General features: G+C 38.9%; 97 protein-coding genes and 1 tRNA gene (2 of these 98 cut by a window edge). 33 read left to right on the top strand and 65 right to left on the bottom strand.

Translation table 11 applies throughout. The features are described from left to right. Together egtD and egtB are read right to left on the bottom strand one after the other, a co-directional pair. Nucleotides 1-584, bottom strand: the 5' portion of a protein-coding gene (gene egtD / locus H5157_RS05465; protein WP_182724318.1) for an L-histidine N(alpha)-methyltransferase. It extends 391 nt beyond the left edge of the window; 584 of the gene's 975 nt are visible here — the first part of the coding sequence; it begins with the start codon at nt 582-584; its stop codon lies beyond the left edge, outside the window. Continuing rightward, the gene (gene egtB, locus H5157_RS05460) at nt 581-1,852 is read right to left on the bottom strand and encodes an ergothioneine biosynthesis protein EgtB (RefSeq protein WP_182724317.1); all 1,272 of its coding nucleotides are present in this window, start codon (nt 1,850-1,852) and stop codon (nt 581-583) included. The genes egtD and egtB overlap by 4 nt, the downstream gene beginning before the upstream one ends. Before the next feature lie 894 nt (nt 1,853-2,746). Here egtB and H5157_RS05455 point away from each other — a divergent pair. Continuing rightward, complete coding sequence (locus H5157_RS05455) at nt 2,747-4,327, top strand: BCCT family transporter (protein ID WP_002961195.1); 1,581 nt, start codon at nt 2,747-2,749, stop codon at nt 4,325-4,327. Between the two features lie 80 nt (nt 4,328-4,407). On the opposite strand, the gene H5157_RS05450 is transcribed toward H5157_RS05455, so the two are convergent. The 3 genes from H5157_RS05450 to H5157_RS05440 all read right to left on the bottom strand — a co-directional run bounded on the left by H5157_RS05450 (nt 4,408) and on the right by H5157_RS05440 (nt 8,173). Continuing rightward, nucleotides 4,408-5,118 carry a 3'-5' exonuclease gene (locus H5157_RS05450; RefSeq protein ID WP_182724316.1) on the bottom strand — a complete coding sequence of 237 codons (711 nt, stop codon included), beginning with the start codon at nt 5,116-5,118 and terminating at the stop codon, nt 4,408-4,410. Between the two features lie 3 nt (nt 5,119-5,121). Further along, nucleotides 5,122-7,017 (bottom strand): DUF294 nucleotidyltransferase-like domain-containing protein, encoded by a 1,896-nt coding sequence (locus H5157_RS05445; RefSeq protein WP_039489770.1) that lies wholly within the window; start codon nt 7,015-7,017, stop codon nt 5,122-5,124. A gap of 148 nt (nt 7,018-7,165) precedes the next feature. Next, nucleotides 7,166-8,173, bottom strand: coding sequence for a rhodanese-related sulfurtransferase (locus tag H5157_RS05440; RefSeq protein WP_002961191.1), 1,008 nt, complete (start codon nt 8,171-8,173; stop codon nt 7,166-7,168). A gap of 208 nt (nt 8,174-8,381) precedes the next feature. Here H5157_RS05440 and H5157_RS05435 point away from each other — a divergent pair, with 208 nt between their 5' ends. After that, nucleotides 8,382-9,710: a DEAD/DEAH box helicase gene (locus H5157_RS05435; protein ID WP_182715358.1), complete on the top strand. Its 1,329-nt coding sequence runs from the start codon at nt 8,382-8,384 to the stop codon at nt 9,708-9,710. 2 nt (nt 9,711-9,712) lie between these two features. Then, nucleotides 9,713-10,546 (top strand): S1 RNA-binding domain-containing protein, encoded by an 834-nt coding sequence (locus H5157_RS05430; RefSeq protein ID WP_002961188.1) that lies wholly within the window; start codon nt 9,713-9,715, stop codon nt 10,544-10,546. A gap of 39 nt (nt 10,547-10,585) precedes the next feature. Here the strand turns inward: H5157_RS05430 and H5157_RS05425 are convergent, their stop codons facing one another. The 10 genes from H5157_RS05425 to gyrA all read right to left on the bottom strand — a co-directional run bounded on the left by H5157_RS05425 (nt 10,586) and on the right by gyrA (nt 21,397). Further along, a complete protein-coding gene (locus H5157_RS05425; RefSeq protein WP_024595713.1) occupies nt 10,586-10,960 on the bottom strand; it encodes a hypothetical protein in 375 nt (124 codons plus the stop codon). A gap of 93 nt (nt 10,961-11,053) precedes the next feature. Then, nucleotides 11,054-11,758 (bottom strand): orotidine-5'-phosphate decarboxylase, encoded by a 705-nt coding sequence (gene pyrF / locus H5157_RS05420; protein WP_002961184.1) that lies wholly within the window; start codon nt 11,756-11,758, stop codon nt 11,054-11,056. 44 nt (nt 11,759-11,802) lie between these two features. Further along, nucleotides 11,803-12,939, bottom strand: coding sequence for a lipopolysaccharide assembly protein LapB (gene lapB / locus H5157_RS05415; RefSeq protein WP_002961182.1), 1,137 nt, complete (start codon nt 12,937-12,939; stop codon nt 11,803-11,805). Between the two features lie 2 nt (nt 12,940-12,941). Next, nucleotides 12,942-13,223 (bottom strand): lipopolysaccharide assembly protein LapA domain-containing protein, encoded by a 282-nt coding sequence (locus H5157_RS05410; RefSeq protein WP_039489780.1) that lies wholly within the window; start codon nt 13,221-13,223, stop codon nt 12,942-12,944. Between the two features lie 21 nt (nt 13,224-13,244). Continuing rightward, the gene (gene ihfB / locus H5157_RS05405) at nt 13,245-13,532 is read right to left on the bottom strand and encodes an integration host factor subunit beta (RefSeq protein ID WP_002961178.1); all 288 of its coding nucleotides are present in this window, start codon (nt 13,530-13,532) and stop codon (nt 13,245-13,247) included. A gap of 67 nt (nt 13,533-13,599) precedes the next feature. After that, a complete protein-coding gene (rpsA, locus tag H5157_RS05400) occupies nt 13,600-15,267 on the bottom strand; it encodes a 30S ribosomal protein S1 (RefSeq protein ID WP_002961176.1) in 1,668 nt (555 codons plus the stop codon). 95 nt (nt 15,268-15,362) lie between these two features. Next, nucleotides 15,363-16,073 carry a (d)CMP kinase gene (gene cmk, locus H5157_RS05395; RefSeq protein WP_002961166.1) on the bottom strand — a complete coding sequence of 237 codons (711 nt, stop codon included), beginning with the start codon at nt 16,071-16,073 and terminating at the stop codon, nt 15,363-15,365. A 106-nt stretch (nt 16,074-16,179) separates the two neighbouring features. Next, nucleotides 16,180-17,457, bottom strand: coding sequence for a 3-phosphoshikimate 1-carboxyvinyltransferase (gene aroA, locus H5157_RS05390; protein WP_182724315.1), 1,278 nt, complete (start codon nt 17,455-17,457; stop codon nt 16,180-16,182). Next, on the bottom strand, nt 17,457-18,539 hold the full coding sequence (gene serC / locus H5157_RS05385; protein ID WP_024595544.1) for a 3-phosphoserine/phosphohydroxythreonine transaminase: 1,083 nt from the start codon (nt 18,537-18,539) through the stop codon (nt 17,457-17,459). Before serC ends, aroA begins: the two co-directional genes overlap by 1 nt. A gap of 158 nt (nt 18,540-18,697) precedes the next feature. Beyond that, a complete protein-coding gene (gyrA, locus tag H5157_RS05380) occupies nt 18,698-21,397 on the bottom strand; it encodes a DNA topoisomerase (ATP-hydrolyzing) subunit A (RefSeq protein WP_002961163.1) in 2,700 nt (899 codons plus the stop codon). 176 nt (nt 21,398-21,573) lie between these two features. Between gyrA and ubiG the strand changes: the two genes are divergently transcribed. The 5 genes from ubiG (at nt 21,574) to yfaE (ending at nt 27,123) form a co-directional block, all read left to right on the top strand. Then, nucleotides 21,574-22,284, top strand: coding sequence for a bifunctional 2-polyprenyl-6-hydroxyphenol methylase/3-demethylubiquinol 3-O-methyltransferase UbiG (gene ubiG, locus H5157_RS05375; protein WP_182724314.1), 711 nt, complete (start codon nt 21,574-21,576; stop codon nt 22,282-22,284). After that, nucleotides 22,284-22,964: an HAD family hydrolase gene (locus H5157_RS05370; RefSeq protein ID WP_182724313.1), complete on the top strand. Its 681-nt coding sequence runs from the start codon at nt 22,284-22,286 to the stop codon at nt 22,962-22,964. The genes ubiG and H5157_RS05370 overlap by 1 nt, the downstream gene beginning before the upstream one ends. Before the next feature lie 408 nt (nt 22,965-23,372). Then, complete coding sequence (gene nrdA / locus H5157_RS05365; protein WP_002961160.1) at nt 23,373-25,655, top strand: class 1a ribonucleoside-diphosphate reductase subunit alpha; 2,283 nt, start codon at nt 23,373-23,375, stop codon at nt 25,653-25,655. 65 nt (nt 25,656-25,720) lie between these two features. Next, nucleotides 25,721-26,851 carry a class Ia ribonucleoside-diphosphate reductase subunit beta gene (gene nrdB / locus H5157_RS05360; protein ID WP_002961159.1) on the top strand — a complete coding sequence of 377 codons (1,131 nt, stop codon included), beginning with the start codon at nt 25,721-25,723 and terminating at the stop codon, nt 26,849-26,851. Beyond that, nucleotides 26,851-27,123: a class I ribonucleotide reductase maintenance protein YfaE gene (gene yfaE, locus H5157_RS05355; RefSeq protein ID WP_039489790.1), complete on the top strand. Its 273-nt coding sequence runs from the start codon at nt 26,851-26,853 to the stop codon at nt 27,121-27,123. The genes nrdB and yfaE overlap by 1 nt, the downstream gene beginning before the upstream one ends. Nucleotides 27,124-27,158: 35 nt before the next feature. Here the strand turns inward: yfaE and H5157_RS05350 are convergent, their stop codons facing one another. Together H5157_RS05350 and H5157_RS20890 are read right to left on the bottom strand one after the other, a co-directional pair. Then, nucleotides 27,159-27,746 carry a DUF1287 domain-containing protein gene (locus tag H5157_RS05350; protein ID WP_182724312.1) on the bottom strand — a complete coding sequence of 196 codons (588 nt, stop codon included), beginning with the start codon at nt 27,744-27,746 and terminating at the stop codon, nt 27,159-27,161. 27 nt (nt 27,747-27,773) lie between these two features. Further along, nucleotides 27,774-28,247, bottom strand: a complete 474-nt coding sequence (locus H5157_RS20890; protein WP_182724311.1) for a hypothetical protein — start codon at nt 28,245-28,247, stop codon at nt 27,774-27,776. 285 nt (nt 28,248-28,532) lie between these two features. On the opposite strand from H5157_RS20890, the gene H5157_RS20885 reads away from it, so the two are divergent. From H5157_RS20885 to H5157_RS20875, 3 genes are all read left to right on the top strand, one after another. Next, complete coding sequence (locus H5157_RS20885; RefSeq protein ID WP_259399348.1) at nt 28,533-28,892, top strand: alpha/beta fold hydrolase; 360 nt, start codon at nt 28,533-28,535, stop codon at nt 28,890-28,892. Between the two features lie 96 nt (nt 28,893-28,988). After that, the gene (locus tag H5157_RS20880) at nt 28,989-29,387 is read left to right on the top strand and encodes a hypothetical protein (protein WP_259395932.1); all 399 of its coding nucleotides are present in this window, start codon (nt 28,989-28,991) and stop codon (nt 29,385-29,387) included. Then, nucleotides 29,360-29,521 carry an alpha/beta fold hydrolase gene (locus H5157_RS20875; RefSeq protein WP_259395030.1) on the top strand — a complete coding sequence of 54 codons (162 nt, stop codon included), beginning with the start codon at nt 29,360-29,362 and terminating at the stop codon, nt 29,519-29,521. Before H5157_RS20880 ends, H5157_RS20875 begins: the two co-directional genes overlap by 28 nt. A gap of 137 nt (nt 29,522-29,658) precedes the next feature. Here the strand turns inward: H5157_RS20875 and H5157_RS05335 are convergent, their stop codons facing one another. Together H5157_RS05335 and H5157_RS05330 are read right to left on the bottom strand one after the other, a co-directional pair. After that, nucleotides 29,659-30,087, bottom strand: coding sequence for a hypothetical protein (locus H5157_RS05335; RefSeq protein WP_002961147.1), 429 nt, complete (start codon nt 30,085-30,087; stop codon nt 29,659-29,661). Between the two features lie 199 nt (nt 30,088-30,286). Next, a complete protein-coding gene (locus tag H5157_RS05330; protein WP_002961145.1) occupies nt 30,287-30,466 on the bottom strand; it encodes a hypothetical protein in 180 nt (59 codons plus the stop codon). A 280-nt stretch (nt 30,467-30,746) separates the two neighbouring features. Here H5157_RS05330 and H5157_RS05325 point away from each other — a divergent pair, with 280 nt between their 5' ends. Together H5157_RS05325 and H5157_RS05320 are read left to right on the top strand one after the other, a co-directional pair. Further along, on the top strand, nt 30,747-31,136 hold the full coding sequence (locus H5157_RS05325) for a YkgJ family cysteine cluster protein (RefSeq protein WP_024597255.1): 390 nt from the start codon (nt 30,747-30,749) through the stop codon (nt 31,134-31,136). 215 nt (nt 31,137-31,351) lie between these two features. Beyond that, nucleotides 31,352-33,721, top strand: a complete 2,370-nt coding sequence (locus tag H5157_RS05320; protein ID WP_182715352.1) for a TonB-dependent receptor — start codon at nt 31,352-31,354, stop codon at nt 33,719-33,721. Nucleotides 33,722-34,081: 360 nt separating this feature from the next. On the opposite strand, the gene H5157_RS05315 is transcribed toward H5157_RS05320, so the two are convergent. The 7 genes from H5157_RS05315 to H5157_RS05285 form a co-directional block, all read right to left on the bottom strand. Beyond that, nucleotides 34,082-34,702 carry an FKBP-type peptidyl-prolyl cis-trans isomerase gene (locus tag H5157_RS05315; RefSeq protein WP_002962890.1) on the bottom strand — a complete coding sequence of 207 codons (621 nt, stop codon included), beginning with the start codon at nt 34,700-34,702 and terminating at the stop codon, nt 34,082-34,084. Nucleotides 34,703-34,771: 69 nt separating this feature from the next. Continuing rightward, nucleotides 34,772-35,158, bottom strand: a complete 387-nt coding sequence (locus H5157_RS05310; protein WP_024597253.1) for a hypothetical protein — start codon at nt 35,156-35,158, stop codon at nt 34,772-34,774. A gap of 53 nt (nt 35,159-35,211) precedes the next feature. Then, nucleotides 35,212-35,302: transfer RNA gene (locus H5157_RS05305), tRNA-Ser, on the bottom strand. Nucleotides 35,303-35,447: 145 nt separating this feature from the next. Next, the gene (locus tag H5157_RS05300) at nt 35,448-35,825 is read right to left on the bottom strand and encodes a hypothetical protein (protein WP_024596649.1); all 378 of its coding nucleotides are present in this window, start codon (nt 35,823-35,825) and stop codon (nt 35,448-35,450) included. A 203-nt stretch (nt 35,826-36,028) separates the two neighbouring features. Beyond that, complete coding sequence (locus H5157_RS05295; protein WP_138489000.1) at nt 36,029-36,577, bottom strand: NAD(P)H nitroreductase; 549 nt, start codon at nt 36,575-36,577, stop codon at nt 36,029-36,031. Nucleotides 36,578-36,706: 129 nt separating this feature from the next. Next, the gene (locus H5157_RS05290; RefSeq protein ID WP_182724310.1) at nt 36,707-37,390 is read right to left on the bottom strand and encodes a DoxX family protein; all 684 of its coding nucleotides are present in this window, start codon (nt 37,388-37,390) and stop codon (nt 36,707-36,709) included. 93 nt (nt 37,391-37,483) lie between these two features. Further along, nucleotides 37,484-39,445, bottom strand: a complete 1,962-nt coding sequence (locus H5157_RS05285; protein ID WP_182724309.1) for an FAD-dependent oxidoreductase — start codon at nt 39,443-39,445, stop codon at nt 37,484-37,486. A 219-nt stretch (nt 39,446-39,664) separates the two neighbouring features. On the opposite strand from H5157_RS05285, the gene sppA reads away from it, so the two are divergent. Continuing rightward, nucleotides 39,665-41,530: a signal peptide peptidase SppA gene (gene sppA, locus H5157_RS05280; RefSeq protein WP_182721386.1), complete on the top strand. Its 1,866-nt coding sequence runs from the start codon at nt 39,665-39,667 to the stop codon at nt 41,528-41,530. A gap of 82 nt (nt 41,531-41,612) precedes the next feature. After that, the gene (gene ansA / locus H5157_RS05275) at nt 41,613-42,623 is read left to right on the top strand and encodes an asparaginase (protein ID WP_002962901.1); all 1,011 of its coding nucleotides are present in this window, start codon (nt 41,613-41,615) and stop codon (nt 42,621-42,623) included. A 68-nt stretch (nt 42,624-42,691) separates the two neighbouring features. Here ansA and gndA read toward each other — a convergent pair whose 3' ends face one another. Continuing rightward, nucleotides 42,692-44,065 carry an NADP-dependent phosphogluconate dehydrogenase gene (gene gndA, locus H5157_RS05270; protein ID WP_024596644.1) on the bottom strand — a complete coding sequence of 458 codons (1,374 nt, stop codon included), beginning with the start codon at nt 44,063-44,065 and terminating at the stop codon, nt 42,692-42,694. Nucleotides 44,066-44,442: 377 nt separating this feature from the next. Between gndA and pyk the strand changes: the two genes are divergently transcribed. Further along, a complete protein-coding gene (gene pyk, locus H5157_RS05265; RefSeq protein WP_024596643.1) occupies nt 44,443-45,879 on the top strand; it encodes a pyruvate kinase in 1,437 nt (478 codons plus the stop codon). A 68-nt stretch (nt 45,880-45,947) separates the two neighbouring features. On the opposite strand, the gene H5157_RS05260 is transcribed toward pyk, so the two are convergent. The 10 genes from H5157_RS05260 to thrS all read right to left on the bottom strand — a co-directional run bounded on the left by H5157_RS05260 (nt 45,948) and on the right by thrS (nt 56,561). Continuing rightward, nucleotides 45,948-46,772 carry a LytTR family DNA-binding domain-containing protein gene (locus H5157_RS05260; RefSeq protein ID WP_024596642.1) on the bottom strand — a complete coding sequence of 275 codons (825 nt, stop codon included), beginning with the start codon at nt 46,770-46,772 and terminating at the stop codon, nt 45,948-45,950. Further along, on the bottom strand, nt 46,765-47,841 hold the full coding sequence (locus H5157_RS05255; RefSeq protein WP_024596641.1) for a sensor histidine kinase: 1,077 nt from the start codon (nt 47,839-47,841) through the stop codon (nt 46,765-46,767). Before H5157_RS05255 ends, H5157_RS05260 begins: the two co-directional genes overlap by 8 nt. A gap of 249 nt (nt 47,842-48,090) precedes the next feature. Then, a complete protein-coding gene (locus H5157_RS05250; protein ID WP_024596640.1) occupies nt 48,091-49,647 on the bottom strand; it encodes a SulP family inorganic anion transporter in 1,557 nt (518 codons plus the stop codon). Between the two features lie 129 nt (nt 49,648-49,776). After that, nucleotides 49,777-50,235 carry an Lrp/AsnC family transcriptional regulator gene (locus H5157_RS05245; protein ID WP_002960703.1) on the bottom strand — a complete coding sequence of 153 codons (459 nt, stop codon included), beginning with the start codon at nt 50,233-50,235 and terminating at the stop codon, nt 49,777-49,779. 106 nt (nt 50,236-50,341) lie between these two features. Continuing rightward, nucleotides 50,342-50,983 (bottom strand): MBL fold metallo-hydrolase, encoded by a 642-nt coding sequence (locus H5157_RS05240; protein ID WP_182724308.1) that lies wholly within the window; start codon nt 50,981-50,983, stop codon nt 50,342-50,344. 1 nt (nt 50,984) lies between these two features. Then, entirely contained in the window at nt 50,985-52,802 is a 1,818-nt protein-coding gene (locus H5157_RS05235) for a M14 family metallopeptidase (protein ID WP_182674173.1), read from the bottom strand. A 441-nt stretch (nt 52,803-53,243) separates the two neighbouring features. Next, on the bottom strand, nt 53,244-53,603 hold the full coding sequence (gene rplT, locus H5157_RS05230) for a 50S ribosomal protein L20 (RefSeq protein ID WP_002960711.1): 360 nt from the start codon (nt 53,601-53,603) through the stop codon (nt 53,244-53,246). 15 nt (nt 53,604-53,618) lie between these two features. Next, complete coding sequence (rpmI, locus tag H5157_RS05225) at nt 53,619-53,819, bottom strand: 50S ribosomal protein L35 (RefSeq protein ID WP_002960713.1); 201 nt, start codon at nt 53,817-53,819, stop codon at nt 53,619-53,621. Between the two features lie 211 nt (nt 53,820-54,030). Continuing rightward, complete coding sequence (infC, locus tag H5157_RS05220) at nt 54,031-54,591, bottom strand: translation initiation factor IF-3 (RefSeq protein WP_002960714.1); 561 nt, start codon at nt 54,589-54,591, stop codon at nt 54,031-54,033. Between the two features lie 59 nt (nt 54,592-54,650). Beyond that, nucleotides 54,651-56,561, bottom strand: coding sequence for a threonine--tRNA ligase (gene thrS / locus H5157_RS05215; protein ID WP_182724307.1), 1,911 nt, complete (start codon nt 56,559-56,561; stop codon nt 54,651-54,653). Between the two features lie 354 nt (nt 56,562-56,915). Here thrS and H5157_RS05210 point away from each other — a divergent pair, with 354 nt between their 5' ends. Together H5157_RS05210 and H5157_RS05205 are read left to right on the top strand one after the other, a co-directional pair. Then, nucleotides 56,916-57,362, top strand: a complete 447-nt coding sequence (locus H5157_RS05210; protein ID WP_024595637.1) for a DUF3010 family protein — start codon at nt 56,916-56,918, stop codon at nt 57,360-57,362. A gap of 185 nt (nt 57,363-57,547) precedes the next feature. Further along, nucleotides 57,548-59,281, top strand: coding sequence for an AMP-binding protein (locus tag H5157_RS05205; protein WP_182724306.1), 1,734 nt, complete (start codon nt 57,548-57,550; stop codon nt 59,279-59,281). A gap of 142 nt (nt 59,282-59,423) precedes the next feature. Here H5157_RS05205 and hflX read toward each other — a convergent pair whose 3' ends face one another. From hflX to H5157_RS05175, 6 genes are all read right to left on the bottom strand, one after another. After that, on the bottom strand, nt 59,424-60,773 hold the full coding sequence (hflX, locus tag H5157_RS05200) for a GTPase HflX (RefSeq protein WP_024595635.1): 1,350 nt from the start codon (nt 60,771-60,773) through the stop codon (nt 59,424-59,426). A gap of 327 nt (nt 60,774-61,100) precedes the next feature. After that, nucleotides 61,101-61,571: a DUF1456 family protein gene (locus tag H5157_RS05195; RefSeq protein WP_182694991.1), complete on the bottom strand. Its 471-nt coding sequence runs from the start codon at nt 61,569-61,571 to the stop codon at nt 61,101-61,103. A gap of 117 nt (nt 61,572-61,688) precedes the next feature. Beyond that, nucleotides 61,689-62,933 carry a lipoprotein-releasing ABC transporter permease subunit gene (locus H5157_RS05190; RefSeq protein ID WP_024595633.1) on the bottom strand — a complete coding sequence of 415 codons (1,245 nt, stop codon included), beginning with the start codon at nt 62,931-62,933 and terminating at the stop codon, nt 61,689-61,691. Beyond that, nucleotides 62,923-63,621: a lipoprotein-releasing ABC transporter ATP-binding protein LolD gene (gene lolD / locus H5157_RS05185; RefSeq protein WP_007375330.1), complete on the bottom strand. Its 699-nt coding sequence runs from the start codon at nt 63,619-63,621 to the stop codon at nt 62,923-62,925. The genes H5157_RS05190 and lolD overlap by 11 nt, the downstream gene beginning before the upstream one ends. After that, nucleotides 63,614-64,831: a lipoprotein-releasing ABC transporter permease subunit gene (locus tag H5157_RS05180; RefSeq protein ID WP_024595632.1), complete on the bottom strand. Its 1,218-nt coding sequence runs from the start codon at nt 64,829-64,831 to the stop codon at nt 63,614-63,616. The genes lolD and H5157_RS05180 overlap by 8 nt, the downstream gene beginning before the upstream one ends. A 147-nt stretch (nt 64,832-64,978) precedes the next feature. Next, nucleotides 64,979-65,851, bottom strand: a complete 873-nt coding sequence (locus tag H5157_RS05175; RefSeq protein ID WP_182694990.1) for a LysR family transcriptional regulator — start codon at nt 65,849-65,851, stop codon at nt 64,979-64,981. Nucleotides 65,852-65,985: 134 nt separating this feature from the next. Between H5157_RS05175 and H5157_RS05170 the strand changes: the two genes are divergently transcribed. After that, the gene (locus H5157_RS05170; protein ID WP_002960732.1) at nt 65,986-67,107 is read left to right on the top strand and encodes an S-(hydroxymethyl)glutathione dehydrogenase/class III alcohol dehydrogenase; all 1,122 of its coding nucleotides are present in this window, start codon (nt 65,986-65,988) and stop codon (nt 67,105-67,107) included. A 72-nt stretch (nt 67,108-67,179) separates the two neighbouring features. Beyond that, nucleotides 67,180-68,022: an S-formylglutathione hydrolase gene (fghA, locus tag H5157_RS05165; protein WP_024595630.1), complete on the top strand. Its 843-nt coding sequence runs from the start codon at nt 67,180-67,182 to the stop codon at nt 68,020-68,022. Here fghA and H5157_RS05160 read toward each other — a convergent pair. Then, the gene (locus H5157_RS05160; RefSeq protein WP_008134020.1) at nt 67,976-68,350 is read right to left on the bottom strand and encodes a hypothetical protein; all 375 of its coding nucleotides are present in this window, start codon (nt 68,348-68,350) and stop codon (nt 67,976-67,978) included. The two genes, fghA and H5157_RS05160, sit on opposite strands and share 47 nt — an antisense overlap. 513 nt (nt 68,351-68,863) lie before the next feature. Between H5157_RS05160 and H5157_RS05155 the strand changes: the two genes are divergently transcribed. Together H5157_RS05155 and H5157_RS05150 are read left to right on the top strand one after the other, a co-directional pair. Next, a complete protein-coding gene (locus H5157_RS05155) occupies nt 68,864-69,280 on the top strand; it encodes an MgtC/SapB family protein (protein WP_002960738.1) in 417 nt (138 codons plus the stop codon). Between the two features lie 149 nt (nt 69,281-69,429). Then, nucleotides 69,430-70,614 carry a DUF1624 domain-containing protein gene (locus H5157_RS05150; RefSeq protein WP_182724305.1) on the top strand — a complete coding sequence of 395 codons (1,185 nt, stop codon included), beginning with the start codon at nt 69,430-69,432 and terminating at the stop codon, nt 70,612-70,614. A 62-nt stretch (nt 70,615-70,676) separates the two neighbouring features. Here the strand turns inward: H5157_RS05150 and H5157_RS05145 are convergent, their stop codons facing one another. Continuing rightward, nucleotides 70,677-71,702: an energy transducer TonB gene (locus tag H5157_RS05145; RefSeq protein WP_182724304.1), complete on the bottom strand. Its 1,026-nt coding sequence runs from the start codon at nt 71,700-71,702 to the stop codon at nt 70,677-70,679. A 181-nt stretch (nt 71,703-71,883) separates the two neighbouring features. Further along, entirely contained in the window at nt 71,884-73,791 is a 1,908-nt protein-coding gene (locus H5157_RS05140; RefSeq protein WP_182724303.1) for a beta-ketoacyl synthase, read from the bottom strand. A gap of 126 nt (nt 73,792-73,917) precedes the next feature. On the opposite strand from H5157_RS05140, the gene H5157_RS05135 reads away from it, so the two are divergent. Next, a complete protein-coding gene (locus tag H5157_RS05135) occupies nt 73,918-74,928 on the top strand; it encodes a GlxA family transcriptional regulator (protein WP_182724302.1) in 1,011 nt (336 codons plus the stop codon). Between the two features lie 88 nt (nt 74,929-75,016). Next, nucleotides 75,017-76,243, top strand: coding sequence for an EAL domain-containing protein (locus tag H5157_RS05130; protein WP_182715340.1), 1,227 nt, complete (start codon nt 75,017-75,019; stop codon nt 76,241-76,243). A gap of 16 nt (nt 76,244-76,259) precedes the next feature. On the opposite strand, the gene H5157_RS05125 is transcribed toward H5157_RS05130, so the two are convergent. The 3 genes from H5157_RS05125 to H5157_RS05115 are packed head-to-tail and all read right to left on the bottom strand — an operon-like array spanning nt 76,260 to nt 79,292. Next, on the bottom strand, nt 76,260-76,772 hold the full coding sequence (locus tag H5157_RS05125) for an MgtC/SapB family protein (RefSeq protein ID WP_002960746.1): 513 nt from the start codon (nt 76,770-76,772) through the stop codon (nt 76,260-76,262). An 8-nt stretch (nt 76,773-76,780) separates the two neighbouring features. Further along, nucleotides 76,781-77,893: a GNAT family N-acetyltransferase/peptidase C39 family protein gene (locus H5157_RS05120; protein WP_182715339.1), complete on the bottom strand. Its 1,113-nt coding sequence runs from the start codon at nt 77,891-77,893 to the stop codon at nt 76,781-76,783. Between the two features lie 4 nt (nt 77,894-77,897). After that, a complete protein-coding gene (locus tag H5157_RS05115; protein WP_182694985.1) occupies nt 77,898-79,292 on the bottom strand; it encodes a RimK family protein in 1,395 nt (464 codons plus the stop codon). 293 nt (nt 79,293-79,585) lie between these two features. Here H5157_RS05115 and H5157_RS05110 point away from each other — a divergent pair, with 293 nt between their 5' ends. Further along, nucleotides 79,586-79,936: a zinc ribbon domain-containing protein YjdM gene (locus H5157_RS05110; protein WP_182724301.1), complete on the top strand. Its 351-nt coding sequence runs from the start codon at nt 79,586-79,588 to the stop codon at nt 79,934-79,936. Between the two features lie 139 nt (nt 79,937-80,075). Here the strand turns inward: H5157_RS05110 and H5157_RS05105 are convergent, their stop codons facing one another. From H5157_RS05105 to H5157_RS05080, 6 genes are all read right to left on the bottom strand, one after another. Continuing rightward, on the bottom strand, nt 80,076-80,579 hold the full coding sequence (locus H5157_RS05105; RefSeq protein ID WP_182715337.1) for an REP-associated tyrosine transposase: 504 nt from the start codon (nt 80,577-80,579) through the stop codon (nt 80,076-80,078). A 170-nt stretch (nt 80,580-80,749) separates the two neighbouring features. After that, nucleotides 80,750-81,511, bottom strand: coding sequence for a BRO family protein (locus H5157_RS05100; RefSeq protein ID WP_182715336.1), 762 nt, complete (start codon nt 81,509-81,511; stop codon nt 80,750-80,752). A gap of 402 nt (nt 81,512-81,913) precedes the next feature. Further along, nucleotides 81,914-82,390, bottom strand: a complete 477-nt coding sequence (locus H5157_RS05095; RefSeq protein WP_007582643.1) for a GreA/GreB family elongation factor — start codon at nt 82,388-82,390, stop codon at nt 81,914-81,916. A 182-nt stretch (nt 82,391-82,572) separates the two neighbouring features. Beyond that, the gene (secF, locus tag H5157_RS05090) at nt 82,573-83,508 is read right to left on the bottom strand and encodes a protein translocase subunit SecF (RefSeq protein ID WP_182724300.1); all 936 of its coding nucleotides are present in this window, start codon (nt 83,506-83,508) and stop codon (nt 82,573-82,575) included. Next, nucleotides 83,501-85,339, bottom strand: coding sequence for a protein translocase subunit SecD (gene secD, locus H5157_RS05085; protein ID WP_182694982.1), 1,839 nt, complete (start codon nt 85,337-85,339; stop codon nt 83,501-83,503). Before secD ends, secF begins: the two co-directional genes overlap by 8 nt. Nucleotides 85,340-85,447: 108 nt before the next feature. Continuing rightward, complete coding sequence (locus tag H5157_RS05080) at nt 85,448-85,909, bottom strand: hypothetical protein (protein ID WP_182694981.1); 462 nt, start codon at nt 85,907-85,909, stop codon at nt 85,448-85,450. Between the two features lie 459 nt (nt 85,910-86,368). Here H5157_RS05080 and H5157_RS05075 point away from each other — a divergent pair, with 459 nt between their 5' ends. The 5 genes from H5157_RS05075 (at nt 86,369) to H5157_RS05055 (ending at nt 94,995) form a co-directional block, all read left to right on the top strand. Then, a complete protein-coding gene (locus tag H5157_RS05075; protein ID WP_182724299.1) occupies nt 86,369-88,432 on the top strand; it encodes a hypothetical protein in 2,064 nt (687 codons plus the stop codon). A gap of 129 nt (nt 88,433-88,561) precedes the next feature. Continuing rightward, nucleotides 88,562-90,340, top strand: a complete 1,779-nt coding sequence (locus tag H5157_RS05070; protein ID WP_182724298.1) for an ABC transporter ATP-binding protein/permease — start codon at nt 88,562-88,564, stop codon at nt 90,338-90,340. A gap of 240 nt (nt 90,341-90,580) precedes the next feature. Then, entirely contained in the window at nt 90,581-92,659 is a 2,079-nt protein-coding gene (locus H5157_RS05065; protein ID WP_182724297.1) for a M13 family metallopeptidase, read from the top strand. Between the two features lie 258 nt (nt 92,660-92,917). Continuing rightward, nucleotides 92,918-93,631, top strand: a complete 714-nt coding sequence (locus H5157_RS05060) for a YebC/PmpR family DNA-binding transcriptional regulator (RefSeq protein ID WP_002959761.1) — start codon at nt 92,918-92,920, stop codon at nt 93,629-93,631. A gap of 41 nt (nt 93,632-93,672) precedes the next feature. Continuing rightward, complete coding sequence (locus H5157_RS05055; RefSeq protein ID WP_404936460.1) at nt 93,673-94,995, top strand: leucine-rich repeat-containing protein kinase family protein; 1,323 nt, start codon at nt 93,673-93,675, stop codon at nt 94,993-94,995. A 79-nt stretch (nt 94,996-95,074) separates the two neighbouring features. Here H5157_RS05055 and H5157_RS05050 read toward each other — a convergent pair whose 3' ends face one another. From H5157_RS05050 to glk, 6 genes are all read right to left on the bottom strand, one after another. Beyond that, a complete protein-coding gene (locus tag H5157_RS05050; protein ID WP_182724295.1) occupies nt 95,075-96,199 on the bottom strand; it encodes a sterol desaturase family protein in 1,125 nt (374 codons plus the stop codon). 205 nt (nt 96,200-96,404) lie between these two features. Further along, nucleotides 96,405-97,409 (bottom strand): type I glyceraldehyde-3-phosphate dehydrogenase, encoded by a 1,005-nt coding sequence (gene gap / locus H5157_RS05045; RefSeq protein WP_002959757.1) that lies wholly within the window; start codon nt 97,407-97,409, stop codon nt 96,405-96,407. Between the two features lie 9 nt (nt 97,410-97,418). Continuing rightward, entirely contained in the window at nt 97,419-98,039 is a 621-nt protein-coding gene (gene eda, locus H5157_RS05040; protein WP_002959756.1) for a bifunctional 4-hydroxy-2-oxoglutarate aldolase/2-dehydro-3-deoxy-phosphogluconate aldolase, read from the bottom strand. A gap of 33 nt (nt 98,040-98,072) precedes the next feature. Continuing rightward, on the bottom strand, nt 98,073-99,923 hold the full coding sequence (edd, locus tag H5157_RS05035) for a phosphogluconate dehydratase (RefSeq protein WP_182692865.1): 1,851 nt from the start codon (nt 99,921-99,923) through the stop codon (nt 98,073-98,075). A gap of 335 nt (nt 99,924-100,258) precedes the next feature. After that, entirely contained in the window at nt 100,259-101,272 is a 1,014-nt protein-coding gene (locus H5157_RS05030) for a LacI family DNA-binding transcriptional regulator (RefSeq protein ID WP_182197028.1), read from the bottom strand. Nucleotides 101,273-101,310: 38 nt separating this feature from the next. Beyond that, nucleotides 101,311-102,303: a glucokinase gene (gene glk, locus H5157_RS05025; RefSeq protein ID WP_002959751.1), complete on the bottom strand. Its 993-nt coding sequence runs from the start codon at nt 102,301-102,303 to the stop codon at nt 101,311-101,313. Nucleotides 102,304-102,593: 290 nt separating this feature from the next. Between glk and H5157_RS05020 the strand changes: the two genes are divergently transcribed. The 3 genes from H5157_RS05020 to H5157_RS05010 all read left to right on the top strand — a co-directional run bounded on the left by H5157_RS05020 (nt 102,594) and on the right by H5157_RS05010 (nt 109,050). Next, nucleotides 102,594-103,610, top strand: coding sequence for a LacI family DNA-binding transcriptional regulator (locus tag H5157_RS05020; protein ID WP_024596123.1), 1,017 nt, complete (start codon nt 102,594-102,596; stop codon nt 103,608-103,610). A gap of 274 nt (nt 103,611-103,884) precedes the next feature. Continuing rightward, nucleotides 103,885-107,070 carry a TonB-dependent receptor gene (locus tag H5157_RS05015; RefSeq protein ID WP_024596124.1) on the top strand — a complete coding sequence of 1,062 codons (3,186 nt, stop codon included), beginning with the start codon at nt 103,885-103,887 and terminating at the stop codon, nt 107,068-107,070. Between the two features lie 72 nt (nt 107,071-107,142). Next, entirely contained in the window at nt 107,143-109,050 is a 1,908-nt protein-coding gene (locus H5157_RS05010) for a S9 family peptidase (protein WP_182721319.1), read from the top strand. A 250-nt stretch (nt 109,051-109,300) separates the two neighbouring features. Here the strand turns inward: H5157_RS05010 and H5157_RS05005 are convergent, their stop codons facing one another. The 4 genes from H5157_RS05005 to H5157_RS04990 form a co-directional block, all read right to left on the bottom strand. After that, on the bottom strand, nt 109,301-111,715 hold the full coding sequence (locus H5157_RS05005) for a glycoside hydrolase family 15 protein (RefSeq protein ID WP_182724294.1): 2,415 nt from the start codon (nt 111,713-111,715) through the stop codon (nt 109,301-109,303). Between the two features lie 9 nt (nt 111,716-111,724). Further along, nucleotides 111,725-113,230: an MFS transporter gene (locus H5157_RS05000; protein WP_154903232.1), complete on the bottom strand. Its 1,506-nt coding sequence runs from the start codon at nt 113,228-113,230 to the stop codon at nt 111,725-111,727. Next, nucleotides 113,223-115,082 (bottom strand): alpha-amylase family protein, encoded by a 1,860-nt coding sequence (locus H5157_RS04995; RefSeq protein WP_182724293.1) that lies wholly within the window; start codon nt 115,080-115,082, stop codon nt 113,223-113,225. The genes H5157_RS05000 and H5157_RS04995 overlap by 8 nt, the downstream gene beginning before the upstream one ends. A gap of 88 nt (nt 115,083-115,170) precedes the next feature. Next, nucleotides 115,171-115,343 carry the final stretch of a glycoside hydrolase family 13 protein gene (locus tag H5157_RS04990; protein ID WP_182724292.1) on the bottom strand. Its footprint extends 1,684 nt past the window's final position, so the window shows 173 of its 1,857 coding nt (coding positions 1,685-1,857); its start codon lies beyond the right edge, outside the window; the stop codon is at nt 115,171-115,173.

Below are 115,343 nucleotides of genomic sequence, written 5' to 3'. Positions count from 1 at the left end.
ATTAGCACATAGCCATTTACACCACATAAGCGATGGAAATTATTCATAATTTCAATTGCTTTTACAGGTGCAAAATTACCAAGAGTAGAGCCTGGAAAATACACCAGATTTGTTTGACTATCTAAAGCGGTGTCTTTGGTTAGCTGTTTAACCATTTGACTATGTGTAAAGTCTCCTAATAATGGCGAAATTGCCAAATCTGGAAATAACGGTGACAAATGAGCAAGTGAATAACTGAGCATCTCTTCAGAGATTTCAAACGGTACAAAGGTTTTTACGTTTGCCATATGCGCTAATAAATAGGCAACCTTTTTACCCGAGCCACAGCCAGGCTCTATAATAGAGAGGTTTTCAGGTAGCATTTGAGCAATCGACTGCGAATGTTGCTCTAATATAGAAAGCTCAGTTCGTGTTACGTAATACTCTTGTAATGTTGTTATTTGCTCAAATAATGCAGCACCTTTATCATCATAAAAATATTTACACGGAAGCGTTTTTTGTTGTTGAGTTAATCCGCTTATCACGTCGTTTAGAAATTCAGTGTCGGTTATGTTACTTTGCTTAATCGCTGTTACTTGGCTCATACTATATCCTTAGCTAGTCTTATCCCGCTGCACATCCACGCTTGATGCGGGTAATAAAAATTACGATATGTTTGTCGTAAATGGTTTTGAGGGGTAAACACACACCCGCCACGTAGCACCATTTGGTTATTCATAAACTTACCATTGTACTCCCCTGCTACTCCATCAATAGGCTTAAAACCAGGGTATGGTAAATATGCACTGTTCGTCCATTGCCAACACGCATCAGTTAACTGGTTTATTTCAGTATCAGTCTTTGCTTGCTGAGGTGTTAGGTCGTTATTATTAATCTCTGTTGAAGCTGTATTTTTAGCTGCATATTCCCACTCAAACTCTGTAGGCAAGCGAGCCTTTACAAAATTAGCATAGGCGCTGGCCTCAAAATAACTAACATGGCAGATTGGTGCACTTAAATTAAGAGGCTGCAATCCATAGTGTGTAAACTCAAACCACTCGTTATTTATGCAATGCCAATATAATGGATGCGTTAAACGAGTGTTTTGAATATGCGCCCAACCGTCGCTTAACCAATATTGTGGATTGCTATATCCACCGGCATTTATAAAGTCTAAATATTCACCATTAGTGACCAATCTATTAGCAAAACTGAATGGATGAATTAGTACTTGGTGTTTGGGGCACTCGTTATCATATGCAAATTCATCGTCGGCATTTGTGCCAATATTAATAATGGCTTGTTCAAAATTGATAAAATTAAGGGGTTTAATATCAGCTGATTTTTTTTGGCTATTTAAAAGCGATGTTTTATATTGAGGAAATAATGGATTTACTGAAAAGTTATATTTGATGTCCATAAGCATTAGTTCTTGATGCTGTTGCTCGTGGTGTAACCCAAGTTCAATAATATCTTTAATGTGCGGGTTAACGTCAGTCTTAAGTAATTCAATCACGCGGCTATCTACATGTTCTCTGTAAGCTAGCACTTCGTCTAAACCTGGCCTAGATAAGCTTCCTCTGTTTGCCCGTTTAAATTGCTCTCCAATCCCATTGTAGTAAGAATTAAAAAGCATTTTATAGTGAGGGTTAAACACTGCGTACTGTTTACAATGAACACTAAGTAAAAATGTTTCAAAAAACCACGTGGTATGCGCTAAATGCCATTTAGTAGGACTGGCATCAACCATAGCTTGTAATTGGCAATCTTCTACAGTGAGTGGCTCAATAATAGCTAGGCTTTCGTCTCTAACGCTGCAAAAGCGTTTAACAAGTACATTTTGATTGGTATCGTTTGTAACGCTTTCACGCATAATAGTATTAATCCTTTGCCTATCTATTTATAAAATATAGCTTAGGGCATGCTGAGCTTTTTGGATTGAAATTTGTTCAATCTAGAGGCGATTAAATCGCGGCACGAGGTTTGTAACCTAGTGGGCTAAGTAAAAACCGAGTAACAAAGAGTTAATCGTCCCTAGAAAGAACCCAAAGGGCAGTGTATGTTTGGTATTTATGCTGCGTTATCGCCTATTTATGGGGAATGACCACACTACATAGGCTCTGCCTTGCCTAAAAACCAAACATACTACTGTAAATTCAATCGCCAAAATTCAACATGCCCTAATGTTGTGTTAAATCATATTCATATTACAACTTGATTAAAGGTGCTTATCGGCTTATAAATTTATAATAGCCTTGAAGAGAAATTTGCTCTTTGCTAGCCGGTTTTTGATTATTCTTACGTGCATGCAAGCATGAAAAATAACGCATAAGCTGTTACCGAACCGCTAAGCTATAAATCTAGGAGCGATTAAATCGCGACTAGACTTAACAAATTTCAATCCTTAAAGACTAACAAGTCCTAATATTTAAGCATTAATTAAGCTACTTAAAAATGATCTTTTTTTACTTAATCAAGTAAATTAATACTTTTAATAGCAAACTAAATTTTAACGTTCACTGAATTTTTAAATTTAGGGCTTTTAAATGAAAGAATCATGAATTTGGCCATATAAACAGCGTTTTAAATACAAATTCATTTACATTTAATATTTAACTCATACACTACTAGCTGTATGATCACGCTTCAAATTAGTTAGTCTTCAAATAATTACGGTATTACTTTTTACTTAATATTTAAAGACTAATGTAATTCGATATGACGCCGAATTTATTTTGGCTTGTTAGGACAACTAAAGAGGTATTGCATGAAGGAAAATCATGACAAATATAGTATTGACAACACGGATTACACCGTAGGTCAGGACAACGTACAAAAGTGGGGGTTTGATATTCACAACCCTGTTTTTGGAACTAGTGCGGGCCTGATTGTCATCTTTTTAATCGCCATACTTGTTACCGACCCACAAACTGCAAAAACAGCGCTTGATAGTATCAAGACCGATATTATTAATAATTTTGATGCCCTATTTATGTGGGCTGCTAACTTCTTTGTACTCTTTTGTTTAGCACTTATTGTTTCTCCTTACGGTAATATTCGCCTTGGTGGTGATGACGCTAAACCTTCTCACTCTCGCGTTTCATGGCTTGCTATGTTATTTGCTGCGGGTATGGGTATAGGCCTTATGTTTTGGGGCGTTGCTGAACCAGTTGCTTACTTTACTGGTTGGTACGAAACACCGCTTAATGTAGCCGCTAATACACCAGAAGCTGCAAAATTAGCAATGGGCGCAACTATGTTTCATTGGGGTCTTCACCCTTGGGCTATTTACGCTGTTGTTGGTTTATCTCTTGCATTTTTTACCTATAATAAAGGTTTACCGCTTTCAATTCGTTCTATTTTTTACCCTATATTAGGTGATAGAGCTTGGGGTTGGCCTGGTCATATCATTGATATCTTAGCTGTACTTGCTACGTTATTTGGCCTTGCAACATCTTTAGGTTTAGGTGCGCAACAAGCTTCTGCAGGTATTAACCATGTATTTGGTACAGAAGGTGGCATTGGCTCTCAAATTCTAGTTATTGCGGGTGTAACACTTTTAGCCATTGTCTCTGTGGTTCGTGGTATTGACGGTGGTGTGAAACTACTAAGTAATGTAAATATGCTAATTGCGTTTTCATTATTATTGTTTGTATGTTTAGTAGGCTTTGCTGTAGCAATGGGTAATGTACCCACTACCGTGATGGGCTATGTAGAAAATATTATTCCATTGAGTAATCCTCACGGTCGTGAAGACGAAACATGGATGCATGGTTGGACTGTGTTTTACTGGGCTTGGTGGATTTCCTGGTCACCGTTTGTAGGTATGTTTATCGCGCGTGTATCACGTGGTCGTACAATTCGTGAATTCTTAATTGCGGTTTTACTTATTCCTACTCTAGTTACTGTTTTATGGATGTCTATTTACGGTGGTATTGCGATTGATCAAGTAGTTAATGGTGTTGGTGCGTTAGGCACTAATGGTTTAACTGATGTACCTTTAGCTATGTTCCAAATGCTTGATGAATTACCTTTATCTAATATTTTATCGTTTATTGCAATTTTATTAGTCTTGGTATTTTTCATTACGTCATCTGACTCTGGTTCATTAGTAATTGATTCAATTACAGCTGGCGGTAAAATTGATGCACCGGTACCACAACGTATATTTTGGGCATCGGTTGAGGGCGCAATTGCAGCTGCTTTACTTTGGATTGGTGGCACACAAGCAATTGAAGCACTACAAGCAGGCGCTGTCTCTACAGGCTTGCCATTTACTATTGTATTATTATTTATGTGTTTAAGTTTAGTTCTAGGTTTACGAACTGAGCCTCGCCCAGTTAAATAATACTTTTAGTAAGTAACACTTTTAATTAGTAACGAAAACGCCGCAATTTTTGCGGCGTTTTTTTGTTTGGTCATTAAAAGCTAGAACCACAGCTCTGAGATTGGAGTATCTACACGATAATGATAACTCAGTTGCGCTTGTAAAAGTTCTGCTGTAGCAAGTGCATCCGTTAACGCATTGTGATTTTGATATGCTGGTAGGGAATAACGCGCACGGCAATCTGTTAGCCTAAGAGAACCTAATTTTGTGTTAAACAATCGCCCTAATAAACCCTGCCTTGCTTTTAGTGCTCTTTTTTCTATTTCCATTGTATCAACAAGTGCAAACTCAATACCTTCTTTAAGCCTTAACAATAACGCATTATTTAAAAAGTGACGTTCTATTGCGGCATAATGCACCACGACAACTTTACCACTGAGCGCTTCAAGTAAAGGCTCTATAATTTGATTAAAGTCGGGGGCGTCGTCCACCTCAGAATGCGTTATTCCATGTATTAAAATAGACTCTTCATGAAGGTTTCGCCTAGGCTGCACAACCCAATGCCGACTGTGCTTACAATAAATGCGCTCTAAATTGAACGACACCAAACCAACACTCACTATATCGTCGTTTTGACTATTTAAGCCTGTTGTTTCAAAATCCATTGCTACAAAAGGCACGTCTTTTATTGCAGCTTTGTTTTGATTATAAGCACCCGCATAAAAGTGTTTTAGGAGTTTATTTTTGGTGCTATTGGCAAGCTCGTTATACCTAGCTTGCCAATCAATTGCTTTATGATTACGCGGATTCATAGGCTACTTTACACCAGAGTTTGCTGTGTAGCTAAATTTTAAATAGCTTTGTGCTTTTTCTAAAATGGCGAATGCCTCTTTTAAGTTTCGTTGCTCGAACGGAGAAAGTAAATGTGGATCTAAGTCGTTATCGGGCTCTTCGCCCTTCTCTATTTGCCACGCTTGATGGCGAATTCGCATCATGGCAATATACTCAAGTGCGTCACGTAAATCTTGCGCTTTACCCTGTGGTAAAAGTTTCGCTTCAATAATGTCTTCTAGTCGCTCAAACGAATTTTGTTTACGCGAACCAATAGCCAATGCGTGCACGCGAATAACATCAGAAAGAGGTGCAGTCCCTCTTCGCTTTAAGTTCATTGAACGCTTATGTTGGCCATTATGCTCCATAACAAAGCCTTTAAAGAAACCTAGTGGAGGTGTTCTATTTCTAGCATTTGCTGCCATATTAGCTAAAAATACGCGATTTACTTTACTTTGTTTTGCTATAAATATTTTAAGCTCGTCGGCCCACTTGGTTTTACCCCACACACCGTCTAAGTCAAAAAATATAGAACTATTAAGCAATGCTTGTGGTTTTGGCTGCGCTATCCAATCTGCAAATTGATCGAACCACTGTGAGCGAGTTTTACGCCATTTTTTAAACGACGCCATAATTTCTCCATCACAGTAGGTGTAACCACACTGTGCTAAACCATCACACACAAAATCGGCAATATTTTGAAAATACGCGTTATGTTTTTCATCGTCATAACTGTCATCTAAAATAAGCGCGTTGTCTTGATCGGTTACAATAAGTTGCTCGTCTCGAGCCATTGAGCCCAGAGCAATAAAACAGTAAGGCACAGGAGGTGGCCCAAACTTTTCTTCTGCTAATACAAGTAGTCTTTGTTTAAATGTACGCCCTATAACAGCCATGGCTGTACCAACCATGTGTGAGTTTGCATCTTCATTCACCATACGAACAAACACATTGGGCAATTGGCGTGCATAATGCGCCAAATCCTCTATTGTTTGTTGAGCCAGTATGCCACGTACAAGTAATAAGCTGCTTTGGGATTCATAACGCAAAATATCAGAGAGGGAGATAACGCCTATTGGGCGTCTTTTCTGTACTACTGGCAAATGATGTAAGTTATCTCTAAGCATGGCAAGTACTGCTTCGAAAATATAGTCATTAGCATCTAATAGTACTAAGTTAGTGGACATAATGTCTTTTGCTTGCGTGTTAAAGGCAAGCCCTTTAGCCACTACTTTAGTGCGTAAATCCCTATCGGTTATTATACCAACTACTTGTCCATCATCTTCTTCTGGGTCATCATTTATGGGTTTATTTACATCGGTTACCAACACTGACGATACCGCCTCTTCGGTCATTAATTTAGCGATATCTTGTATCGTAGAGGTTGCATCTACGGTGACTACATCTCTGTGAATTAATGATTTTACCTTCGCGGTTGTCAGGTCATTGCCATCGGCTTGTTCGACAATAGCTTGATGCAAACGCACGTTACCGTCTGTTTCGAAGTAATCAGCAAACGCATCAAACTCATCACAGTAACGATTAAATAGCTCGACATTTATGCAATATACTAACGTATCTTCAAGAGCAGTTGCAGGAAAACGTACCTTACGGTTCATCAATAAACCCATTTGACCAAATATACCTGCGGTAGCCAAACGATTATACAGCTCGCCATTTCGGCGGTACATTTCTACAGAGCCACTTCTAATTACATACAAATCAGAAATGTCTTGTCCAAAACTCAAGATATCTGTTTTTGCTCTAAAATAAGCCACTTCTACTTGTTGAGCTAGCTCATTAAGCGCTTTTTGAGGTAAGTCATCAAAAGGAGGATGTTGTGCTAAAAATTGTGCGATTTCAACTTGTTCGGCTTGCATAAATCCCTTCCTGTATGCACATTAAAATGACTAAATCTGTTTTGCAGATTAACACTATCATCGGGGTGTGAAAACAATTACTGTACAAATTTAGGCACAAAAAAAGAGCCTAAATAGACTCTTTAAATGTAATACTTATTGTATAAATTTATTTACCGCGCTGAGCGTCTTTTTGGGCTTTTTTAGCTTCTTTACGTTGCTGTAAAACAGCTTGTGCTTCATTACCAATATGGCCCTCACCACGCGCTTGCGCTAATTCTATTTGCTTTTGGCGCTCTGCAAAACGTGCGCGTTGTTCGTCCGTTACTTCTTCAATACAATGATGACAAGAGACGCCCTCCATGTATTCAGGCTTTAACTTTTCGTCTTCTGTAATTGGCATACGACACGCGTGGCATTGATCATAAGAGCCTTTTTGTAGGTCATGATCAACCGCAACGCGATTATCAAATACAAAACACTCGCCTTCCCACATGGTTTCTTCTTTTGGCACTTCTTCTAGGTATTTTAAGATACCGCCTTCAAGGTGATAAACTTCATCAAAACCTTGCTCTTTCATGTAGGCTGTCGATTTTTCGCAGCGGATACCGCCGGTACAAAACATCGCCACTTTTTTGTGTTTCTCAGGGTCTAAGTTTTCTTTTGCCCACTGTGGAAATTCGCGAAAGGTTTTAGTATTTGGATCGACCGCATTTTGAAATGTACCAATTTCAATTTCGTAATCATTACGTGTATCAATTAAAATTACTTCAGGGTCAGATATAAGTGCGTTCCACTCATTTGGCTTTACATAGCTACCCACAACTTTAAGCGGATCTACGCCTTCAACGCCCATCGTTACAATTTCTTTTTTTAGTTTTACTTTAGTGCGGTAAAACGGGCATTCATCGTCGTAAGATTCTTTTGTAACGATGTTTTTTAAATTTGGTTGCTCATCTAGCCATGCTAATAAGTTGTCTATCCCTTCACGTTTTGCAGAAACAGTGCCGTTTATACCTTCGGCAGCGAGCAATAAAGTACCGCGTACTTCATTTGCTTCCATCACTTCTAGTAATGGCTTACGGATAGCTTCAAATTCAGGTAAACCTACAAACTTATACAGCGCACACACTACAAAGTGATCGCCCGTTACATTATCTTTATGAACAACAGTCATTATATTTCCTATTTTGCCTTGTTAGCCAATATTGGCGTCTACCGAATCGTAAATCCGGCGCATATGGGGCGCGTATTTTACGCTTTTTTAGTTTAATTGCAAAAAATAGCGCTATAGATTGGTTTTTACTGTTAGCGACCTAGCTGTGTAAGCTATAATGCGCTGATAAATTTATAGAGTTAATTTGCTCATTTTGGAGAAACACACATTGCAGTTTACTGATCTTGGGATTGATACACGCCTTGAAACACAACTAGCACATCAAGGGATCACCCAGCCCACCGATATTCAAGCGCATGCAGTGCCTACCGCACTTGCAGGGCATGACATTTTCGCTCAGTCTAAAACTGGGTCGGGCAAAACCTTGGCGTTTTTATTACCTGCTGTACAAAGGGTTATGAAACAAAAAGCACTCAGTAAACGCGATCCTCGTGTACTTATTGTTGCTCCTACGCGTGAGCTTGCTACGCAAGTATTTACTCAGCTGCGTTTATTAATTGCTGGTACAGCTATTAAGGCAGTTAAAATACTTGGCGGCGAAAACTTTAATGACCAAATAAAAGCACTTAGAAACGACCCACAATTCGTAGTTGCTACACCTGGGCGTTTAGCTGATCACATTACAAAACGCTCATTGCAATTGAGTGGACTAGAACTGCTTATTTTTGATGAAGCCGACCGTATTTTAGATTTAGGCTTTACCGAGCAGTTAAAAATGATTAACGAGCAAGCTAATCACCGTCTACGTCAAACGTTATTGTTTTCTGCAACACTTGACCATGCACAAGTAGATGCACTATCACGTAACCTATTAAAAAAACCAAAGCAAATTACGCTAAGTGCAGCAAATGAGCAACATAGTGATATTAAACAAACGTTATACCTTGCCGATCACCTTGATCATAAAGAAGCGTTATTAGAGCATTTTTTAAACCAAGATGATGTTGGTCAATGTATTATCTTCACAGCAACGCGTTCTGACACGAGCCGTTTGAGTGAAGCGCTTAATGCTAAAGGCTTCAAATCTGTAGCGCTTGCTGGTGATTTAACGCAAAACAAACGTTTAGATATCATGGATTCGTTTAGTCGCGAAAACTTTAAAATATTGATCACCACCGACGTTGCATCTCGTGGTTTAGATTTGTTGAGCGTAACGCACGTTATTAACTTTGATTTACCAAAACACGCTGAAGAATATGTACACCGCATAGGTCGTACAGGACGTGCTGGCTTTAAAGGAAATGCAATTTCATTAGTTGGCCCAAAAGATTGGGCAAGTTATTTAGCTATTAAAGCATTTTTAAATGACGAATTAAAATTTGCGAGCATAGAGAGCTTAAAAGCTAAGTTTAAAGGTTTAAAAGAGAAAAAACCTGAGGCAGCGTGGGACAAATCTAAAGAAAAAGCCGCCGCTGTTAAAAAGCCTGCATTTAAACGCAAAGCTAAACCTAAAAAGCCTACAGCACCAATTAAAGCACCGATGAACATTGATGGCGATACACCAATGCGCCGTAAAAAAAAGCCTGAGCAGGAATAATTATGAGTTACCTAGGAACCACACAAACATTATTTGTAAAAGAAGTGAGTAACGAAGGTGCTTACTTAGACGGCCATGATTTAGGTGAAGTATTTTTACCAAAACAAGAAATAAAACATGAGCTTGAAGCGGGCGATAGTATTAGTGTATTTATCTTTTTAGACAATGCTAATTTAGCCACAGCAACAATAAAGAAACCACATGCTCAAGTAGGCGAGTATGCCCTACTACGCGTTAAAGAAATAAATAGTATTGGGGCATTTTTAGATTGGGGGCTTGAGAAAGATGTGCTTGCACCTTTTAATGAACAAAAGCCACGCATGCAAGAAGGCCATTCTTATTTAGTACGCCTGTATCTTGATAATGCAAGCCAACGTATTTGTGCCTCAAACAACTTTAATCGTTTCCTATCAAAAGATGAGCCGCAATATACTCACTTACAAGAAGTGGATTTAATTGTTGCTGGCAAAACAGATATTGGCTACAAAGTATTAATTGAAGAGTCGCACTTCGGTGTTGTTTTTTACAATATGGTATTTAAAAGCTTATTTGTGGGTCAAAAGCTTAAAGGCTATATTCAAAAAGTACGTGACGACGGAAAAATTGACGTTGTACTAGAAAAGCCAGGTATGGGAAAAGTAAGTGACCTTGGTGAAACTATTATGCAAAAGCTTAAAAACGAAGGCGGTGTTATTCCACTTGGTGATAAGTCTGATCCTGAAGCAATAAAGAAGATGTTTTCTACAAGTAAGGCTAATTATAAAAAAGCAATTGGTGGCTTATTTAAACAAGAGTTAATAGATATTGAAGCGAAATCCATTCGCTTAAGATCTTAATTATAATTGGCTGTAATTACTAATAATACCTGTTTGTAATTAACCTAAAATATATTTATAAGGCAATGTACATTGCGTATATTGCCTTGAATAATCAAGCACTTCAACTTCCGACTCAAGATTGAGCGGCGCCAAACGAAAAACCTTTTTTTCACATTCTGTTTTTTTATCATCAAGCTTTGATATACATTCACTAACGCTTACATGCTGAGATATGAGTGTATCTTCATTTTTGTAACACAGATGGTGAGCATAATCTTGCATTGTTTTTTTAAAATCAAACATATCGACTGGGTACGTTGGAATTATATCTGTAACGGTTGTTACACCATCGTATGCTTTATTAGAAAAAACGTACTTATTTACTGAAAAACCCGCAATAACAATTACTATAGAACCAAAAAATAACTTCAAAACAAACCCCTACTACATTTTGATTTTATTAATGTAACATAAAACTCACATAAGGTAAGGGGTTTTAGCACTATATGACTGCTTATTGTTAAATTAAGCTATAGAGTTATTAACATCACTAAGCACTTTTACTGGATTATCTGCTTGAGTAATCGGTCTGCCTATAACTAAATAGTCACTTCCTGAATCTATAGCTTGCTTAGGAGTCATTATACGCTTTTGATCACCCGCATCACTCCCTTCAGGGCGTATACCAGGCGTAACAAGCTTAAAGCTATCACCTAACTCTGTTTTTAAAGCTTTTGCTTCTTGTGCAGAGCACACGACACCATCAAGCCCAGCTTCCTTTGCAAGCTTAGCTAAATAGATAACTTGCTCTTGAGCTGATTTATCAACACCTAAACGCTTAAGTTCTGTTTCATCCATACTTGTTAATACAGTCACAGCGATAAGTAATGGGGCTTTGTCACCAAATTGCTCTAGAGCCGATTTAGCTTTGCTCATCATTTCAAAGCCACCAGAAGCATGAACGTTTACCATCCACACCCCCATTTTAGCAGCTGCAGTAACCGCTTTAGCTACTGTATTAGGAATATCATGAAACTTTAAATCTAAGAAAACATCAAAACCTAAATCAATTAACTCTTTAACAAATGCAGGTCCAAAATAGGTAAACATTTCTTTGCCGACCTTGAGACGGCAAGTATCAGGAGAAAGTTGTTTAACAAAGTTTAAAGCAACTTCTTGATCATCGTAATCTAATGCAATAAGAATTTTTTTTGAGTGTTCGAAAGACATAACTATCCTAGTGAATGGCAGTAAAGTTATTAATTATGGGGTTATTAAAATCCGTCTAAGCCTCGACTTGGAACAATGGTTTCCCAATGCTTACAAGAAGGGCAGTTCCAATATATGGTGTAGCTTGTAAAACCACAATGCTGGCATTGGAAATCTGGTTTTGTAGCAATATAAGAGGTTACAAGCTTATCAATTTCGTTAAGTACTTCTTTAGTATTTTTATTTTGGTCACCCATTAATTGCAGTAAAAAACTAAAACCACGAATAGTAGGTTGACGTTTTAAGCTATCAGTTAAAAATTCAAAGGCTTGCTTGGTGTGACCTTGCTCAAGTAATGCTTGGCAATGCTTTATTTTAATTAATACTCCGCCCTTCTCTAACAAGTCACTGACTAACTCGTGAAATTGATGCGTCAAATTCAATTGTTTATAACTGTGTGCCAGCTCATCAATAAACAACGGAGCAAACAAGGTAAATTGTGAGACAAGTTCACGCCAGTAATAAATAGCTTTAACGTAATCTTCTTTTGCGTAAGCAACTAACCCTAACTCGTAAAGCGGACGCACGGCTTTATAATTTAAGCTAATCGCTTTTCTCATTAGTTGGGGTGTATTGTCACTTAAAGCTGACTCACAATAAAAATTAGCAATTGCTTTAAATTGCTGTTCTTTTGAAAATAGTTCGCTATGGGCTTCAAACATGTTGATGCCTTTTTCCCACTCACGGGTTTGCGAATATAAAGTGATAATAGGGTCCAGCGCTTCTACATGCCCTGCTTTAACTAGCCAAACTAAGTGCTCTTCCGCACTATCTAGTAGTCCGGCCATTATATAATCTTCGGCTAATTCTAAACGGCTAGTTGCAGCTTGTTGTTCATTTAAGCTTGGGTGTTTTAATAGAAGTTCGTGAATTTTTATTGCGCGGTCTAATTCACCTCTACGGCGAAACATGGTGGCAAGTGTAGAATAGTGTTCAACCGAGTCGGCTGAAACTTCAAGTAAGTTGATTAAATGCTCTAAGCCTTGATCTTCTTCTCTATCGAGTAGAAATTTTAAGCCTTTGCTATATTCAGAAGTGATCTGACGATTAAGTTGATGAGCTTGGTTTTTAGCACTGTTTTTACCCATAATCCAACCGTAACCAGCGGCAACAGGTAATAGTAAAAACAAAAGCTCAATCATAGTTAGGTGTCTTTATTCGCGGCAAGCTTTTTTTTATCTTTTTCAGGCGCTAATTGCTTTTTTAAGCGGTAGTTTTGCCACTTTAATTGCGAAAACAATTTAAAGCTAATAAAACAACCAATCAAAACACCTAATAAAAAGCAGATACTTATTATTACAGCTAAAGGTAGCGTATTACTGGCTATAATGTAATTTACTTGTACTAACTGTGGGTTTTGTGACCCTAATACAAACGCACTGATAAGGCATAGTGCAACCAGAATAATTTTTAATACCTTGAACAAGTAACTACTCCACTAAGTTAACTAGGCAATGCTTTCATTCACGCGGTCGCGTAATTCTTTGCCTGGTTTAAAATGAGGTACATGCTTTCCTTCAAGCTCAACTGTATCGCCAGTCTTAGGATTACGACCTGTGCGAGGAGCGCGGAAATGCAAAGAGAAACTACCAAAACCTCTGATCTCAATACGATCTGAAGTAGATAATGAGCCGGCCATTTGTTCAAGAATTTCTTTTACAGCATTCTCAACATCTTTCACTGGAACGTGTGCGTGTTGTTCCGCAAGTATTTCTATCAATTCTGACTTAGTCATAGCGTTTCCTTAAAAAGAGATATAGGAAGGGCAAAAAATGCCCTTCCAACTAAAAACTAATTATATATTAGTCTTTTTGTGCATTTGCGAAAGCAGCTGCCATTGCGTTTTCAAACACTGGCTCTTCTTTCTTAAGCTTCTCTAGTACTTCTTTCTCTTCTGCTTCGAAAAGAGCTTTTACAGATAAGCTTAAAGTGCGGTTCTTACGATCAACACCAACGTATTTAACTTCAATCTCGTCGCCTACAGAAACAACAGTAGTTGCATCTTCAACGCGCTCTTGAGCGATATCAGCTACACGGATGTAACCTTCAACGCCTTCGATAAGTTCAACAGTTGCGCCTTTCGCATCAACTTCAGTCACTTTACCTTTAACAATAGCACCTTTTTTGTTTGCATCAAGGTAGTTATTGAATGGGTCAGCTTCGATTTGCTTAACACCTAGAGAGATACGTTCACGCTCTGGGTCAACTTGCAATACGATAGCAGTGATTTCGTCGCCTTTCTTGAATTCACGTACAGCTTCTTCGCCAGGTGTATTCCAAGAAATGTCTGAAAGGTGTACAAGACCGTCAATACCACCGTCAAGACCGATAAAGATACCGAAGTCAGTGATTGATTTGATCTTACCAGTAACTTGATCGCCTTTGTTTTGTAGACGAGCAAATTCCTGCCAAGGATTAGCAATACATTGCTTAAGACCAAGAGAAATACGACGACGTTCTTCGTCAATTTCTAAAACCATAACTTCAACAGTGTCGCCAAGGCTTACAACTTTTGAAGGATGGATGTTCTTGTTAGTCCAATCCATTTCAGAAACGTGTACTAAACCTTCAACGCCTTCTTCGATTTCCACGAAACAGCCGTAATCTGTAAGGTTAGTAACACGACCAGAAAGTTTAGAACCTTCTGGGTAACGACCAGCGATAGCTGCCCATGGATCTTCACCAAGCTGTTTAAGGCCTAGAGAAACACGAGTTTTATCTTTGTCGAATTTTAGAACTTTAACTGCGATTTCGTCGCCAACATTAACGATTTCTGAAGGGTGCTTAACACGCTTCCAAGCCATATCAGTAATGTGTAGTAGACCATCAACACCACCAAGGTCAACGAATGCACCGTAGTCAGTAAGGTTCTTAACGATACCTTTAACTTCTTGGCCTTCAACAAGGTTAGCAAGAAGCTCTTCACGTTCTTGTGAGTTTTCAGATTCGATAACTGCACGACGTGAAACAACAACGTTGTTACGTTTTTGGTCAAGCTTGATTACTTTAAATTCAAGCTCTTTGCCTTCAAGGTGAGTTGTGTCACGTACTGGACGAACATCAACAAGTGAACCAGGTAGGAAAGCACGGATTGAATCAACTTCAACTGTGAAACCGCCTTTAACTTTACCGTTGATAACACCAGTAACAGTCTCTTGCTCTTCACATGCTTTCTCAAGACGGATCCATGCTTCGTGACGCTTAGCTTTCTCACGAGAAAGGATAGTTTCACCGAAACCGTCTTCAATTGCATCTAGTGCAACATCTACTTCGTCGCCTACAGCAACTTCTAGTTCACCAGCAGCATTTTTGAACTGCTCTGCAGGGATAGCACTTTCTGATTTAAGACCAGCATCTACAAGTACAATGTTATTCTCGATAGAGATTACTGTACCTTTAACGATAGAGCCTTGCTCTGCTTCAAAACCCTTTAAGCTTTCTTCAAATAACTGCGCAAAATTTTCTGACATACGAATATACGTCTCATATATTAATACCAATAAGCAACCATGCTGCATGGGGTTGTTAAAATAGCACTGGCATCCTGCTGGCGCATAAAATGTGTTTAGCTTCGTTTAGGAAGCTTACCTTCAGAGATAGCAATATCCAATAAAGTTATTACCTTATCAAACACTTGCTGTGCATTAAGATCGCTAGTATCGATCTCAATAGCATCCTCTGCAGGTACAAGCGGAGCAACGGTGCGATTCATATCGCGCTCGTCACGAGCTTGAATGTCCTGTAATAGACCACTTAGTGTAACATCAAGGCCGCGCGTATTCAACTCAACAAAGCGTCTACGAGCACGCTCTTGTGCACTGGCTGTTAAATATATTTTTAACGGCGCATCTTGAAAAACCACAGTGCCCATATCACGGCCATCGGCAATTAAGCCATTTTCAGTGCGAAATGCACGCTGGCGACGTAATAACGCTTCACGAACGCGAGGTAATGCTGCAACTTTTGAAGCCGCGGCGCCTACTTCTTCATTACGAATAGTAGTGGTTACATCTTCGCCTTCTAAAATAACTTTTCCTGCATTAGTTTGGCTATCTACCAAAAACTGCACATCTAAATTTGCAGCAAGCGGGACAAGCCCTTCTTCATTGTCTAATGCAATTTGGTGATGAAGTGCAGCTAAAGATAAAACACGATAAATCGCACCGCTATCTAATACATCCCACCCTAACTTGTCGGCTAACAAGCGACAAACAGTTCCTTTACCTGAACCACTTGGGCCATCAACGGTGATCACGGGCATTAATAACGCCTGCATTTAAAACCTCCTGCAATGCACACCTAAATAAACCGCGACATTATACGTCAGTTATTTAAATATATCTGCTATTAGTGTGTAACTTTTGTAATTACTTCTAATTAGCTTATTCACTGACTGACGCTAAAACATTGAAAAATGTAGGAAATGTTTTATAGGTACACTTTGGATCATTAATTGTTATTGGCTTTCCACCAACGGCAACCATTGCAAAACACATGGCTATACGGTGATCGTCGTAAGTATCAACAGCAACATCATTAAATGTTTCAGGTGGGGTAATTTCTATAAAATCTTCACCTTCTACAACCTGTGCGCCTACTTTACGAAGCTCAGTTGCCATTGCATATAAACGGTCTGTCTCTTTTACTCGCCAGTTATAAATGTTACGAATGGCTGTTGGGCCTTTGGCAAAAAGAGCAACAGTTGCAAGAGTCATAGCAGCATCAGGAATTGCATTTGCATCTATATCTACGCCATTAAGCTCGCCTTTGCGAACAACTAAGTGCTCATCATACCAATCAATTTTTGCGCCTACTTGCTCCATTACTTTGGCAAAGCCTATATCACCTTGCACCGACTTGGCACCCACGCCCTTAATTTCAATCTCACCGCCTGCAATTGCAGCCGCAGCAACAAAGTAAGAGGCAGAAGATGCATCGCCTTCAACCATTATGCGATCTAATGATTGATACTGTTGACCACCTTTAACTTTAAAGGTTGCATAATCACTGTGCTCAACATTAACCCCAAAACGTGCCATTACATCAAGTGTAATATCAATATAAGGTTTAGAGACTAAAGTACCTTTAATAGTTATTGTTGTATCACCGTTAAATAATGGCGCTGCCATTAATAGAGCGGTTAAAAATTGACTTGAAATACTGCCGTCAATTTCAACCTCACCGCCTTTTATTTGGCCACCCACAATTTTAAGTGGTGGGTAGTCTTTGTGCTTTGTATAAGTAACATCACCACCCAATGCTTGCAGCGCGTCAACCAAGTGCCCTATCGGGCGCTCTTCCATACGTGGCTCGCCAATTAGCTCGTACTTACCAGCAACGGCAGCAAGTACTGCCGTTAAAGGTCTATAAGCAGTACCCGCATTACCTAAAAACAATGGCTCAGTCGGTGTATTAAACACACCACTAACACCCTCTACGGTGGCTACAGTGCGGTCATCATTTAAAGTTACATTTACACCTAATAACTTTAAGGCGCCCAGCATATGGCGTATATCGTCACTATCAAGTAAGTTTTCTACAACGGTAGTACCGCTTGCAAGTGCTGCTAATAATAAAATTCTGTTCGATAGACTCTTTGAACCTGGTAGGGTTACTGTGCCATTTACTCTAGAAATAGGTTCTAAACGAAGCTGCTCCATTAGCTGTGCTCCTTTGCAAAAGCAGCCATAAAGTCTACAAGTGCTTGAACACCTTCAATAGGCATTGCGTTATAAATACTTGCGCGCATACCGCCCACAATTCTGTGGCCTTCAAGAGCGAGTAACCCTGCATCTTTAGACTGAGCAACAAACTTATCATTTAAGCTTTCATCATTAAGCCAAAACGGAACATTCATACGTGAACGGCAATGTTTAGCTACTTTATTGGTATAAAAGCTCGATTCATCAATAAAGTCATAAAGTAGCTGCGCTTTAGCAATATTTTGAACTTCCATCGCTTTTACGCCACCATTACTTTCAAGCCATTGAAATACTTCAGCAGCTAAATACCAAGCAAATGTGGGAGGCGTGTTAAACATGCTGCCTTGTTTTGCTTCTAATGCGTAATCTAAAATGCCTGGCTTAGGTAAGCCTTCACGCTCAAGTAATGTTTTACGAACAATAACGATTGATATGCCCGACGGGCCGATATTTTTTTGCGCACCAGCGTAAATTAAATCAAATTTATTAACGTCTATTTCGCGTGATAAAATAGTTGACGACATATCAGCAACGATCGGTGCAGTTGGGTGGCTTGGTACATCAAAAATTTCTAAGCCGTCAACCGTTTCGTTAGGGCAATAGTGAATGTAAGATGCATCTTCTGGTAACACCCAATCAGCAACCTGTTTAATAGAAAACTCGCCATTGGCATCATTACGCACATCAATAGAGGTTGCTTGAGTAAACTTGTTGGCCTCGTCTGTTGCACTTTTTGACCACACGCCGTTTTCGCAATAAACCGCAGCTTTGCCTTCTTGGTGTAAATTTAATGGCACAGCACTAAACTGACCACGACCACCACCATGCATAAACAGCACTTCAAATTCATCACTGATATTCATTAGGCGACGAAGGCTGGCTTCACATTTAGCTGTAAGGGCTAAAAACTCTTTGCTACGATGGCTTATTTCCATCACAGACACACCTAAATCTTGCCAATCTAGAAACTCTTTTTGTGCTTTTTTCATAACCGCTTGCGGAAGCATAGCTGGCCCCGCACAAAAATTATATTTACTCATTACCTTTGCCTCATTCCAGTAATTTAACTACTTAGCATGAATGCTCAATACCCACCCACTAAACCTTTGAGTTTTAGTGAATGAATATAACTTCACACCCTATTAATTTTTTTCAACAACATTAAAAAAAGCGGCCAAGGCCGCTTTTTCAATATCAATTATTCTGAAGGAGGATTATCATCCGCTACTTCATCAATAACCGTATCTACAGTTTCAACGTCTTCAATATCAATCAAGTCACTTTCTGTAACTTCAATCTCTTCTATACGTTGTAAACCAACTACTTGCTCTTCGTCAATAGTTCTGATCAAAATAACACCTTGGGTGTTACGTCCAACCGTAGAAACTTCATTAACGCGAGTACGTACTAAGGTACCACGATTTGAAATAATCATGATTTCGTCGTTATCATCAACTTGTACAGCGCCAACAACAGCACCGTTACGCTCACTCACCTTGATAGATACAACACCCTGTGTTGCACGGCTCTTAGATGGGTAATCTTCTAGTTGTGTACGCTTACCGTAACCATTTTCAGTTACCGTTAAAATAGCACCGTCAGTTTTTGGTACAATTAACGATACTACGCGTTGATCATCGGCCATTTTAATACCACGAACACCTGTAGCAGTACGACCCATTGGGCGAACACCTTTGAAACGAATCTCAGGGTTACCTTCTTCGTCTAATACTGGGTTACCGTTTTCATCAACAACTGTTGTTTCTTCAGCTTCTTTAAAGCGTACAACTTTACCTGCATCAGTAAACAACATAATTTCGTTGCTACCATCGGTAATATCAACACCAATCAGGCTATCGCCATCATTTAAGTTAACAGCAATAATACCGCTTGCACGTTGACGACTATACGCCGTTAATGGTGTTTTCTTAACTGTACCAAATGCTGTTGCCATAAAGATGTATTTATCTTCTGCGTACTCGCGTACTGGCAATATAGCAGTAATACGTTCATCAGCTTCAAGTGGTAACAAGTTAACAATTGGCTTACCGCGCGCTGCACGACTCGCTAGTGGTAACTGATATACTTTAAGCCAATATAAACGACCGGCCGTAGAGAAACACAATATAGTATCGTGTGTATTTGCAACTAATAGACGTTCGATGAAATCTTCATCTTTCATCTTCGTTGCTGACTTACCTTTACCACCACGACGCTGTGCTTCGTAATCAGACAATGCTTGATACTTCACATAACCTTCGTGAGAAAGCGTTACTACTACGTTTTCTTCGGTAATTAAGTCTTCAAGGCTGATATCGTGAGCAGCTGCATTGATTTCAGTGCGACGCTCATCACCATATTGCTCTTTAATTTCAACTAGCTCGTCACGTATAACTTCCATTAAACGCTCAGGAGTTGCCAAAATATAAAGTAGTTCAGCAATTAGTTCTAATAACGCTTGGTATTCGGTCAAGATTTTTTCGTGTTCAAGACCTGTTAGCTTATGTAAACGCAAATCAAGAATTGCTTGAGCTTGTTGCTCAGAGATATAATATTGACCATCGCGAATACCAAGTTCGCTTGCTAACCAATCTGGACGAGCAACATTGTCTTCACCTGCTTTTTCAAGCATACCTTGTACATTACCTAATTCCCACGGACGCGCTGTTAAAGCAATTTTAGCTTCAGCAGGTGTAGGGGATTTACGAATAAGTTCGATAATTGGGTCAATGTTCGCAAGCGCAATCGCTAAGCCTTCAAGCGTGTGTGCACGGTCACGGGCTTTGCGTAAATCAAATACTGTACGACGAGTTACTACTTCACGACGGTGAATAATAAACTCTTCTAACATTTCTTTTAAATTGAAACATTTAGGTTGGTTATTAATTAGCGCAACCATATTCATACCAAACACAGTTTGTAACTGAGTTTGTGAATACAAGTTGTTTAAAATAACTTCGCCTACGTCACCACGTTTGATTTCAATAACGATACGCATACCGTCTTTATCTGATTCATCACGTAGCGCACTAATACCTTCAATTTTCTTATCTTTAACCAGCTCAGCGATTTTTTCAATTAAACGAGCTTTATTAACTTGATAAGGAATTTCGTGAACGATGATTGTTTCACGGCCTGTTTTTTCATCGGTTTCGATGTCGGCGCGTGCACGCATGTACACTTTACCACGGCCAGTTAAGTAGGCTTGTTCAATACCCTTCTTACCGTTGATAATTGCAGCCGTTGGGAAATCAGGACCAGGAATATAATCCATTAACTCTAAAATAGTTAAATCTGGATTTTGAATAAGTGCCAAACAACCATTTACAACTTCAGTTAAGTTATGTGGTGGTATATTTGTAGCCATACCTACTGCAATACCTGACGAACCATTCACTAATAAATTAGGAACTTTCGTTGGTAAAACATCAGGGATGAACTCAGTGCCATCGTAGTTAGGAACGAAATCAACCGTTTCTTTTTCAAGATCGGCTAATAACTCATGCGACATTTTAGCCATACGTACTTCTGTATAACGCATTGCCGCTGCTGAATCACCATCAACCGAACCGAAGTTACCTTGGCCATCTACTAGCATATAACGCAGTGAGAATGGCTGAGCCATACGAACTATCGTGTCATAAACTGCACTGTCGCCGTGTGGGTGGTATTTACCGATTACGTCACCGACCACACGGGCCGATTTTTTGTAAGGCTTGTTCCAGTCATTACTAAGCTCGTTCATTGCAAACAAAACGCGGCGATGAACAGGTTTTAAGCCGTCACGTACGTCTGGTAATGCACGTCCTACAATTACGCTCATTGCGTAATCTAAGTAGGAGTTTTTTAACTCGTCTTCAATATTGACTGGCAGAATTTCATTGGCGAGATCAGTCATTTGATATCACATTCCTTCAGTATCAGCTCTCAACAACCCGGTATTGGGTATTAAGAGTATTGTTATTATTTCTAACAGCCATGCTATCACAATTAATTTTAATTTACAGGCGCAAAACTTTGCGATTTATCAATTTAGCCCTATATAATGGCCTCAGATTGACGAGGAAGTATTTTATGACCGAACATCAAAATGTAGATCACGCAGAAATAGCAAAATTTGAAGCCATCGCCGAGCGTTGGTGGGACCTAGACGGAGAATTCAAACCTCTTCACGAAATTAACCCGTTACGTTTAGACTTTATAGCAAACAAAACGCAAGGCTTATTCGATAAAGAAACACTCGATGTTGGCTGTGGTGGCGGTATTTTAAGCCAAAGCATGGCGCGCATGGGCGCAAAAGTAACTGGTATCGACATGGGGCAAGAGCCTTTAACTGTTGCTAAGTTGCACAGTTTAGAAACTGGCATAAATGTAGATTACATAAAAGTGCCAGCAGAAGAGTTTGCATCGCAACACCCAGAGCGCTTTGATGTAATAACCTGTATGGAAATGCTTGAGCACGTTCCCGACCCAGCATCTATCATTCATGCCGTAGCTGCACTTGCCAAACCAGGCGCAGACGTGTTTTTTTCAACCCTGAACAAAACACCTAAAGCATATTTATACGCTATTGTTGGTGCTGAAAAGCTTTTAAAAATGGTGCCTGAAGGTACACACGACCATAAAAAGTTTATAAAACCTGCACAGCTTATTACATGGGCAGAGCAAGCGGGTTTAAAAGTTCGTGCAAGTACAGGCCTTTCTTATAACCCACTATCAAAGCAATATACGCTCAATAGTGACGTTAGCGTAAATTACATACTGTACTTCGAGAAGTTAGCTTAATGGCTAACTCTCAAGCCCCCCTCCCCCTTATTGAGTACGATGCATTTTTATTTGATTTAGACGGCACTCTACTCGACACCGCTGATGATTTAGGTGCGGCTTTAAATGCAGTTCTCATTAATAATAAAATAGAGCCTGTTAGTAGTGATGTATACCGTCCTGCGGCATCTAACGGCGCAGGCGCATTATTAGAGGCTGGTTTTAAAGAGTTATGGGACACACAACCTCAAAGCGAGCTTATTAAGCAATTAGTTGACGAATACGCTGCAAACATAGCAAATCACACACATTGCTTCAGCGGTGTTGAATCGTTGCTTATTGCCTTTGATCAGAAAAAGATCAAATGGGGGATCATGACTAACAAACCAGGGTTTTTAACTGATCCTTTAGTGGCAGCAATTCCCGCATTGAAAAATGCTAGTGTAGTAATAAGTGGCGACACCTTAGCTGAAGCTAAGCCATCCCCTTTACCGCTGCTACACTGTGCAAAGCTTATGGGAGTGCAACCAAAACGCTGTTTGTACATTGGTGATGCACAGCGAGACATACAAGCAGGCAAAGCCGCAGGTATGCGCACAGCAACGGCACTTTGGGGTTACATACCAAGTATTGATGAAGCCAACAGCTGGAATGCTGATTTTAACTGGCAAAGCCCAATTGATGGTTTTAACCATATATAGTGCCATGTTAATTAATAAACACTATATATTGTGATTGTGTTAGTTTTTACGCAAAGCTTGCTGATAAAAAAAGCAGTCAAAATTTATTTTTAAAATGCGTAAATTTAGCAGATCATTAGTTGATTTTTGCATATTTCAACTTAAATGATTGTTCGAAGGTGAGTGTCTACTAACACAAATACGTTATCCCGAAGTTATCCACAAATAGGGGCAATTATGTCCCTTGCAAAACAACTCAGACCACACTATCTTGTGATCTCTAAATTGAACAACACCAGATATTGTGGCCAAATGTTATTCAATTAAATTCGCAAATATGACGAAACTTATAATAAATGAGTATATACCTTGCCCCGGCGAGGTATAAAGCATTGGTCAAAATACATAATTCCCAAGGAATACAGGCAAATGAACCAACAGTTATCTGTAAGCAAACGTGACGGGCGTAAAGAGCCTCTTGATCTGGATAAGATCCATCGCGTTATTGAGTGGGCCGCCGAAGGTTTAAACAACGTTTCGGTTTCGCAAGTTGAATTAAAGTCGCACATTCAGTTTTACGACGGTATTCGTACTAAAGACATTCACGAAACCATCATTAAAGCAGCAGCGGATCAGATTTCAAAAGAATCGCCTGATTACCAATACTTAGCTGCACGTTTAGCTGTATTCCATTTACGTAAAAAAGCGTACGGTCAATTTGAGCCACCACGTTTATTTGACCACGTAACAAAAATGGTTGGCGATAAACGCTATGATGCTCATTTACTAGTAGATTACACAGAGCAAGAGTTAGATGAGCTTGATGCATACCTTGATCATTCTCGCGATCTTAACTTTAGCTACGCTGCTGTAAAGCAACTTGAAGGTAAGTACCTCGTTCAAAACCGTGTATCGGGTGAAATATACGAAAGTGCACAGTTTTTATATATTTTAGTTGCAGCAAGCTTATTTTCAGATTACCCACGTGAAACACGTACTGATTACATTAAACGTTTTTACGATGCAGTATCTTTATTTAAAATATCTCTACCAACGCCAATTATGTCGGGTGTACGTACGCCTACTCGCCAGTTTAGCTCATGTGTATTGATTGAATGTGGCGACAGCCTTGATTCAATCAATGCAACGTCGTCAGCTATTGTTAAATACGTTTCACAACGTGCGGGAATTGGTATTAACGCAGGTAGAATACGTGCGCTAGGTAGCCATATTCGTAACGGCGAAGCGTATCACACAGGTTGTATCCCTTTTTATAAGCACTTTCAAACAGCGGTTAAAAGTTGTTCACAAGGTGGTGTACGTGGCGGCGCAGCAACATTATTCTACCCGCTTTGGCATTTAGAAGTAGAGAACCTACTTGTACTTAAAAATAACCGTGGTGTAGACGACAACCGCGTTCGCCACCTAGATTACGGCGTACAGTTTAATAAATTAATGTACTCTCGTTTAATTAAAGACGACTACATTACGTTATTTAGCCCATCAGATGTGCCTGGCCTTTATGATGCATTTTTTGAAGACCAAGCTGAGTTTGACGCACTTTACGTTAAATACGAACAAGACGAGTCTATTCGTAAAAAACGCATTAAAGCCATTGAGCTTTTCTCAATGTTTGCGCAAGAGCGTGCAAGTACTGGTCGTATTTATTTACAAAATGTGGATCACTGTAATACACACAGCCCATTTATTTCTAAAGTTGCGCCAATTCGCCAATCTAACTTATGTTTAGAAATTGCATTGCCAACTAAGCCACTTAATAACGTGAATGACGAAGAAGGCGAAATTGCCCTTTGTACACTTTCTGCGTTTAACCTAGGTGCAATAGAGTCACTTGATGAGCTTGAAGAGCTAGCTGAACTTGCAGTACGCGCACTTGATAACTTACTTGATTTCCAAGACTACCCTGTACCGGCTGCCAAAAATGCAACTATGGGTCGTCGTACACTAGGAATAGGCGTAATTAACTACGCATACTACCTAGCTAAAAACGGTAAACGTTATTCAGATGGTAGCGCAAATGCATTAACACATAAAACCTTTGAAGCTATTCAATATTACTTAATGAAAGCATCAAACGAGCTTGCTAAAGAGCGTGGCGCATGTCCTAAGTTTAACGAAACAACGTATTCACAAGGTATTATGCCAACAGATACGTACAAACGTGATTTAGATAAAATTTGTGATGAGCCACTTCATCTTGATTGGGATACACTACGTGCAAGTATTAAAGAGCACGGTATGCGTAACTCAACACTAAGTGCATTAATGCCATCAGAAACATCGTCGCAAATCTCTAACGCAACTAACGGTATTGAGCCACCACGTGGACATATTAGCGTTAAAGCAAGTAAAGACGGTATTTTAAAACAAGTTGTTCCTGAGTATGAGCGTTTAAAAGATCAGTACGAGCTACTATGGGACATCCCATCAAACGATGGTTATTTACAGCTTGTTGGCATAATGCAAAAATTTGTTGACCAAACAATTTCTGCAAATACAAATTATGATCCAAACAAGTTCGAAGGCGGTAAAGTACCTATGCAAGTCTTATTAAAAGACTTACTAAGCGCGTACAAACTAGGTGTTAAAACCTTGTATTACCACAATACTCGCGATGGCGCCTCAGATTCACAAGAAGATGCTCCAGAAGTGGAAGATGACGATTGTGAAGGCGGCGCGTGTAAAATATAACTGCTGATTTTTATTTTAAGCGGGCATTTAGCCCGCTTTTTCTGATAGTTTTTTGAGTGATAAACATGTCTTATACTACTTTTAGCCGAAACCATAATAACCAAATGCAAGAGCCAATGTTTTTTGGCCAAACTGTAAACGTATCTCGTTACGACCAACAAAAATACCCAATTTTTGAAAAGTTAATTGAAAAGCAACTGTCTTTCTTTTGGCGTCCTGAGGAAGTAGATGTAAGTAAAGACCGTTTAGACTTTCAAGCATTACCAGATCACGAAAAGCATATATTTTTAAGCAACTTAAAATACCAAACACTGCTTGATAGTGTACAAGGTCGTTCGCCAAACGTGGCTCTACTTCCAATTGTATCGCTACCAGAGCTTGAAACATGGATAGAAACATGGGCGTTCAGTGAAACAATTCACAGCCGTTCATACACGCATATTATCCGTAACGTAACACAAGCACCTGAGCTTATTTTTGATGACATTGTTAGCAACGATAAAATTAGCGAACGTGCTGATGCCGTAACTAAATACTACGATGACTTAATTAACTCTGTATCGCTTTACAACTTATACGGTGAAGGCAAACACGAGATTAACGGTAAAACAGTTATCATTAATTTATTTGAGCTTAAAAAGAAACTTTACCTGGCTATGATGTCGGTAAATATTCTTGAAGCGATTCGCTTTTACGTAAGTTTTGCATGTTCGTTTGCATTTGCTGAGCGCGAGCTAATGGAAGGTAACGCTAAAATCATCAAGCTAATTGCACGCGATGAAGCACTTCACCTTTCTGGTACTCAGCATATTTTAAACATTATGCAAGACGGTAAGGACGATCCAGAAATGGCGATTGTTGCTGCCCAGTGCCGCGACGAAGCGATTAAAATGTTTGTTGATGCTGCAGAGCAAGAAAAAGAGTGGGCTGAGTATTTATTTAAAGATGGTTCAATGATTGGCTTAAATAAGCATATTTTATGTCAGTACGTTGAATACATTACCAATGCACGTATGACTGCGATTGGCTTGCCAGCACAGTTTGAAAATAACAGTAATCCTATCCCGTGGATAAACTCGTGGTTAGTGTCTGATAACGTGCAAGTAGCACCACAAGAAGCAGAAATAAGCTCATACCTTGTTGGTCAAATAGACTCTCAAGTTGATGCATCAGAATTTGGTGATTTTGATTTATAATGAGTGACAAGTCTACTGCAAGCATAACGCTTGCAGAAAACAGCCAGTGTATAGAATTTATCGCTGGCTGCCCTTCTCTTCTACACTGCTTAGAATCCATGAAAATAGACGTCGCATTCCAATGCCGTGAAGGCTATTGCGGCGCTTGTAGAGCAACTTTAGTATCAGGCAGTGTTGAGTATAACGAAGAGCCACTTGCGTTTGTACGTGAAGGCGAAATACTGTTGTGCTGCTGTAAACCCAATGGCAATGTAAGTATTGATCTGAAATAAAAATCAATACTTACATCCATCGTTTATTAAACTTATCAATAGTGTGGAACGAACCGGTAATGTCCGGTAATTTTATAATCAAAAAGCATATCGCTTTTTTGCGGACCACGACCTATATTATGCACAATAAGTGGGTTACCCGTATCTTGAGATAACTCATTAATCACCATACCTATATGAGGTAAATTACCTGGTAACATCCACGTTACTATATCGCCGGTTTTATAATCACTCACTTTGTTGGATTTACTCAATACGTTTGCATGGCGCTCAAAGTAAGCTTGTAAATTTGGAACACGTCGGTGATCTATATTTTTATCAGACTTAGTTAAGCCCCAAATACGTTTAGATGGATACAGCGCAAAGTTTTTTTGCATGTCTTCATGCACGAGTTTCTGTAAATCGATCCCCAACTTTCTGTAACTTCTAATTATTACATCGGTGCACACACCTATATTTTTAGGTACATCCCCACCAGGGTAGCCAATAGAGCGATAAGCGCCGTCGTAAGTCACATCATGAGTTGTACGCTCAAGCAGAGCTGAAACAATATCTTCTTCAAACGATGCTGCATTACTATTAATACACGCTAAAGTAAGTAAACACCCAATAATTCTGTACATATAAACTCCTTTCAACCTAAAATTGAGTTACAGCGTTTGGGCTACGTGCCTAAGCACGTCTATTTTATTGCCTTTACTTGCAAATTGCGTATCCAGCGCATATGCCATTTTTTCAAGCGGAGCGTCGTTATATCCTAAATGTTGGATTTCGCTAATGTAACGCATCATAAACGCGTCTGGACCAAGTTTAAGCCACTGCGCTACATGCACAAGCTCATGAAAATGAACCCTCAAATCTTTTGCAACCTCAGGAAGTAGATAATAGGTATTTTTATACGTGATACCTGCTGCATCCATATCTACAAAATCGCCTAAACCCATTTCTCGCAGGATTGGAAAGTCAGGTTTTGGTATTTTATCAACAACAACGTAAAAGGCATTTTTTAAAAATTCGACAGGATAAAACCCTGCAAACTCACTAGCAAATTTCTCACAGCTAATTCTTTGGGTTTTATATTTAATATTTGTTGCATCAATCCATTGTTCTATTTGTTCGAGCACGTCCTTTCTCCAAAATACTAGCTTAACGCTGTACACATTCTGTAAGCTAACAAATTAATAATAACAAAAGTAAATTAACGAATCTCTTTTTTAAATTACAAAAAGCTGCTAAAAAACCACTTACCCTCTAATCAACTATATATTTGGTAATGTGCTTTAAAAACACAGGTATTGTTACTGTGTCCTTATTAGTAATAACTTGCAATTATTAACTGAATGCAATTGTGTAAATAACGGGTCTGGTAAATTAATAAAACGTCATTACCAAAAATAACGAGTTTACTTATGCACCTAGATATACAAAAAAGCCTTAAAGTAAAACCTGCTCACATCGTCTCATTTATTGTGTTTTTATTAGTTTCAATATCTACGCTTACCGCTCAGGTATATGCCGCTGATGCAGTATGGCCTTCAAAAACCACTTACAAATATGCAAATGTAAACGGTAAAAAGATATTTTACCGAGAAGCTGGCGCGCAGCATAAGCAAACCATTGTACTTTTACATGGGTATCCGTCGTCTTCACACAGCTACCGAGAATTGATCCCACTCTTATCAGGTCGTTATCATGTGATTGCACCTGATTATTTAGGCTCTGGTTATAGCGCACGCCCAAACCCAAAAACTCAAAAATATACTTTTTAATTTCTAGCTCAATACGTTGAAGGATTATTAACAACACTTAAAGTAAAGCGCTACAGCCTTTATATACACGACTTTGGAGCTCCTGTGGGCTTTAGAATGTTGTTAAATAACCCAAATAAACTTGATGCACTTATTGTACAAAATGGTAATGCGTATTTAGAGGGGCTAACCCTACCGAGGCAAGCTTTTTTTAAAGCCGCGAATGAGGACAAATCACAAGCGCAGAGTGATAAAATTTATTCGTTCACGTCTAATAAAGCCATTATTAATAAGCAATATTTACGAGACGTACAAAGTAACCCAGAAGTAATGAGCCCTAATAGCTGGACGCACGATCTTCACTTTTTACAAACTAAATCCGATAGAGTAATTCAAGTACAATTGCTACAAGATTACTACAATAACCTTCTCGACTACCCTAAATGGCAAGCTTATTTACGCAAGTACCAACCAGCAACATTAATTGTATGGGTAAAAACGACCCTGCGTTTATAGCCGCAGGCGCTAAAGCATATTTAAAAGATGTACCGAACGCTGAAATACATTTACTCGATTCAGGACACTTTAGTGTTGAAGAAAAACCAGTTGAGATTGCAAAGTACATTGTGAACTTTATGGATAAGCTATAAATAGCGGAAATAAAAAACGCTGAGGGTATAAACCATCAGCGTTTCATTAAATTGTACTAACTTAAGCTAAATCCAAAGAAATAGTATTTAATATGGGTAACTGTCAGATCAAGTCTGAGCTAGTAAATTTTAAGTATTTAACCTTCTTCTTCAATAAGTGACTCTAGTAGATCGTGTATTTCAGCTTTAAGCTCTTTATCTTCAATTTTATTAGCACTAACCTTAGCATTTTGAAGATTTTTAATAGCCTCGTCTTTTTGACCAAGTTCTAGCTGCAGTGTAGCCATTGAAAAAGAAACTGATGACATGTGATCTTTGTTATTAATCGCAACAGACTTTTCTAATGCTTTTTCATAAGTCGTGATTGCCTCTTCTAGCTCTTCGGTAAAATCAGCCAAAGTTTCCCATTGTACTGGGTGATCTTTTGAGGTATTTTCGTTTTCAATACAAATCGCTTTTAATTGAGCAAATAAAGATTCAAATTTTTCTCGGTTATTTTTGTTAGCCGCCGCCATTAAATCTTCTGCTAGGTCATGTACCGCTTTATATATTTTTGTATTCATCATCACTGGTTATCCTTTAGTGCAACTAAACTAATTTACTGACTCAATTTAGCTAAAATGTATCATTACAGTCATTATAAAATGTATTTAAACAACTGATTTATTTAATTTGGTGTATAGCGTAATAATACATTAATAATGAACATCGCGTAGGCGTTAAACACACTGTAATTAAACTTTATCGCAATTACTCTTAGTAACCTCACACACTGAATAAACTTGCAACCCAATCCAACGTAAAGATGGTCGTAAACACTTTAAGTGCAATGACAACTATAAATAATAAGATGATTGCCGCTTTGGCTTTACTACTTTTGAGGTTGTTCCAATATAATAACTTTGCATTAAATTCTGTTTTTAACTTAGTAACAGCTTCTTTCATAATTACATCCTACTTAGGGATCCCGCTCAGCAACATTTAATAACTACAAAGCTGCCCAAGCAGGTTTCATAATATTTTTCGCCACCTTATAGTAAAGCATTAAATAAAGCCTGTACTATATAAAATGTAACAAGGGGTTTTAACTTAAGTTATTGTATCTAACTTTTTTACACACCCAAAAAGCAAACACTGGGGCAATTCAGTAGAGCGTTAATAATAAATTTGGTGCTACACTAATACCTAACTTAAATGTGTTAACAGCCAACTAAATTAGCAAATTATGAAAGAGTGCAACCAGTGTGGTAAATGCTGTATTAAATATGGTGGCGGCGACTTAAGCGCAACGAAAGAAGAAATAGGTTTATGGGAGCTCTTTAACCCCGAAATTTATGAGTACGTTAAAAACAACGAAATTTGGTTTGACCCAAAAACAGGCTTAAGACTTCAAGTGTGCCCATTTTTAGAAATTGCGCCTAAAAAGGAGCCTCTCGCTAAAAATATGTATACCTGCAGTATTTACCTTGACCGTCCAGAAGACTGCCGTCACTACCCTAGCCTTATTTCAGAGATGATCCGCGACGAATGCGAAATGATTGAATCTATAGATATAACAAACCAGACAAGAGCGCAGCATAAACTAGATTTGATAATGATAGATAGCCGCTCTTAAATACCCAGATAAACCTGCAGCGCTATGAGTCTCGCACTTAAATAAATAAGTATTTCTATTAACATACCTATTATTATAATTTTTATAAAATTGGTTTAATCGTCATTTTTAGATCATTCATCGCAAAACACAAAGTTATACTATAACATTGTTGATTCACTGATTTTGCGGTGTTATATTATATCACAACATAATAACCGCGAACCAATATATCCATGACAAAGTTAACATTAATCTCCTCTGCTATTTTTTCTGTTTTATGTTCTCAATCAGCTTTGGCTGCCACTGTTACTGGTAAAGTAATGGATGATAAAAATCAACCAATCAAAAATGCCTCAATTCATGTGCATGGCAAAAACCAAAGCGTTAAAAGTAATGATTTAGGCGAATTTGCTATAGAAATCGATGCAAATAGCCAATTACATATTAGTAAAGACAACTACGTAGACTCTCGTATTGCTGTAAGCGAATCTTCAAATAATCTGTCTGTGTCACTTAAACCAACATCAGTTGAGACAGTGGTTGTTTATGCCTCTGCACTTCATAAAAATAGCCTCGAGATGATATCGCCAGTAAGCGTGCTCTCAGGTGATGAATTAAGAAATAAATCTAAACCAACTCTTGGTGAAACGCTAAAAGGTTTACCAGGCGTAAATGCAAGTTACTTTGGCCCTGTATCATCAAGCCCAATTATTCGTGGTTTAGATGGCCCTCGCGTTAAAATCACACAAAACGGATTAGATGCCAGCGATGCATCACGTATTGGCCCAGACCATGCGACATCAAGCGATAGCCTAGCAGCAGAACAAATTGAAGTATTACGTGGCCCAAGTACCCTACTTTATGGCTCTGGTGCAATTGGCGGTGTTGTAAACGTGGTTGATAACCGCATTCCTACAGACAATATCGACGAGCTTACGGGTGCTGCTGAATACAGCCACGATACAGTGTCAAACTCAAACACAGTAGCTGCAAAACTAGAAACAGGTAATGAAGGCTTTAACTTTCATTTTGATGGCACTAAGCGCAGTGGCGATGATTACCAAACACCTACCTTCACTATTGCCGACGATGATGGCGATGTAGAAACAGAGAATTCTGTAGAAAATACTTTTATTGATAGCGAAACACTTAACTTTGGTACTAGCTATGTTGGCGATCATTTAACGATTGGTTTTTCGTACGGTAGCATTGATACCGATTACGGTATTCCTGGGCATGAGCATCATCACGATCACGAAGGTGAAACTGAAGAAGAGCATGCAGAACATGAAGACGAAGCAGCTGAAGAGCCGGTTTATGCACATTTAGAGCAAGATCGCTGGCAAGGGCTTGTAAGTTACGCCCTTCATAATAACTGGATTGAAACCATCAACCTACGTGTTGGCTACACAGATTACTCGCACAGCGAAATTGAAGATGGCGAAATTGGTACTACTTTTAAAAATAAAACGACTGAAGCACGTTTAAATGTAGAGCATAAGTTTGCTGATTGGCACGGAATGATGGGCTATCACTACAGCGATTCTGACTACGATGCAATTGGTGAAGAAGCCTTTACACCCGCAAGTGTAACTACAACTAACGCATTATATTTACTAGAAGAGCGTGAATTTGGCGACATTACAATTGAACTTGGCGCACGTGTTGAAGATTACAAAATTGAAAGCCAAATCACGGCACACGAGCATAGCCACGATGAAGTAGAAATAGATCACAGCGACGAAGAAACCATTGGGTATAATGAAAGTTTTACCAATTTAAGTGCCTCTGCTGGTGCAATTTGGCAATACAAGCCAGGTCATAGTATCGCTACAAGTATTTCTCATTCAGAACGAGCACCGCTTTCGGCAGAACTTTTATCTAACGGTTTACACATTGCAACTGGCACGTACGAGCTAGGCCTTGGTTACAATATTGAAGATAATGAAGCGCATTTTGAGCCAGAAAATATCAAGCAGGAAACTTCAACAAACTTAGATTTAAGCTTTAGACGCTTTAGCGGTGATTTTGGTTACACCGTTAACTTTTTCTATAACGATATCAAAAACTTTTATTTTCAAGAAAATACGGGTTTAGTTTACGATGAAGAAGATGGTTTAGAATCAGCTATTGGTGCACATGACGATGCTGTTGCGGTTTATCAGTTTACAAGTAAAGACGCAGAGCTTTATGGCATTGAGTTTGACGCGCATTACCAAGTAACACCAAGCGCTATGGTTAAAGTATTTGGTGACTCAACTCGTGCAAAACTAAAAGACGACGAAGGTAATTTACCACGTATCCCTGCCAATAAATTAGGCTCTGAGTTACAGTACGATTTAGGTGACTTACAACTAACATTAACGGGTACTCATTACTTTGATCAAAACGATGTAACTGCCTTTGAAACTCAAACTGATGGCTATACGTTATTTGATGCACAAGCTAATTACCAATTAGGTTTAGGCAGTGTCGATGCACAGCTGTATATAAACGTTGATAACATTACTGATGAGTTAGGTTTTGTACATAGCTCATTTATTAAAGATAAAGCCCCACTACCAGGCAGAAACTTCCGCTTTGGTGTTCGTGGCTATTTTTAATAATTAAAAGTAGTTTTAGTTTATAAACCGCATTTTATTAATGCGGTTTTTTATTTTTAGAATATATAATATCGATCGGCAATAATACTTGATCAATTCAAGGGATTAAACTTTGCGCTAACTGCGTAAAAAATTATGATATACGACTGCATGGATGCAAAAGGTAGAGCAATGCAGGAGCAATTAGTGATAACAATTAGTTAAAAAAGTTTTTGCCTTGTTATCAACCCTATTTTCTTAGCGCAAAATAGATCACTTAATTAATCGAATTGGTATAAAACACTTAGATTACAGACACAAAAAAGCCGTATTCAGATTGAATACGGCTTTTTAAACTCTTAATTTTAAAATTTATTTAAATTAAGAAATGATTTCGTGTAGTTCAACGTCAAATACAAGCGTTGAGAAAGGTGCGATTGCAGCACCTGCGCCACGTTCACCATAAGCAAGCTCATGAGGAACGTAGATACGCCATTTAGTACCTACAGGCATCATTTGTAATGCTTCAGTCCAGCCTTTGATCACGCCACCAACTGGAAATTCAGCTGGTTGACCGCGCTCGTATGAGCTATCAAACACAGTACCGTTAATTAGTGTACCGTGGTAATCAACACGTACTGTAGACTCAGCTGTTGGCTTTTCGCCTTCGCCAGTCGCTAGTACTTCGTATTGAAGACCAGACTCAGTTACTGTGATTTCAGGACGTTTTGCGTTTTCTTCTAAGAATGCAATACCTTCGGCAGAAAGTACTTTAGATTCTTCTTCACGACGAGCTTGGATCTCTTCGTTAATCTTTTCGAATGCAGCTTGAATCTCAGGGATCTCAACTTGAAATGCGCTACCAGCGTACGCATCTTTCATGCCTTCAAATACTGAATTTAGGTTTAAGCCTTCAAAAGGATTAGACTTAAGTTGCTCACCCATTTGTAAGCCAATACCGTAACTTGCTTTTTCAGCATCTGTAGTAAAATTATCTGACATAATGTGTTTTTCACGTTTTGTTAGTTAAAAGACACTTATATGCTATCACAAAATAAACCCCGTTTGGGGCTAGTTTTTGCTGAGTTTTAGCTTAATTAGGCCAACAATATAACTACAAAGCGGTAAAGTGAATAAAATTCCAACAAGTAAAGGAATAGCTAATAATCCAGATTCACCAGACAATAAAAATGGCACTGCAACTAAGCCTACTAAACCAATAAAAGCAGAGCCAATTACTGGCCAATGTTTATCATATTTAGTAATAAGATGGGCAGCCAAAATATTAAAACCAAGACCATAAGCAAAAGCGGTAATTAATGGATATTCTGGCTGTGCGTCGACCGCCATTTTTGCCAACAAGCTAATAGCACTTTGATAGCAGTAACCAAATACCACCCATAATAAAAGATGTTTTATTAATAGCTGTGAGGTTGATAGGTTCGTTGCTTTAGTCATTAATTAAACTCCACAAAGCAAAAAACCGCCTATAAGGCGGTTTTTTTAAATAATGGTGGAGAGATAGGGATTTGAACCCTAGATGGGCTATAAACCCATGCCGGTTTTCAAGACCGGTGCATTCGACCACTCTGCCATCTCTCCGTACGGCGCGAATAATATGGTTAAACGTGTTACTTGTAAAGAGCTAAATATAAATTATATCGTAAATAATAATTAAACGATTAAAAACAAGTCACATTGCTCTTTTGTTAAGCTAATTACTTCAACACGCTTATTAATTCAATACTCAGTAATATTGTTTAGGCCTGCGAGCAATCCAAGAACAAATTAAACAAGCCAATAAACTCAATGCCGCGAATGTTACACTTTGAAAAATTAAGTCAAATCGATTTAAATCATCACTTGGCACTATTACAAACATAAAAGCGGGGAGTACACTTAGCGCTAAAACATAACAACACACTTTAAATGCCCGTCCAAAGTCAAAACGTTTAGACTGTTGCATCCACAAAGTTAACAGTATTAGCATACCTATTGCAGAGCCTGCTATAAAATGCGCTGCATTTGTACTCATTGCAACATACAAGGTTACAAAAGCACCAACAATTCCCCAAATTGACCACGCAAGCCAGTTTTCTTTTTCCTGTAAAAATAAATTTCCCATTGTTTTCGTCTTCTTTATCGTTATTTTTATTAAGACTTTCCATAATGTATCAAAAAACAACCGATTAAAAAACAAACTGAAGAAGAATTATTAACTTTTGTGCTTCCAAGCGCTTCTCACAGCCAAACCACTAACTCTTTTATATTACTCTTAGTAACCTTAATGAATTATGACTATGCAAATTGCATAAAGTTCATACTATTTCACAAATTACTAAAATAATGTTCTGGTTTATGGCGAGGTGACTTTTTACACTCGACTTGAGGAGTACCTATGTATAAGTACCCTACAATTTCATCTTGCTCATGTAAGTTAAGCGCTTTTTTGACTGCTCTACTTTGTGCAAAGTAACCTGTGCGCCAAACACCACCTAAACCTTGAGCAAATGCAGCTTGTTGCATTGCTAATACACTGCAGCCTGCACTTTGTACCTGCTCGATACGAGGAACTTTTGGGTGTTCTTGATATTTAGCAATTGCTATTACAATCATAGGCGCACGAAGGGGAAGCTCTTTAGCACGGTTAATTACTTTTTCTGTCTGTTGCTCTGCCACTGCACTTTGATGGTAAATTTCACCCAGTTTATTGCGTGCATCACCTTGAGCAATGATGAACTGCCACGGTGCTATACAGCCATGATCAGGAACACGTAATGCTGCTTGCTTAATTATGTCGAGCTGCTCAGGCGTAGGGCCCGGCTCTGTTAGTTTAGAGTCTGATTGGCGAGTAAGTAAAAGCTCGATAGCGTTCATAACGATTCCTCAAAATTCAAAACGATAGAGTAACATTTAAAACCTTAAATAATAAATACCGAGAAATTAAAATGCAAAACGGCCGCAAAGGGTCAACTATGCAGCCGTTAATAAAATACATTTAATGCGCTATTTTTTTATAACGTTTCGCTTTAACCAGTAATCAAAACTAACAAAACGCCCACCGCCCATAAAAAATAAACTTAAGAGCATAGCAAAATAAATTGCCGAAAATTCTATGCCATTATTTAAAATAGATGGTTTACCTTTTTCGTATAGGTAATCAGGTAAGCCGTGCTCTTCAACTAAGTCTCGAATTTTTCCTATCCTGTCTTGTACTTCTAATGAGTTTTCGAGGCTTTCTTTTGCACCTGGGATAGATAACCAATCAAGTACTTGCGCAGCACTTGTTTCTGGATTAGTCGGCGCTATTGCAAACCACCCGTTATGCCAATGTACTGAAGTAGCCGCTACAACCATTGTGAACATAAGCGGGATACTGACTAAGCGAGTTAAAAGGCCAAATAATAACAACCAACCACCTAAAAATTCACTCCATCCAGCTAAGAAGGCTAGTAAATCAGGAAACGGTAAGCCTAAACCCCATTCACTATTACCAAACCATTGAACGACATCAGGCGATGCTAAAAAGTTATTTAGAAAGCCTTCTGTTTCAGTACTTATAGCAAGTTTGTTATAACCTGCGATGATCATAACGGGAGCTAAAATTAAGCGAAATAGTAAAGCAGGTAAACCATCTAAAAACGATAGTTTACCCAATATTGTGTTATAAAAACTGATTAGTTTATTCATGCGTATCCTGTGTGTTCAATGTTTATTAAGTTATAGACTATAAACAAAAAAGACCGTATAGATTGATAAACTATTTCAATTTATTTACAAAGGTTAAATACTTCTCGCCACTTGTAGAGCTTCAAAAATAGCGCGTTTAGCATCAATTGCAGCAGCCAATTTAGCTCCGCCTATCACATGCACTTTTGTGGTATCTGTGTAACCTTCTAGCACTTCGCTATTAGAAACCTGACCAATACACGCAATAACAGTATCTACCGGCAGTACTTGAACTTCTCCAGCAACATTAATTGTTAACCCATTCTTATCAAAACTTTGATATTGGCAGTCAGCAATTTGTTTAACACCATGCTGTTTAGCAACTTGGCGATGTATCCAACCAGTGGTTTTACCAAGCTCACTACCAAAACGACCCGAACTGCGTTTTAACATATACAATTGGCGCTCGTCTTTATGAGGTTGTGCATCACACTCAATCCCCCATTGCGTTTTAAACTCGCTAATAGATTGTGATTTATGTTCACTTAAAAAAGCAACCATATCAAAACCAATACCGCCAGCACCTAAAATAGCGATTGATTTGCCCAGTTCTACTTCGCCGCGTATGACTTCGTCATAAGCAAACACACGCTTATCATCACTACATTTAATAGAGGCTTCACGCGGCCTAACGCCTGTTGCAAAAACAATATCATCATAATCTTTAAGCATTGAATCGTCGTAAGCTTTACTAAGCTCCACAGTTACTTTTAATCGCTCGAGCTCATTAGTGAAGTAAGTAAGTGTATGGTTAAAGTCTTCTTTACCCGGTATTTGCATGGCTAAATTAAATTGACCGCCCATTTGCGATTTTTGATCAATTAACGTGACGTTATGCCCTTTTTGAGCCAAGTAACAACTTGCTGATAAACCAGCAGGACCTGCACCGACAACTAATACATTTTTAGCTTTAGCTGCTTGCTCTAGCGGGTAATCTAGCTCAAATGCAGCTTGTGGATTAACTAAACACGTAGCACGTTTATTTTTAAATACGTGATCTAGACAACCCTGGTTACAGCCAATACAAATATTGATTTGTTTAGATTGATTGTTTACGTACTTATTAAAAAACTCAGGATCAGCTAATAATGGACGTGCCATCGAAATTAAATCAGCCTCGCCTGCATTTAAAATATCGTTAGCAATTTCTGGAGTATTAATTCGGTTAACAGCAATCACAGGGACATTAACTACGTCTTTTAAACGCTTTGATGCTTCTTTAAATGCACCCGGTGGCACCATACTCGCAATAGTCGGTACACGCGCTTCGTGCCAACCAATACCAGTGTTAAATATATCAACACCCGCTTTTTCAAGTTCGGTAGCCTGAATAACAACTTCCTCTGGTGTTGAACCGTTTGGAATCAAATCAATGACCGACAATCTAAAAATAATTAAGAATTTTTCAGATACTTTTGCTCTTACAGCTTTAACTATTTCAAGTGCAAGTCGCATTCTATTTTCTAAGCTGCCACCAAACTCATCATCGCGTTTATTGGTATGAGGCGCCATAAACTCATTAATCAAATACCCTTCAGAACCCATGACTTCTACGCCATCGTAGCCGGCTTTTTCAGCCATATAGGCAGAATGCGCAAAGTCTTTAATTGTTTTTTTAATCGAGCCAAGCGACATCGCTTTAGGTTTATAAGGATTAATAGGTGCTTTTATTGCACTTGGTGCTTGATTGAAAGGATGGTATGCATAACGTCCAGCATGTAATAATTGCAAACAAATTTTTCCACCGTGTTTATGCACAGCATCTGTGTAAGCGCGATGCTTAAACACATCGTAATAACTATTAAATGAGGAAGAAATAGGTGTTAGCTTGCCACGTAAATTAGGGCTGTATCCGCCTGTAATTAACATCGCGGTGCCACCTTTTGCACGTGCTTCATAAAATGCACGTAAGCGTTTGCGGTTATGCCAGCCCTCTTCAAGGCCTGTATGCATTGAGCCCATAACCAAGCGGTTACGTAATTGTGTGTGTTTTAGTTGTAATTGTTGTTCTAACATCTTGTGCCCCGTTAACTGGTCTAACCTGTATACATTAGCTAATTCTGCTTTAATGGCAAGTAATAAGCAATATGTGCATGCATTTAATTAAAAATAGCTGTAAAAACTTACGTTTATATAGGTTCATAAACACTTCGTTACGATTTAGCAGTTAAATTTATTTTTATTCTAGGCTAAGATGGAACTAATGTATTAACTGTACCAAATTAAGGAGCTATTTTGATAGCAAAGGTATTTAAAGGTATTTGGGCTGGAATTAATTTTTCTCGTCGCTTAATACTAAACATTTTGTTTTTATTACTGGTAATTGTTTTCTTTGTGTCACTCTCAAGTGACGATGATCAAATAATAGTTGAAAATGGCTCTGTACTCAGGCTTAACTTAAATGGCCCTATTGTTGAAGAGAAAACATATATAGACCCAGTTGAAGCCGCAATTAGTGATGCAACTTCTGGTTCTGAAGCACCAAGCGAAATATTACTCGACGATATTGTTGAAGTAATAAACGAAGCGACTAAAGACGATCGTATCTCGGTGATATTGCTTGATTTACAAGAGATGCCTAAAGCACATTTAAATAAACTTAAGCAAATTACAAAGGCTATTGATGCCTTCAAGCAAGCTGGCAAAAAAGTAATTGCATCGGGTTATTACTATACTCAAGCACAATACTATATTGCATCGCATGCTGACGAAATAGCTATGCACCCATACGGCAGCGTAGGTATTGAAGGTTATGGCATGTACCCGCTTTACTTTAAAGATGCACTTGAAAAGCTTGAAGTAACGCAGCATATTTTCCGTGTTGGTACATTTAAGTCAGCAGTAGAACCTTTTATTCGTAACGACATGTCTGAAGCAGCTAAAGAAGCTAACCGCGTTTGGTTAGGCGCTCTTTGGAGCGAATACAAACAAGATGTTGCCGCTGTTCGCCCGTTTGATGAGTCAAATTTTGACGAAACAATGGACGTATATCTAGAAAAAATGAAAGCTGCCGATGGCGATGCAGGTAAATATGCACTTGATCACCAGTGGGTTGACTCTTTAAAAACAAATCAGCAAGTTCGTAAACAATTAATTGATTTAGTAGGCACACAAGAAGATGGTAAGACATTTAAGCAAGTTTCATTTCGTGAATACTTAAGCTTAATTAAACCGCCTATTGAAATTGATAACCCTATTACCGAAAAAGTAGCGGTAGTTGTTGCTAAAGGTACGATTGTTGATGGTGAGCGTAAAGCAGGCGAAATTGGGGGTGACTCTACAGCTGCCCTACTTCGTAAAGCACGCCTAGATGATAAAGTTAAAGCGGTTGTACTACGTATAGACTCTGGTGGCGGTAGTATGTTTGCCTCTGAAGTTATTCGTGCTGAAGTATTAGCCCTTAAGGCTGCTGGTAAACCTGTTATTGCTTCAATGAGTTCTGTGGCTGCATCAGGTGGTTATTGGATTGCCTCTGCTGCAAACGAAATTTGGGCAGCACCAAGTACAATTACAGGCTCAATTGGTGTATTTGGTACGTTTATGACATTTGAGAAAACCTTATCGAAAATTGGTGTTTATTCAGATGGCGTTGCAACAACCGAAATGGCTGGCTTTTCTATCACTCGTCCACTAAATGAAAAGATGGGTCAAGTAATTCAAATGAACGTTGAGGAAGCATACGGTCGCTTTTTAAATGTTGTTGCTGATGCGCGTAATATGACGCCTGAGCAGGTTGACAAAATTGCCCAAGGCCGCGTATGGATTGCATCTCAAGCACTTGAACTAGGTTTGGTTGATAAGCTAGGCGACAAACAAGGTGCGATTGAAGCCGCTGCTGCACTTGCCAAGCTTAATCATTATGAAGTTAAAACTATTAAACAAGATTTAAGCTCGCAAGAAAAAATGATTCAAAACATTTTTGGTAATGCGTCTATTAAATCTATGCTTGGTTTGCAAACACAAAAAACATCTGTGTTAGCAACACAAGCTAATTTACGAAGTGTTATTAACCAATTAAGTACTGAAGTTGAAAACCTTAAAGATTACAACGATCCACAAGGTGTATACGCACGCTGTTTAGTGTGTAACGTTGCACAATAAAAGTGCATAGCTTCACCTAATCAGCTGTATTTAAAGCTGCTTAACGTTATACTAGGCCCAGTTTTTTTACTGGGCTTTTTTTATGAAACGTAAACGCATTTATATCGCTTATACTGGCGGTACTATAGGTATGAAAAAATCGAGTCGAGGCTATATTCCAGCTGAAGGTTTTTTAACAGAAACCGTAGTGAATAACGCAGAATTTAATCGTGATGAAATGCCTTTGTTTGATATTCACGAATACTGCCCTCTTATAGATTCTTCAGACATGTCTCCAGAGCATTGGCAACTCATTGCTAATGATATCAAAGATAAATACCAAGATTATGATGGTTTTGTGGTGCTCCATGGCACTGATACTATGGCGTATACAGCCTCAGCGCTGTCATTTATGTTCGAAAATTTGACTAAACCTGTGATTGTAACCGGCTCACAAATTCCGCTCTCACAATTACGTTCTGATGGCCAAGTAAACTTACTTAATGCCATGTATTTAGCTGCAAATTATCCTATTGCTGAAGTAAGTCTCTTTTTTAATAACCAACTGTTTAGAGGTAATAGAGCAACTAAAGCACACGCGGATGGGTTTAATGCTTTTGCCTCGCCGAATCTAGACCCTCTCGCGTTATCGGGTATTAATATTCAACTTATTAAGGGTCAGCTTAGCCCATATGTTGAAAATGAGCTGCAAGTTACACCTATTACACCTCAACCTATCGGGGTGCTTTATTTGTACCCAGGCATTAGCCAAGAGGTAGTTAAAAGCTTGGTCAATGGCAATATTAAATCACTGGTGCTACTGAGTTTTGGTGTAGGTAATGCACCACAAGATCCGAGCTTTTTGTCAATACTCGAAGAAGCAAGTAAACGTGGCGTCGTAATTGTTAACTTAACTCAGTGTTTAAAAGGTCATGTAAACATGGGTGGCTATGCAACAGGTAATGCGCTATTAAATATTGGTGTAATAAGTGGGTACGATATGACCCTTGAAGCATGTTTAACTAAGTTACATTATTTATTTAGCCAAAAGCTTGAAGTCGAAACGATTCGTCATTTAATGCAAGATAACTTGCGTGGTGAGTTAAGCCGTTAATTTTTACGGGCTAAAAATACAAAAGGCACGCTAAATAGCGTGCCTTTATCGTTTTAAACAACTGTTTTTTATCTAACTTTAGCGTCTATATCTACTAAATCAGTTAAATGACACATTTCACCACTGTGGGTTTTTATGCCATGCTCACCAAAGTAATCACGCTGGGCTTGAACTAAATGCCCATTACTCGGTGTAGTTAATGTTGCTAAATACGTTTGTGTAGCTCCCAATACAGGGAATGCTAAACCAGTCATTATTGCTTGACCGGTAATTTTGCGCAAAGAGTTAGACTCTTTTTCAAGAGTGTCAATAAATTCAACACCTTGTGCAACGCTATCAAGGTAGTCAGCACGGATTATACAACCAGCGCGCCATGTTTGAAGCGTTTTAGATAAATCTACTTTCCACTGATGAGTACGTGATGCACCTTTAATTAGCGCTAAACCTTGACGATACGCAAGTAAGCTTGCAAGTAAGAACGCGTCTTTTAGCTCTTCTAAATCAATTTCAACATTGTTCGTTGATTTAGATGCATATGTCATCTCTTGTGCAGCCGTTGTGTTGCATGCATTAGTTAAATGACGAGCTTGAACAGCAGCAACAAGTGAAGGGACAGCAATACCAAGTTCGAGTGCATTTTGCGCAGTCCAAAGACCAGTGCCTTTAGCGCCAACTTTATTATCAATTAAGTCCGCAAGCGGTACATTATTATGATTTTCAAGTGACAATATATGGCTAGAAATAGACAGTAAGTAACTATTTAATTGACCTTCTGACCAGTCATTAAATATCTCAGCTACTTCTTTTGGAGAACGATTAGTACCTAAACGAAGTAATTGGTACACTTCTGCAATAAGTTGCATCAGTGCGTATTCAATACCGTTGTGAACCATTTTTACAAAATGACCACTTGCTGATTGGCCAACACGTGCAAAACATGAATCGCCATTATAGCTAGCAGCTACTTTTTCAAACCATGGCTCAATACGTTCCCAACCACCTTCAGAACCACTTGCCATCATTGCAGGACCATGGCGAGCGCCTTCTGCACCGCCAGAAATTCCCATAGTGGCAAATTCAAATTTATTTTGGTATTTGAGTTTACGCGTTATACCGTCTTTATAATTACTATTGCCGCAATCGACTATCATATCGTTACAATTAACGCCGGCCTCTACAAGTTCATTACAAACTGTATCAACTAACTCACCAGCAGGAACAAGTAATAAAATAGAACGAGGTGCCTCTAAACGCCTTACCATGTCACTTAAATCAGAGACAATGTGAAGCCTATCAGCCATGCCTTGTGATTTGGCACAACTTAGTAACTCTTCACCCGCATGTGGGTTTTTATCATAAGCGACTAGCGTTATCCCTTTTTCAATCAAGTTTAGGGCAAGATTTTTTCCCATAACGCCTAACCCTACTAATGCAACTTGCATCTAGTGTCCTCCTCGGTAACAACTATTTGGTTAGAAAATTCAGTGTATAAATTAAATAATACCGCGTGCATTATACTCATACAGTCATAAAATACTAACTATGAGCCCATACAACATGCTTTTTTATTACAGATAAATAAGCTACGTAATTATATCAAACATCAATGCTCTCGGGGTGACTAAAAGCAACGCTAATTGAAATTAAGATCATTGACGCATTCTGACACCGGTGTCATAATGATGACACAATAGTTTTGTATAAAATAGTGGCAAACCTTTGAAGTTTGCACATAGTTAAAATATTTTAATCTAATATAGATATTTTAATTCAACAAAATAACGTCAACATGCTTTCACCAAGCAAACAGGAGAAATTGATGCTAAGACGCACGAAAATAGTCGCTACCCTTGGACCTGCTACCGATAGAGATAACAACTTAGAAAAAATTATTATCGCTGGGGCTAATGTAGTACGTTTAAACTTCTCACATGGTGTTGCCCAAGATCATAAAGACCGTGCGCAAGCTGTACGCGATATTGCAAAAAAATTAGGCAAGCATATTGCTATTCTTGCTGACCTTCAAGGCCCTAAAATCCGCGTTTCTACTTTTAAAGAAGGTAAAGTAACGCTTTCTGTGGGTGCAAAGTTCACTCTTGATGCAAAAATGGAAAAAGGCGAAGGCGATGTTAACTCTGTAGGTATTGATTATAAAGAATTACCTAACGACGTTAGCCCTAACGACTTACTACTCCTAAATGACGGCCTTATTCAACTAACTGTTGATGAAGTAGCTGGGCACTTAGTACATTGTACTGTAACTGTTGGCGGTGTTTTATCTAACAATAAAGGTATTAACCGTTTAGGTGGTGGCTTAACTGCTCCAGCATTTACTGAAAAAGATAAAGAAGATTTAATAACTGCCGCTGAAATTGACGTAGATTACATTGCCGTATCATTCCCACGTAGTGGCGACGATATGCGCTACGTACGCTCACTTGCTGAAGCTGCTGGTTCAAAAGCACAACTACTTGCAAAAATTGAACGTGCTGAAGCCGTTGAAACACAAGAAGCTGTTGATGACATCATTCTAGCGTCTGACGCTGTAATGGTTGCCCGTGGTGATTTAGGTGTTGAAATTGGTGATGCAGCTCTTATGGGCAAGCAAAAACTAATTATTCGTCGTGCTCGTTCATTAAACCGTACTGTAGTAACAGCAACGCAAATGATGGAATCGATGATCGATAACCCTATGCCTACACGTGCAGAAGTTATGGATGTTGCAAATGCTGTTCTTGATGGAACAGATGCTGTAATGCTTTCAGCTGAAACAGCTGCTGGTGATTACCCTGAAGAAACTGTTGCAACTATGGCACGTGTTTGTTTAGGTGCTGAATCTCAAAAAGAAACGCATGTTTCTAAGCATCGTTTAGATAGTCGTTTTTCTAACAATGCAGAATCTATCGCACTTTCTGCTATGTATGCAGCTAATCACTTAGATTCTGTTAAAGCTATCATCACGCTTACTGAATCTGGTAGCACGGCTAAATTAATGTCACGTATCAGCTCTGGCTTACCAATCTACTCGCTTTCACGCCATGCGAGTACATTAGGTCAAACAGCACTTTATCGTGGTGTTTACCCAGTATTTTTTGATTCTACAAAAACTGAAAAAGACGGTATGGTAAAAGCCGCGCTTGATACTTTAGTTTCTCAAGGGTCTTTACAGTCTGGCGATACAGTAATTATTACTCACGGTGACTCAATGGAAACTGTGGGTGCAACTAACACAATGAAAATTGTAACTGTTGCGTAATTAAACGCCGAATATAAAAAATGCGAACTTAGCTCGCATTTTTTGTACCTGTAATAAAAGCGTTGGCTTTAACTTGCTAATGCCGCTTTAACCTTATCTCGATAGCTACGGCTCACTTTTAATTCTTGTCCGTTTTCAAGTACTAATAAATACTCGCCACTTACTTGTGTAACCAGCTTACTAATTTGTTTTGTGTTTACTATCGCACTGCGGTGTACACGCACAAATAACTGAGGGTCTAGCTCTTGCTCAAGCTCTTTCATTGTTTTACGAAGTATATGCGTTTGTCCATCTTCACAATGTAAACACATATAGTCACCTGCAGCATCAACCCATTGGATAGTCGCTACAGGTACCCGTATAATTTCACCCTGCTCTTTTACTGCAAGCGATTCTGGGTAACGTCTATCTGTTAAGGTATCGCCAGTGGCTAATTTTTTTAATATTTCTTCGCAATTATTACCAGTAATACCGGCTACAAAACTCGCTAGTTTTTTCTTATGGGCGTTGTCTTGCTGCGTTTTTAAATAAGTATGCACTTTTTCTACCGCCTGTTTTAATCTGTTATCATCAACGGGTTTTAAAATGTAATCGAGAGCATGAATTTCAAATGCTTTTACAGCAAACTGATCAAAAGCAGTTACAAATACAATAGCAGGTAGTACTTTTGTACTTTCGCTAAGCGCTCTTGCCACCTCAAAGCCATTCATACCTGGCATCTGAATATCTAAAAAAACCAAATCGATTTTCTCGCTTTGGCACATTTCAATTGCATCAGCGCCTGAACTACACAATTTAATTACTTCAATATCAGAATATTCTTCAAGTCTTACCGCTAAACCTTTTCGCGCTAACGGTTCATCATCAACAATGAGTGTTTTTATTTTAGTCATTTTTCACAGCCTTCTCAAAAGGTACTCGCAGATTAACTTTTAATCCACTTGGCGTATTATGTGATAATACAAACGAATAATTATTTTCATACAACGTTTTTAATCTATCTTTGGTGTTAGCAACACCTACACCTTGAGCGTTAACTAATTGGCCATCAAGTATTTCAGTGCCTGGGCCGTTGTCACCCACTTCTAGTAATAATTCATTCGCAAATACTTGTGCTTTAATATCAATTACACCACCTTCTGTCAGATGGGCAATGGCATATTTAATCGCGTTTTCTATAATTGGTTGCAAAATTAAGCTCGGTACTAAAGCCTCTTTTGCTTGCTCGCTAATATCTACATTTACTTTCAATCGCTCATCAAAACGGACGCGCTCTATTTCTAAATAAAGCATGAGAGCATGTAGCTCTTGCTCAAGCGGTACTTTTTTAATTGGATCGGTATTAAGTGTGTAACGTAAAAAGTCACTTAACCTTGCTACCATTAAGTTAGCATCTTTGTTTTCTTTAACCAAAATTAAAGTAGAAATAGCGTTAAGTGTATTGAATAGAAAATGGGGGTTGAGCTGATACCTGAGCATTTTTAGTTGCGCTTCGTGTGCCATCGTTGTGGCCTTTAACGCTTTTTGTCGCTCACTTTGTAATAACTGATAATATTTAACGCCAAAGTACAAACCACTCCAACATAAAATAATATAAACCGAATCTAAACCTTGCTGCAGGTAATAAAACCACTCCTCTGGTCTATAACCATGGCGGTATATTTCCCATAGATTGAATTTTTGAACGACAGCCCATAGAGTGCCCGTTATATAAGAGGCACCAAATACTACAATCATTAACACCCAGGGCGAGGCATTCCAAATTTTACGGTAAATATACCTAAGCGGCACTGTCATCAAACAACCAGCGTAAGCATTCAATAAAATAACAAATACATATATATCACGCATTTCAAATACTTTAGAGCCGATATAATTTACTAACGCGTAACCAATCCAGCCCGCGATTTGCAAAAGCCAAAAAAAACGTTGCCTGTTATCGACTAAAGATTGCCAGTTCAAAATAGATGTTTACTCCGTATGGTTAAAGCTAATTCCATAAAATAGGCGTTTGTTATTTTTATTATTTTTACCTATGTAGGGCTAATTTTCACAAAATTAGGTAGTCTTATTATATAGATTTATGAGTTTGCATAGCACTACAGCTTGCCTTGCTTTTTAAGAGTCTTACCGCAAACAAATAGTCGAGACACTAAAAAAGCGAAAGGTTATCCGCCTTCCGCTTTTTAAATATCAATAGCCTTGTGTAAATTAAGCTAGTTTATCTGATGCTACTTTGTAGGTTGGATCTTCAATCACATTCACTTCAACTAAATCTCGTGCTTTATGAAGCAACTGCGTACAGTCTTTACTTAAGTGACGTAAATGAAGTTGTTTACCTGCTTTTGTGTATTTGTCAGCAAGTGTATCAATTGCTTCTATTGCACTGTGGTCAGATACGCGGCTGTGTTTAAATTCAACAATCACATTTTTAGGATCATTTTTCACATCGAATAACTCAGAAAAGTTTTTAACAGAGCCAAAGAATAACGGACCATGTAGTTCGTACACCTTAGCGCCTTCCTGATCAATGTAGTTAGTTGTATATATCTGCTTCGCATGCTGCCAAGCAAATACTAGAGCCGATACAATAACACCCACACATACAGCAATCGCTAAATCAGTAATAACCGTCACGCCCGACACAAGAACAATTACAAATGCATCAGATAATGGTACGCGCTTCATCATTTTAAAGCTTGCCCATTCAAATGTACCAAGTACTACCATAAACATAACACCAACAAGTGCAGCTAATGGGATCATTTCAATTAAGCTAGAGGCAAAAATAATAAAACCAAGTAGCATAAGTGCAGCGCTTATACCTGATAAACGAGAGCGACCACCTGAATTTATATTGATCATTGATTGACCAATCATTGCACAACCACCCATTGCACCAAACATACCGCAGGTAATATTTGCAGCACCTTGACCAATACATTCTTTATTACTATGACCACGGGTTTCTGTAATCTCATCAATTAAGCTAAGCGTTAATAATGATTCAATTAAACCAATAGCCGCTAAAATAAGTGCATAAGGAAAAATAATTTGTAGCGTTTCGAAAGTAAACGGCACCATAGGAATATGAAATTCAGGCAAGCCGCCAGCGATTGTTGCAGCTTCGTCTCCAGTCATTCCTTTTAAGAAATCTAATACTGTATGCGCTTCTAAATCAAATCCAATCACTAATCCAGTTACAGTTACAATAGCAACTAGAGATGAAGGCACTGCTGTAGTCAATTTTGGCAAAAAGTGGATTATTGCCATGGTTAATGCAACTAAGCCAAGCATGATAAATAATGGATTACCTGTCATCCATTCTTGTCCGCCCATACCATCTGGCACTTTAAACTGCCCTAGCTGAGCTAAAAATATAACAATTGCTAACCCGTTTACAAAACCAAGCATTACCGGATGAGGAACCATACGGATAAACTTACCGAGCTTAAATACACCCGCGAGAATTTGCAGTATTCCCATCAGCAACACAGTTGCAAATAGATACTCAACACCGTGATCAAGCACTAAACTTACCATAACAACAGCTAGTGCACCGGTTGCACCTGAAATCATACCAGGGCGACCACCAAAAATAGCCGTAATTAAACCAACGATAAACGCGGCATATAGACCAACCAAAGGTTCTACATTTGCAACAAAGGCAAACGCAACTGCTTCTGGGACTAAGGCTAACGCCACAGTTAATCCAGATAGAATATCGTTTTTAGCAGAGCTAGGCGCCCTACTGAGTAAGTTAAACATTGAGGTCCTCAAATGGTGTAATGGGTATCAAAAAAAGCGCTAAATTCTACCAAATTAGCGCTCAGTTAACAATTATCATTATGTGGTTAAGCTAAACTAAAAATGGTTTAGCTTTTAAAAGAAGTGCTTTTACAAAGGAAGGGAAGTACTGCGTTTTACACATGTCATTGTTACATTAGAATGTACTTCTTGGACGTATTCTAAGCTTAGTAAATTATCGCGCACAAAATGCTCATACCCTTCTATGCCTTGTGAAATTATGCGTAGCATAAAGTCCATGGTACCAGCCATAGTGTAACACTCTGTTACCTCGTCGTAGCTCATGATCAGCTTTTCAAACTCAGCAAGATTCTTTTTACCGTGATTTGATAAACGCACATGTGCATATACAAGCATATCAAAGCCAAGTTTTTTCTCATCTAAAAGAGCCACTTTGCTTTTTATATAACCATCTTGCTCTAGCTTAGCGATTCGACGCCAGCATGGAGATTGAGACAAGCCTACTTTATCTGCAATTTCTGCGGTTGATAAACTAGCATCTTGTTGTAAAAGTGCCAATATTTGGCGATCTACGTGATTTAGAGACATTTTATTTCTTATTTATCAAATAAACTGGTTAAATTATACAACCATTTTAAAACTCAGTCTGCTTATTTTTAATGTTTATGCAGTTTGTAAACTTAAAATAAGCAACTTAACCAAACTTACCACTTACAAAAGGATTTGTTTTCTTTTCAAACCCCACCGTAGTGTCGCTACCATGTCCTGCCAATATTTTAGTATTATCAGGTAAGGTTAAAATATGCGTCTTAATCGACTCTATAAGTTGTTCACTGTTCCCCTTAGGAAAGTCAGTGCGCCCTACTGAGCCTTTAAAAATAACGTCACCGACAATAACGCACTCATAGTCTGGTTGGTAAAACACTATATGACCGGGTGTATGCCCCGGGCAATGTTTCACTAAAAAGCTAAGTTTACCTACGCTCACGGTGTCATTATGGTTTAGCCAAATATCCGGATAAAACGGTTCAATGGGTTTAAATCCAAACATCTGTGCTTGCATAGGTAAGTTTTCAAACCAAAAGTACTCATCTTTTTGTGGACCAATAATTTGTACGTTAAATTGATTTCGTAAAATATCAGCCCCACCCACATGATCTAAATGCCCGTGCGTTAACCAAATAGCACTTAATGCTAGTTTATGCTCATTAAGGACCATTATTATTTTATCAGTGTCGCCACCTGGGTCGATAACCACAGCGTGTTTAGTTTCGCTACACCAAATAATACGGCTGTTTTGTGCAAAGGCAGTGACAGGTATAGTTATGATTTCCATATTAAATTTCTTTACTTTTTTGATCTGGAATAACAACTTCTTCTTCGAATGACATAAGTATTGGATACTTTAAGTACGCTTGATCATAAAATGGACTTTGTTCATATAACCAGTTTAATCGAGCTTCTGCGTCACTCGCGAATGATTTATCTTTAAGTTTTTCATCAAACTTAAGCGCAAGCTTTGGGTTATCTTTTAGCATTTGGCGTGCATACGGAATTAGCGCATAGTTTTCCATGTACTCGGTACGCTGAAAAATAGTATTAAACTCACCCCACGCAAAAAATGAATCAGGAGCTTCTGGGTGCAATAAATGCACAGCAAGCTCACCTGCTTTTTGTTGAGTATTGACTTGATACCAACCATCTAAATCTACATTTATAGCAGGGACGTAATCAAAAGTTGCTGATACTCTAAAACGCCCTTCAAATGGTGCTTTATCAAACGTGTAGTCAGCCACCTTTGCAACTTTCAAAGGCTGTGTGTTTGCCCCTTCAAGTTTATTAATAGAGACACCATGTAACTTTAGTTTCTCAATAATGTTGCTATATACAGGCGGAATAAAAAAAGCTTTAGGTACTTCAACTGTATGTTGTACATCTTTTTGCCAATAAATAGGTAAGTCAGTATATGTATGTGCTTTACCCAAATACTTCACTTCATTTTGACCCGAAAGTGAATTCATGCTTGATGAATATTCAATACCTTTAAACTGCGCAATCGTATCAGCTTGCTTGGCATAGCCACGCTTTACTATTAACTGTTTAGGAACAAATTCTTGTTCTTTTTTTACTGCATTAGCTAATTCATGACTGTGCTTTGATAGCGCAGTAATAGCACCATCTAAAAATACATAAGTTCCCAATACACGTTGCTTGTAAGGCTTCAATGAATGATTTTCGACTAAAATAGTCGGCAATGACTTTAAATCCCCCCAACCATTTGAAAAACGTGGCGTAGCAACCCAGCCCGCTAACCCTTTTTTAAAGTCGCGCTTGTCCATAACAAAAACAAGTGGTCCTGGGATGTGTCCTTGCTTCGCTAGCGTATCGTCAATGAGAGGTTTAAAAAACTGGTTTAATGTATCTGATACCGCAGGCGATTCGCTCGAAAATACCGGATTGTAACCATAAGTCACATCGTATTGGTAATCTGCGCCGTCGGTAACGTGTACATCAATGTATAAATTTGGGTTGTAGTCGTTAATAACCTTTAAAACACTTCTAACTTCTGGGGTATCTAATTTAGTAAAATCACGATTTAAATTAAGGTTATTAGCATTTGTTCTAAAGCCCATTTTTGCAGGGCCCCGTTGATTAATGCGATTGAATGCACTGCTACGTTCGTGGCCATCTACATTTAAAATAGGAATAAATAATATGTTTACCTTTTTTAAAATGTCACGGCGCTTACCCGTCGCTATATCTCTGAGTAACATAAACATGGCATCTTTACCGTCTATTTCACCAGAATGTATTCCTGCCTGGATAAAAATAGTTGGCTTAGTGCTATTAGCCATTTGCCTTGCTTCAAAAAAACCTTGCTCACTGGCAATTAGCATTTTTATTGCACGCTTACTATTACTATAGCCAATGGTTTGAGATTGAAACTGAGTAGGGTTTGCAGCAACTAACCTATCTACAAATGCCATTGTATTTGCATAATCGGGCGACGCTTCACCTGCAGATAACTCAAAGTCAGTAGTTAACGGCCCTTGTTTTTGTAAAAGCTCTACGCTTTTCCCCTGCCACTCAATGAGTGGAGGTAAGTGTGCGTCATACGCCACACTTGCAGATAAAATGAGTAAACTTGCAAACATAAAATTCTCTAACAAACGCCTTAATTATATAAATTATATCAACTAAATTTTTTATAATGAGGAAACTGCGGTGATTCAACAAAAAAATGCAGCCAAATACATTTCACTCATTCACACCTGTGTTTTTAGGCTTTATAACCTTATTAAGTATTATACCAATGTGCAATAATACTTAATCATTTTGCGGGGCTAAACATGTCGCTACCTGCGTTAAAAAACTCTCATTTATGACTGCATGGATGCAGAAGGTAGAGCAATGCGGGAGCAATTGCTGAGAACAACTAAATAGCGAATTTTTTGCCTAGCTATCAACACGTTTTTCCGCCCTCAAAATAGATCATTTAATTAAGCGAATTAGTATTACTCATTGGGTTAAGTTACTAAATTACAGGCACAAAAAAAGGAGCCATAGGCTCCTTTTTAATACTTATATAAAAAAGCTTAAGCGGCTAGGCCTTCTTTTGCTTTTTCTACAAGCGCTGCGAATGCAACTTGGTCGTAAACAGCGATATCTGCAAGGATCTTACGATCGATTTCTACAGAAGTCTTTTTAAGACCATTGATAAAACGGCTGTAAGACAGACCATTTTGACGTGAAGCAGCATTGATACGTGCAATCCATAATTGACGGAAAGTACGTTTCTTCGCACGACGGTCACGGTAAGCGTATTGACCCGCTTTAGTAACAGCCTGGAAAGCTACGCGGTAAACACGTGAACGTGCTCCGTAGTAACCTTTTGCTTGTTTTAAAACTTTTTTGTGACGTGCACGTGCGACAACGCCGCGTTTAACTCTTGCCATTTCTAAAAACCCCTATTAAGCGAACGGTAACATACGTGAAACTAGACCATGGTCATTTTTATGAACCATCATCTTAGGACGTAGGTGTAACTTACGCTTAGAAGTTTTCTTAGTCAGAATATGACGAAGATGCGCTTGTTTACGCTTGAAACCGCCAGAAGCAGTCTTTTTGAAACGCTTAGCAGCGCCACTGTGACTTTTTAGCTTATAAGCCATTGCAATAACTCCAATTGTATTGCTTTTAAATTAGTAAGCAGGCGTGAGATATAATTCTATAGCTCCACTTTTAGGCCTAACTTACTGCCATGTTCCGGTGAAGACCCAACATAAATGCCGCAATCTTGCTTTAAGACCGGTTAACTCAGGTGAATATTCGCATATTGCTTGCAGACCTGAGCTAATTTCGGTGCGTATTATCGCTTAAAAATTATTTTTTAGCAACAGGCGCCATCATCATAACCATTTGGCGGCCTTCAACACGATTTGGGAAGGACTCAACTACTGCAAGCTCTTCTAAATCGGCTTTGATACGGTTTAATAATTCTATACCAATTTCTTGGTGAGCCATTTCACGACCACGGAAGCGGATAGTAATCTTAGCTTTATCACCAGCTTCTAAGAACTTACGTAAGTTGCGAAGCTTAACCTGATAATCACCTTCATCCGTACCAGGACGGAATTTGATTTCTTTTATCTGGATTTGCTTTTGCTTCTTCTTCTGCTCTTTTAGTTCTTTGCTTTTTTCAAAGATGAACTTACCGTAGTCCATGATTCTACAAACAGGCGGCTCAGCGTTTGGACTGATCTCAACAAGATCAACACCCGCTGCATCGGCCATAGTTTGCGCGTCTTGTAATGACTGAATTCCAGCTTGTTCGCCTTCAATGTCAATTAAACGAACTTCTTGCGCTGTAATTTCTTCGTTAATACGATTTTTTTGAGCTGTTTGTTGCCCTTTCTTGCCGCCTCTAATAGTACGTTCCTCCAAGAATATCAATAATATAAGCGTGTAAATGGCTGTTTGTTAATGCCTTACACGCTCGATTTTTACTGTCGATTTTTAATTTCTTCACTAATTTTAGCTACAAAATCATCAACATTAAATTTGCCAAGGTCTTCACCTGTGCGAGTACGCACTGCTACTTCTTGCTGTTCAACTTCTTTATCGCCAACAACAAGTAAATATGGAATACGCTTCAGTGTATGCTCACGGATTTTAAAGCCAATCTTCTCATTTCTCAAGTCAGCAGCGGCTCTAATTCCAAGTTTATTTAATTTTTGTACAACTTCTTTAACATAAGGAGCCTGTTTATCGGTAATATTCATAATTACCACTTGCTTTGGTGCAAGCCACGTCGGGAATAAACCAGCGTACTCTTCAGTTAAAATGCCAATAAAGCGTTCAATAGAACCTAAAATAGCACGATGTATCATTACAGGTGTACGACGCTCGTTATTTTCTGCTACATAAGTAGCACCTAAACGACCCGGTAATGCAAAGTCTAATTGCACTGTACCACACTGCCACGCTCTGTCTAAACAATCGTACAAAGTAAATTCAATCTTAGGACCGTAAAAAGCACCTTCACCTGGTAGGTAATCAAATTCTATGTCATTTAGCTTAAGAGCTTCGGCTAAAGCAAGTTCTGCTTTATCCCACATATGGTCTTCACCAATGCGTTGTTCTGGGCGAGTAGATAGCTTAACAACAATTTTCTCAAAACCAAATGTTTCATATGTATCATAAACCATCTTAATACACGCTGAAACTTCGTCCATTATCTGCTCTTCAGTACAGAAAATGTGAGCGTCATCTTGTGTAAAGCCACGTACACGCATTAAACCGTGTAGTGCACCTGATGGTTCATTACGGTGACAACAACCAAATTCAGCCATACGAAGTGGTAAATCACGGTACGATTTTAAACCTTGGTTAAAGATTTGCACGTGACCAGGGCAGTTCATTGGTTTAATTGCGTATTCACGTTTTTCAGACTCAGTGGTAAACATTGCTTCTGAATATTTTTCCCAGTGACCTGATTTTTCCCAAAGTGAACGGTCCATCATCATTGGACCTTTTACTTCTTCGTACTCATATTCGCGTAATTTTTCACGTACAAATTCTTCAAGCTCGCGGTAAATGCTCCAACCATCGTTGTGCCAAAATACCATGCCTGGCGCTTCTTCTTGCCAATGCCATAAATCAAGCGCTTTACCAATACGACGGTGATCGCGTTTTTCAGCTTCTTCAAGGCGCTTTAAATACGCTTTAAGTTGCTTTTTATCGCCCCACGCGGTGCCGTAAATGCGTTGTAGCATTTTGTTTTCTGAATCACCACGCCAATATGCACCCGCCACTTTCATTATTTTAAAGTTTTGGCAAAATTTCATGTTAGGAACGTGAGGTCCACGACACATGTCTACATATTCTTCGTGATGATATAACCCAGGACGGTCATCTTTAGCGATGTTTTCGTCCAAAATTTCTATTTTGTATGTTTCGCCACGCGCTTCAAATGTATCGCGTGCTTCTTGCCAGCTTACTGTTTTTTTCACTACGTCGTAGTTGGTTTTTGCAAGTTGCAGCATACGCTTTTCAATTGCTTCAAGATCATCTTGTGATAGTGAGTGTTCCATATCGATATCGTAGTAAAAACCGTTATCAATGGTAGGACCAATTGCCATTTTTGCGTCTGGGAAAAGTTGCTTAACTGCATGACCGATTAAGTGAGCACAAGAGTGACGAATGATTTCAAGGCCGTCATCGTCTTTAGCGGTAATGATCTCAAGACGAGAGTCATCACTAATTAAATCACATGCATCAACACGGTCGCCATTTACACGGCCCGCAATGGTCGCTTTAGCTAAACCAGGACCAATGTCGTTTGCAACATCAAGCGTGCTTACAGGGTTTTCAAAACTACGTTGACTTCCGTCTGGAAGAGTAATAACTGGCATTATAAATCCTTGCTACAGTGGTGACACCTACAATGTATCACGTGTATTTTTAATAAATTAAATGAGAATGACTCGACAACGCTTTTACGAATAAGCATTGACTAATATATGTAGATGAGGAGTCTATTCAACTACAAAGATATATTGTCGCGTGCCGCGCATTTAATTACAAGTTTAAAGGGGTGAAATCGACCCGTTTTATCCACAAAATGTAGCTTTTAAAGCAAAAAAATCATTTTATTAAAATATAAAAGCATCAATGCATTAATTACGCGCCTACAGCTATACCCACACTCGCATTTTAATGTGCGTTGCGTATAATACTGCGTAATTAAGTTATTTTAGAGAATAGACATGAGAACATGTGGTGTAGAAATTACCGGTAGTGATGTACTACTTTGTATTTTAAGTAAAGATAATGACGTATTTGATATTCGCGATGTGCGCCAAACACGCTTTACCTTAGGTAACGGTAACGACACTGAAGTAATGCGTAAATTTCAATTCGATTTTGCAAAACTAATGCAAGATTACCAAATTGATTCTGTTGCAATTCGTGAGCGTCAGCCTAAAGGTAAATTTGCTGGCAGTGCAAAAGGCTTTAAAATGGAAACTGCAATTCAATTAATCAACAACTTAGATGTACGTTTATTTACTACAACTGAAGTTAAAGAGCAGTTAAAACGCAACCCCATCCCTATTGATTTTGAAGAAACAGGCCTTAAAAAGTACCAAGAAAATGCTTTTGTAAACGCTTACGTTTATATCATGAAAAAAACATACCGCAGCGACGAAATGTAAAATCATTACTCGTTTAAAAACGCGTACTTACATTGTAAGACGCGTTTTTTTGTGTCTAAAAAGTAGTATTAGCTTTTATTAATCTAATAATACATTAGTCTAACCACACTTCTCTTTGTCGACAATATGTGTTTATTTTAACTTTGTAGTTTACATAACTCACACACATTTTCATGGAGAGAGCAATGCACACAAACACTACCCCGGTAAAAGAAGTAGAGCAAATAAATCACTTGCCGTTATCTCAAAGCTACTTTAAAGGTATACAAAGCACACCTTTAACAAATTCAACTATAGGCCATTACTTTGACTTCATTGTCGACAAAAACCCAGAGGCGTTAGCTGTTGTAGTTCATCACCAAGGTATTAGATTAACGTATAAAGAATTTCAAAAAGAAGTTAATCAGCTTGCTAAAGGGTTACTTGCCCTTGGCGTAAAACCAGGTGAGCGCGTTGGTATTTGGTCTCCTAATAATATTGAGTGGTGCTTAACCCAATTTGCAACGGCAAAAATTGGCGCAATAATGGTGTGCATCAACCCGGCATATCGTCCTAACGAATTACAATATGCTTTAAATAGTGTTGAATGCTCAACTCTAATCACAGCATCAAATTTTAAAGGCAGTGATTACTTAGAAATGCTTAATGGTTTAGCGCCAGAACTTGCAACTTGCGATAAGTACACACTTAATTTAAAAGCACTACCCACTCTTAAAAATATAATCCGCATTGGCGATGAAGCATCTCCTGGTATGCACTCTTTTAATGATGTTATTAACTTGCCAACAGCAGCTCATGAGCTTGAATTAAAAGCAATAGGTGAAAACTTAAATGCTGATCAAGACATCAATATACAATTTACATCAGGTACAACAGGCAACCCAAAAGGCGCAACGCTCACTCATAAAAATATTTTAAATAATGCGCTATTCGTCGCCGAATCTATGCACTTTACGAGCGATGACAAGTTATGTATCCCTATCCCGTTATATCATTGCTTTGCAATGGTATTGGGTAGCTTATTGTGTGTTAGTAAAGGTGCAGCAGCCATTTACCCTAGTGATTCGTTCGATGCAAAAACCACGCTTGATGTAGTTCAACAAGAAGGATGTACAGCGCTGCACGGTGTACCTACTATGTTTATTAGTGAGCTTGAGCTGAGTAACTTTAACGATTATGACCTAAGTACTTTACGCACGGGTGTAATGGCAGGCTCTACATGCCCAGAGCAAGTAATGCGCAAAGTACAAACACAAATGAACATGCATCAAATACTGATTGCTTACGGGCAAACGGAGTGCAGCCCCATAAACAACATTACCGAAACAGACTCTTCAATAGAGCGGCAAGTAACAACGGTTGGCCGCGCACTTGCCCATACCGAGGTTAAAATAATTGACGAGCTGGGTAACATTCAAAAAATTGGTCAACCTGGCGAAGTGTGTAGTAAAGGTGCAGGCATAATGCGCTGCTATTGGAATGACGAAGCTAAAACAAAAGCCACAATAGATGACGAAGGTTGGCTGCACTCTGGCGATTTAGGTGTCATGGATACAGAAGGGTTTGTTACGATTGTTGGGCGTATAAAAGATATGATTATTCGCGGCGGCGAAAACATTTACCCTCGAGAAATAGAAGAAGTACTTTACACCTACCCTGGCATTCAAGATGCTGCCATATTTGGTATAACCGATGAAAAGTATGGCGAAGAAGTGTGCGCTTGGATCCAACCAAAAGAAGATGCTGTACTTGATGAGCAAGCAATTCGTGACTTTTTAAAAGACAAACTAGCCTACTTTAAAATGCCACGACATATCCGTTTCGTAGAAAACTACCCAATGACAGTAACAGGTAAACTGCAAAAATTTAAAATGCGCGAGCAAATGCAAGAAGAGCTAAGCGACAACGCTTTTTCCTAGTTTCGTCTTTAAGTAACTGAGGCTCTGGGTAGGGAATTTATCTCAGAGCTATGTTCAGAGCTAGCAGCGCTAAATTTACGTATGTTAGGACTAATACTAAAAAGCACAGCCAATTGGCTGTGCTTTTTATGTACTGAATTTATTATAAATTCAACATTCTCTTTTTTAAACGTTCTAAATCAATCGCACTCGAGCGCACTGTTAATTTAATATGGCTGTATTCATATTCTTCTTTAACAACACTCATACTCGATCGGATTTCGCCCACAATACCTTTAGCTGTGTACGGTATAACAATCTCTTCTTCAATCATGTCCTCTTGAGCAATACCAATAATGTATTTGTGCAGTTTACTAATATCATCTGGATTACGTGTAGAGGTCATCATCGCATCAGGAAACTCATCCATTAGCGACTGCTGTTGATCAGTACTTAATTGGTCTGACTTATTCAGTACTAATAATTTTTTGCTACCTTCTACCCCAACTTCTGCCAGTACTTTATGTACTACTTCAAGTTGTGAGCGAAAAGAAGGATCTGAAGCATCTACAACATATAACAGTAACGACGCATCATGTGCCTCAGCGAGCGTTGAATGAAATGAAGCAACCAAATCATGAGGTAATTTTTTAATAAAACCAACCGTATCTGAAACCAATATACGAGGCTGGGTAATCGGATACAGCGCGCGAACAGTGGTATCTAGCGTTGCAAAAAGTTTGTTTTCGCCTTCTACATCACTACCTGTAATTGCGCGCATCATTGATGACTTGCCCGCATTGGTATAACCAATTAAAGCCACTGAGAATAGCTCAGAGCGCTGCGTACGTCTGTCCATCATTACATCTTGAACACTAACAAGTTCGCGCTTTAATTCTGCTAACTGATCGCGCACCTTACGGCGATTTAGCTCAAGTGTGGTTTCACCCGCACCTTTACCCATTTGGCGTTCTTTATCACCTGTTGATGTTTCACGAAGCCGTGGCGCGACATAATTAAGGCGAGCAATTTCAACTTGTAATTTTGCAGTTTTAGTACGCGCATGACGGCTAAATATTTCAATGATAATACCAGTGCGATCAAATACTTCTACACCTAATTGGTTCTCAACATTACGCAGTTGAGAAGGCGTTAAATCGCAGTCAAATACCACTACATCGGCACATGCAAACTCTAAATCGTTTGATGGAATTTCTGAGGATATTTCGGTTAAAGGGTCTTCATCAAGTAAATCATCTTCTTGCTCGTTTTCAACCATCCCTTTATTGCCGGTAAGGTGTGCTATTTCAGCTAGTTTTCCTGAGCCCAGTACATTAACTTTTTGGGTAGAACTTTGCTTTTGCGATTGTGTACCTACTACTTTAAAGCCTAATGTAGTTACCAAACGAGCAAGCTCTGCAAGCGATTCTGTTGCTTCGTCGCCTTTAAATTGTGGTGTACTAATAGAAATAAGTAACGCATTAGGAAGTGATGGTTTTGCAGTTAGTTGCATAATTTTTTATATGTTAATGCACCTAAAGTGCAAACCTAATTTTCATTCGAAAGTAACTTGATCCTACGCTGTTATGACCGAGCTTTACAGCGTTATAGCTTACGAATGCAATTATTATCTTTATTTTGCCAAAATTAGCGTTAATCTGTGAACTATTTGTGCGGGGGCAATATAATTTTTACACGCAAGTAAACCAATAAGTAACTTGGTGTTGTTATAAATGTATTTAATTATTAAGTGTTGGGGTTTACCATTGATAATAGGCTTTATGTAGCATTGCACCTACACAAGCCCATTAACTAAAAGCTAATTAGCTAAAACCAGTTACTAAGCAGACTCTTCTGGACGATGCTGCTTTTGTACGCCGGTTAAAAACAAACGTAATATTTGATCGTTACAAACACGGTAATGTTTGTTATCTACTTTACGAGAAAATGCGCTTAACTCATGCTTACTTAAATCAAAATCAACAAGTGCAAGTGTTGCTATAACATCTTCTGCTTTCATATTTAAAGCAATACGTAGCTTCATAAAGATAATATTGTTGTTTAGCTTTTTCTCTGGCTCTGGTTGCTCACCTTCGCGTTTGCCACGTTGGGTATTAATAAACCCATTTAAAAAGCTTGCAAACTCAGTATCACTTATTGGGGTAAAAGCCTCTTCACCTTCTTTAGTTAACCATGCAATTACTTGCTCTTTGGTGACCGTATGCTCTGCTGATGCAAAAACATTGACCATAGCAGTATCAGTTAAGTTAAAAGTGTAGCGAATGCGGCGTAAAATATCGTTATTAGTCAAAGTAAATCCCAAAGTGAGGTATAGCAACCAAGCAGTTATTGCTTAATTTTATATAAGCACCTAGTTTAACAGGTTTACTAATACCACCCTATAAATTTTTATCTGAGCTTCTTATACCTAGTTACCAAGCACCTTGGCAGGATCTACGCGCGTTGCTTGCCATGCAGGATAAATAGTGGCAAGTATCGCAAGCACAAACGTAACAATCACTGTAATACCAATGTCTTCAAGTACTAATTTACTTGGTAAAAACTCTATAAAATAAACGCCCTCAAGCGGATTGGCTCCAAATAATTGGCTTATCCACGTAAAAAGCTCACTTATATTAAGCGCTAATACCACGCCAATTAGTGTCCCTAGTGCCACGCCTACAAATGCTTGCATTAAGCCTTGCATTACAAAGGTGGCTAAAATAGTACTGTCTTTCGCGCCCATGGTTTTTAAAATTGCGATATTGCCTTGTTTTTCGCGTACTTCCATCACCAAGGACGATACAATATTAAAACTGGCTACCGCTATAATTAAAAACACCACAATATAAACAATGGTACGCACCATTTGAATATCTTGATAAAGGCTGCCTTGGGTTCTAAACCAACTAGAAATATACACGTAGTCGTCAATAGTTTGGCCCACTCTTAGCGCTATTTGATGCGCCGAAAACACATCATCAACACTTAAACGCAGCCCTGTTACTTGGGTTTCATCGTAACCCAATGTTTGCTGTGCTTTGTTAAGATGTATAAATGCAGCGGTACTATCAATCGGTCCGCCCATTTCTATAACACCTGCAAGGTTAAGTGTTACGCGTTTAGGCGCTAATAATGATTGACCTTTTTGACTAATTTGCGGAATAAGTAATGTAATGTTATCGCCTACTTTGGCGTCTAACTGTTTTACTATTTGTTTACCTAAAATTACATCGTCAAGGCCTAGCTGGCTGACTAATTTACCACTGGTAAACTGATTTACCGCCGATACATTACTCTCGAGCGATGGCTCTACACCTCGAATTTTTATCGCTTTTAGCTGGCTTTTATATTGCGCCATCCCATTCACTGCAATAAATGGCGCAGCCCCTGTTACATGCGGTTGTGTTTGTAAATCCTCAATTTTTTGCGACCAATTCGCGATGGGTCTACTTGGTGCTACATATTCAACCTGTGGCACAACACTTAGTAATCTATGTACTAGTTGCTGCTCAAAACCATTAATTACCGACAGCGCCACAATTAAAACCGCGACACCTAATAAAATACCAATAGTGGACGCTTTAGCGATAAAACTAACAAAGCCGTTTTTTTCATCTTTGTGGCCTGAATAGGCTCTAAAACGTTTACTTAAAAATGCACTAAGCAACATGCTGCGACTCTTTAATAGCTAGTTTTCCATCGTCTAAATAAGCTATTTTGCCCAGCTTATCGGCAAGTTCTAAATCGTGTGTAACTACCACAAAACTGGTGTTTAAGCTTTGGTTAAGCTCATTAATTAAATCGTAAATTTTAATCGCATTTTGTTTATCTAAATTACCGGTTGGTTCATCAGCAAGCACAAGCGCAGGTTTTGTAACCAGTGCACGGGCAATAGCCACGCGTTGGCGCTCTCCACCAGAAAGCGCAGACGGTTTATGCGAGCTGCGATGTGCAAGGCCTACTTTTTCGAGCATATCGAGCGCTTGAGCTTTGGCTTCTTTTGCACTCAAGCCTTTAATTAATAATGGCATAGCCACGTTTTCGACTGCGCTAAACTCCATTAATAAGTGATGAAATTGATAGATAAAGCCCAAGTTTTGGTTTCTAAATGCGGCTTGCTCTGTTCGCGAAAGTTTTGCAACTTCTTGGTTTTTAATTTTAGCGCTACCTGAGCTTGCGGTATCTAATGTGCCAAGTATGTGTAAAAGCGTACTTTTACCAGAGCCAGAACTCCCTACAATAGCGAGCATTTCACCTTGCTGCAGCGCTAAATCAACACCTTTTAATACTTCAACTTGGTTGCTGCCATCTTGATAAACTTTACTTAAATTTTCACAACTAATTACTAAATCATTCATAACGTAATACCTCTGCTGGTTTTACTTTTGCGGCTTTACGCGCAGGATATAAGGTAGCTAAAAAGCTCATAGCAATACTGGCAAACGCTATTATTACTAAACTCAAAATATCAAATTTTACCGGAAGCTCTATACCTGCCAATAAGTTTAAGCCCACTAATGCAAGTAGCTCATTTATATATAAACTAAATATTACACCTAAAAATGCGCCTATTGCTGTACCAATTACGCCGTTATATAAGCCTTGCACCATAAACACTTTTTGCACTTGCGAAGGCGTTAAACCTAACGTTTGTAGTATGGCCACTTCACCTTGTTTTTCGCTTACCATCATGGTTAATGCCGATACAATATTAAATACAGCCACCAATACAATGAGGGCAAGCAACATAGACATAATGCGCTTTTCCATAGCAACGGCTGCAAATAGAGTACCTTGGGTACTGCGCCAATCACTATAATTATGATCTTGTAAAATACGCTGGCTTGCTTCAATAAACTCATCTAGTTCGAAAGGTTCGTGCAATGAAACACTTAAATTTGGGGCAGTGTTTTTATCCAGCTTTAATACCCGTTGTAGTGAAGCGCCACTTGTAAACGCAAGTGCCATATCTATCTCAGATCCGGTTTCGTATATTGCGGCCACTTTAAATAAACGCTGGCTGGGTACTCGCCCAAGAGGTGTATATGTTGAAGCATTAGGCATAATAACGCGAAGCTTATCACCCACGCTAACGCCTAATTTACGACTCAAATAACGGCTTATAGCAATGTTGTAATTTTTGTTTAATACAGTTTTCCAATCGCCTTGCACTATTTTATCGGTAATTTTATACAAAGACCCGCTGTCGTTATAAAGGCCTTGTAGTAAAACGCCGTGCAAGTCTTTATTCGTTTGCAAAATAGCTTCGCCGTGGCGATATAAGCTTACATGATCAACATAAGGAGATTGTTCGAGGTCGGTTTTAAGGGTGCCCATTTGGGTGGCAGTGTGTTTACCTGCGCTAACTTCAACATGCGGAATAAGTCCAAGCATATTGGTTTTTAGGCTATTTTCAAACCCGTTCATTACACTGCTTACCGTAAATAATGCCATTAAACCAATAGCGATACCGGCAATAGAAAAAAACGAAATAAACGATATAAACGCATTTCCTTTAGAGGAGCGACTATATCTAAGCCCTATAAATAAGCTAACCGGTTGAAACATATTATTTTTAACACTTATCGTAAAAGTATTGAGCAATAGTAGCACGAAAAAAGTGCCTTTGGGTATGGCGTAAAATGTAAGAAATAATTTAAAAATCTGATACTTGGCTATATTTACAGCAATACATGCTTAACCATTAATTCGCGATTAAGCTTTCAGCCCTTTAACTAAATAATCGAGCAATACCCGTACATTAGTCGCCACAAACTGCCTTGGTGGATATACGCCCCATACCCCTTCTTGCTGTGGTTGATAGGGTGTTAAAATAGGCACCAATTGCCCTGAGTTAATTTCGTTTTCAATGTAGTAGTCTGGGAGTTGTACAATACCGAGCCCCTTTTTTGCGCCATCCACCAGCGCCCAACCACTATTACACTGTAGCCGCCCTGCTATTTTAATGTGTTTATCGCGCCCATTTTCGTTTACGCGCCAGTAGCTACTATTCCCAATTAAACATTCATGGCTGTTTAGCTCGCCTAAAGTATGCGGCTCACCAAATCGCGTTAAATACTGCGGTGCAGCGCACATAATAAAACGCCGCGCACTTAACCTACGCGCTTTTAAGCTCGAATCTTTTAAATGCCCTAACCTTATGGCTAAATCAAATCCGCCCTCTAATAAGTTTTCTTGCTCGTTACTTAGTGTGGCAACAACTTCTACTTCGGGATGCTCCTTCATAAAATTATGCACTATGGGCATAATAAAGCTCTCTCCGTACATAACTGGTGCTGTGAGCTTTATTTTACCTTTAGGCGTACTTTGTTGCTGAGCAAGGCCTTGAGTTGCCTCGTCCATAGCGTGTTGTAAGTGCTTTATTTGATGTAAGTACACTTCACCTTCTTTAGTTAAAACCACTTTACGAGTAGTACGAGTTAAAAGCTGGGTATTTAAACGTTGCTCAAGCGCCGTAACATGGCGGCTAATATGCGCAACCGAAAGCCCAAGCATTTTTGCAGCCGCAGTAAAGCTGCCCTCTTCACCAACCGCTATAAACTCATCAATTCCATCCCAACGTGCCATTATTACTATACTGTAAAAGTGTTTTAATAAAATTGAGATTATCATTATTTGAGAAACAAATACAATAAGCCCATCACCCAAGCAAATTGGGTCTACAATTATTTTTTAATAGCCAGTTAAAGGAAATAAAACACATGTCTGAATTTATTAAATCAAAAGCTGCCATTGCTTGGGGTCCTAATCAACCACTTAGTGTTGAAGAAGTTGATGTGATGATGCCTAAAAAAGGCGAAGTTATGGTAAAAATTACCGCTACAGGTGTGTGTCATACTGATGCATTTACATTATCAGGACAAGATCCTGAAGGCATATTTCCTGCTATTTTAGGTCACGAAGGCGCTGGTGTTGTCTATGCAGTTGGCGAAGGCGTAACGAGTGTTGAAGTGGGGGATCATGTTATTCCTTTATACACTGCAGAATGTGGCGTATGTAAAATGTGTACTTCAGGTAAAACTAACCTGTGTTCAGCCGTGCGCGAAACACAAGGTAAAGGCCTAATGCCAGACGGCACTACACGTTTTTTTAAAGATGGCCAACCAATTTATCACTACATGGGTACATCAACTTTCTCTGAGTACACTGTATTGCCAGAAATCTCACTTGCTAAAGTAAATAAAGAAGCATCACTAGAAGAGATTTGCTTACTAGGCTGTGGTGTAACAACGGGCATGGGCGCAGTTACCAACACAGCTAAAGTAAAGCCTGGCGACACTGTTGCTATATTTGGCTTAGGCGGTATTGGTTTGTCTGCGATTATTGGCGCAAAAATGGCTGGTGCAGGGCGTATTATCGGTGTTGATATAAACACCACTAAATTCGATTTAGCTACAAAACTAGGTGCTACTGATTTAATTAACCCAAAAGATTTCGACAAGCCAATTCAAGAAGTTATTGTTGAAATGACAGATGGCGGCGTTGACTACTCGTTTGAATGTATCGGTAATGTTGACGTAATGCGCTCAGCGCTTGAGTGTTGCCACAAAGGTTGGGGTGAGTCGGTCATTATTGGTGTGGCAGGTGCAGGCCAAGAAATATCAACCCGTCCGTTTCAGCTGGTAACTGGGCGTGTATGGCGTGGTAGTGCATTTGGTGGCGTTAAAGGCCGTTCACAACTCCCTGAAATTGTTGAGCGTTACATGGCAGGTGAATTTGCTCTTAGCGACTTTATTACTCACACAATGAGCCTTGAAGATATTAACGAAGCGTTTGATTTAATGCACGAAGGCAAAAGTATTCGTACAGTCATTCATTACTAATAAACTGCATTCGTAAAATAGCTTATTAATAAGCCGTAATACTTTTAAGTTTACGGCTTTTAAGGATTAAGTATGTTAGAAAATATCTCAAGTGTAAAAGTGTCTGGCGGTTGGCATAAGCAATATACTCACAGCTCGCAAAGTACACATTGCACTATGCGCTTTGCCGTATTTTTACCACCTGGCGCAAGTGAAGCAAATAAAGTACCGGTACTTTATTGGTTATCGGGATTAACCTGTACCGACGAAAATTTTATGCAAAAAGCCGGTGCATTTAAAAAAGCAGCAGAGCTGGGTATTGCTATTGTAGCGCCTGACACTAGCCCGCGTGGCGAAAACGTACCCAATGAAGACAGCTACGACTTTGCACAAGGCGCAGGCTTTTACGTAAATGCCACGCAAGCTCCTTACAACACCCATTTTAATATGTACGATTATGTTGTTAGTGAATTACCAGCATTGATAGAGCAACATTTTCCGGTAACAAGCACAAAAGCAATTAGCGGTCACTCTATGGGCGGGCACGGTGCATTAATGGTCGCACTTAAAAACCCGACTGCGTTTGTAAGTGCCTCGGCTTTTAGCCCTATTGTAAATCCGATTGAATGCCCTTGGGGTGTAAAAGCATTTACTGGTTATTTAGGAAATGATAAAGCGCTTTGGAAGCAATACGACAGCTGCGAGCTGATGAAAAACGCAGAGCAAGCTAATTACTTACCTATGTTAGTGAGTCAAGGTGATGCCGATGGTTTTTTACAAGAACAACTTAAGCCAGAAAACTTAGTCGCTATTGCAGATAAAAAAGGCTACCCGCTTACACTTGAAATGCAAGCAGGCTACGACCATAGCTACTTTTTTATAAGCAGCTTTATTGACCAACACTTATTATTTCATCATCAGTTTTTAACTGCTTAGACTCATTAGTGTGTAGAGATGACTTTTCTACCTCTACACACTCTTTTAGACTTTTAGTGACCTGCCTACATACTTGCGTAGTAGTGCTTTCCCCTTTAACTAGGCTAACAAGAGCCGAATCTATCTTTAATCCCATATCAGTAAAGTTAAATCCGTTTTTATCTGTAGGTACTGGCTCTAGTGGGTTTTTATAAGGTGTTGACTGCGCCGGGCTAATACTATTTTTATCATTACGCGCCTGAGATTGTGCTTGCCCATCAATAATAGCGCCCGCAACTGTACAGCCAGAAAGGCAATAAAAAAACAAAAGTACAATAATTGTTTTCATCATTCATCCTTAACAAAATATTACCTAAATTGTATACGTTTTTTATTGTAACTCTGTAAAAAAATGTAAGTATTACTACCTAAAATCATTTATAAACTTTCTTGTAACACCCACCAGCTGCAATATAAAAAATGGCGACCCTAAATAACCTAAAATTTTATTAATGGTAGGTTGTAAGTGTTCTGTGAGAAGTTCAGGAAATAAAAAAGCAAAAACAGATAACCCAGCGCAAAATAGTAACGCTGTTTTTTCAAGTTTAGTGGGTGTGATTAATGTTTTATTTAAAGGCAAAAGGTTCACATAGGTGTCTTTTAGGTATGATAAAAGAGTACGGGGCTTTAAAACTCAGATCAAATTAACTATCGCGTAAAATAGTAATAAAAACATGTAAAAGTTTACTCAATAATTTTTATTAAACTCAGCTTCCTACAATAAACCATTGATTATTAGTTATTTATGCAATGGCCCACTGTTTGCTTATTATTAACAAAATTAACCCGCATAGGCTCAATAATGGAAATTGATTTACAGTGGAATGAAATCATCGATAACTTAATACATTTAGGTATTGCATACCTACTTGCGCTACCTATGGCTTACGACAGAGAGCGTAGCCATGATGGTGCAGGCCTTCGTACCTTTCCTCTTGTTGCTGTTGCATCGTGTGGGTATGCATTAATAGCGATGTCGGTTTTAGATGGCGCAGAAGCTCAATCTAAAATGTTGCAAGGCATCATTACTGGCATTGGTTTTATTGGCGGTGGCGCAATTTTGAAAAATAACAAATCAACCTCCGGTACAGCAACCGCAGCCAGTATTTGGAATATGGGCTTAATTGGTATAGCTGTAGCCTATAGCCGTTACGAAATAGCCATTTTGCTCGCCATTATTAATTTTATAACGCTAAGGTATGTAAAAAAGTTTAAGTGATAATTAGCTGTATCATTACAAGTAATGCGAGCAAATATTGGTCGTATTACGTGTGTATAATCACTGGCAAAATATAAATACACGATTTCAATTTGATACAATATAACATATAATAAATACAGTTTTAAATCACTCTATATAGCTCTCTTATGTCGCTACCTTCAACCGATAACCGCTTACATCATATTGATATATTACGGGGCATTATAATTATATTTATGGTTATTGACCATGGTATGTATTATTGCCTTAATTACTCAGTTACCGATCCGATGACCATTCCAGGGACTGATCCCGTTACCTTTTTTACGCGTTTTGTTTCTCACTTTTGCGCACCACTCTTCGTATTCTTAGCAGGTCTATCTGCGGCTATAACAGAGCATAAATATGTATCCACTAAAGCATTTTCACAAAGCTTGATTATTCGTGGTTTAGTGCTAATTTTGTTTGAATTTACTATTGTTTCGTGGTCTTGGAGCTTTAACCCACTATACCCAATGCTATACGCACAAGTTATTTGGGCTATCGGCTGGGGCTTTGTTATTTTAGGACTGCTGCGTTTCCTGGGCATTTATGCCATTTTTGTAGCAGGCTTATTACTCGTGTTTGGGCATAATTTATTTGATGGAACAAGCTTTGAGCCTAATACATTTGCACATACTGCTTGGTCTATTGCACATCAAAAAAATGTACTTGATCTCCCTTTTGATTTTCAAATTAGAACAACCTACCCAGTTGCCCCTATTGTTGGCTTAATGGCATTGGCATATTGCGCTGGTGTTTATTACAAAGCACAACAATACAGTAAAAAAGTGATGAATCACGCATTGTTATTAGGGGTTACTTGCCTTGCGCTTTATGGCATTTTACGTGGGTTTAACTTATACGGTGACATGTCACAGTTTGCTATACATACAAGCTCATTACTCACTGTTATGTCGTTTCTAAACCCAACAAAGTATCCGCTTTCGCTGCAGTTTATGTTACTTACTGTTGGCCTTGGGCTTATTTTTTTAAAGGCATTAAGTGGTTTAAAAACCGATTTTTCGCATAACTTTTTACAAGTACTGGGTAAAACAAGTATGTTTTCATACCTTGTGCATTTGTATTTATTACATGCTATTGCTTGGTTACTTATACCTATTCTTGGCTTTAATTTTAGCGATATGACCTACGCAGATACTCTCGTTGGTTTGCCTGAAGGTTATGGCATGAGTTACACAGCAACACTTTTATTTATAACCGTTGTAATAGGGCTAACAACCCTACTCGCTAAGCGATACATTGTTTGGAAACGAAGCCACAAACATAGCTTAATTGCTAAATATATATAAGTAAAAACACAAACCCCGCATAATATTTGCGGGGTTTTATATCATTAACCAATACGTAAAACTTATAAAAAGCTATCACCACTTTGCTTTAGCGTTACGGTTTGTGCTTGAGCGCTTTTAATTAATAACCCACAACGCACATCGTTTTGTGAAATTACAATTTTATCAATTGTGCTTGTATCGTAATTTACTACTTTGTTCTCGCAGCGTAACTGAACTTTAGTTAGCGGCATTTGCGCTTCAAGCGCTACTTCACTTTTTGACAATAAAGGTAATACCGCCTGCTTAGGCAATAGCTCTATTTGTTGTTTTATATCGCCAGAACTTTTATAAATGTCATTAACTTGAGCTAATAACTGCTCCTTATTTTGCTGTGTAAAAGTGATGGATTCAATATTGCCTAACGCATCTATTGCGTCATAGGCACGTACATAATCTTGTTTTGATATAAACCATTGTAATGCATTTTTTATCACACGCTTTTGAATTTGATCTGGTAGGTTACCTCTAAATAAAAACGCTTCGTTGATGTGCTGATCAAAGCTCTTCCAGTCTTGTACAAAATAACTGTGCTGGCTTTTAAGCCATGCAAGCAAAACAATCTCAACCGTATTTTTCGTATGTTCGTTTTCTAACTCATTAATACGGCTTTTAGCTTCATCGTATTTCTTTTCATCGATTAACTTACTAGCTTGTTCATAATCATTAAAAAAGCCGCGAGACGCTTTATCATTTGAAAATCCAGCATGTAAATTTTGCGAACTTACAGTAATAGTTTTTGCTACAGGTATAGTCTCGCCATTTAATTTTGCACTTTTGTAGTTGAGCTTAGACACGTAATCCATTACTTCTCTTTGATACTTTTTTTGACCAGCTGTAGCTACAATTTCGATATCGCTCACTTGGCCGTTTTCATCAACAAGATAACTACTTAAATTAATTCCTTCTAATCGAGACGCACGCGGTGAGGTATTAGTAAGTTGATCGTAATTTTTATTAATCACCTCAGCAGGGACAAAGTCGTCAGCAAACGCAGGGAGTTGAGTAAAAGCAGAAGTAAAAGAAAGCGCTAATATGAGTTTTTTCATCGATTTTATCCATCCTAGATAGTGTTTATATAATAGAAACAAACGATCGATATAAAAGCAAGTGTAAATACAAAAAATTAGTTCATTTAATGAGCTTAACTTAGAAAAAACTTAATAGATAAATATATTTGAGACATTAAAAAAGGCGCTTAAAAAGCGCCTTGCTAACAAGTATGTGTGCTTAAAACATATCTTGATAGGAGTTTGTTGTGCTAAACGTAATTGCTTTTTCAAAGCCTGGTAACTGAATACTTTGCTCGTCTATTACAATGTCGTTGTCGTCAATAAGTCCGTCGCCAAAGCGATAAATAAGCTCGTACTGGCCTAAATCAGCTTGCGTTTGATACGTTTTCTGCGAAGCGCTAACCACACTATTTTTCTGTGTGTAACTAGTCATAACATCATCGCCATAGCGCTTAGCAAGCATTTGCATTGTTACTTTTGGTGAAAGTACAGTCGCTGTTGCATTATTACCGCCAAAGCCTTTTGAATTTATAAAAGCAATATCCATATCAGCGCACTCGTAATGGCTATTACGAATATCAAGATGGTCGCTGTAAACATCATCAGCCACTTTATCAATAGTGGTAATACCCGGCATAATATTATGACTAAATATGCCTAACGCAATCGCTAACTGGTCACCACTTGCAGGTGCAATAGTATGGCCAACATACGCTTTTGGCGCTGTTACTTTCCAGTTATCAATAGCAAACGTTTGTGCTACTTTGTGATAAATCAAAGACTCTGTTACACGGTTTTGCGGTGTACTAGAACCATGGGCTAAAATAAAGCTACGTTCTTGCAGTGCTTCTTTACCTAATAAGCTGCTAGCAAGTGCGGCTGATTTTGCCATTGTAATATAGTTACCAGGGCCAGGTGATGTAATCGACTTTTTAACGCCATCTGCATTTACAAACACATCCGGTACGCTGCCCATAATATCAGCGCCCAACTCAAGGGCTAAAGCATCATCCATTAAAATAGCAACTTGCGCGCCCTCACCTAATGTAAAGCCACAGTTATCGCCAAATGGGCGGCTGCTATTACGGTAATCTGGTTCTTCATCATTTGATAAGTTATCTAAACGGCGCAAACCTTCAACGTTTGCAAGTGCGCTCATGTTACCAAAGCCTTCTACAACTTCTGGTGTAATAGCACACTCAACACTTGCGACAACCGCAACGCGTGTACGCCCTGCTTGTATGTCATTAACCGCTGCACGTAAATTATATAAAAACGTTGCACATGCGCCCGAGGTCGAAAACGTAGTCCCTACATTGCCCGTAACATAGGCATTAATAAAATCGGTAGACATTGTATTTAAGCCCAGTGCTAACTGCTTAGTGCTAACACGGTCGCCTTGTTGGCGCGCTTTTACTAAACCACCTAGGCCTTTGTCGTCCATTTGGCCAATTACCGATGCTGAATAGGTACCAATTTTATCTGGCTCTACGCTATTCATAATATGCTGCCAATCAAGCCCTGTTGATTTAATCGCATCTGTAGCTGCAAAAATAGTGGCTTGCAAACCACGAGGCTGATAGCGGCTGTTATACATAACTGATGGATCAAACCCAGTCGGAAATTGCCCAGCAGATTTAATTGGGTTATCGCGTGTTGAGTCATGCTTTACGTCTAAGTCGGCTGCAATAGTTACTTTAACTTTTTTGCCTTCAAGCTCTTCAACTTGCCAGCTAGCTGGAATAGGTGCAGGTAAGTCGCGAGCACGCGTTTCAAACACAATTGCGTTATCGCTTGATGCGGTTAGTGTCATTTTTTGCTGCCACGGTGTTGCGTCGGCATCAAAGTGTTCTTTTTCAATTTTACGAATAAGTGTACCAGCAATAATTTGCTCACCAAAGCGTGCTTCTATGTCGCTTTGCTCAACATTATTACCTTGTGTATCTTGTAATTGGCCGTTTACAACGCTTACTAGATTCATCAGTGTGGCGAGGCCTAAAAATGTTTCACTGCGATCTTGAGCATTTAAACTATCTAACACGATACGGCGATAACCTTGATGAAAAGAAGTACGGCCAGCGGCGTTAATGCCACCCATGCCTACTATAACGGGTAATGCTGTCATAATTTACCTTTTAGAAACGTGTTATAAGGAGAAGAGGCAGTTTAAATGGATTACGCACCACACATTGTGCTTTAATAGCCAAATATTCAGCACAAAAGGCCAAAATATACTGGTCGGAGCATTTATATGACTGATAAACACACTAATCCACCTCTAAACATTGCTATAGCGGTATATCCGCATTTATTAGTGACTAGTTTAACGCTGCCTATAGAAATGCTAAGAGCCGGCGAGGCCTTTGCTAAAGGGCATCTTGATAAGCAAAGCTTTAGGCCACTTGCTATAAATTTAGTGGCTAAAAGTGCTGAATCTATACCCACCCGTGCAGGCCTTGCTATAAATCCTGATTGCATAACAACTAACGCGCCCTACAGCGATTTGATTATAGTGCCGGGTATTTGGCGGAACCCACGCCCAGTGGTGCGAACAAATCAGGAAATAGTTGATTGGCTAAGTGAAAGCTTTAGCGCAGGCAGCCATATAATTGGTGTCGGTACTGGCAACTGTTTATTAGCTGAGGCTGGCTTACTTGATGGCCACCCTGCTACCACCCATTGGCATTACGCCAAACAATTTAGCCATGACTACCCGCAGGTGCGCTTAAAGCCCGACTTTTTTATAACCCAATCAGAGCGCATGTATACCGTAGCAAGCCTTAATGCCCTTGCAGATGTTATCGTACATATTATCAGCCAGTACTACACAAAAGCCGCCGCGCAGCATGTAGAGCGTAATTTTTCGCACGAAATACGCAAACCCTACGAAGATCAACGCTATTTAGAAGGTGCAGTAGACCGTCACCCCGATGAGCTAATTGCGCAAATTCAATTTTGGCTAAAAACGAATTTAGCCACCGAGCTAAACTTGCAAGAAGTCGCTGCCCAATTTAACTTAAGCTATCGTACTTTTACCCGCCGCTTTAGAGCCGCAACGAACCAAAGCCCTATTGAGTATTGGCAACAATTACGCGTAGAAGGTGCGAAAGAGTTATTAGCATCATCAAATTTATCAATTCAAGAAGTGGCTTTAGAAGTTGGATATAACGACCAAGGGCATTTAACCCGCGTGTTTAAAAAAGTATTAAGCCAAACACCCAGTGGCTACAGAAAAGTAGTTAGGAGAAAGTTGTTTGGCTAACCAGCGACGACACTCTAAATTGGCATTTTTTTATACATAAATTATACTCTTATCAATAATATAATTTACGCCATACCAAGGTAACTGCATGAGAGATAAACTTAGTAAGCACCTTTTTGATCCACAAAGCGATGCTTCTATTGAATCAAAGTTATTAAAGTTACTTTCACTTGTACGAAAACATTTAAGTATGGAAGTCGCGTTTATTTCAAAATTCACCAATACTGAGCGCGTTTTTAAAGTGGTAGATAACCAAACTACAAATACATGCGTATCAGTAGGTAATTCAGATCCAATTTGCGAAACTTACTGTAAAAAAATATCTGATAACGAGCTAGAACAAATAATCCCTAATACTCTTGAGCACCCAATAACCCGCAACATGCCAGTCACAGAAAAGCTAAATATTGGCTCTTATATTGGTGTACCCATTATTTTATCCACCGGAAAAGTTTATGGAACTTTTTGCTGTTATAAAACCGTATTAGACAATGCCCTGAACGACAAAGATTTGTCATTTCTTAGGCTCATTTCTGAAATAGCTACTGAGTTAATCGAAAAAAAAGTTCAGTCTGACATTTTAAATAATGAGTCAAAGTCGCTTATTGAAAATATTATAAAAACAAACGATATTACGATTTATTTTCAGCCCATATTTAATTTATCAACCAACCAACTTTCGGGTTATGAATCTCTGTCACGCTTTTTTATTGAACCCTATAAAACACCTGATATTTGGTTTAAAGATGCTGAAAAACTGGGTTTAGGAGAAGCATTAGAAATACTTGCTATACAAAATACATTACATTGCTTAGATCAATTTGATGAAAAAGCTTATATCACTATAAATACTTCACCTCAGCATATTTTATCAGGCTCAATAGACAAAGTATTACAAAGCATCGATTGTAATAGAATAATTTTAGAAGTGACTGAACATTCACCTATTTTAGACTACCAAGCGATGCGAACTGCACTTCAACCATTAAGAAGCAAAGGCGTAAGATTAGCTATAGATGATGTTGGAGCTGGCTATTCGTCTTTTCAACATATTTTAGAATTAGAGGCAGATATCATTAAGTTAGATATAAGCCTCACTCAAAATATAAATAAAGACAGTAGAAAGTTTTTATTAGCTAAAGCACTATGCGGATTTGCCAAAGCTATTAATTGCTCAATTGTAGCTGAGGGTATAGAAAATCAAGATGAATTAAACACACTAAGAAAACTAGGCGTTGATAACGTACAAGGCTATTTTATTGGGCGCCCAGCTCCTATTGAAGATGCCATCCAATATCAAACAATTACGCTATAATTAATAAACGCCACTTTTAGTGGCGTTCTGATTCGTTAAATTCTTTTCGATAATAGCGCTTTTGATAGTTTTTTACTTTAGTGTGTACGCCTTTGCTTAAGCTTTTAAATTTAGCCTCAAGTACGTCTACACCGTATAAAATACCGACCACCAGCACCGAGAGTTTTATTGCAGCCCCAAGGTTTTCTGTCGCTATCATCACGCCTATTGATGCAAGCACCCAAATGGTTGCAGCAGAGGTTACGCCAACTACCGCACCATCTTTTGCGAGCATAACGCCTGCCCCTAAAAAGCCAATACCTGTAATTATTTGCCCAACTACACGAGAATGATCTATTACATCCCCTTGTAAATTAAACGCAGTGGATAAAAACAAATACGTACCCAACGTTATTAGGGCTGATGTACGAATACCTACAGGCTTGCCGCGCAATTGGCGCTCTATTCCAATAATAGCACCACAAAAAGCCGCAGTACCAATAGCTGCCCATGAATACGGGGCTACATCAATTAAATCTAAAAAAGTCACTGTTAACCTTATATTTTATTAGCTATAGCCACCGCCGTTCTTAAACGTTGGCTACCAAACGCTGACATTTTGCTAAAATCACTTCGTGCAATAGGTACATATTGGCAATCTATAGCGAGCTGTTTATCGTTACCGGGCTCACAAAACGGATCGTGAACATACACGCAGTGCTCATCAAGGTGCGTAACACACACCCAGTGTGGCGATTTTTTACCATCAAAACTGTATGTACTAATTAATAACAGCACACTAAAGCCTTTACTTAACCACTGCTCAATATGCTCAAGCTCTACATCTTTATACGTAAGCGGTATATTTGCTTGTGCAATACCATCTACAAATTGTTGATGCACGGTGGCAAGTACCACTTTTTTGTTTTCGTTACGTACGCCATCTAAAAACAAAGGCTCTGTGGTATTAACCATTACCTCGCTTTTAAAACCACGCTTATTAGCCCCAAGTGCCAAACCAAACGGATGGCAACCACCATGACCCGATGTCATAAAAATGGTGGTACCTTCACGCCAAAGTGCCAGCTCATGCGATTGGGTAAGCTCAGTTGTTGGCTCAAGTGCGCCCATTGCCATTAATAGTGCAGCAGGTCCGCACGTAAACTCAGTAGTTTGCTGATACCACGGCGTTAAACGCGCCACTTTTAACTCACTCGTTTGTCGAATGTTTTTTTGCATTCGTAGTGCGTCACTGTGGTCATCGTAATAATCGCTATATTGACCAAACACTCTGTAACCTAAGCTTTTATAAAGCCCTATCGCACCTTGGTTATTTACAGCCACTTCTAAACGAAGGTAAATACGCCCTCGCTCATACGTTTCTTTTTCAAGGCTAGTAAGCAATGTCTTTGCAACGCCCTTACCTTGCATTGTGGGTTTTACAGCAAGCGAATATAAACGCGCTAAACGAGTCCCTTTATGGCACCACACTAATCCATATCCACATACTTGCTCGCCATTTTGGGCAACGAGTAAAATACCGTGTTTTGCACTAAGCCAGCGTTTTAAACTACGCGGACTTAATTTATCGTTATTAAAGCAAGCGTTTTCAACGTCAATCAGTGCATTTAAATCACTACTAAGCGCCTTTCGAATAACAAGGTTGCTCATGTTATTACCCACGGCCTCGTGCTTCTAAGCGTTGTTTAAACTCATCCATAATGATCATGTATAGCTCGTCGCCTAAATAGCCGTCTTCTACCTTGTGATCAATACTTGGGTTGTCGTTTACTTCAAGTACATATGCTTTGCCTTGATGCTCTTTAACATCTACGCCATATAAACCCCTACCCACTGTTTTACATGCTTTTAATGCTGCATCTAACACCGCTTTTGGTAACTCAAAGGTTGGTAGAGTTTCAAAGCCGCCAGAGAAAAACCGTTTAGCGTCGTGGTTATAAATTTGCCAATGGTTACGCGCCATTAAATAGCGGCATGCATAAATTGCACGGCCATTTAACACACCCACTCGCCAATCATATTCGGTATACATGTACTCTTGTGCAAGCACTAATGCGCTATATTCAAACAGCTCTGTAAGCTTAGCGGCAAGCTCATCACGGTTTGAAACTTTAAACACACCTTTTGAGAACGACCCTTCAGGCATTTTTAAAACAAGCGGATACGTAAACGCTTCTTCTAATTGCTCAAGCGTTTCATTTGCTTGATCAGCCACTACAACCGTTTTTAAACTTGGCACTTTTTGATAATTAAATGCATCGTGTAAATACACTTTATTACAACAACGTAAAATAGACTCAGCATCGTCAATAACCACTAAACCCAGGCTTTGCGCTTTGCTTGCAAGGCGATACGTTGGGTGGTCAATCGCTGTAGTTTGGCGAATAAATAACGCATCAAACTGGGCAATGTTATCAATTTCGTCAAAGCTTAATGCTTGTGCATAAATACCGTGTTTAGCAGCTGCTTTAATAAAACGTGCAATGGCGTCTTTGTCACTCGGTGGTACTTTTTCGTTATGATCAACAAGTATTGCCATGTCCCATCTAAAACGACGTTGCACAGAACTAATACGCCACTGCGTTTTAGTAAAGTTATCTAGCTTGGCTACAAATTCGCTGTACTGCTGCTCGCTTAAAGACGACATCGAGCCTTGTTGCAATAATCCTTGTTCATCAACAAATAAAATAGGCGCTGGGTATTGTTTAAATACCGACTTTGCCGCTTTTGATTGTAAATCGTTTTGGGCATTACCAAAGTAAAGTGTGCCATCTATTTGGCCCACATTTAACATAGGAGCTTGGCCACTACGAAGAGCATTAATGGTTTTTACACTGGGTAAAACTTGGTGCTTGCGCGCCTCTGCAAGTAATGAGCAATAGTAACCTTTGCTCAAGTATTGGCTTGAGTCGCACAGATTAATAATGCGTGTTTTTGGTTCGTTATGTTTTGGGTAATCACGTAAGTAGGTATTAAACGTAATTACATTTTCGAACGATTGAGCAAGCGTTTGCTCGTTGTTATCAACCACAATTAAGGTTTTAAACACGACTTTTCCTAGTTAAGTCAAAATATAAAAAGCATGCTTAGTAAAATACTAAGCATTATAAATAGAAACACCCATCGTACTAAGTGGGCATTGCGCGAATCACTTAATATGATGGGTGCTTTAACAGGTACCTACTGTACGAGTTAGCGCTTAAATTGCTTAAGCGACATGTGCTTTATATGCCCTTTTTTAAAAACGCACAAACGAGATATTTTTAGCGTGAAGATGAAAAATATTGATTAACTAATAATGCAGATTAAAATAAGCAAAACAACACCTTATGAGAGTTAAAAATGTCGCTGCCTGCTTGCTCAAAATGCCAATGTGAATATGTTTACGAAGACCAACAACTGCTTATTTGCCCCGAGTGCGCCCATGAGTGGAACCCAAATACTACAAATGATGAAGACGCAATTTTAGTAAAAGATGCCAACGGCACTTTACTTAATGATGGCGATAAAGTGACCGTAGCCAAAGATTTAAAAATTAAAGGCAGCTCGCAAGTAATTAAAATTGGCACCAAAGCGGTCGTTAGAAGAGTGCTTGATAAAAAAGATCACGAACTTGATTGTAAAGTAGAAGGCATTGGCGAAATGATGGTAACAGCGAAATTTGTGAAAAAAGCTAATTCGCAGGTCGGATAAATGGCGAAGCCATGCCATCCGACGCGTAATAAAGGCCAAAGTTATTTCATTCAACAACAAACTTTTGTACAAAGCTAAAGTGTATTATGTTGCTATGGCTTTGTCGGATGGCGCTTCGCTTATCCGACCTACAAATAATTTATATCTTTTCGCCACACCAGTTATTCGTATAAATCCCTCGCTTTACGGCTCTGTGAAAACTTGAATAAGGCCAATCAACTATTCGACTAACTAGACCATGCTTTAACGGATTAAAATGAACATAGTTAACATGGTGCCAATAATCATTATCATCCCTGATGGTATGTTCCCAAAAACGGCGTTGCCAAATTCCTCGCTCATTTTTACGTTTTCTTGTTTGAGTTAAAAACTCTGTTTTTGGGAGTGATTTTGAAAATCGCTTTTTAATTTCTCGCCAGCGCCCAGAATAATCCGTATCGTTGTCTGGCAAGGTTAAAACCGCATGAAGGTGATCGGGTAGCACAACCCATGCATCTATATAAAATGGCCTTTGGAATTTAACAACGCGGATAGACTCTCTTAATAAATCAATATGCTCAACTAACAACGATTTATTACGGTCGAGCAAATTAACAGTAAAAAAATATGACCCTCCTTTTACATAATTCCGACGATATTGCATTGTATGTCCACTATATTATTAGATACCTATTAGATAAATAAAGCGTAAATTTAGGATATATACAACATTGGCGTAGGTCGGATAAATGGCAAAGCCATGCCATCCGACAATAGATTTATGAACAAAGGTAATAGTTTATCGTGTTGGTAATTAGGCTGGGTGTCCCCTAATTATTTATCTATTTGTAATTCTTTAGCTGCAGCAACTAATACATACATAGGGAATTGAAGAACTTCCTGCGATTTAACTATGACTCTTCTTGATGGTTCTCCTTTTTCTGCACAGATTTTTATACACCACCCAAGAACAAGCTGCTCCTCTGTTTTGTCAATTCCGTGTAAATTACAAAAATCCATAACACACATAAAATCAATTTGTTGATTGTTCGATTCTATATTTTGTAATTTATTGCCAAGATGATTTAGCATTTTTTCATGTGTATTAAATTGTTCCTGAGTTTTACGTTCCAACTCTTCTCTTTGTTCAATTTCCATTAAAAGAGTAGTAGCTAGCCTTTTAACATCAGAGTCTTGAGAAACTAACGGTGGTGGGTATTCACCATATTTGGTTAATGAAGGTACAACCTCATGAAACAACCATCTTTGGAAAGTTTTACCTGCAATAGTTTTATCACTAGATAAAACTCGATATAACCCAGGTTGTGTAACAAAAATTTCTTCATCATCAGAATACTTGCCACCTATGACTGGTTCCATAATATATTCATCTGAATCAAGCGCATTCAATTGCCCTTTAAGCACGTTCACCATAGATTTAGCGACATGATTTTCATTAATTTCACGATTTTCTTTATTTAACGTAATAAGTACGTCTCTTAAAGAAACATATAAAATATCATCTCTATGAAATGTTCTTATATCGCTAGAACCAGTTTCACCTGTATAGCAAACTTTGACTAAATTATTATTCATGTGCTTTAAATGAACTCCTAAATTGATGTAGTGAACTAGCAACTTACCGAACACCACTTTGGGGTTTTATAACATCCCAAAACGACGTGTATCACTTAGCCCAGTAATTCCACTAAATAACTTCAATGTAAACAAATGATTAGCCATGTTATAAAATAGGCTCTGTTGTTTTGCACCAAAACGACTTTTAATAGTTTTATGAGACAAAATTACCTTTGTCGGATGGCGCTTCGCTTATCCGACCTACATTTAAAGATTACATATTCACCACGTCAGGTATTAAAGCATTGACGTAGGTCGGATAAGTGGCGAAGCCATGCCATCCGACAATTAATTTATAAAAAAGCGTTTATTACTTTGGTATAGCTCTGCCAGCAAACGCTTCTCGTAAAAACCAAAGCTTTATAAGATCTCTACCACAACATATTCGTGGGCTTTACCTGCAATTGTTAACGTAATTTCATCATCAATCTGTTTATTTAATAATTGCTTACCCATTGGTGCGCCGGGTGTTACAACAGCAATTGCATGTTGTTTAACATTTACGGTTAAACCACCTGCTGCAGGGCCTAAATAAAACCATTTTTGGGCTGCGTTATCATCTTCTAAACATACCAGCGAACCGATAGCTATTTTGTCGGTTGGCTTTTCGTTAAAGGCAGGCTCAAACAATTCTATGCTTTTATAGCAATCGTTTACGCGCTGGGCTTGGCCTTGTGCTAAATAAGCGGCTTCGAGCCCTAGGGTATCGTATTTGTTTTCGGCTATGTTTTCTTCATGTGTGGCGGTGTCGTGCGCGGTTTTTGCCGCTACTTTTGCTGTTGTAAGCTGCGCTTCTAGCGCAAAACGAAGATGTTCGATAACGTGGGTTTTATTCATGGGGATTAATACAATACTGGCAGTAAAAATAAGGCAGTTAGTTTAACATTTTTGCTAGGCTTAAAACCATTGTTTTAAACCCCCGTAAGTTTGGTGGGAATACTAGCGGGGCTTAAATTAGCATTAAACAAGCAAAGAGCCGCTGGTTGGTGCAGCTCTTTGCTTGTGCTTTATTAAAAACCTTATGGCATATCTAATAATGTTTGCGTGTGGGCATCTACTTTAACTTCGTAGTTTTTAGCGCTTAAGCCCAATAGCTCTGGCAAGGTTGCCGCTATACAAATAGACGAGAACGTACCCACTACAATGCCGGTAAATAATGCTATAGCAAAGCCTTGCAGTGGTGCGCCTGCAAGTAACCAAACGCTCGCAACCGTCGCAAGTGTGGTACCCGACGTTATTAAGGTGCGCGTTAGTGTGCTTTTAATCGCATTATTAATAATAGTCGCTGGGCTAAGTACATTATTTGATTGAACACGTAAAAGCTCACGCACTCTATCCCCCACTATTATTGAGTCGTTAAGTGAGTAACCAATAATAGCCAGTAAGCTGGCCAGCACGGTCAGGTTAAACTCAATTTGTAATAGTGAAAATAACCCAAGAACGAGTATTAAATCGTGCACTAGCGCAACCACAGAGCCTACCGCTAATCGCCATTCAAAACGCACTGCAAGGTAAATCATTACCGCAATCATTGCAGCAAACATGGCTAAACAACCCTGATCAAATAACTCATCGCCCACTTGTGAGCCAATATAAGCTGACGATAATACCTGTGCGTTTATATCATCGTTTTGTGTAACAGCGCTTTGCCAATTAAGGCTATTAGCTGTGGCTGATGCACTTGGCGCTTCTCTTAATTGAAAATGGCTATTACCTTGCGCGGTTAGCTCAAACTCACCGTTGTGATTTTTAGCAATAAACGATTGAAGCTCTTTTAGCTCAACGCTTTGGCTGGTTGTAAACTCAGTTAAATAACCGCCGGTAAAATCTAGGCCAAAATTTAAACCTTTTTGCGTAAGCGTAAATACGGATAGCAACACTAACATGGCGTTTAAAAGCATGCCCATAAAACGTAAACGAGTGCCCTTTTCACCTTTCAAAAAAGTGTTAAGCATGTGCTTTTTCTCCTACTTTTTTACCCATTTTTAAATACAACGTTTGACTTAATATTTTTGATACGTACACACCTGTAAATACAGACGTTAAAAGCCCCAGTGCGAGTGTAATGGCAAAACCTTTAACGGGCCCATAGCCTATGCCGTATAAGATAAGCGCGGTGATCATGGTGGTTATATTGGCATCAAATATTGTATTTGCGGCTTGTTTATACCCCTCTTGAATAGCTTGATATGGTGCACGGCCTTGGCGACGTTCTTCTTTAATGCGTTCAAATATTATTACGTTAGTGTCTACCGCCATACCTATGGTTAGCACCAGACCTGCAATACCCGGAAGCGTTAACACAACCCCTGGTAATAATGACATTAAGCCCACAAGCGACGTTAAATTTAATATAAGTGCTACGTTTGCAATAAGACCTAAACGGCGATACCAAAGCGCCATAAATGCAAGCGTAATACCCATGCCTAACATAAGCGCGGCTAAGCCATTACTAATATTTTCGCTGCCGAGGCTTGGCCCTATTGTTTGTTCGTGCACAATTGTAACGGGTGCTGTAAGCGAGCCTGCACGTAATAACAATGCTAGATCGGCTGCCGCTTGTTGGCTTTTCATATTGGTAATACTAAAACGCGAACTTAAATGCTGAGCAATATTGGCAACATTAATAACTTCGCTTTTTTTAACTACTTCACCTTTAGCATTTTGAGAATACTCAGAGTAAACCGTCGCCATTGGCTTACCAATATTGGCTTTTGAAAACGCCGACATTGCATCCCCTCCTTGGCCGTCTAGGCTTAGCTGTACCAATGGTTTACCCCAATCGTCGCGGCCTATGTTTGCATTATTAATATGATCGCCTGTAAAAATTGGCACAGGATCGAGCTTTATCTTTCCGCCCGATTGCATATTAAATGTTTGCCCGCCAATTTCTTTTAATTGATAAAAACCAAGCGATGCTGTTGCACCAATAATACGCTTAGCTTCGGTTGGATCTTGCACGCCAGGAAGCTCTATACGAATGCGATGTTTGCCTTGTTGCTGTGTTACCGCTTCAGTAATGCCTAACTCTTCAATACGTGAACGAAGGGTTGTAAGTGTTTGGCCCATTACTTCTTTATCAAAGCTGCTGCGGCCTTGCTCTGAATAACTAAATTTGGCAGTTTTAACGCTGCCATTATTGCTTGTTACAACGGCAAAATTAGCAAACCGGCTTTGTAGCTCTTCAATAACGGGGGTTAACTTGTCTGTTGCATTAGGCAATGCGTTTATTTCAAACCCGTGCTGAGTTTGCTGCGCTTTTACGCCATGTGCTTTTTGCTTAATAATGATTGATTTAGCTTGTTGATACGCACTGACTAACTGCTCATCAACGGCTTTATCTAAATCTACGTCTAATACAAATAGCACACCGCCATTTAAATCAAGGCCCAGCTTTATTGGTGATAAACCAAAATTTTGTAACCATGTAGGGCTGGTTGCATGCTCAACAATTTTAACTTGCGTGTTTGGATATTGCGCTTTTATAGCCGCTTGTGCCTGAGCGCTTTTAGTTGGCTCGTTTAAAAGTACATTAATAGTTGATTGCTTATCTAAACCCTGCTCAACCTCTAACCCTTGGTTATTTAAAAAAGTAACTAGCGTTTTAGTGCTCGGTAAAGATTGCGTTTCACTGTGCGGAGCAGCACTGATGTGCAACCACGATTTATTTGGGTATAAATTTGGTAATGCGCTGATAGCTAATAAAACCAATACTATTAGCATGGCTATATAGCTTAATTTGAACTTAGCCGTAGACGGTTTTTTGTCTTTTTTAAAACTTAACATGTTGAATCCTTATTGCCAGCAAAGCTAGCAACGTACTTTTTAAAAGCACAATTAATCTGCAGGCTAAAACTTTAAAAGTTAAAACCTAATAAAATTAAATAAGGAAAATTAAGCGTGGTAGGTAGTTACAGCTCTGTAGAGTAAATTAACGTCTTTCCAGCCACTCAAGCGCGACTTTTTACTATTAGTTACAAGCGTATACCAAGGCTGTATAGGATTAATCGCTCTTGGTCGTAAGAATATATGCCTAACAAGATTTTGAGCAAAAAATTCAAAAACCACATCGTATTCTGGCTCACTTTGAACAGTGTGCAAAAACAATGATGAATTATTGGCAGTTAACCTTGGTTGGTGCGCGTCAAAATCGGTTTGATGCGTTTTTTTATGCTGCGCAGTATCTACAGACTTACTAATAGGCTGTATTTTAGTTAAATCGGCAATATCAGTAAGCGAAACCTGCGTACTAACAGTAATATTTAAATTTTGTGAGGCGCCCATAGCATTGCTCTGCACACTAAAAAGTGCAGCAAGTAGCAAAAAGGCAGTTAAAAACACTCTAAATTTAAACATTCACGTTTTAAAACTAAAATAAGGGATGCGTAGTATATAAGGGCAAGCGTTTAAAATACAATAGCCTGCTCGTTAATTTAGTTTGATTTTACAACTTAATCTGAGGCGCTGGCGTTGCTTTATTTCGAACCAATTATTTAAAGATTTTTTGATAATTTCATTTATAAATTATGTTGCGCTCAAATCTACAACTTCGACAGCATCTCTTTTCCTTACCAAATACAAAAGGAGTAGTTATTTAGGGTTAATTTTAATTTATTACTTGTAGTTTTATTATTCATTTTGCATTCATTTAGTCGTTTTTTTTGGTAAAATAATAAATAAGCAATAAAACTTCGTACTATAAATGGTCAAGTTGCAGCGGCTATACGAAATTAGTATAATTAAATGTAAATAAATAGCTAAATTTTGATTTTCTAAATTATGTTATGGATAGTAAATAAGGCAGGGAAAGTCATTATGGAAAAAAACATATTTAGTAAAATAGCCTCAAAATTTTACAACAAAAGCTTAAAGCTAATAAATACCCTAAGTAATGACACTGACCTAAAAAAGCTAATAAACAACAGTGAAATAGTCTCTTTTGATATCTTTGATACAGTAATCCTCAGAAAAGTCTTCGAACCAGCTGATATTTTTACAATAGTTGAGAACTTATATAATGATGAACATAAAAAGCTAGACATAGACTTTAAAAGCATCCGAGGTAATGCCGAGGCAGAAGCAACAAAAATACTAGCTGAGCTAAATGGTACCCAATCCATAGGTTTGGATGAGATATATGCACATATACAAAAAACACAAAATCTAGATAGCAAAGTAATTAACATATTGAAAGCGCTAGAAATCGAAATAGAATTAAAATTTTGTGTCAAAAATGAATATATGCACTCTTTTTATCAATACTGTATTGATAATGGTAAAAAGGTTATTTTCACCTCAGACATGTACTTACCGGAGTACGTGATAAAAAAAATTCTTTACGATAATGGGTATACAAAATTTCATAAATTATTTTTATCCTCTGTAATTCGTAAATCAAAGTCTAAAGGAGGGTTATATCCACATATACTTAAAGACCTATCCTGTAAACCGTCTAAGCTTTTACATATTGGCGATTATTACTTCGCCGATGTCATTAACGCGATGAAAGAAGGCATCAAACCTTATTATTACAAAAAAACCAGTGAATATGCGCTTAGCCATCATTCATTTAAAAGACTAAGGCAGCTATACCCTTCTAAACTCTCTATAGAAGAATCTATTTATTTTGCGACTATCATCAACAAAACGTTTACCCAAAGAGATAATAACAACGAGAATATATGGTACGACTTTGGTTATGTATACTGTGGAATAATATATTTTGGCTTAACTCGTTGGTTAACTAGCCAGGTTTTGCATCAAGAAATAGAACATATATTTTTCCTTGCTCGCGACGGCTATATTATGCACAAAGCCTATAGCCTTATGAATCAGGGAGCTAAAACGCCTGTTAGTAAGTATATGTACGCATCAAGACGAGCTATAAACATCCCAACTATATACAATGGAATCGATGAATATTCGATAAAAGTACTATGCCATTTTGTTCCTAATTTGAGCGTCGCTAATTACCTTGATAGAGTTGATATAGATGCAACAAAACACATTAAAAAAATAAAAGAAGTTGGATTTTTTGATCAAAATCATATAATTGACACAGATAACGATAAGGATAAATTAGCAAAACTCTTTCATTTATTAGTTGATGATGTATGCAGTATTGCAGCTGTAGAAAGAGAAAACCTACTAACTTACCTAAATCAAATTGGGTTTATGGATGCCAAAAAAGTCGCGATTGTTGACATTGGGTGGCAAGGGACAATTCAGAACTCATTAAATAAGCTAATGTTATTAGAAAATAATGAAATAGACATTAATGGTTATTACCTAGGCACATTTCAAACTGCTCTGAAATTTGCTGAAAAAGGATTTCCGATGTCAGGTTATATGTGTAACTTTTCAGAACCTAGAAATAATTTTCAGGTCTTATCGGGAGGTGTACATATGCTCGAATTTATTTTTTCGGCACCTCATGGCTCTGTAATAAAATTTGATAAAAAAAATGATGAAGTAATAGCTATATTTGAACCTAATGATTTTTCTAATAACAAATTAGACACAATAAACGAATTTCAAAAAGGAGCTATGGACTTTATTTCTGATTTTATGGCTATTGAAAGAGATTATAAAAAAATAAATATCGCTCCTGAAACAGCTATAAAACCTATATCTAGATTATTAAAAACTCCTACCTATAGCGAGTCTGTGAACTTTGGTAATCTCAAACACTCTGAGTATGTAGGAGCAAATAGCCATGAAAGTTACTTTGCGAAATCGCCTGATCCATTAAAAATGTTTCTTAATCCAATTAAGTTTAAGCAAACCTATAACAAATCATTATGGAAAGCTGGCTTTAGAAAGCGCTACATGAGATATATTCTGCCAGAAAACATATACCGCTATTTTAGAAAGCATTAATTAGGTAACCGCATTTTAACGCTTAAAATTAATATTCAAAAAACTAATACCTTTCCTTGTTTCAATTAACGGCGTTTACTTAACTTATAAGTTATTTTATTTACCCATATACCAACTCTGAGATACTGAATGCGCTCTAAACAAAGCAGTGAAAAACGCCCCGACGCCATGAATTTACGCCAAAGTGTAAAAACACTGTGGCCCTACCTTACAAAATTTAAAGGCCGTGTTTTTATTGCACTTATGGCGCTTATAGGCGCAAAAGGTGCCACTTTGTTGATGCCGTGGGCACTTAAAGAAATTATAGACTCGGTAGATAAGTCAATTAACCCACTGTTAGTTATCCCCGCTTTATTGTTATTGATGTACGGTGCACTGCGTTTTGCTAGCGTATTTTTAGGTGAGATAAGAGATGCTGTATTTTCTCGCGTAACCGAGCACGCTATGCGTGATATTGGTTTAAAAGTATTTAAGCATTTGCACTCACTTGAGCTGGCTTTTCATTTAGATAGGCAAACTGGCGGTATTAGCCGCGATATAGAACGCGGTACTAGTGGGTTAAGTTTTTTAATGCGCTTTTTAATGTTTAACATTGTGCCTACTTTGTTTGAAATACTGACCGTTGCGATTATTTTTGGCACGTTGTTTTCTGTTTGGTTTGCGCTGATTACATTATTGGCAGTCGCCATTTATATTACCTTTACTGTGGTGGTTACTCAGTGGCGAAACCGCTTTATTAGAGAAGCAAATGCTGCCGACAATAAAAGTAATACCCGCGCAATAGACAGCCTGCTTAATTATGAAACTGTAAAATATTTCAATAATGAGCAGTTTGAAGCCAAAACGTACGACACCTTTTTAGCAAACTGGGAAAAAGCCCGTTTAAAAAATAGAATGTCGTTGCTCGCCCTCAACTCAGGCCAAGCACTTATTATTGCCTGTGCTATTACCGCGTTAATGTGGTTGGGCTCAACCGAGGTAGTTGCAGGTACGCTTTCTATTGGTGAACTAGTGATGATCAACGCGTATATGATTCAATTGTTTTTACCGCTTAACTTTTTAGGCTTTGTGTACCGCGAAATAAGACGCGCGCTAACCGACCTTGAAAACATGCTTGGGCTACTTAACAAAAAACCACAAATAACCGATGCACTTAATGCTAAAGAGCTCAATATTAGCCAAGGTGAAATAACATTTAATAATGTAAGTTTTAGTTACGATGCGCATCGCCCTATTCTTAATAATCTTAGCTTTAGTGTTAAAGCAGGCAGCAAAGTAGCCATTGTTGGTGCCAGTGGGGCTGGTAAAAGCTCATTGGCGCGACTGCTTTATCGTTTTTATGATGTAAGCGGTGGTGAAATTAGTATCGATAATCAAGCAATAAACTCAGTAACACTTAATAGTTTACGAAAAGCCATTGCAATAGTCCCGCAAGACACCGTGCTGTTTAACACCACCATTCGTGAAAATATCGCTTACGGTAGACCATCAGCAAGCGATGCTGAAATTGACGAAGCCATTGCTATGGCGCATTTAAAAGACTTTATAGGCACACTTGATAAAGGCGATAAAACACTGGTTGGCGAGCGCGGTTTAAAAGTATCCGGCGGCGAAAAACAGCGTATTGCCATTGCCCGCGCCATTTTGAAAAAGTCCCCTATTTTAATTTTTGATGAAGCAACATCTGCACTCGACTCTCATTCTGAGCAAGCAATACTTGCTGCAATGCGTGAGGTTGCCAGTAACCATACGAGTATTGTTATTGCTCATCGGTTATCTACTATTACCGATGCAGACACCATTATTGTGCTCAAAGCCGGACAAATTATTGAGCAAGGTAAGCACGATGAGTTACTTACTATCGCCGGAGAATACGCCCGTATGTGGGAGCTTCAGCATAAAAAATAAATAGTGTGTGCCCCCTCTTAGCTCAGATACTTTCAAGTATTCGAGCTAAATAAAGCGTTTATAGAACCTATTAGCCTTTCTCTTTTCTCCTATATTAGTTTTAACGAGCACTGTGGTGATTCACCTCAAAAGATTTGTTTGTCTGATTAATATCAATAACAATCGATAAGTTAAATATTCGTAACAATAAAAATAATTCACTGCAGCTTAAATTCAATCAGTGATACTCAGGAGTAAGTAATGAAAAAGAGTTTAATTGCCGCAGCATTAGCTGCCACATTTATTACCGGTTGTTCAGAGCCGCAAACAACAAAAACAGACGAGCAACAATCTAAAGTAACCACTGCAGCAGTGACACAAAAAGCAGAGTTAGGTAGTTTTGGCGTTGACCTAACAGCCCGTAACGAAGCCGTTAAACCAGGCGATGACTTTTTTATGTATGCCAGCGGCACGTGGTATAACAACTACGTAATGCCTGCTGATAAAACCCGCTATGGTGCATTTTCTGGATTAGCTGAGCGCAGCGAAGGCGATGTTAAAGCTATTATTGAAGAAATAGCCGCACGTAAAGATTTAAACGCAGAAGAAAAACTCGTTGCTGATTTTTACAATGCGTATATGGATACCGAAACACTTAATAAACTCGGTGTAGCGCCTATTAAGCCATTGTTAAGTGAAATTAGTGATATAGCGTCAACTGACGATTTAGCTGAGATGTTTGGTAAGTCTTGGTTAACCGGTAATAAAGCCCCTTTTGGCGGCGGCATGTGGTTTAATCGCCTAGACCCTAATAAATATGAAATGTCACTAGGTGCTGGTGGTTTAGGTTTACCAGATCGTTCTTACTACCTTGAAGACGCTGAGCGCTTTGTAAAAACCCGTACAGCTTATGTTGCTCACATTGCTGACATGCTTAAGTTTGCAGGAGTAGAAAATACCGCTGAGCGCGCTCAAGCAATAGTTGATCTTGAAACCAAAATTGCACAAGGTCATTGGCCTCGTGAAAAGCGCCGTAATCGCGATTTAACGCTAAACCAAATTGAACGCGCCGATTTAAGCACTGCTTATCCTGGTTTTAACTGGGATTTATACTTTGCGCAAACAGGTTATAAGGTACCTCAGTTAAATGTATCTCAGCCTGAGCCAATAAAAGCGATGATTGAGCTAATCAATCAAGAAGATATTGCAGTATGGAAAGACTACCTTACGTATCATGCTATTAGCGGTAACGCAGGTTTACTATCAGAAGACGTATTTAATACTAATTTTGCTTTTTTTGGTAAAGAACTAAACGGACAGCAAGAGCCTCGCCCTCGTTGGAAACGTGCAATAAGTGAAATGTCAGGCACAAGTTCGCTTGGTTTTGCTATTGGTAAGATATACGTAGCGCGTTACTTCCCTGAGTCGTCAAAACAACAAATGTCTGAGCTGGTTGAAAACCTACGTACAGCTCTTGGTGAACGTATTGATAACCTAGAGTGGATGGGCGATGAAACTAAAGTAAATGCGCGCGCTAAACTGGCTGCATTTGTACCAAAAATTGGTTATCCCGATGTTTGGCAGTCTTATGATGGTTTAAGCATTACTAAAAACGATTTAATCGGTAATGTGAAAAACATGCGTGAATTTTTTCATGCAGAAAGTGTTGAAAAAGAGCTACAAAAAACAGACCGTAACCGCTGGGGCATGACGCCACAACGCGTAAACGCTTACTACAATAGCTCGTTTAATGAAATTGTATTTCCGGCTGCGATATTACAACCGCCGTTTTTCGATCCAAATGCCGATCCGGCTGTAAACTATGGCGGTATTGGCGCTGTAATTGGTCACGAAATGGGTCATGGATTTGACGATCAAGGTTCAAAATCAGACGAAAACGGTGTGCAACGTAACTGGTGGACTGATGCTGACCGCGCTGCATTTGACAAAAAAGCCGATCAACTGGCTGCGCAGTACAGTAAATACGAGCCAATCGAAGGTAATTTTGTTAATGGTCGAAATAGCCTTGGCGAAAACATTGGTGATGTAGGTGGGCTATCAATGGCTTATCACGCGTACAAGCTCAGTTTAAATGGTAAAGAAGCGCCTGTTATTGACGGCGTTACTGGCGATCAGCGTTTCTTCCTTGCGTGGGCACAAGTATGGAAAGAAAAACGTACTGAGCAAAGCATGCTTAACCAACTGCGTGGTGGCACACATGCCCCAGGTCGCTTTAGAGCACAAGCGCCGCGTAACCATGATGCATGGTACAAAGCGTTTGATGTAAAACCAAGCGATGCGTTATACCTTCCTGAAGATGAGCGTGTACGTATTTGGTAAGTAACACTTACTTTTTATTACTTAGTAAGGCAACCTGTTATACAGGTTGCTTTTTTATTGAATTAAATTTACACATAATAGATATAATTCCAACGTCTAGAACCCTCGATGATCCCATTAATAAAATACAGTTTACATGGCTTTTAAACGTTACCGATTTAATCTGTTTTAATACTTACTAGCCCTTGAATGCATTTACCTTTAGAATACGCATTATAATTTTATTCCATTATTTACATATATTAAGGCGAAACGCAGATGGGAAGAGCTTACCAAAACAAAAAAGATTCAATGGCTAAGACTGCGGGTGCTAAAACTAAAGTTTATTCTAAGTACGGCAAAGAAATTTATATTTGTGCAAAAAACGGCGGTGTAGATCCAGATGGTAACTTATCATTACGTCGTTTAATTGAACGCGCTAAAAAAGACCAAGTACCAGCACACGTTATTGACCGCGCAATAGACAAAGCAAAAGGCGGCGGCGGTGAAGACTACGCAGCAACACGTTACGAAGGTTACGGCCCTGGTAACTGTATGATTATTGTTGACTGTTTAACAGACAACAACAAGCGTACCTTTGCTGATGTACGTGTTTGTTTTACCAAAGCAAATGCTAAAATTGGCGCTCAAAACTCTGTTTCACATTTATTTGATCACCTTGCTATTTTTGTATTTGACGGTGATGACGACGAAGCAGTACTTGAAGCTCTTATGATGGCTGATGTTGATGTAACTGACGTAGAAGTAGATGACGGTAAAGTTACTGTTTTTGCTCCTCACACAGAGTACAACAATACACGTACAGCGCTTGAAGAAATGGGCGTGACTGAATTTGACGAAGACCTAATTAGCTTTGTGCCACAAATTGAAACGCCGATTGAAGGCGAAGACGTTGAAGTTATGGAACGCTTTTTAGCAATGTTAGAAGATTGCGACGACGTGCAAAACGTTTACCATAACGCGCAATTCTAAAGAGCGATTTAGTAAGTTAGAACGACTTTAAGCCAACAGTTATGTTGGCTTTTTCATTTTTAGAACATGGTATTAATATGAACTCCCTTAAAGAGCTTAAAAGTGGCAAACTTGTTGGTGCTACTCGCCTGCAATTGGTAGAAGAGCTAACGACATTTCCTGAAGAAATCTTTAGCTTAGCTGACACGCTTGAAGTTCTCGATTTATCAAATAATAACTTATCAACACTACCTGATGAATTTGCCTGTTTAACAAACCTGAAGCGTGTGTTTTTATCGTTTAATCAGTTTAAGCATATTCCTAAAGTGCTCGCTAAATGCCCTGCTTTAATTATGGTCGCGTTTAAAGGTAACCAAATTTCTGAATTTGCTTTAAACAGCCTGCCAAAAAATATTGAGTGGCTAATACTCACCGATAATACGTTAAGCGAATTGCCTGAAGATTTTGGTAATTATACCCAGCTTAAAAAGCTTGCGCTTGCAGGAAATCAACTTAAGCAACTGCCAAGTAGCATGGCGCAGTGTAAAAACCTTGAGCTTGTTAGGCTCTCTGCTAATAACTTAACACACGTAGACGACTGGCTGTTTGAATTGCCTAAACTTGCTTGGCTTGCGTTTGCCGGTAACGATTTTAATAAAGCCCAGTGCCTTACAAAAAGCTGCTTAGAAAATAAGCCTCTTAACGATTACACACTTAGTCATGTTATTGGCCAAGGTGCATCGGGCGTTATTCATTTAGCACAAGCTATTGAAAGTGCTGTAGCGATTAAATTATTCAAAGGCGCAATTACCAGCGACGGCTACCCGCTTGATGAAGTAAATTGCTGCTTACAAGCAGGCGATCACGCTAATTTAATTAAAGTACTTGCCTACATTGAGCAAAGTGATCAGCTAGGTTTAGTAATGGAGCTAATAGATAAAAACTTTGCTAATTTAGGCCTGCCTCCAAGCCTTGAAACCTGTACGCGTGATACCTTTAACGATGATTGCCATTACTCAACTCACGCTATTTTAAAAATTGCACAGCAAATGGTAAGTACCTTGCATCACTTGCATATTTGTAAAGTAAGCCATGGCGACGTGTATGCGCATAATACCATGATAAACAAAGATGCTGATGTATTATTTGGTGATTTTGGTGCAGCCACAAACTTAGCCATGTTAAGTGATTATCAACAAAAGCAAATCGAGTTAATTGAAGTACGTGCATTAGGGTGTTTAATTGAAGACTTATTAGGCACGGTAACTGGCGATGATAGACAAAGTGAGCTCTTTGCTAAAATGTCCGATATGGCAAAATGTGCCATGCAATTTAAATTAAATCAAAGACCTACATTTACTGAGTTATTAGCAGAGCTAAAATAAATTTAATATTAATAATATAAGCGAGCAAAATGTAACACCTTACTCGCTTTTATTTTATGTTTATTCGGATTTTCCGAACTTATTTAGTGCGCTTAAACGGGTAAACCTGTTGTTTAAGCATACCTACGGGCATGTAATCCCCGACTACACCATACGCTTGTGGCCACTCTTTTTGGCCTTTAACAGCAGTACCAAACACATAATCTAAAAACGAAAAATGTGCAGCGTAATTTCGGTCAATCGCGGCTTTATCTGACGCATGATGCCAATGGTGAAACTGCGGTGTAACCATAAAATATTTTAGCCAACCAAATTTCACACGCACATTTGCATGGTTAAACACAGCCTGCAAACCCACAATTATTACGTACAAACTAATTATTTGCTGTGAAAAACCAAGTACAAATATAGGCGTGAGCACTAAGCTGCGCGTTACGAGTATTTCAAGAATATGCTGGCGAGAGCCCGCTAACCAATCCATTTCTTTAGCACTGTGATGTACGCCATGAAAGCGCCATAATAAAGGGACTTCGTGATAGGCACGATGCACCCAATACTGCATTAAATCAGCCACCAGTATTATTAAAAACAACTGCACTATAAAGGGGGTTTGCTCTATATAACCTTGTACTGTAGATGATACAGCCCAGCCAAAGCCATAATGCACAAAGTGGTTAGTAACGAGTAATACAAAACCAATAATTAAATGATTTACAAAAAAGTGGTTTAAATCGCCTCGCCATTCGCTACGTAATATTTTTTGATCTTTACGATGAGGTAATAACTTTTCAATCACAATAAATATAAGTGTTGAGCCGAGTAAATCTAAAATAAACCAATCAAGCCCTATATAAGGTATATCAGAAGCAAATTCGTTTACTTCAACGTTTGGTCCGCCAAACATAATAGCGAGTAAAATAAAAAACCACGCTGTAGCCCCTAAACGCTTATTGGTATTACGTACAAAGTTAAGTAATCCTAAACTGCCCGAGACCAATAATGATGCAAACATAAGCTGACGTAAAAAGTCGACGCTGTAGCTTTTTCTCAGCTCTGGTGTGGTTAAATATTCAGGAAAGTGAAACGCTAATACGCCTAAGCAACTCAGTATTGCTAAAAAGCAGGCTATGTAGCCACTTATGTTGCCCTCACCTATCTGAAGATGATTTGTGCGAAATACTTTTCGCGATAGAGCTCTGATCATTTTTATTATTCCTTGCGTCGTTGAGTTGATTAAATACAACGAAATTCCATTGATTTACACACCCACATATTAACAAAATTTAGGGTATAAAAAATACAAATAGTTCCCTTCTAATTTTGAATTGCAAATATACAGATAAACTAAACGCAAAAAAGCCACGCAATGCGTGGCTTGGTTGGATAAAGCTAAACTTTTACAAGGTCAATTATAAGTACTGACCTAATGCTTTAACTTGGTCTAACATGCGGTTTGAGAAACCCCACTCATTGTCGTACCAAGCCATTACTTTAACTAGTTTGCCATTGGCTTTAGTTTGCGTTGCATCAAAGATAGACGACGCTGGGTTATGGTTAAAGTCGATAGAAACAAGCGGAAGCTCGTTATATTCTAAAATACTCTTCATTGAACCCGTTGATGCTTCTTTCATGATTGCATTGATTTCTTCTGCAGTCGTATCACGCTTAGTGATAAACGTAAAATCAACTAAAGAAACATTGATTGTAGGTACACGTACCGACATACCATCTAATTTACCAGCAAGTTCTGGTAATACTAAACCAACAGCTGCCGCAGCACCTGTTTTAGTTGGGATCATAGATTGAGTTGCACTACGCGCACGGTATAAATCTGGGTGGTAAACGTCAGATAAGTTTTGATCGTTGGTGTAAGCGTGAATAGTCGTCATGCTACCTTGCTCAATACCTACTGTGTCGTTAATTGCTTTTGCAATTGGCGCTAAACAGTTAGTAGTACAAGAAGCGTTAGAAATGATATTGCTGTCAGCATTAATTACGTCGCTGTTTACACCATGCACTACTGTTGCATCTAAACCAGTACCTGGAGCAGATACGATTACTTTTTTAGCGCCTGCAGTAATGTGCTTAGCGGCGTCATCACGTTTAGTGAAAAAACCAGTACATTCTAAAACGATATCTACGTTTAGCTCTTTCCACGGTAAGTTTGCAGGGTCACGCTCTTGCGTTAACGTAATTACGTCATCCCCAATTAGCATAGTGTTGTTTTCAAGTGTTACTTTTTTTGAAAATTGACCATGAACAGAGTCATATTGCGTTAAATGTGCATTTACGTTAGCTGGTGCTAAATCGTTAATTGCTACAATTTTAATTTCGCTGTTTTGAGCTGACTCATAAAGTGCACGTAAAACATTTCTACCGATACGGCCGTACCCGTTAATTGCTACATTAATCATTTTAGACTCCTATTTAAGTTCACTTGCTTGGCGAGCAAGCGCTTCAATTGCTTGCCAGTCTTTATTTTCAATTAGTTGTTTATCTAGCATCCACGTACCACCAACACAAATAACGTTGTTAAGCGCTAAATAATTAGGAGCAGTTGCTAGGCTAATGCCGCCAGTTGGGCAAAAAGTAATATGTGGTAATGGGCCACCGATTGATTTAAGCATAGCTGTTCCGCCTGCAGCTTCTGCTGGGAAGAATTTTAAATACTTAAAACCATGCGACGCAAGTTGCATAACTTCACTTGCAGTTGCAGCGCCTGGTAAAAATGGTATATCTGATGTTTTAGCTAAAGCAATAAGCTCATCGCTCACACCTGGACTCACCATAAAATCTGCACCAGCAGCAACCGAAAGATCAAAACTTGCCTTATCTACTACCGTACCAGTACCTACATAGGCTTCAGGTACTTCTGCTTTCATTAGCTTTACAGCTTCTGCAGCAATGGGTGTACGTAGTGTTATTTCTAAGGCTTTTAAGCCACCGTTGTATAAAGCTCTTGCAAGTGGTGCTGCATCTTCTAATTTTTCGATTACAACCACTGGCACTACGGGTGCCGATGCTAAGATTTTTTCAATACTCATTACTTGTTCCTCATTACCCAGTATGGCTAATATTTATTCAAGTCCAAAAGCACTCGCGCCTAAATCGGCACTGCTTACGATATTTCTAAATCCAGTAAATAATTCACGACCTGTACCAAATGTTGCACTTGGCAGGCTAAGCTCTGCTTCACGCTTAGCAAGTTCTTCGTCGCTAACGTGTACTTTTAATATTCCGTTTGGCGCATCAAGCGTCACTAAATCGCCTTCTCGGATTTTAGCAATAACGCCGCCTTCTACTGCCTCTGGTGCTAAGTGAATAGCAGCAGGTACTTTACCTGATGCACCCGACATCCGACCGTCAGTAACAATGGCTACTTTAAAGCCTTCATCTTGAAGCGTTGCCATTACTGGCGTTAACTTGTGTAGCTCTGGCATACCTTTCGCTTTAGGGCCTTGCTCTTTTAGCACGGCAATAAAGTCTTGGTTTAATTCGCCACGAGTGTATGCATCTTGCAGAGCACTTTGTGAACTAAATACTTTTGCAGGAGCAGTAACGGTTTGATGTTCTTCAGCAACAGCTGACACTTTGATAACAGCTTTACCTAAGTTGCCAGTTAGAAGTTGCAGACCACCTTGCTTACTAAATGGGTTACTCACTGGGCGAAGTACTTCTTCATCGTGCGAGTTTGCTGGGCAATCTACCCATTTAACTTTAGTTGGGCCAGTTGAGTCGCTCATGATCAAGCTATCGTCTTTATCTAAACGAGGCTCTGTCATGTATGGTGCTAAACCATCGCCAAGCATTGTTTTAACGTCTGTATGTAAGTAACCAGCGCTTGCTAGTTCTCGCATTAAGAAACCCATACCGCCTGCTGCTTGAAAGTGGTTTACATCAGCTGAGCCGTTAGGGTAAATACGTGTAAGAAGTGGTACAACTTCTGATAAGTCAGACATATCTTTCCACGTAACCTGAATGCCGGCAGCTTTTGCTATCGCAACAATATGGATTGCATGGTTAGTAGAACCACCTGTAGAAAGCAGACCCACTAAACCATTTATAATCGTTTTTTCGCTGATCACATCGGCTAAACAAGGGCTTTCTTTATCATCCGTAAGCTGCTTAAGCATAGTTTCTACAGCATTACCTGTAAGGCCATCGCGAAGCTCAGTGTAAGGATTAATAAACGAGCTACCTGGAAGGTGTAAGCCCATTATTTCCATCAACATTTGGTTTGAATTGGCAGTACCGTAGAACGTACACGTACCAGCGCTGTGATAAGACGCACTTTCAGCTTCAAGTAAGTCTTCGCGGCTCACTAAACCTTGTGCAAACTTTTGGCGAATACGTGCTTTTTCTTTATTCGGAATACCTGATTGCATTGGACCTGCTGGTAAAAAGAACACAGGTAAATGACCAAACGACAATGCACCAATTAATAAACCAGGAACAATTTTGTCACAAACGCCTAAACAAAAAACGCCATCAAACACATCGTGCGAAAGAGAAATTGCTGTAGACATAGCAATTACATCGCGAGAAAAAAGTGAAAGTTCCATGCCGTCACGCCCTTGCGTAACACCATCACACATTGCAGGAACGCCACCAGCAACTTGAGCTGTAGCATCGTATTTTGTTGCAATGTCTTTAATTAAATCTGGGTAGTCTTTGTATGGCACATGAGCCGATAACATATCGTTATATGAGTTGATAATAGCAAGATTTGGCTGCTCATCAGCCTTTAAGCGCGCTTTGTCATCACTGCTACATGCAGCCATAACATGGGCTATATTTCCGCAACCTAAACCGGCACGAACTCTTGTTTGTTTTTTTGCGTGCGAAATGCGATCTAAATAATCTTGACGGGTATTTTTACTGCGTTCGATAACGCGCTGGGTAACTTCTTGAATACGAGGATGTAACATAATTTAACTCATCTCTATTAGTTAGAGGATAAAGGCTCAGTAGCAACTACAGACTCCACGTAAATAACTGTACTGAGCATCTTTGATTTACCCGTTCAAAGGTACGCTACCAGGGAGCCTCTCACAACAACCCTGACACCGGTGTCACTGTATTAACGCATAGCAATGACACCGGTGTCAACCCCGAGTAACAAAAATAGTTTAATATTTTAACATGACCGAATAATGACCTAATTGATTTTTAGGCACAAACCATGTTTTAGCAAGTTCAGAGTAAAAAAAGCCCGAATAAGCGTCACTCATATTCGGGCTACTGTGAAAGTGTTTTAAACTCACTATTTTATTGCTGAGGTAGACTCGCGTGTAATCAAGCGCGACTCAAGCGTTACCTGATACGGCTGCTCTTGTGGTTGAGCTATGTGTAAAATAAGTTGCGTTACGGCTTGTTTAGTCATTTCTTCAACGGGCTGTGCAATTGTTGTTAACCCAGGCCAAATATGACGTGCAATGGGCGCATTATCAAACCCAGCTATTGAAATGTCATCAGGCACTTTTAATTGGCGCTGAGTTGCTAATTTAAGTACGGCAGCCGCCATGTAATCGTTTGATGCAAATACAGCGGTTGGCCTAGGGGATAAATCTAATATGCTGCGTGCACTATCTACACCTGAGTGATAACTAAAGTTACCCTCCTCGACTAAGCGCTCATCAAATTCTATACCATGGCTTGCAAGTGAACGCCTGTAACCTTTAAAACGTTGTTGCGTGGCACTGTGATCCGGGTGCCCTTTAATAAAGGCTATAGATTTATGACCGAGGTTAATTAAATGCTCGGTAATCTCAAATGCGCCTTGCTCGTCGTTACTACGCACTGAAATTGAATCATCTTGTAGTAAAGCTGAAGCAACTCTTGCATAAGGAATTTTTTTAGATTTTAAAAAAGAAGCAAGCTCAGCAAAATCACCAAAAGGAGGTGTTAGCACAATGCCATCTAATCGAGAAGTTTGTAGTAATTGCTCAATATTATTTATAAGTGCTTCACCACGAAACTCACAAGGGTGTATCAATAAATTATAGTTGTTTTCTTTACACGCTTCTAAGGCGCCCGTTTGCACTCGGGTAATATAACTTTTACTTGGGTTATCGTATAAACAGCCAATAATAAAGCTACGATTTTGAGCAAGACCTCGTGCAATTGGATTTGGGGTGTAATCAAGCTCTTTAAATACCGCAAGCACCTTTTCTCGGGTGGCGGCACTTACATTAGGCTCATTGTTTAACACGCGTGAGACGGTTTTTTTAGAAACCCCTGCATGGCTTGCTACACTATTTATGGTTACTTTTTTCATCTGTCCATTATCCAAATACAACCTGTAAGACCAAAGCCCTATTTGCTATTGTGTAAACACGCAGCAGCGCCAATAAGCGGTATGTTGTCTTGTGTTACGAGTGTTACAGGGATTTGTCCTGCGTACTGCGACATAATACCCTTTTGCGAAAATCGTTCAACAAAACGACTCTCAAGAAGTCTCGCTTGCATACGAGGTAGTATTCCACCGCCAATAAATAATCCACCTAACGCGCCATAAACAACCGCTAAATCACCGGCAACACTGCCAATCCAATCACAAAACTGGTTTAAGGTTGCATCACACACATCACATTCACCACTATTTGCAAGGCTGCTAATTTGTGCGGCATCTAAATTTTTAGCTGTTACACCCTTAACCGCAGACATTGCTTTGTATAAATGCGTTATGCCAGGACCTGAAAAAACTGTTTCGATAGAAACATGGGGATGATCTTTACGTAACTCATTTAATAATAAAGTATCGAGTTCATTAACAGGTGCAAGTGATATATGCCCCCCTTCTGAACTTAGCACTGCGGTAGATTGAGACGTTCTAACTAAGCACGCGGCACCAAAACCAGTACCTGGACCTATAACACCAATGTTTGCGTTATCATCAGCTTGACCTGATTTAACAATGACATTTTGTTTAGGATCTAAGTAAGGGGCAGCGTAAGCAAAGGCAGCAAAATCATTAATGACTTCAAGTTGTTGTAAATCAAAATGAGTTTTAAATTCACTGACGCTAAAATGCCAACCTAAATTGGTTAAATGCACTTGCCCGGCTTTTATTGGCCCTGCAACGGCTAAACATGCGCGTTTGGGTGCAATATGTGGGACTGTTTGTAAATATTGCTCGAGCGCACTTTCAAGAGAACCAAAATTGGCACTAGGAAAAATATTAATGTGCTCTATTATAAATTGGTTAGTCTGTTCATTAAAAGCAGTTATTAAAGCAAAGCGGGCATTAGTGCCGCCGACATCAGCAACTAAGATGGGATCAAATTGGGCAGAAGCGTTTGGGCTCATAGTATTATCTCTTTTGTTAAGCGACTCATGCTTATTATTTTACAATGGTGTACCATTGTTATTTATACTTTGAGCTATCACCTCAAAGTAGCTATCACAGTAAAAAATGCTGCCTATAAAGATATAGACAGCGAATACGTTTTGACAACAAAATGATAAAACACTGACATTATGACACCGGTGTCAGGAATTTATCAATAAAAATATACGTTAATTCACAAAAAGCTTGAAATTATTCATCAATAAACGAAAATGACACAATAATTTATCAATTTAATTAAGTTGTAACAATGAAAGGTAAAGCTACCTCATTTGATATTGCCCACTATGCAGGGGTATCTCAATCGACTGTATCTCGCGCTTTACGTAACAGCCACCTTGTTAATGAAGAAACACGGAAGCGTGTTTTCGATATAGCCAAAAAGCTTAATTATAAAGTTGATAAAAATGCGAGTAACCTTCGCACTCAACAAAGTAGTACGCTTGCATTATTGTTGTTTGAAGATCCTACTTCTGACGAGTCCCAAATAAATCCTTTCTTTTTAGCCATGCTTGGCAGTATTACCCGTGCTTGCGCTAAAGAAGGTTACGATTTATTAGTTTCATTTCAATCGGCCAGTGCTGATTGGCAAGCAGACTACGAAGACAGCCACAGAGCTGATGGCATTATTTTACTCGGGTATGGCGATTACATTGATTACCAACCAAAATTTAACACCTTACTTGAACAAAACACTAAGTTTGTTTGCTGGGGTGCAACGGTAGATAACCGTCCCGATTTAACTGTTTGTTGTGATAACTACGGTGGCGGTAAGCTCGCCGCTGAGCACTTTATTGCGCATAGCAGAACTGATTGCGCTTTTATTGGTGACGCCTCTGATCACAGCCCCGAATTTTTTAGTCGTTTTCAGGGTTTTAAAGATGAGCTATTGGCTAACAACGTTAAAATAAATGAGCGTAAAATGGCTAATGCTATCTCTACTGAAGAATCTGGCTATCACGCAACACGCTCACTAATTGCTAATAATATTAAATTTAACGCCTTATTTGCTGCAAGTGACTTAATTGCTATTGGGGCTATACGCGCACTTAAAGAAGCAAATATTAACGTGCCGAAAGATGTTGCGGTAGTCGGCTTTGATAATATAGCCATTGCAAGTTATGTAAACCCACCACTAACTACAATAGAGCAAAACACCACTATTGCTGGGCAAATGTTAGTAGAGAACCTATTAAAACTGATACGTGGTGAAGAAGTTCAAAGCACCCTGTTGCCTCCTATTCTCATTCCTAGAAAGTCAAGCTGAGCCTTCTCTTTCCATGTATATGCCGATTACATCCATTCACATTCGTTTACAAACAAGAAAACCATTTAAAAACAGACAATTAAAAAAAAAATAGCGAAAAAAATCACTTTTAAGGCCCAAAACTGACTGTTTCAGCACCTATTGCGTAGTTACTCACCATTAACCGCATTTACTATTTAGTTTCAATAATGTAAATTTATTGTGATGCTATATTTCACTTTGTTTAATTTATGATTTATAGCTTAAATAACAATAATATCTCAGGGATTTACATATGTTTAAAACTAAAGCACTATCAAATGCAATAAGATATTCTTTATTGCTAGGATCTGTAGCCTTAGCGCCTAACGCGCTAGCCCAGGAAAATGACTTAAACTCAGACGTTGAACTAGAAGAAGAAGCGCCAGAGCGAATTGTTGTAACAGGTTCGCGTATAAGAAAAGCTGAATTTTCAAATGCATCGCCAATTCAAATTATCAACGGTGACTTATCTCGTGAAATGGGTTTATTTGATGCAGGTTCAATGCTCCAGTCAACCAGCCAAGCGGCTGGTGCTCAAATAGATAATACATTTGGTGGTTTTGTACTAGATAACGGTCCAGGCGCTGCAACAATCGGATTTCGTGGTTTAGGTGCTGAGCGTACTCTTGTACTTATCAACGGTCGAAGAATGGCTCCAGCAGGTGTAGGTGGTGCGCCAACTTCACCTGATTTGAACTTAATACCAGGTGTAATGATTGAGCGTGTAGAGAATTTATTTGATGGCGCATCAACCGTTTATGGTTCTGATGCAGTAGCGGGTGTAGCTAACGTAATATTAAAAAAAGATGTTGAAGGCTTTATTTTTGATGCATCTTACCGTCAACCTAAAGGTGAAGGCGGTGAAGAAACTGTACTTTCGGGTATGTGGGGCAAAACCATGGATAATGGTTTTATCACCGTTGGTGTTGAATATTCAGAACAGAAATCTCAATCTTTAGCTGGCAACCCTTTTGTTAAAGGGTGTGAAGAGCGTATTTGGGAAGCTGAAGATGGCAGTATCGTAACCCGAAACAGTGGCTATGGTCCTGTAGCAAGCGGTGAAGATTCATGTGACATTTTCCCTCTAACAAACCGTATTAGCGTACCATCTTTCTTTGGTAGTGTTTATTATACACCTGACTTTACAAACACTGGTATTCCAAACTTCAGCGAATCAACTGTACCATCAAGTCTTGAAGGGTTTTTACCTTCATGGGTAGCGGGCGATTTTGATGGCGATGGTATAAATGATGGTGTATTTGTAGATGGTAACGGCGATGGTTTCCGTGACGTTGATTTCCAAGACCCTCTATACGCTTTCCAACAATCTGATTATTACAAAAGTGGTGATTACAGAAGTAAAAATGAACGTATTTCACTAATGCTTAATGGTGAATATAACTTCCAAGATGATAACGATACAACTTTCTACTACGAAGGTTTATACGCTAGTCGTAAATCACCAATTTTTAGCCCAGGTGCACAGATATTCCAACAAGTAGCGGCATCAAACCCATATAACCCTTGTGGAACAAACGGTATTGACTGTTTTGGCGTGTTAGGTGTGGGCCCTGGTGGACCAGAAGCCGTTCAGCCAATCATCAATATTCGTGGTGACCGTGATCAAACTGAGGTTGAAGTTTCACAATATCGTTTAGTTACTGGTGTTACTGGTAATCTTGGTATGTTTGAAAACATCGGCTTAGACAATTGGTACTACGACGCATCTGTATCGTACAGCGCATCAAAAGGTACTGACCACCGTGTTGGTATTGATGAAGAGCGCTTAATTAACTCATTAGAAACCGCTGTTCTTAATGATGATGGTACTGTTACCTGTGGTACCGGTTCTGATGGATGTGTTCCTGTTAATTTATTTGCAGATAGTATTTATCAAGAAGGTGGCGGTACGCTTTCACCTGAAGAAGCTGCTTACTTGTTTATCGACCGCGATATCGAAACTAAAGTAAACCAGTTTGTTTTCAATGCATTCATGGGTGGTGATTTCTTCGCATTACCATGGAACAACGAAACTGTTGCAGGTATCGTTGGGGTTGAATATCGTCGTGATGAAATTGAATCAAATCCAAATGCTGCTGCATCTCAAGGCTTACTATGGGGCTATTTTGCTGACCAAGGCGCTGATGGCTCACGTAACTTAAAGGAAATATTCACAGAAGTTGAATTCCCTTTACTTAAAGGTGTTAAAGGCGCTGAAGAACTTACATTTACAGCTTCTGGCCGTGTTTCTGAAGAATCTTTCTACGATGCAGAATCAACTTATAGTCTTAAAACAATTTACCGTCCTGTTGAGTGGTTTACTCTACGTGCAACAAAAGGTACTTCGTACAGAGCACCTAACCTACGCGAGCGTTTCTTAAACGGTACGTCTGGTTTTAATACAGTTGCCGATCCATGTGTTGTTCCGGAAGATGCTCGTAATATCGACCCATTGAACCCAGGTTCAGCAGCTACATATAATGCAGCAGAAGAAACACGTGATACAGCTGTACTAAACGCTTGTCAAGCATCAGGTATTGATCCAACTACTCTTGGTTTAGGTCAAAATGGAACTGACTCATACACTGCAGCTTACAGCGCTGAGATTGAAACTGGCGGTACAACTGAGCTTAGTGCTGAAACATCAGTGGCTAAAACATACGGTTTTATCTTTGAACAACCGTTCACTGATGCATTTGATTTAACAATGTCATTAACCCGCTTTGATATTGAAGTAACGAATAGTATTGCAGAGCCAAGCGCTGGTTACAGTATTGGTCAGTGTTATTCTGCTGATGGTAATGATGCTTTCTGTAGCCGTATCGGACGTGACGAAAATGGTCAAATTGATTTAGTTGATGCTAGCTTTATCAATATTGGTTTAATCTCATCTAAAGGTTTTGATTACAATATCTACTTTGAAACAGATACAGTAATCGCAGAAGAAAACCTAGGTATTACACTAGATCTTCAAGCTACTCGCATGACAGAGCAAGTTTTTGACGTGCTTGGTACTATTGATGACAATATGGGCGAGCCAGATTCTCCGGAATGGCGTGGTACCGCTCGCTTACAACTTAAATACTCTGATTTTAGATTTAACTGGGAAACGCGTTTCATCGGTAAAGGTCGTGAAGATGAGGATGATTTAGGTGAATTTGAAGAAGGCACTGCAGGTTGTCGTGGTTTAACTGATGCTAACGGTGAAGCACTTAAATGTCGCCCAGTTGGTTTCACCGATGACTACTTTGTACATAACATTGGTATGACTTGGTCTAACGATGCTTATAAAGTGAACTTTGGTGTTCGTAACGTGTTTAATGAAGCACCTCCTAAAGTAGATCCAAGTGGTTCTTTTTCAAACACTAATATCCCTCTAGGTGTTGGTTATGACACTTCAGGTCGTAGCCCATACATCAGTTTTACAGCTTCTTTTTAATTAGAATTGGCTGAGTAAATATTCAATCCAGATGGCCTAAAATTTTAGGCCATTTTTTTTGAGGGAATAAAAATGAAATTTAAAAAAAGAATATTAGTAGGATTAACCCTACTAGGCCTATCTTCTTTTGCTAATAGCGAAACTGGAGATGCGGCACAAGTAAGCAGTATTGATGCTTTCTCAATGTCATCTGCTATACGCAGTGTTGTAGCATCACCTGATGGTAAGAAGCTTGCTATTTTAAGAGCGACTACTAAAAATGGTGACTATATAATTGAGATAAGAGATCCAAATAACCTAGATGCAGAGCCTGTAAGATTAGGCGCTGATAAAATGCTAATATCTTCAATCGTATGGTTAAACGATGAAAAACTTGGCGTTATGTTTAGGCAAATATTAGAAGATGGAAGTCGCAAATACTGGGTTAATAAGTTTGCAATAACCGATGCAGATGGTAAAAGCGACTGGCTATTACCATTTAAGAAAAAACGAAATGTTCAATTTAATATAATAAATATACTTCCTGACAAAAAAGATGAAGTATTAGTAGAGGTTGATATTAATAATAACTACATTCCAGATGTAGTGCGCTTTAATATTAATACTGGACGAAGCGTTACTGTAATGCGCGGAAATGAAAAAGTATCAGGCTCATTCGTTTCTGACTACGACGGTGAAATAAGAATAGCCCAAGGTTGGAATAAGTCTGATAACGCAATCGATTATTATGCCCGAGATAAAGGTAATGATGATTGGAAAGTAATTAAGCAAGTTAGTCCTAAAAAGCGTGAAAACTTTGAGATTTTAGGGTTTGCGAAAGGTAACCCTAACGAAGTTTATGTTAATGCCAACTTAGGCGAAAATACGACTGGCATTTATATTTATAATATTAAAACAGGTCAGTATTCTGAACGTCAATTTGGTCTTAAGTCTGTAGATACTGATGGTGTAATACTTGATACCGACGGCACCTTACAAGGCTTTCGCTATACAACTAAGCAACCTAAGTTTTATTTCACAGATCCTAACCTACAAGCACTTAACGAATCTGTTGCGTCTTTATTTAAAGGTAAATTTGTACAAATCATCAGTAGCTCTGATAACGATAATGTATTAGTAGTGAGAGTATCTGCTGACGATAACCCTGGCAGCTATTACATTGTTACTAATAAACAGAAGTTAACTAAGATTGGTGATCGCCTTCCGTTTATTGATAAAAGTAAATTAGGAACCGTTAAATATATCTCTTATAAAGCAAGAGATGGACGTAAAATAAAAGCATACGTAACTATTCCTGCAACTAAAGGTCCTTACCCCGCAATAGTACTCCCTCACGGTGGTCCTTGGGTTCGTGACTCTGTTGTATTTGATGACTGGGCACAGTTACTCGCCTATCATGGTTACGTAGTTATTCAACCAAACTACCGAGGTTCTACAGGTTACGGTTTGGAGCATTGGATAGCCGGTGATAATAACTGGGGCTTGAAAAAACAAGATGATTTAGATGACGCCGCACAATATTTAATAGATAAAGGTTTAGCAACAAAAGATAAGCTTGCTTTATTTGGTTGGAGTTATGGTGGTTATGCTGCATTTGCTGCATCTATGCGTGAAAACAACATATATAAATGTGTTGTTGCCGGTGCGGGTGTAAGTGATTTAAGTCGTATCAATGCAACTCTTAACGAAAATCGCTTTTTAAGTATCTTACAACGCCCTACTATTACTGGTGTCTCTCCTGTAGAGCAAGTAAATAAAGTAAATATTCCTATACTGGTTGTACATGGCGATATCGACAGTCGTGTTCCAGTAAAACACAGTAGAGACTTTGTATCTGAGCTTGAAAAGTACAAAAAAGACTTTAAATATATTGAGCTAGAAGATGCTGATCACTTTTCTGATACGCTTTTCTACGATCATAAAAAAGAGTTTTATACAGAGTTGTTATCTTGGTTTGATAATAAATGTGGCCTCAAATAATGTAATAAAAGGGTGGCATTCATTTCATATGAAGAGCACCCTTCATATCAAATCGCCTAATTCGGTGATCTATTTTGAGGTAAGAAAATCGTACTGATAACAAGATAAAAATTTCGTTATTTAGTTATTACCAACAAATAATTAAGTATTATTGCTGATTCATATTAGTTTAAATACAGAATAACTGAATAGTAAAAAAGGCTTCTAAATTTATTTAGAAGCCTTTTTAATAACTGCAGCTTGCTTTATATTAGTCTTTAAGTGACTCGCCAACCACTGGATAATAATCCCATACTTGTTTATCACTGAGTGAGCGTACAAGCTTAATGTATTCTGCATGTGTCCATGCAAGTGGCGTTGCTGAGTTTGTGCCCTCGCCTAGCTCATAACCAGCTTTATTTACACCGACACCATCCCATACTTGCTCTGGTAGCATTAGCCCTTTATTGGCAAATTGCTCCAAACCTTTAACATAACTATTTTTAATTTGCGCTTGTTTAGCATCATCAAAGGCGTTGTTTGCGTTAGCTGCTGCTATTTCATAGTGGCCACGTTCACCTGTGAAAAACGGCCATACACGACCACGTTGGCCTGGTGTATTACTGCCACCCTCGGCATAGTTTGTGCCCGTTACTTCATCTTCGCCGTAGCCATCATTACCATAGCGGCGGTAGCCTGCAAATGTGCCGCTGCCGTCGTCAAAGCTAAAGCTGTATTTAACTTGTAGGTTATCTTCTAGTGTTTCGTCATCGTACTCAGGTAGTGTTTTAACGATGCTTCCATCATTTGCACCGCGTACGCCATAGCGTACTAGCTCTAAAAAACCGCCATCTAAAATTTGCTTTTTATTAAACCCTTCGCGGCCATTATTAGCGTTAATTTTAGTGTTTGAGTTTGCATCGGTATCTTGGCCTATACGAATAAAGTATTCGCCATCGCTATTCTCGCCTTTTAAGTTACCTTTAGTGGTAAACATTTGCGATTCAATATCGCTGCTGTATTTTTTAGCTGTATCTAAGTAGCGCTTTGCGTTTGTATCATCGCCACTTAGTGTTGCAATATCACTGGCTGTAATAAGGCCAGCTACTATTGCTGCAGTAGTCGAAGGCGAATAACCGCTTTGCTCTTCCCAACGCTCTTGTTGGGTTGCCGGTGGTGTAATTTGCGTGTCGTTCCATAAAATTTTAGCAAGGCCGCCATCAACTAAAAAATCAGCCGCTGGTTTTAACATTTTGCCGTACCAGCTTTTTAGTTCTTCATCACTAAGTACATTGGCTTTATGTAACTTCCAGGCAAGCATGATAGGCATAGCTGTTTGGTCAAGCTGGACGCCCACCCATTCAAGCTCACCATCTACGTGCGTTTTTTGTAAAAACCAACCTGTATCGCCGTTATTTCCCGGTGTTTTGCTGTTTACTTGCACTTTTTCAAGGTATTCGAAAGCAGTTTTTGCTGTGGCTGTATCACCGAGTGCCATAAAGGCCATGGCTACTTGATAAAAGTCGCGCACCCATACTGCTTTATAGCCAGTAGAGCCCTCTTTAGCCGAAACCGTTTCGCCCCATGGATTAGATAGAGAAGCAATTAATGCCCCTGCGTGTGTTTTATCTTCTTGTGCTTTTAGAACCATGGCGCTGGTGTATAAAAGCTTACCGTTATCGGCTGTTTGTTCAATCATTTTATTGAGCGGTTTGAGACTTTGTAGGTAATCTTCCCAGCCTAGCGCTTCACCTTTACCGTTATAGTGATCAAGCACCGCTTGGTACCCTTTTGCTAAGCTTTTTTCGCCTTGCTTTATACTTTGCTGCTGCGTTTTACCAAAACTAAGTGCTAAATCAAAGGTGGTATTCGCGCTTATGTCGCCAAGCTCTGCAAGCATGCTTACATTACCTGCTGTATCGCCGGTATTTGTGTATTGTGTATTTATAGATTGCGTAGTTTTAAGTGCGTTAATACCATCGCTTTCACCGGTAAAGCCCACTGTTTTATCTTTAAATGAGGTCGCTGATTGAAGTGATAAATAGTTATCGTCTTCCCATGCGACAAGGCCTTGCTCAGTCGTTTTAGCGAAGTCACCTAGCCCGTTATTATTAATATACGGATTAACAGACACATATGCTTTTAGCCCTTCAAGCTCAGTGTTAAATACACTGCGTACAAATAATGTTTGCCCATCTGGGTCAGTAAAAATGTGTTTTTCTAGGCTAAAGCGCCCTTGTTTATCAGTGCTAGTTACTTTGTAGGCAAGCGATAACGGGCGACCTTGTGCATCTTTATGTAAGTAATCAATGGTGACATCTAAATCATCAGCTTCACTAACGGTAAAGTCTTTACCTGTTACTATAAATTGCATGTCTTTTATTTGAGCTTGGTGAATAAGCCCAAACATGGTTTCGGTGATCATACCTTTAGCAATTGAAAACCACACCTTAGATACATCGCCCGTTGCAGCTGAATCACTGTATTGGCCGTTTTGGTATTGCTCGTATGACGTGCCAATACCTGTTTTACCCGCATAAGCCCAAAAAGGCTCTGTGCCTGGGGCGCCTGGTGCTGATGTAACCTGTGCTGTGGTACTTTCGTTAGTTGTGCTTGTGTTTTGAGCGCCGCAAGCGGTTAAACCTAACGTTAAAAGTGAGGCGGTTATAAGGTTATATTTTTTCATTGTGTGTCCTTAATTTGAATTTTTAACGCGCATTACCGCAACGGCAGCGACAACGAACGAGGCTGCACCAATTAACAATGCGTAAATAGGCTGATTAGAAAATACGTGGCGTAAAATGAGCCCTAAAATGCTGGCGGCAAGTAACTGAGGTATAACTATAAAAAAATTAAAAATACCCATGTAAACGCCCATTTTATTACTTGGCAGTGCGTTACTTAGCATGGCGTAAGGCAGCGATAAAATAGACGCCCACGCAAACCCCACCCCAATCATAGGTATAAGTAACATCTTAGGGTCTTGAATAAACATAAAGCTTGCAAGACCTAACGCGCCCAGCAATAAATTAAAGCAATGCGCGCCTTTTAATCCCATTTTTTTAACTAAAAACGGAATACACATAGCGGCAATTGCGGCAAATCCATTGTAAGCGGCAAATAAAATACCCACCCAGTCAGCACCATCGTTAAATGCTTTAGAGGTTGCATCACTACTACCATAATGAAAGCTTGTTACTGCAGCGGTGGTATAAATCCACATAGCAAATAAAGTAAACCAGCTAAAAAACTGCACCCAGGCAAGCTGCTTCATAGCCTCTGGCATAGTAAATACATCTTGTACTACTTGGTAAAAACCACCTTGGGTTTTATTCGCACTTTTAAGCGCCGCTGCAATCCACTGCACAATACCAAACGCTAATAAACCACCAGCTAATAGGTATAATTCTTTTTCAAGCGATAAGCCCATGACTAATGCAAGGGTTGCTAAACCCAGCACTACAAAAATAATGGCGCCTTTATTAAAGTTAATATCAACCAGTTTGCTTGTAGTAGGTTGAGCGCTTTGCTTTTCAAAAGCCGCTAATTGCTCTGGGCTATACTCTTTTGTACGTGCTACGGTCCAAAGCACGGCAACAAGTAACACCACCCCGCCCCAATAAAATGAGTATTTAACAGACTCTGGAATTTGCCCTGGGGCTGCGGTATTACTTACATCAAACCAGTTGGTCATCATCCATGGTAATGCTGAGGCTAGTACCGCACCAATACCAATAAAAAAGCTTTGTAACCCGTAACCTGTAGCGCGTTGTTTTTCTGGCAAGTTATCCCCAACAAGTGCTCTAAACGGTTCCATGGTTACGTTGATTGACGCATCCATTATCCATAACATACCAGCGGCAATCCAAAGCGTTGGTGAATGCGGCATAATAAATAGTGAAAGCGTTGTTAACACTGCGCCTATAAAAAAGAACGGACGTCGGCGACCAAAGCGCCCCCACGTTTTATCGCTCCAGTAACCAATAATAGGCTGTACGATTAAGCCAGTAAGAGGGGCTGCAACCCATAGAATGGGGATATCATCAACTTGTGCGCCTAATGTTTGAAATATTCGGCTCACATTGCCGTTTTGTAGTGCAAAGCCAAATTGAATACCTAAAAAACCAAAGCACATATTCCATATTTGCCAAAAACTCAGGTTTGGTTTGTTGCTGTCATAATTATTATTTTGATTATTCATGATGAGCCTTATTAGTTAAAACTGCGCTGCTAAATGCATCAAGTGTGAGTGTGAAGCTTGCGCCTTGAGACCCTGATGTGATCTCGGTGCTGTGCTGCTCAAGTAAGTCATGTAATTGAGTGTGCTCGCTAAGTACCGCTAATTGTGCCTTTGATAAATTAACCGTAATTGTTTGAGGTTGTTCACTAAAGTTACTTAATACATACAGCGCTTGTTGGCCAAGTTTCCGCGTAAAACCTACAACTCGCTCACTTCCTGTAACGCTAAGCTCAGTCATTTCACCGCCTACCACAGCAGGTAAACTATTTAGTGACATAATCGCTTTGTAGTAGTCACGAAGTGCTACTTGCTCTTGTGTTAAATTAGCACCGTCAAACTTGCCATTATTCATCCATGCTTGGTGCGCTGGCACGCCAATGTAGTCAAAAATACTGGTGCGTGTAGCTGTGCCAAATCCTGCGTTTTCTGAGCCATCTTCTCCCACATCTTGACCAAAATATAATAACGTGGGTGCGCGGCTCATTAAGTTAGAAACCACCATAGCCGGTTTACCCCACGCAGCGTTACCTGCAAAGTCAGGGCTCGCGATGCGTTGTTCGTCGTGGTTTTCTAAAAAGTGCAGCATGTGCGCTTCAATATCAGTAACTTGGCTTTGGGCTGCAAAAATAGTATTAGCAGCTTGCTTACCCTGCATAATGGCTTTTAGTGTGTCATAAAAGCCTACTTTGTCGTAAAGGTAGTCCATTTTACCTTGGTGAATATACGCACGGTACATTAGCGGGTTATACACTTCGGCTAACAAAAAGGCGTCGCTTTTTTGCATTTTTATCGACGAATTTAAAAAACTCCAAAACTCTACTGGCACCATTTCGGCCATGTCGTATCTAAAGCCATCAACGCCTTTATCGAGCCAAAAAAGTGCTATGTCTCTAAATTTGTACCAGCTGTTAGGAAGTTCTTTATCTTGCCAAAATGCATAATGAGCACGGTAGTCTTTATTTTTGTATTCACTTGGCAATTGAACAAAATCGTAGCTACCATCTGGCTTTACGCCATAATTAACTTTTACTGTTTCGTACCAATCGTTTATATCGGGTTTTGCTGCACGGGCACCATTACCTGTCCATTTAGCGGGCGTTTCATCAAAAAAGCCATCCGCTAATGGGTGTTCATTACCCCCTAATACTTTATACTCTGGCGATGTTGGCACCTGAAAAGACTGCCCTGGTACGTAGTAAAAGTTATTATTTTTATCGTACGCTTTAGTGGTGTCGTCTTGTGCGCCAAAGTCTTTAACGCCTTTAGGTTTGCCAAGGGATTGGTAATTTCGTGCTACATGGTTAGGCACTATATCAATAATGACTTTCATGCCATGGTTATGTGTACGCTCAATAAGTGCGCCAAATTCATCCATTCGCTGAGTAACATTAACTGCTAAATCAGGATTTACATCGAAGTAATCCTTAATTGCGTACGGTGAACCTGCACGGCCCTTTACTACATCGGGGTCATCTTGCGAAATGCCGTAGTCGGTATAATCGCCCACTAACGCATGGTGTAACACACCGGTATACCAAACATGTGTGGTGCCTAACTCTTTAATGCCTTTTAGGGCTGCATCGTTAAAGTCGGCAAATTTACCTACGCCGTTTTGCTCTTTAGTGCCCCATGGCACATTGGCTGTTTCGGTATTACCAAACAAGCGAGTAAATACTTGATATACAACCGGCTTGGTAAGCTCATTTTGCGTGTGTGCAGGTGGTTGCTGTTGTTCAGGTTTGTTATTTTCTGAACACCCTGTAGCAATAAGTGCACTACAAAGTACTGCGGATACATAAACTGATTTTTTCATTGTGTGTCTTTTTTGTCAGTATTGTTATTAACTTTATACTAAAGATTACTGCAGCAACCATACAGTTGCTGCATACGTATTCAAGTTACTATTGTGGCGTTTTTAAAACGAGTACCGTTGCGCTCATCGCTGGTAATTCAATGGTTTTGCCCAGCTTTTGTGTTTTTTGAGTAAATAAATTAAATGCTGTTGTGCTGTTAGGCATCACCTCTTGCATATACTCAATGTTTTTTTGTAGCGTTTGTGTATTTTTATTCATAA

The sequence above is a fragment of the Pseudoalteromonas sp. SG43-3 genome, from assembly GCF_014164385.1.
Lineage (GTDB): Bacteria > Pseudomonadota > Gammaproteobacteria > Enterobacterales > Alteromonadaceae > Pseudoalteromonas > Pseudoalteromonas distincta.
The sequence above is the reverse complement of the archived record's forward strand: the minus strand, read 5'-3'. Positions and strand labels throughout refer to the sequence as shown.

Coding starts and splice junctions, on each gene's coding strand:
- H5157_RS05135 (WP_182724302.1), top strand. CDS start 73,918: ATGACTGATAAACACACTAATCCACCTCTAAACATTGCTATAGCGGTA.
- lolD (WP_007375330.1), bottom strand. CDS start 63,621: ATGAATGATTTAGTAATTAGTTGTGAAAATTTAAGTAAAGTTTATCAA.
- H5157_RS05010 (WP_182721319.1), top strand. CDS start 107,143: ATGAAATTTAAAAAAAGAATATTAGTAGGATTAACCCTACTAGGCCTA.
- fghA (WP_024595630.1), top strand. CDS start 67,180: ATGTTAGAAAATATCTCAAGTGTAAAAGTGTCTGGCGGTTGGCATAAG.
- H5157_RS05260 (WP_024596642.1), bottom strand. CDS start 46,772: ATGACTAAAATAAAAACACTCATTGTTGATGATGAACCGTTAGCGCGA.
- H5157_RS05315 (WP_002962890.1), bottom strand. CDS start 34,702: ATGTCAGATAATTTTACTACAGATGCTGAAAAAGCAAGTTACGGTATT.
- H5157_RS05050 (WP_182724295.1), bottom strand. CDS start 96,199: ATGATCAGAGCTCTATCGCGAAAAGTATTTCGCACAAATCATCTTCAG.
- H5157_RS05055 (WP_404936460.1), top strand. CDS start 93,673: ATGTTGGCTTTTTCATTTTTAGAACATGGTATTAATATGAACTCCCTT.
- H5157_RS05015 (WP_024596124.1), top strand. CDS start 103,885: ATGTTTAAAACTAAAGCACTATCAAATGCAATAAGATATTCTTTATTG.
- H5157_RS05075 (WP_182724299.1), top strand. CDS start 86,369: ATGGAAAAAAACATATTTAGTAAAATAGCCTCAAAATTTTACAACAAA.
- H5157_RS05155 (WP_002960738.1), top strand. CDS start 68,864: ATGGAAATTGATTTACAGTGGAATGAAATCATCGATAACTTAATACAT.
- aroA (WP_182724315.1), bottom strand. CDS start 17,457: ATGGAGCAGCTTCGTTTAGAACCTATTTCTAGAGTAAATGGCACAGTA.
- H5157_RS05065 (WP_182724297.1), top strand. CDS start 90,581: ATGAAAAAGAGTTTAATTGCCGCAGCATTAGCTGCCACATTTATTACC.
- H5157_RS05445 (WP_039489770.1), bottom strand. CDS start 7,017: ATGCAAGCCGAACAAGTTGAAATCGCACAATTTTTAGCACAACATCCT.
- H5157_RS05190 (WP_024595633.1), bottom strand. CDS start 62,933: ATGTTGCTTAGTGCATTTTTAAGTAAACGTTTTAGAGCCTATTCAGGC.
- rplT (WP_002960711.1), bottom strand. CDS start 53,603: ATGGCAAGAGTTAAACGCGGCGTTGTCGCACGTGCACGTCACAAAAAA.
- H5157_RS05335 (WP_002961147.1), bottom strand. CDS start 30,087: ATGATGAATACAAAAATATATAAAGCGGTACATGACCTAGCAGAAGAT.
- H5157_RS05245 (WP_002960703.1), bottom strand. CDS start 50,235: ATGTCTCTAAATCACGTAGATCGCCAAATATTGGCACTTTTACAACAA.
- H5157_RS05300 (WP_024596649.1), bottom strand. CDS start 35,825: ATGGGAAATTTATTTTTACAGGAAAAAGAAAACTGGCTTGCGTGGTCA.
- H5157_RS05105 (WP_182715337.1), bottom strand. CDS start 80,579: ATGCAATATCGTCGGAATTATGTAAAAGGAGGGTCATATTTTTTTACT.
- H5157_RS20885 (WP_259399348.1), top strand. CDS start 28,533: ATGCACCTAGATATACAAAAAAGCCTTAAAGTAAAACCTGCTCACATC.
- H5157_RS05070 (WP_182724298.1), top strand. CDS start 88,562: ATGCGCTCTAAACAAAGCAGTGAAAAACGCCCCGACGCCATGAATTTA.
- H5157_RS05020 (WP_024596123.1), top strand. CDS start 102,594: ATGAAAGGTAAAGCTACCTCATTTGATATTGCCCACTATGCAGGGGTA.
- H5157_RS05250 (WP_024596640.1), bottom strand. CDS start 49,647: ATGTTTAACTTACTCAGTAGGGCGCCTAGCTCTGCTAAAAACGATATT.
- serC (WP_024595544.1), bottom strand. CDS start 18,539: ATGAGTAAATATAATTTTTGTGCGGGGCCAGCTATGCTTCCGCAAGCG.
- gap (WP_002959757.1), bottom strand. CDS start 97,409: ATGATTAATGTAGCAATTAACGGGTACGGCCGTATCGGTAGAAATGTT.
- H5157_RS05120 (WP_182715339.1), bottom strand. CDS start 77,893: ATGAGCAACCTTGTTATTCGAAAGGCGCTTAGTAGTGATTTAAATGCA.
- H5157_RS05140 (WP_182724303.1), bottom strand. CDS start 73,791: ATGACAGCATTACCCGTTATAGTAGGCATGGGTGGCATTAACGCCGCT.
- secD (WP_182694982.1), bottom strand. CDS start 85,339: ATGTTAAGTTTTAAAAAAGACAAAAAACCGTCTACGGCTAAGTTCAAA.
- hflX (WP_024595635.1), bottom strand. CDS start 60,773: ATGCAACTAACTGCAAAACCATCACTTCCTAATGCGTTACTTATTTCT.
- eda (WP_002959756.1), bottom strand. CDS start 98,039: ATGAGTATTGAAAAAATCTTAGCATCGGCACCCGTAGTGCCAGTGGTT.
- thrS (WP_182724307.1), bottom strand. CDS start 56,561: ATGCCAGTTATTACTCTTCCAGACGGAAGTCAACGTAGTTTTGAAAAC.
- cmk (WP_002961166.1), bottom strand. CDS start 16,073: ATGCAGGCGTTATTAATGCCCGTGATCACCGTTGATGGCCCAAGTGGT.
- rpmI (WP_002960713.1), bottom strand. CDS start 53,819: ATGGCTTATAAGCTAAAAAGTCACAGTGGCGCTGCTAAGCGTTTCAAA.
- H5157_RS05290 (WP_182724310.1), bottom strand. CDS start 37,390: ATGAATAAACTAATCAGTTTTTATAACACAATATTGGGTAAACTATCG.
- H5157_RS05210 (WP_024595637.1), top strand. CDS start 56,916: ATGAGAACATGTGGTGTAGAAATTACCGGTAGTGATGTACTACTTTGT.
- pyrF (WP_002961184.1), bottom strand. CDS start 11,758: ATGTCTTTCGAACACTCAAAAAAAATTCTTATTGCATTAGATTACGAT.
- H5157_RS05175 (WP_182694990.1), bottom strand. CDS start 65,851: ATGGCACGTTGGGATGGAATTGATGAGTTTATAGCGGTTGGTGAAGAG.
- H5157_RS05455 (WP_002961195.1), top strand. CDS start 2,747: ATGAAGGAAAATCATGACAAATATAGTATTGACAACACGGATTACACC.
- H5157_RS05325 (WP_024597255.1), top strand. CDS start 30,747: ATGAAAGAGTGCAACCAGTGTGGTAAATGCTGTATTAAATATGGTGGC.
- yfaE (WP_039489790.1), top strand. CDS start 26,851: ATGAGTGACAAGTCTACTGCAAGCATAACGCTTGCAGAAAACAGCCAG.
- ansA (WP_002962901.1), top strand. CDS start 41,613: ATGAAACGTAAACGCATTTATATCGCTTATACTGGCGGTACTATAGGT.
- H5157_RS20875 (WP_259395030.1), top strand. CDS start 29,360: ATGGGTAAAAACGACCCTGCGTTTATAGCCGCAGGCGCTAAAGCATAT.
- H5157_RS05285 (WP_182724309.1), bottom strand. CDS start 39,445: ATGTTAGAACAACAATTACAACTAAAACACACACAATTACGTAACCGC.
- H5157_RS05170 (WP_002960732.1), top strand. CDS start 65,986: ATGTCTGAATTTATTAAATCAAAAGCTGCCATTGCTTGGGGTCCTAAT.
- ihfB (WP_002961178.1), bottom strand. CDS start 13,532: ATGACTAAGTCAGAATTGATAGAAATACTTGCGGAACAACACGCACAC.
- H5157_RS05430 (WP_002961188.1), top strand. CDS start 9,713: ATGAGTTACCTAGGAACCACACAAACATTATTTGTAAAAGAAGTGAGT.
- H5157_RS05130 (WP_182715340.1), top strand. CDS start 75,017: ATGAGAGATAAACTTAGTAAGCACCTTTTTGATCCACAAAGCGATGCT.
- H5157_RS05295 (WP_138489000.1), bottom strand. CDS start 36,577: ATGAACGCTATCGAGCTTTTACTTACTCGCCAATCAGACTCTAAACTA.
- H5157_RS05150 (WP_182724305.1), top strand. CDS start 69,430: ATGTCGCTACCTTCAACCGATAACCGCTTACATCATATTGATATATTA.
- H5157_RS05180 (WP_024595632.1), bottom strand. CDS start 64,831: ATGTTTCAACCGGTTAGCTTATTTATAGGGCTTAGATATAGTCGCTCC.
- H5157_RS05000 (WP_154903232.1), bottom strand. CDS start 113,230: ATGAATAATCAAAATAATAATTATGACAGCAACAAACCAAACCTGAGT.
- H5157_RS05370 (WP_182724313.1), top strand. CDS start 22,284: ATGGCTAACTCTCAAGCCCCCCTCCCCCTTATTGAGTACGATGCATTT.
- H5157_RS05310 (WP_024597253.1), bottom strand. CDS start 35,158: ATGACTAAAGCAACGAACCTATCAACCTCACAGCTATTAATAAAACAT.
- nrdA (WP_002961160.1), top strand. CDS start 23,373: ATGAACCAACAGTTATCTGTAAGCAAACGTGACGGGCGTAAAGAGCCT.
- lapB (WP_002961182.1), bottom strand. CDS start 12,939: ATGATTGAGCTTTTGTTTTTACTATTACCTGTTGCCGCTGGTTACGGT.
- H5157_RS05160 (WP_008134020.1), bottom strand. CDS start 68,350: ATGAAAACAATTATTGTACTTTTGTTTTTTTATTGCCTTTCTGGCTGT.
- H5157_RS05030 (WP_182197028.1), bottom strand. CDS start 101,272: ATGAAAAAAGTAACCATAAATAGTGTAGCAAGCCATGCAGGGGTTTCT.
- H5157_RS05060 (WP_002959761.1), top strand. CDS start 92,918: ATGGGAAGAGCTTACCAAAACAAAAAAGATTCAATGGCTAAGACTGCG.
- secF (WP_182724300.1), bottom strand. CDS start 83,508: ATGCTTAACACTTTTTTGAAAGGTGAAAAGGGCACTCGTTTACGTTTT.
- H5157_RS20880 (WP_259395932.1), top strand. CDS start 28,989: ATGTTGTTAAATAACCCAAATAAACTTGATGCACTTATTGTACAAAAT.
- glk (WP_002959751.1), bottom strand. CDS start 102,303: ATGAGCCCAAACGCTTCTGCCCAATTTGATCCCATCTTAGTTGCTGAT.
- H5157_RS05005 (WP_182724294.1), bottom strand. CDS start 111,715: ATGAAAAAATATAACCTTATAACCGCCTCACTTTTAACGTTAGGTTTA.
- H5157_RS05440 (WP_002961191.1), bottom strand. CDS start 8,173: ATGACTGTTGTTCATAAAGATAATGTAACGGGCGATCACTTTGTAGTG.
- H5157_RS05320 (WP_182715352.1), top strand. CDS start 31,352: ATGACAAAGTTAACATTAATCTCCTCTGCTATTTTTTCTGTTTTATGT.
- nrdB (WP_002961159.1), top strand. CDS start 25,721: ATGTCTTATACTACTTTTAGCCGAAACCATAATAACCAAATGCAAGAG.
- H5157_RS05350 (WP_182724312.1), bottom strand. CDS start 27,746: ATGTACAGAATTATTGGGTGTTTACTTACTTTAGCGTGTATTAATAGT.
- rpsA (WP_002961176.1), bottom strand. CDS start 15,267: ATGTCAGAAAATTTTGCGCAGTTATTTGAAGAAAGCTTAAAGGGTTTT.
- H5157_RS04995 (WP_182724293.1), bottom strand. CDS start 115,082: ATGAAAAAATCAGTTTATGTATCCGCAGTACTTTGTAGTGCACTTATT.
- H5157_RS05240 (WP_182724308.1), bottom strand. CDS start 50,983: ATGGAAATCATAACTATACCTGTCACTGCCTTTGCACAAAACAGCCGT.
- egtB (WP_182724317.1), bottom strand. CDS start 1,852: ATGCGTGAAAGCGTTACAAACGATACCAATCAAAATGTACTTGTTAAA.
- pyk (WP_024596643.1), top strand. CDS start 44,443: ATGCTAAGACGCACGAAAATAGTCGCTACCCTTGGACCTGCTACCGAT.
- H5157_RS05080 (WP_182694981.1), bottom strand. CDS start 85,909: ATGTTTAAATTTAGAGTGTTTTTAACTGCCTTTTTGCTACTTGCTGCA.
- H5157_RS05145 (WP_182724304.1), bottom strand. CDS start 71,702: ATGAAAAAACTCATATTAGCGCTTTCTTTTACTTCTGCTTTTACTCAA.
- H5157_RS05095 (WP_007582643.1), bottom strand. CDS start 82,390: ATGAATAAAACCCACGTTATCGAACATCTTCGTTTTGCGCTAGAAGCG.
- H5157_RS05100 (WP_182715336.1), bottom strand. CDS start 81,511: ATGAATAATAATTTAGTCAAAGTTTGCTATACAGGTGAAACTGGTTCT.
- H5157_RS05205 (WP_182724306.1), top strand. CDS start 57,548: ATGCACACAAACACTACCCCGGTAAAAGAAGTAGAGCAAATAAATCAC.
- H5157_RS05110 (WP_182724301.1), top strand. CDS start 79,586: ATGTCGCTGCCTGCTTGCTCAAAATGCCAATGTGAATATGTTTACGAA.
- gyrA (WP_002961163.1), bottom strand. CDS start 21,397: ATGACTGATCTCGCCAATGAAATTCTGCCAGTCAATATTGAAGACGAG.
- ubiG (WP_182724314.1), top strand. CDS start 21,574: ATGACCGAACATCAAAATGTAGATCACGCAGAAATAGCAAAATTTGAA.
- H5157_RS05450 (WP_182724316.1), bottom strand. CDS start 5,118: ATGAATCCGCGTAATCATAAAGCAATTGATTGGCAAGCTAGGTATAAC.
- H5157_RS05330 (WP_002961145.1), bottom strand. CDS start 30,466: ATGAAAGAAGCTGTTACTAAGTTAAAAACAGAATTTAATGCAAAGTTA.
- edd (WP_182692865.1), bottom strand. CDS start 99,923: ATGTTACATCCTCGTATTCAAGAAGTTACCCAGCGCGTTATCGAACGC.
- H5157_RS05235 (WP_182674173.1), bottom strand. CDS start 52,802: ATGTTTGCAAGTTTACTCATTTTATCTGCAAGTGTGGCGTATGACGCA.
- gndA (WP_024596644.1), bottom strand. CDS start 44,065: ATGCAAGTTGCATTAGTAGGGTTAGGCGTTATGGGAAAAAATCTTGCC.